The organism is Aliidongia dinghuensis, from assembly GCF_014643535.1.
Classification (GTDB): Bacteria; Pseudomonadota; Alphaproteobacteria; order ATCC43930; family CGMCC-115725; genus Aliidongia; species Aliidongia dinghuensis.
Genome location: NZ_BMJQ01000003.1, coordinates 220,762 through 333,180, shown reverse-complemented (window position 1 = coordinate 333,180; position 112,419 = coordinate 220,762). Strand labels below are relative to the sequence as shown.

107 protein-coding genes (2 of these 107 cut by a window edge) are annotated in these 112,419 nt (G+C 67.4%); 57 read left to right on the top strand and 50 right to left on the bottom strand.

The features are described 5' to 3' along the window. Positions 1-130, top strand: the final stretch of a protein-coding gene (locus IEY58_RS07560) for an acyltransferase family protein (RefSeq protein WP_189044186.1). 1,052 nt of this gene lie to the left of the window's left edge; only the last 130 of its 1,182 coding nucleotides appear in the window; its start codon lies beyond the left edge, outside the window; it ends in the stop codon at positions 128-130. A gap of 25 nt (positions 131-155) precedes the next feature. Here IEY58_RS07560 and IEY58_RS07555 read toward each other — a convergent pair whose 3' ends face one another. The 5 genes from IEY58_RS07555 to IEY58_RS07535 are packed head-to-tail and all read right to left on the bottom strand — an operon-like array spanning position 156 to position 4,514. Then, positions 156-1,004 carry an intradiol ring-cleavage dioxygenase gene (locus IEY58_RS07555; RefSeq protein ID WP_189044184.1) on the bottom strand — a complete coding sequence of 283 codons (849 nt, stop codon included), beginning with the start codon at positions 1,002-1,004 and terminating at the stop codon, positions 156-158. 26 nt (positions 1,005-1,030) lie between these two features. Continuing rightward, positions 1,031-2,095, bottom strand: a complete 1,065-nt coding sequence (locus tag IEY58_RS07550; protein WP_189044182.1) for a maleylacetate reductase — start codon at positions 2,093-2,095, stop codon at positions 1,031-1,033. Next, on the bottom strand, positions 2,092-2,478 hold the full coding sequence (locus tag IEY58_RS07545; protein WP_189044180.1) for a DoxX family protein: 387 nt from the start codon (positions 2,476-2,478) through the stop codon (positions 2,092-2,094). The genes IEY58_RS07550 and IEY58_RS07545 overlap by 4 nt, the downstream gene beginning before the upstream one ends. Positions 2,479-2,500: 22 nt before the next feature. Further along, positions 2,501-3,853 (bottom strand): MFS transporter, encoded by a 1,353-nt coding sequence (locus IEY58_RS07540; protein WP_189044178.1) that lies wholly within the window; start codon positions 3,851-3,853, stop codon positions 2,501-2,503. Positions 3,854-3,902: 49 nt separating this feature from the next. Beyond that, positions 3,903-4,514 carry a nuclear transport factor 2 family protein gene (locus IEY58_RS07535; protein WP_189044176.1) on the bottom strand — a complete coding sequence of 204 codons (612 nt, stop codon included), beginning with the start codon at positions 4,512-4,514 and terminating at the stop codon, positions 3,903-3,905. Between the two features lie 89 nt (positions 4,515-4,603). Here IEY58_RS07535 and IEY58_RS07530 point away from each other — a divergent pair, with 89 nt between their 5' ends. After that, positions 4,604-5,380, top strand: a complete 777-nt coding sequence (locus tag IEY58_RS07530; protein ID WP_189044174.1) for an IclR family transcriptional regulator — start codon at positions 4,604-4,606, stop codon at positions 5,378-5,380. A gap of 6 nt (positions 5,381-5,386) precedes the next feature. Here the strand turns inward: IEY58_RS07530 and IEY58_RS07525 are convergent, their stop codons facing one another. Both IEY58_RS07525 and IEY58_RS07520 read right to left on the bottom strand, forming a co-directional pair. Beyond that, complete coding sequence (locus tag IEY58_RS07525; protein ID WP_189044172.1) at positions 5,387-6,292, bottom strand: alpha/beta fold hydrolase; 906 nt, start codon at positions 6,290-6,292, stop codon at positions 5,387-5,389. 111 nt (positions 6,293-6,403) lie between these two features. Continuing rightward, positions 6,404-6,853, bottom strand: coding sequence for a winged helix-turn-helix transcriptional regulator (locus IEY58_RS07520; RefSeq protein WP_229743560.1), 450 nt, complete (start codon positions 6,851-6,853; stop codon positions 6,404-6,406). A gap of 110 nt (positions 6,854-6,963) precedes the next feature. On the opposite strand from IEY58_RS07520, the gene IEY58_RS07515 reads away from it, so the two are divergent. Both IEY58_RS07515 and IEY58_RS07510 read left to right on the top strand, forming a co-directional pair. Continuing rightward, a complete protein-coding gene (locus IEY58_RS07515) occupies positions 6,964-7,737 on the top strand; it encodes an SDR family oxidoreductase (RefSeq protein WP_189044168.1) in 774 nt (257 codons plus the stop codon). A 531-nt stretch (positions 7,738-8,268) separates the two neighbouring features. Continuing rightward, positions 8,269-9,342 (top strand): sulfotransferase, encoded by a 1,074-nt coding sequence (locus IEY58_RS07510; protein WP_189044166.1) that lies wholly within the window; start codon positions 8,269-8,271, stop codon positions 9,340-9,342. Between the two features lie 39 nt (positions 9,343-9,381). Here IEY58_RS07510 and IEY58_RS07505 read toward each other — a convergent pair whose 3' ends face one another. Further along, on the bottom strand, positions 9,382-9,519 hold the full coding sequence (locus IEY58_RS07505; protein WP_189044164.1) for a hypothetical protein: 138 nt from the start codon (positions 9,517-9,519) through the stop codon (positions 9,382-9,384). Between the two features lie 127 nt (positions 9,520-9,646). Here IEY58_RS07505 and IEY58_RS07500 point away from each other — a divergent pair, with 127 nt between their 5' ends. Beyond that, positions 9,647-10,762 carry an acyltransferase family protein gene (locus IEY58_RS07500; RefSeq protein ID WP_189044162.1) on the top strand — a complete coding sequence of 372 codons (1,116 nt, stop codon included), beginning with the start codon at positions 9,647-9,649 and terminating at the stop codon, positions 10,760-10,762. A gap of 25 nt (positions 10,763-10,787) precedes the next feature. On the opposite strand, the gene IEY58_RS07495 is transcribed toward IEY58_RS07500, so the two are convergent. After that, positions 10,788-11,387: a 2-hydroxychromene-2-carboxylate isomerase gene (locus IEY58_RS07495; RefSeq protein ID WP_189044160.1), complete on the bottom strand. Its 600-nt coding sequence runs from the start codon at positions 11,385-11,387 to the stop codon at positions 10,788-10,790. 5 nt (positions 11,388-11,392) lie between these two features. Beyond that, positions 11,393-12,136 (bottom strand): SDR family NAD(P)-dependent oxidoreductase, encoded by a 744-nt coding sequence (locus IEY58_RS07490; RefSeq protein WP_189044158.1) that lies wholly within the window; start codon positions 12,134-12,136, stop codon positions 11,393-11,395. 112 nt (positions 12,137-12,248) lie between these two features. Between IEY58_RS07490 and IEY58_RS07485 the strand changes: the two genes are divergently transcribed. Continuing rightward, positions 12,249-13,685, top strand: a complete 1,437-nt coding sequence (locus tag IEY58_RS07485; RefSeq protein WP_189044156.1) for an MATE family efflux transporter — start codon at positions 12,249-12,251, stop codon at positions 13,683-13,685. Here IEY58_RS07485 and IEY58_RS07480 read toward each other — a convergent pair. Beyond that, on the bottom strand, positions 13,682-14,482 hold the full coding sequence (locus IEY58_RS07480) for a FadR/GntR family transcriptional regulator (RefSeq protein ID WP_189044154.1): 801 nt from the start codon (positions 14,480-14,482) through the stop codon (positions 13,682-13,684). The genes IEY58_RS07485 and IEY58_RS07480 overlap by 4 nt on opposite strands. Positions 14,483-14,665: 183 nt before the next feature. On the opposite strand from IEY58_RS07480, the gene IEY58_RS07475 reads away from it, so the two are divergent. The 3 genes from IEY58_RS07475 to IEY58_RS07465 all read left to right on the top strand — a co-directional run bounded on the left by IEY58_RS07475 (position 14,666) and on the right by IEY58_RS07465 (position 18,315). After that, positions 14,666-15,601 carry a dihydrodipicolinate synthase family protein gene (locus IEY58_RS07475; RefSeq protein WP_189044152.1) on the top strand — a complete coding sequence of 312 codons (936 nt, stop codon included), beginning with the start codon at positions 14,666-14,668 and terminating at the stop codon, positions 15,599-15,601. A gap of 91 nt (positions 15,602-15,692) precedes the next feature. Continuing rightward, positions 15,693-17,015 carry an MFS transporter gene (locus IEY58_RS07470; protein ID WP_189044150.1) on the top strand — a complete coding sequence of 441 codons (1,323 nt, stop codon included), beginning with the start codon at positions 15,693-15,695 and terminating at the stop codon, positions 17,013-17,015. A gap of 172 nt (positions 17,016-17,187) precedes the next feature. Further along, positions 17,188-18,315, top strand: a complete 1,128-nt coding sequence (locus tag IEY58_RS07465) for an acyltransferase family protein (protein ID WP_189044148.1) — start codon at positions 17,188-17,190, stop codon at positions 18,313-18,315. Positions 18,316-18,393: 78 nt separating this feature from the next. On the opposite strand, the gene IEY58_RS07460 is transcribed toward IEY58_RS07465, so the two are convergent. Further along, positions 18,394-19,482, bottom strand: a complete 1,089-nt coding sequence (locus tag IEY58_RS07460; RefSeq protein ID WP_189044146.1) for a lactonase family protein — start codon at positions 19,480-19,482, stop codon at positions 18,394-18,396. Positions 19,483-19,615: 133 nt separating this feature from the next. Between IEY58_RS07460 and IEY58_RS07455 the strand changes: the two genes are divergently transcribed. The 3 genes from IEY58_RS07455 to IEY58_RS07450 all read left to right on the top strand — a co-directional run bounded on the left by IEY58_RS07455 (position 19,616) and on the right by IEY58_RS07450 (position 22,008). Continuing rightward, positions 19,616-20,290 (top strand): GntR family transcriptional regulator, encoded by a 675-nt coding sequence (locus IEY58_RS07455; RefSeq protein WP_189044144.1) that lies wholly within the window; start codon positions 19,616-19,618, stop codon positions 20,288-20,290. 99 nt (positions 20,291-20,389) lie between these two features. Next, positions 20,390-21,316 carry a hypothetical protein gene (locus IEY58_RS34315; protein WP_229743559.1) on the top strand — a complete coding sequence of 309 codons (927 nt, stop codon included), beginning with the start codon at positions 20,390-20,392 and terminating at the stop codon, positions 21,314-21,316. 5 nt (positions 21,317-21,321) lie between these two features. Further along, positions 21,322-22,008, top strand: coding sequence for a DUF2161 domain-containing phosphodiesterase (locus tag IEY58_RS07450; RefSeq protein WP_229743558.1), 687 nt, complete (start codon positions 21,322-21,324; stop codon positions 22,006-22,008). 120 nt (positions 22,009-22,128) lie between these two features. On the opposite strand, the gene IEY58_RS07445 is transcribed toward IEY58_RS07450, so the two are convergent. Further along, complete coding sequence (locus IEY58_RS07445; RefSeq protein ID WP_189044140.1) at positions 22,129-23,157, bottom strand: hypothetical protein; 1,029 nt, start codon at positions 23,155-23,157, stop codon at positions 22,129-22,131. A 470-nt stretch (positions 23,158-23,627) separates the two neighbouring features. Continuing rightward, positions 23,628-24,404 carry a DUF6602 domain-containing protein gene (locus IEY58_RS07440; RefSeq protein ID WP_189044138.1) on the bottom strand — a complete coding sequence of 259 codons (777 nt, stop codon included), beginning with the start codon at positions 24,402-24,404 and terminating at the stop codon, positions 23,628-23,630. A 364-nt stretch (positions 24,405-24,768) separates the two neighbouring features. On the opposite strand from IEY58_RS07440, the gene IEY58_RS07435 reads away from it, so the two are divergent. Further along, a complete protein-coding gene (locus IEY58_RS07435) occupies positions 24,769-25,377 on the top strand; it encodes a DUF5666 domain-containing protein (RefSeq protein ID WP_189044136.1) in 609 nt (202 codons plus the stop codon). A 37-nt stretch (positions 25,378-25,414) separates the two neighbouring features. Here the strand turns inward: IEY58_RS07435 and IEY58_RS07430 are convergent, their stop codons facing one another. After that, positions 25,415-25,792, bottom strand: coding sequence for a cupin domain-containing protein (locus IEY58_RS07430; RefSeq protein ID WP_229743557.1), 378 nt, complete (start codon positions 25,790-25,792; stop codon positions 25,415-25,417). Next, positions 25,789-26,385 (bottom strand): LysE family translocator, encoded by a 597-nt coding sequence (locus tag IEY58_RS07425; protein WP_189044132.1) that lies wholly within the window; start codon positions 26,383-26,385, stop codon positions 25,789-25,791. The genes IEY58_RS07430 and IEY58_RS07425 overlap by 4 nt, the downstream gene beginning before the upstream one ends. Before the next feature lie 99 nt (positions 26,386-26,484). On the opposite strand from IEY58_RS07425, the gene IEY58_RS07420 reads away from it, so the two are divergent. Next, the gene (locus IEY58_RS07420) at positions 26,485-27,345 is read left to right on the top strand and encodes a LysR substrate-binding domain-containing protein (RefSeq protein WP_189044131.1); all 861 of its coding nucleotides are present in this window, start codon (positions 26,485-26,487) and stop codon (positions 27,343-27,345) included. A gap of 10 nt (positions 27,346-27,355) precedes the next feature. Here IEY58_RS07420 and IEY58_RS07415 read toward each other — a convergent pair whose 3' ends face one another. Further along, entirely contained in the window at positions 27,356-27,958 is a 603-nt protein-coding gene (locus tag IEY58_RS07415) for a TetR/AcrR family transcriptional regulator (RefSeq protein ID WP_189044129.1), read from the bottom strand. A gap of 94 nt (positions 27,959-28,052) precedes the next feature. On the opposite strand from IEY58_RS07415, the gene IEY58_RS07410 reads away from it, so the two are divergent. Together IEY58_RS07410 and IEY58_RS07405 are read left to right on the top strand one after the other, a co-directional pair. After that, complete coding sequence (locus tag IEY58_RS07410; RefSeq protein ID WP_189044127.1) at positions 28,053-28,844, top strand: crotonase/enoyl-CoA hydratase family protein; 792 nt, start codon at positions 28,053-28,055, stop codon at positions 28,842-28,844. A 41-nt stretch (positions 28,845-28,885) separates the two neighbouring features. Then, complete coding sequence (locus IEY58_RS07405) at positions 28,886-29,611, top strand: glutathione S-transferase (protein ID WP_189044125.1); 726 nt, start codon at positions 28,886-28,888, stop codon at positions 29,609-29,611. A gap of 19 nt (positions 29,612-29,630) precedes the next feature. Here IEY58_RS07405 and IEY58_RS07400 read toward each other — a convergent pair whose 3' ends face one another. Together IEY58_RS07400 and IEY58_RS07395 are read right to left on the bottom strand one after the other, a co-directional pair. Beyond that, on the bottom strand, positions 29,631-30,542 hold the full coding sequence (locus tag IEY58_RS07400; protein ID WP_189044123.1) for a ribokinase: 912 nt from the start codon (positions 30,540-30,542) through the stop codon (positions 29,631-29,633). 111 nt (positions 30,543-30,653) lie between these two features. Then, the gene (locus IEY58_RS07395; RefSeq protein WP_189044122.1) at positions 30,654-31,076 is read right to left on the bottom strand and encodes an STY0301 family protein; all 423 of its coding nucleotides are present in this window, start codon (positions 31,074-31,076) and stop codon (positions 30,654-30,656) included. Positions 31,077-31,266: 190 nt separating this feature from the next. Between IEY58_RS07395 and IEY58_RS07390 the strand changes: the two genes are divergently transcribed. Then, entirely contained in the window at positions 31,267-33,636 is a 2,370-nt protein-coding gene (locus IEY58_RS07390; protein ID WP_189044120.1) for a Tex family protein, read from the top strand. Between the two features lie 57 nt (positions 33,637-33,693). Here the strand turns inward: IEY58_RS07390 and IEY58_RS07385 are convergent, their stop codons facing one another. Beyond that, complete coding sequence (locus IEY58_RS07385) at positions 33,694-34,410, bottom strand: hypothetical protein (RefSeq protein ID WP_189044118.1); 717 nt, start codon at positions 34,408-34,410, stop codon at positions 33,694-33,696. 160 nt (positions 34,411-34,570) lie between these two features. On the opposite strand from IEY58_RS07385, the gene IEY58_RS07380 reads away from it, so the two are divergent. Next, positions 34,571-35,629, top strand: a complete 1,059-nt coding sequence (locus IEY58_RS07380; protein WP_189044116.1) for an alcohol dehydrogenase — start codon at positions 34,571-34,573, stop codon at positions 35,627-35,629. 56 nt (positions 35,630-35,685) lie between these two features. Then, on the top strand, positions 35,686-36,648 hold the full coding sequence (locus tag IEY58_RS07375; RefSeq protein WP_189044115.1) for a helix-turn-helix transcriptional regulator: 963 nt from the start codon (positions 35,686-35,688) through the stop codon (positions 36,646-36,648). On the opposite strand, the gene IEY58_RS07370 is transcribed toward IEY58_RS07375, so the two are convergent. Next, positions 36,634-37,347, bottom strand: a complete 714-nt coding sequence (locus IEY58_RS07370; protein WP_189044114.1) for an NIPSNAP family protein — start codon at positions 37,345-37,347, stop codon at positions 36,634-36,636. The genes IEY58_RS07375 and IEY58_RS07370 overlap by 15 nt on opposite strands. 139 nt (positions 37,348-37,486) lie before the next feature. Here IEY58_RS07370 and IEY58_RS07365 point away from each other — a divergent pair, with 139 nt between their 5' ends. From IEY58_RS07365 to IEY58_RS07350, 4 genes are all read left to right on the top strand, one after another. After that, positions 37,487-38,176, top strand: a complete 690-nt coding sequence (locus tag IEY58_RS07365) for a GntR family transcriptional regulator (protein ID WP_189044112.1) — start codon at positions 37,487-37,489, stop codon at positions 38,174-38,176. A 111-nt stretch (positions 38,177-38,287) separates the two neighbouring features. Then, positions 38,288-39,502: a CaiB/BaiF CoA transferase family protein gene (locus IEY58_RS07360; RefSeq protein WP_189044110.1), complete on the top strand. Its 1,215-nt coding sequence runs from the start codon at positions 38,288-38,290 to the stop codon at positions 39,500-39,502. Beyond that, entirely contained in the window at positions 39,502-40,374 is an 873-nt protein-coding gene (locus IEY58_RS07355; RefSeq protein ID WP_189044108.1) for a beta/alpha barrel domain-containing protein, read from the top strand. The genes IEY58_RS07360 and IEY58_RS07355 overlap by 1 nt, the downstream gene beginning before the upstream one ends. A 104-nt stretch (positions 40,375-40,478) precedes the next feature. After that, the gene (locus IEY58_RS07350) at positions 40,479-41,690 is read left to right on the top strand and encodes an ABC transporter substrate-binding protein (RefSeq protein ID WP_189044106.1); all 1,212 of its coding nucleotides are present in this window, start codon (positions 40,479-40,481) and stop codon (positions 41,688-41,690) included. A 22-nt stretch (positions 41,691-41,712) separates the two neighbouring features. Here the strand turns inward: IEY58_RS07350 and dmeF are convergent, their stop codons facing one another. Next, positions 41,713-42,996: a CDF family Co(II)/Ni(II) efflux transporter DmeF gene (dmeF, locus tag IEY58_RS07345; protein ID WP_189044104.1), complete on the bottom strand. Its 1,284-nt coding sequence runs from the start codon at positions 42,994-42,996 to the stop codon at positions 41,713-41,715. Between the two features lie 27 nt (positions 42,997-43,023). After that, positions 43,024-43,302 (bottom strand): metal/formaldehyde-sensitive transcriptional repressor, encoded by a 279-nt coding sequence (locus IEY58_RS07340; protein ID WP_189044096.1) that lies wholly within the window; start codon positions 43,300-43,302, stop codon positions 43,024-43,026. 140 nt (positions 43,303-43,442) lie between these two features. On the opposite strand from IEY58_RS07340, the gene IEY58_RS07335 reads away from it, so the two are divergent. Further along, positions 43,443-44,402 carry an alpha/beta fold hydrolase gene (locus IEY58_RS07335; protein ID WP_229743556.1) on the top strand — a complete coding sequence of 320 codons (960 nt, stop codon included), beginning with the start codon at positions 43,443-43,445 and terminating at the stop codon, positions 44,400-44,402. 42 nt (positions 44,403-44,444) lie between these two features. Here IEY58_RS07335 and egtD read toward each other — a convergent pair whose 3' ends face one another. The 3 genes from egtD to IEY58_RS07320 form a co-directional block, all read right to left on the bottom strand. Beyond that, positions 44,445-45,413 carry an L-histidine N(alpha)-methyltransferase gene (gene egtD, locus IEY58_RS07330; RefSeq protein ID WP_189044094.1) on the bottom strand — a complete coding sequence of 323 codons (969 nt, stop codon included), beginning with the start codon at positions 45,411-45,413 and terminating at the stop codon, positions 44,445-44,447. A 1-nt stretch (position 45,414) separates the two neighbouring features. Beyond that, positions 45,415-46,602 carry an ergothioneine biosynthesis protein EgtB gene (egtB, locus tag IEY58_RS07325; RefSeq protein WP_229743555.1) on the bottom strand — a complete coding sequence of 396 codons (1,188 nt, stop codon included), beginning with the start codon at positions 46,600-46,602 and terminating at the stop codon, positions 45,415-45,417. Positions 46,603-46,902: 300 nt separating this feature from the next. Next, positions 46,903-47,304 carry a DUF427 domain-containing protein gene (locus IEY58_RS07320; protein WP_189044090.1) on the bottom strand — a complete coding sequence of 134 codons (402 nt, stop codon included), beginning with the start codon at positions 47,302-47,304 and terminating at the stop codon, positions 46,903-46,905. 190 nt (positions 47,305-47,494) lie between these two features. Here IEY58_RS07320 and IEY58_RS07315 point away from each other — a divergent pair, with 190 nt between their 5' ends. The 5 genes from IEY58_RS07315 to IEY58_RS07295 all read left to right on the top strand — a co-directional run bounded on the left by IEY58_RS07315 (position 47,495) and on the right by IEY58_RS07295 (position 53,584). Further along, on the top strand, positions 47,495-48,505 hold the full coding sequence (locus tag IEY58_RS07315) for a glycosyl transferase family protein (protein ID WP_189044088.1): 1,011 nt from the start codon (positions 47,495-47,497) through the stop codon (positions 48,503-48,505). A 220-nt stretch (positions 48,506-48,725) separates the two neighbouring features. Beyond that, the gene (gene tcuC, locus IEY58_RS07310) at positions 48,726-50,021 is read left to right on the top strand and encodes an MFS transporter (protein WP_189044086.1); all 1,296 of its coding nucleotides are present in this window, start codon (positions 48,726-48,728) and stop codon (positions 50,019-50,021) included. 87 nt (positions 50,022-50,108) lie between these two features. Next, positions 50,109-50,636, top strand: coding sequence for an isochorismatase (locus tag IEY58_RS07305; RefSeq protein ID WP_189044084.1), 528 nt, complete (start codon positions 50,109-50,111; stop codon positions 50,634-50,636). 97 nt (positions 50,637-50,733) lie between these two features. Continuing rightward, positions 50,734-52,509 (top strand): SLC13 family permease, encoded by a 1,776-nt coding sequence (locus IEY58_RS07300; protein ID WP_189044082.1) that lies wholly within the window; start codon positions 50,734-50,736, stop codon positions 52,507-52,509. 55 nt (positions 52,510-52,564) lie between these two features. Further along, positions 52,565-53,584, top strand: a complete 1,020-nt coding sequence (locus IEY58_RS07295; protein ID WP_189044080.1) for an LLM class flavin-dependent oxidoreductase — start codon at positions 52,565-52,567, stop codon at positions 53,582-53,584. Positions 53,585-53,605: 21 nt separating this feature from the next. Here IEY58_RS07295 and IEY58_RS07290 read toward each other — a convergent pair whose 3' ends face one another. From IEY58_RS07290 to IEY58_RS07250, 9 genes are all read right to left on the bottom strand, one after another. Beyond that, positions 53,606-54,136, bottom strand: a complete 531-nt coding sequence (locus tag IEY58_RS07290; protein WP_189044078.1) for a PAS domain-containing protein — start codon at positions 54,134-54,136, stop codon at positions 53,606-53,608. Positions 54,137-54,416: 280 nt separating this feature from the next. Beyond that, entirely contained in the window at positions 54,417-55,349 is a 933-nt protein-coding gene (locus IEY58_RS07285; RefSeq protein WP_189044076.1) for an ABC transporter permease, read from the bottom strand. Further along, a complete protein-coding gene (locus tag IEY58_RS07280) occupies positions 55,346-56,299 on the bottom strand; it encodes an ABC transporter permease (RefSeq protein ID WP_189044074.1) in 954 nt (317 codons plus the stop codon). The genes IEY58_RS07285 and IEY58_RS07280 overlap by 4 nt, the downstream gene beginning before the upstream one ends. Positions 56,300-56,304: 5 nt before the next feature. After that, positions 56,305-57,294, bottom strand: a complete 990-nt coding sequence (locus IEY58_RS07275) for an ABC transporter ATP-binding protein (protein ID WP_229743554.1) — start codon at positions 57,292-57,294, stop codon at positions 56,305-56,307. Then, positions 57,291-58,271: an ABC transporter ATP-binding protein gene (locus IEY58_RS07270; RefSeq protein WP_229743553.1), complete on the bottom strand. Its 981-nt coding sequence runs from the start codon at positions 58,269-58,271 to the stop codon at positions 57,291-57,293. The genes IEY58_RS07275 and IEY58_RS07270 overlap by 4 nt, the downstream gene beginning before the upstream one ends. Then, positions 58,268-59,941: a peptide ABC transporter substrate-binding protein gene (locus IEY58_RS07265; protein ID WP_189044070.1), complete on the bottom strand. Its 1,674-nt coding sequence runs from the start codon at positions 59,939-59,941 to the stop codon at positions 58,268-58,270. Before IEY58_RS07265 ends, IEY58_RS07270 begins: the two co-directional genes overlap by 4 nt. Before the next feature lie 69 nt (positions 59,942-60,010). Beyond that, the gene (locus tag IEY58_RS07260; RefSeq protein ID WP_189044068.1) at positions 60,011-61,690 is read right to left on the bottom strand and encodes a peptide ABC transporter substrate-binding protein; all 1,680 of its coding nucleotides are present in this window, start codon (positions 61,688-61,690) and stop codon (positions 60,011-60,013) included. A gap of 180 nt (positions 61,691-61,870) precedes the next feature. Beyond that, entirely contained in the window at positions 61,871-63,085 is a 1,215-nt protein-coding gene (locus IEY58_RS07255) for an SPFH domain-containing protein (protein WP_189044066.1), read from the bottom strand. Between the two features lie 219 nt (positions 63,086-63,304). Beyond that, the gene (locus tag IEY58_RS07250; protein ID WP_189044064.1) at positions 63,305-64,159 is read right to left on the bottom strand and encodes an IclR family transcriptional regulator; all 855 of its coding nucleotides are present in this window, start codon (positions 64,157-64,159) and stop codon (positions 63,305-63,307) included. Positions 64,160-64,337: 178 nt separating this feature from the next. Here IEY58_RS07250 and IEY58_RS07245 point away from each other — a divergent pair, with 178 nt between their 5' ends. The 9 genes from IEY58_RS07245 to IEY58_RS07205 all read left to right on the top strand — a co-directional run bounded on the left by IEY58_RS07245 (position 64,338) and on the right by IEY58_RS07205 (position 74,019). Further along, positions 64,338-65,888 (top strand): ABC transporter substrate-binding protein, encoded by a 1,551-nt coding sequence (locus IEY58_RS07245; RefSeq protein ID WP_189044062.1) that lies wholly within the window; start codon positions 64,338-64,340, stop codon positions 65,886-65,888. A gap of 174 nt (positions 65,889-66,062) precedes the next feature. Continuing rightward, positions 66,063-67,004, top strand: coding sequence for an ABC transporter permease (locus IEY58_RS07240; RefSeq protein WP_189044060.1), 942 nt, complete (start codon positions 66,063-66,065; stop codon positions 67,002-67,004). Between the two features lie 133 nt (positions 67,005-67,137). Beyond that, complete coding sequence (locus IEY58_RS07235) at positions 67,138-67,989, top strand: ABC transporter permease (protein WP_229743552.1); 852 nt, start codon at positions 67,138-67,140, stop codon at positions 67,987-67,989. 7 nt (positions 67,990-67,996) lie between these two features. Continuing rightward, positions 67,997-69,598, top strand: a complete 1,602-nt coding sequence (locus IEY58_RS07230; protein ID WP_189044058.1) for an N-acyl-D-amino-acid deacylase family protein — start codon at positions 67,997-67,999, stop codon at positions 69,596-69,598. Between the two features lie 25 nt (positions 69,599-69,623). Next, the gene (locus IEY58_RS07225; protein ID WP_189044056.1) at positions 69,624-70,001 is read left to right on the top strand and encodes a RidA family protein; all 378 of its coding nucleotides are present in this window, start codon (positions 69,624-69,626) and stop codon (positions 69,999-70,001) included. A 144-nt stretch (positions 70,002-70,145) separates the two neighbouring features. Then, positions 70,146-71,204 carry an alanine racemase gene (locus IEY58_RS07220; protein WP_189044054.1) on the top strand — a complete coding sequence of 353 codons (1,059 nt, stop codon included), beginning with the start codon at positions 70,146-70,148 and terminating at the stop codon, positions 71,202-71,204. An 8-nt stretch (positions 71,205-71,212) separates the two neighbouring features. Beyond that, positions 71,213-72,229: an ABC transporter ATP-binding protein gene (locus tag IEY58_RS07215; RefSeq protein ID WP_189044052.1), complete on the top strand. Its 1,017-nt coding sequence runs from the start codon at positions 71,213-71,215 to the stop codon at positions 72,227-72,229. Further along, positions 72,226-73,197 carry an ABC transporter ATP-binding protein gene (locus IEY58_RS07210; RefSeq protein ID WP_189044050.1) on the top strand — a complete coding sequence of 324 codons (972 nt, stop codon included), beginning with the start codon at positions 72,226-72,228 and terminating at the stop codon, positions 73,195-73,197. The genes IEY58_RS07215 and IEY58_RS07210 overlap by 4 nt, the downstream gene beginning before the upstream one ends. Before the next feature lie 354 nt (positions 73,198-73,551). Beyond that, entirely contained in the window at positions 73,552-74,019 is a 468-nt protein-coding gene (locus IEY58_RS07205) for a CHAP domain-containing protein (RefSeq protein WP_189044048.1), read from the top strand. A gap of 126 nt (positions 74,020-74,145) precedes the next feature. Here the strand turns inward: IEY58_RS07205 and IEY58_RS07200 are convergent, their stop codons facing one another. Both IEY58_RS07200 and IEY58_RS07195 read right to left on the bottom strand, forming a co-directional pair. Then, positions 74,146-76,290 (bottom strand): TonB-dependent receptor, encoded by a 2,145-nt coding sequence (locus tag IEY58_RS07200; RefSeq protein ID WP_229743551.1) that lies wholly within the window; start codon positions 76,288-76,290, stop codon positions 74,146-74,148. Between the two features lie 207 nt (positions 76,291-76,497). After that, complete coding sequence (locus IEY58_RS07195; RefSeq protein ID WP_189044046.1) at positions 76,498-77,400, bottom strand: metal ABC transporter substrate-binding protein; 903 nt, start codon at positions 77,398-77,400, stop codon at positions 76,498-76,500. A 315-nt stretch (positions 77,401-77,715) separates the two neighbouring features. Between IEY58_RS07195 and IEY58_RS07190 the strand changes: the two genes are divergently transcribed. Together IEY58_RS07190 and IEY58_RS07185 are read left to right on the top strand one after the other, a co-directional pair. Continuing rightward, positions 77,716-78,669 carry a flagellin N-terminal helical domain-containing protein gene (locus tag IEY58_RS07190; RefSeq protein WP_189044044.1) on the top strand — a complete coding sequence of 318 codons (954 nt, stop codon included), beginning with the start codon at positions 77,716-77,718 and terminating at the stop codon, positions 78,667-78,669. Positions 78,670-78,852: 183 nt separating this feature from the next. Continuing rightward, positions 78,853-79,812, top strand: a complete 960-nt coding sequence (locus tag IEY58_RS07185) for a flagellin (RefSeq protein ID WP_189044042.1) — start codon at positions 78,853-78,855, stop codon at positions 79,810-79,812. Here IEY58_RS07185 and IEY58_RS07180 read toward each other — a convergent pair. Next, complete coding sequence (locus IEY58_RS07180; protein ID WP_189044041.1) at positions 79,801-80,955, bottom strand: AGE family epimerase/isomerase; 1,155 nt, start codon at positions 80,953-80,955, stop codon at positions 79,801-79,803. The two genes, IEY58_RS07185 and IEY58_RS07180, sit on opposite strands and share 12 nt — an antisense overlap. A 187-nt stretch (positions 80,956-81,142) precedes the next feature. Between IEY58_RS07180 and IEY58_RS07175 the strand changes: the two genes are divergently transcribed. The 10 genes from IEY58_RS07175 to IEY58_RS07130 all read left to right on the top strand — a co-directional run bounded on the left by IEY58_RS07175 (position 81,143) and on the right by IEY58_RS07130 (position 92,552). Continuing rightward, positions 81,143-81,925, top strand: a complete 783-nt coding sequence (locus IEY58_RS07175) for a FadR/GntR family transcriptional regulator (protein ID WP_189044038.1) — start codon at positions 81,143-81,145, stop codon at positions 81,923-81,925. Beyond that, a complete protein-coding gene (gene uxaC, locus IEY58_RS07170) occupies positions 81,922-83,340 on the top strand; it encodes a glucuronate isomerase (RefSeq protein WP_189044036.1) in 1,419 nt (472 codons plus the stop codon). Before IEY58_RS07175 ends, uxaC begins: the two co-directional genes overlap by 4 nt. Beyond that, positions 83,337-84,788, top strand: a complete 1,452-nt coding sequence (locus IEY58_RS07165; RefSeq protein WP_189044027.1) for a mannitol dehydrogenase family protein — start codon at positions 83,337-83,339, stop codon at positions 84,786-84,788. Before uxaC ends, IEY58_RS07165 begins: the two co-directional genes overlap by 4 nt. A gap of 107 nt (positions 84,789-84,895) precedes the next feature. Beyond that, positions 84,896-85,969, top strand: coding sequence for an ABC transporter ATP-binding protein (locus IEY58_RS07160; protein WP_189044025.1), 1,074 nt, complete (start codon positions 84,896-84,898; stop codon positions 85,967-85,969). Next, entirely contained in the window at positions 85,966-86,874 is a 909-nt protein-coding gene (locus IEY58_RS07155) for an ABC transporter permease (protein ID WP_189044023.1), read from the top strand. The genes IEY58_RS07160 and IEY58_RS07155 overlap by 4 nt, the downstream gene beginning before the upstream one ends. Further along, positions 86,871-87,728 carry an ABC transporter permease gene (locus tag IEY58_RS07150; RefSeq protein ID WP_189044021.1) on the top strand — a complete coding sequence of 286 codons (858 nt, stop codon included), beginning with the start codon at positions 86,871-86,873 and terminating at the stop codon, positions 87,726-87,728. The genes IEY58_RS07155 and IEY58_RS07150 overlap by 4 nt, the downstream gene beginning before the upstream one ends. A 203-nt stretch (positions 87,729-87,931) precedes the next feature. Beyond that, the gene (locus tag IEY58_RS07145) at positions 87,932-88,369 is read left to right on the top strand and encodes an FKBP-type peptidyl-prolyl cis-trans isomerase (RefSeq protein WP_189044019.1); all 438 of its coding nucleotides are present in this window, start codon (positions 87,932-87,934) and stop codon (positions 88,367-88,369) included. A gap of 91 nt (positions 88,370-88,460) precedes the next feature. Then, entirely contained in the window at positions 88,461-89,372 is a 912-nt protein-coding gene (locus tag IEY58_RS07140) for a PhzF family phenazine biosynthesis protein (RefSeq protein WP_189044017.1), read from the top strand. 128 nt (positions 89,373-89,500) lie between these two features. Continuing rightward, complete coding sequence (locus IEY58_RS07135) at positions 89,501-91,522, top strand: elongation factor G (protein ID WP_189044015.1); 2,022 nt, start codon at positions 89,501-89,503, stop codon at positions 91,520-91,522. Between the two features lie 184 nt (positions 91,523-91,706). Continuing rightward, positions 91,707-92,552 (top strand): MBL fold metallo-hydrolase, encoded by an 846-nt coding sequence (locus IEY58_RS07130; RefSeq protein WP_189044013.1) that lies wholly within the window; start codon positions 91,707-91,709, stop codon positions 92,550-92,552. Here the strand turns inward: IEY58_RS07130 and IEY58_RS07125 are convergent. The 3 genes from IEY58_RS07125 to IEY58_RS07115 form a co-directional block, all read right to left on the bottom strand. After that, positions 92,533-92,826 (bottom strand): GYD domain-containing protein, encoded by a 294-nt coding sequence (locus tag IEY58_RS07125; protein WP_189044011.1) that lies wholly within the window; start codon positions 92,824-92,826, stop codon positions 92,533-92,535. The genes IEY58_RS07130 and IEY58_RS07125 overlap by 20 nt on opposite strands. A 147-nt stretch (positions 92,827-92,973) precedes the next feature. Next, on the bottom strand, positions 92,974-93,342 hold the full coding sequence (locus IEY58_RS07120; RefSeq protein WP_189044009.1) for a 5-carboxymethyl-2-hydroxymuconate isomerase: 369 nt from the start codon (positions 93,340-93,342) through the stop codon (positions 92,974-92,976). Between the two features lie 24 nt (positions 93,343-93,366). Beyond that, the gene (locus IEY58_RS07115; protein WP_189044007.1) at positions 93,367-94,710 is read right to left on the bottom strand and encodes a glutamine synthetase family protein; all 1,344 of its coding nucleotides are present in this window, start codon (positions 94,708-94,710) and stop codon (positions 93,367-93,369) included. A gap of 131 nt (positions 94,711-94,841) precedes the next feature. On the opposite strand from IEY58_RS07115, the gene IEY58_RS07110 reads away from it, so the two are divergent. From IEY58_RS07110 to IEY58_RS07085, 6 genes are all read left to right on the top strand, one after another. Then, a complete protein-coding gene (locus IEY58_RS07110; RefSeq protein ID WP_308422398.1) occupies positions 94,842-96,119 on the top strand; it encodes an NAD(P)/FAD-dependent oxidoreductase in 1,278 nt (425 codons plus the stop codon). A 246-nt stretch (positions 96,120-96,365) separates the two neighbouring features. Then, positions 96,366-97,481, top strand: coding sequence for a polyamine ABC transporter substrate-binding protein (locus IEY58_RS07105; protein ID WP_189044005.1), 1,116 nt, complete (start codon positions 96,366-96,368; stop codon positions 97,479-97,481). Positions 97,482-97,580: 99 nt separating this feature from the next. Continuing rightward, complete coding sequence (locus IEY58_RS07100; RefSeq protein ID WP_229743550.1) at positions 97,581-98,720, top strand: ABC transporter ATP-binding protein; 1,140 nt, start codon at positions 97,581-97,583, stop codon at positions 98,718-98,720. 11 nt (positions 98,721-98,731) lie between these two features. Continuing rightward, on the top strand, positions 98,732-99,709 hold the full coding sequence (locus tag IEY58_RS07095) for an ABC transporter permease subunit (RefSeq protein ID WP_189044001.1): 978 nt from the start codon (positions 98,732-98,734) through the stop codon (positions 99,707-99,709). Next, the gene (locus tag IEY58_RS07090) at positions 99,706-100,554 is read left to right on the top strand and encodes an ABC transporter permease subunit (RefSeq protein ID WP_229743549.1); all 849 of its coding nucleotides are present in this window, start codon (positions 99,706-99,708) and stop codon (positions 100,552-100,554) included. The genes IEY58_RS07095 and IEY58_RS07090 overlap by 4 nt, the downstream gene beginning before the upstream one ends. A 188-nt stretch (positions 100,555-100,742) precedes the next feature. Further along, on the top strand, positions 100,743-102,134 hold the full coding sequence (locus IEY58_RS07085; protein WP_189043999.1) for an AAA family ATPase: 1,392 nt from the start codon (positions 100,743-100,745) through the stop codon (positions 102,132-102,134). A 27-nt stretch (positions 102,135-102,161) separates the two neighbouring features. On the opposite strand, the gene IEY58_RS07080 is transcribed toward IEY58_RS07085, so the two are convergent. Beyond that, positions 102,162-103,100, bottom strand: coding sequence for a tetratricopeptide repeat protein (locus IEY58_RS07080; RefSeq protein WP_189043997.1), 939 nt, complete (start codon positions 103,098-103,100; stop codon positions 102,162-102,164). Positions 103,101-103,593: 493 nt separating this feature from the next. On the opposite strand from IEY58_RS07080, the gene IEY58_RS07075 reads away from it, so the two are divergent. Then, positions 103,594-103,908, top strand: a complete 315-nt coding sequence (locus IEY58_RS07075) for a hypothetical protein (protein ID WP_189043995.1) — start codon at positions 103,594-103,596, stop codon at positions 103,906-103,908. Positions 103,909-104,063: 155 nt separating this feature from the next. Here the strand turns inward: IEY58_RS07075 and IEY58_RS07070 are convergent, their stop codons facing one another. From IEY58_RS07070 to IEY58_RS07035, 8 genes are all read right to left on the bottom strand, one after another. Next, complete coding sequence (locus IEY58_RS07070) at positions 104,064-104,234, bottom strand: hypothetical protein (RefSeq protein WP_189043993.1); 171 nt, start codon at positions 104,232-104,234, stop codon at positions 104,064-104,066. 95 nt (positions 104,235-104,329) lie between these two features. Then, positions 104,330-105,796: a S8 family serine peptidase gene (locus tag IEY58_RS07065; protein WP_189043991.1), complete on the bottom strand. Its 1,467-nt coding sequence runs from the start codon at positions 105,794-105,796 to the stop codon at positions 104,330-104,332. A 65-nt stretch (positions 105,797-105,861) separates the two neighbouring features. Continuing rightward, positions 105,862-107,715 (bottom strand): ABCB family ABC transporter ATP-binding protein/permease, encoded by a 1,854-nt coding sequence (locus IEY58_RS07060; protein ID WP_189043989.1) that lies wholly within the window; start codon positions 107,713-107,715, stop codon positions 105,862-105,864. 128 nt (positions 107,716-107,843) lie between these two features. Then, positions 107,844-108,230, bottom strand: a complete 387-nt coding sequence (locus IEY58_RS07055; RefSeq protein WP_189043987.1) for a hypothetical protein — start codon at positions 108,228-108,230, stop codon at positions 107,844-107,846. 66 nt (positions 108,231-108,296) lie between these two features. After that, complete coding sequence (metC, locus tag IEY58_RS07050) at positions 108,297-109,484, bottom strand: cystathionine beta-lyase (RefSeq protein ID WP_189043985.1); 1,188 nt, start codon at positions 109,482-109,484, stop codon at positions 108,297-108,299. 107 nt (positions 109,485-109,591) lie between these two features. Next, positions 109,592-110,860: an MFS transporter gene (locus IEY58_RS07045; protein ID WP_189043983.1), complete on the bottom strand. Its 1,269-nt coding sequence runs from the start codon at positions 110,858-110,860 to the stop codon at positions 109,592-109,594. Further along, a complete protein-coding gene (locus IEY58_RS07040; protein ID WP_229743548.1) occupies positions 110,857-111,852 on the bottom strand; it encodes a YncE family protein in 996 nt (331 codons plus the stop codon). Before IEY58_RS07040 ends, IEY58_RS07045 begins: the two co-directional genes overlap by 4 nt. Further along, positions 111,852-112,419, bottom strand: the 3' portion of a protein-coding gene (locus IEY58_RS07035) for a superoxide dismutase (RefSeq protein ID WP_229743547.1). The gene runs 161 nt beyond the window's last position; the window shows 568 of its 729 coding nt (coding positions 162-729); the start codon falls outside the window, past its right edge; the stop codon is at positions 111,852-111,854. The genes IEY58_RS07040 and IEY58_RS07035 overlap by 1 nt, the downstream gene beginning before the upstream one ends.

The following is a 112,419-nucleotide window of genomic DNA, read 5'->3' as shown; positions in this document are numbered from 1 at the left end:
CTACATCGAGTTCGGCCGCGTCACCGACTGGCGCTCACTGTTCCTGCTCGGCGGCGGCCGTCCGGTCGACCCACCGCTGGCAAAGACGCCGACCGTTCCGGTCTTGCCGCAGGTCGAGCGGCCGGCTTGATGCCCGGCCTGATACCAGGCCCTGGTCATTTCAGGCGAAAATCGTAGGTAAGCCGGGCGTAGGGCTCGGCCACGCCGCTGCCGTCCGGCGCGGTACCGGCCTCGTGCACCGAATAGGGGCGGATGATCGAATCCTTGACCCCGAACACCACGTCGGAATCGAGGTAGTCGTCGCCCGCGGCGAAGACGTGGGTGACGAGCGTCTCGTGCCCGGGGGCGGCGATCACGAAATGGACGTGCGCCGGACGGAACGGGTGGCGCCCCTGGGCCTCAAGCATTTCGCCGACCGGTCCGTCGTGCGGAATCGGATAGGCCGCCGGTCGGATGGTCCAGAAGTGGAAGTGTCCGTCGGCGTCGGTCCGGAACCGGGCGCGTCCGGCGAGGTCGCCCGGTTGCTGCACGTCGTAATAGCCCTCGGCGTCGGCGTGCCAGACGTCGACGACGGCGCCGGCGATCGGCGTGCCGTCGAGCGTTGCGACGCTGCCGTCGACGAACAGCTTCTGTCCGCGCATGCCGCCCGAGATGTCGGCGCTGAGCGGGAATTCCGGCGGGTTCTGGACATAGAACGGGCCCAGCACCGTCGTCTCGGTAGCGCCGGCCGGCCGGCGGTGGTTGATCGCGTCGACCAGCATCGAGACGCCCAGCGTGTCGGACAGCAGAATGAATTCCTGGCGCTTGTCGTCGCACATCTGGCCGGTGCGCGTCAGAAATTCGATGCCGGCTGCCCATTCTGCCTGCGTCGGCTCGACCTCGCGCACGAAGGCGTGCAGATGCCGCACCAGCGCCTCGCTGATCTGGCGTACGCGCGCGTCCGGCGCCGCCGCTACCCGTTCCAGCACCGCGTCGGTGATGGTGAACTCGTCGAAATTCCGCATCGGGTTCTCCAAGTCTAGGCCAAATCTTAGGCCTCAGGGGCGTCGCCGGCCCAGGCGCGCGCGAGCAGGCGGCGGATCGCATCGCGCTCGATCGGCCGGGGATTCCAATAGGGCCGCTCGACCGCCAGGTCCGCGGCGCGGTCGAGCCCGTCCGCCGGCATGCCGATCGCCTGCAGGCTCTGGTCGATGCCGAGCTGCCGGCCGAGCGCGAAGAGACCGGCTGCCGGATCGGCCGCGCCGAGCGCGCGGGCGATGCGCGCCATGGCCTCCGGTGCCGCCGCGGCATTGTATGCCATGGCATGGGGCAGCACGATCGCATGCGTCTCGGCATGGGGCAGGCCGAAACTGCCGCCCAGCGTGTGGCAGAGCTTGTGATGCAGTGCCATGCCGACCGTGCCGAGGCAGGTGCCGCTGAGCCAGGCGCCGTAGAGCGCATCCGACCGGGCGTCCCGGTCCTCCGGTGCGGCGACGATGCGTGGCAGGGCGCGGGCGAGCGCGGCAATGGCTTCCTCGGCCATGAGCGCGGTCACCGGATTGCCGTCGCGGGCGTAGAGCGCCTCGGCCGCATGGGCCATGGCGTTGAGCCCGGAGGTCGCCGAGAGCCGGGGCGGCAAGCTCAAGGTCAGGTCGACGTCGTAGATCACCGTTTCCGGCAGGATTGCCGGGCTCGTCCGGGTCGTCTTCACGCCGCCCTCGGTCTCGCCCAGGATCGGCGTTACTTCCGAGCCGGCATAGGTCGTCGGCACGATCAGCTGCGGGACGTCGGTCCTGAGTGCTATCGCCTTGGCGAGGCCGGTGGTCGAGCCGCCGCCGAATGCGACGACGCCGTCGGCGCCGAGCCGGCGCAAGGTCTCGACCGCCTGTTCCGTCACCGCGACGGGTGTGTGCATCACGGCGCCGGCGAACACGCCCGCACCGCGGTTGCCCAGCATCCGGGCGATCTCCTGCCCGCGCGCCTCTTGCGGCGGCGTGGTCAGTATCAGGGCACGGGCTACGCCCAGGCGGTCGAGCTCGGCCGCGAGCAGCGCTGGCGAGAGCGTGTCGAACACGATCCGGCTCGGCAGCGCCTGATAGGCGAAGTGCTGGGTCATGCCGCGGCGGCGCGCCGGCGGTCCAGGCTCCAGGCGCCCGGACCCGCAAAGACGAAATAGAGGAACACGAAGCAGAACAGGATGGCCGCGTCGCCGCCGTTGAGCGCCGGAAAGAAGCTCCGTGGTTCGTGGACCGTCCAATAGGCGACGGCCATTTCGCCGGACAGCAGGAAGGCGACGATCCGGGTCTGGAAACCGATCAGCATCAGGAAGCCGCCGATCAGCTCGATGCAGCCGGCGATCCCGGGCACGGAGAGAAGCGGCGGCATGCCGGTCGGCGGTGGCGGAAATCCAAGGAGCTTCTGCGAGCCGTGCTCCAGGAACTGGAGCGCGGTTATGATGCGCAGGATGCCAAGCATCTGGGGGGCACGGGTAGCGAGCATGGCTTTCTCCGGATAAGGCCGATCACGCGCCGGGCGCCGGCGTGTCGGTGACGGTTTGGGGCGGCAGGGCGCGCCGATGCTTCAGGATGATGGCGGCGCCGGCCGCGACCGGCGGGATCGCAAGGATCCCGAGGATGTGCTGGAAGCTCCAGCCGAAGCCCAGCAGCACGCCGCCCAGATAGGCGCCGAGGATCGCGCCGAAGCGGCCGATGCCCAGCATCCAGCTGACGCCGGTCGCGCGTGCCCGCGTCGGGTAATAGGCAGCGGCGAGCGGTTGCGTCGAACTCTGGGCGCCGCTCATGCAGAAGCCGACCAGAAAGACCGTGGCACCCAGCAGCCAGAGGTTCGCCGGCTCGCGCGCCAGCACGAGCAGCATGGCCGCCCCGGCGAGGTAGGCACCGGCCACGGCCAGGTGCGGGTTCCAGCGATCCATGCACCAGCTGACAGCCAAGGCGCCGAGCGTGCCGCCCAGTTGGAACATGGCGCCGACGAGGGCGGCCCGACTGACGTCGATACCGGCCTGGCCCAGCAGGGTCGGCAGCCAGCTGGTCACGAGATAGATCACGATCAATCCCATGAAGAACGCGGTCCACAGCATCACGGTGCCGAACGCGAGGCCGCCTTCGAATAACGCGCCAAGCGGGAAACGGTTGCGGCCGGGCGGCTCGGGTGTCACGAACCGGGTCGCCTCGTCGATAGCCAGACGGGCGTCGATCCGTTGCAACGTCCGCACGATCGCCGCGCGGCCACGCTCGGCGCGGAGCGCCAGGAACTGCAGCGATTCCGGCAGAACGAGCGCCAGCACGAGGGCCAGCAGCAGCGGTGCCGCCCCGCCAACCACGAAGACGCTCGGCCAGCCGAACCAGGGAATAAGCGCCGCCGCGACGAAGCCGCCGCCGGTCGACCCGAGCGTGAAGCCCGAGAACATCAGGGAGACGAGCAGCGCGCGGCGCGGCGCCGGGCAGAATTCCGCCGTGAGCGTCGTCGCGTTCGGCATGGCGGCGCCAAGGCCGAGCCCGGCGCCGAAGCGGAGCAGGGTGAGGGCATCGAGATTCGGGGCCGCGGCAGCCGCCAGGCTGAAGCCGCCGAACACGGCGAGGGCGGCGATCAGCACGCCCTTGCGGCCGAACCGATCGGCGAGCAGGCCGGCGACGAGCGCGCCGATCGCAAGGCCGAGGAAGCCCGCAGTCAGCAACGGCTTCAAGGCCGGGGGACTGACATGCCAGGCGGCGACGAGCGCCGGGGCGACGAAGCCTACAACGGCAGTATCGAAGCCGTCGGTGAAGGTGACGAGGAAGCAGAGGCCGATGGTCAGCCACTGCAGCCGCGACAGCGGCCGCGCGTCGATGAACTGCTGGATATCGAAGACCGCCATGGCCGCGTCTCCTCCGGTGGGTATCGGTTGGGGCTGCGAGGCGGCGGGGTCAGCCGCGGACGAGCGGCGCGCCGTCGAGCCAGGCGCGGCCGCGGGCATAGAGCGCCTCGACCTCGGGCCCTTTGAGGCCGGGCATGTCGCGCTTCACGCGATAGCCGATCTCTTCCTGGATGTAGGCCAGATGGCGATAGCCCTCGGGCAGGTTCGCGAGCCGGTCGGCGTCGAGCCGCAGAAGTGCTGCCGGATCGATCGGGTCGATGCGGTCCTTCTCGTAGATCGGCTGGCGCCACACCAGGCCCCAACGGCCGTCGCGCCGCTCCAGGAAGTCGTAGAACCGGCCGGTGCAGACGACGTCGCATGGCACCCCGTGCACGGTCGCGCGCTGCGAGATCGTCATCTTGGTCTGCGCCACGGCGCGTGTGCCGGCCAAGTCGATGCTGATACCGCCCAGGAAATGCAGGATGCTGACGCCCTTGTCCCAGCCCTCGCGGCTCACGCGGATGAAATCCTCGGCCGAGCCCTGGAACCAGGTCGCCGACATCCAGCCGTCCGGATGCCAGACGGTGCGGAACCGCTCCCAATCGCCGGCGTCGCGCCAGACCGCCCAATTCTCCATCAGGTCCCGGATGGCCAGGCGGTCCTGGCGTTCGGCGTCGAGCATGGTCTCTCCCTCGTCGGATTTGCCATCCGCGCGCCCTGGACAGGGGCCGCGGATTGATATAAGTTCACATTCATGAACTGGTTTATATTATGAAACTCGAGCAGGCAGCCGCTGTCAAGTCGGCCGATCGGGCTTTCGACATCCTCGAGTTCGTCGGTGACGCGCCGCGGCCGCCGAGCTTCTCGCAGCTGCTGGCCGGCCTCGGGATTCCGCGCAGCAGCCTGTTCCATCTGCTGAACACGCTCGTCGCACGCGGCTATCTGGTGCAGGTCGAGGCGGGCGGCGGCTATGGCCTCGGCCCCGGCGTCCGGCGGCTCGCAGACCGGCTCAGCGGCCCGTCGCCGGCCGCCCTTGCCGAGCCGTTCCTGCGCAAGCTCGGCGCGGAGCTGAACGAGACGGCGGGTTTCTATGTGCGGGTCGGCGATCAGGTCGAGGTCGTGGCGACCGTCGCCGGCACGCAGGCGCTCGCCTACACGATGCAGCTGGGCGAGCGGGCGCCGCTCTACGCCGTCTCGGCCGGCAAGATCCTGCTCGCGCATGCTTCGGCGGAGGACCTCGCGGCCTATCTGGCGCGCACCGTGTTCGATCCGATCACGCCGGCGACCTTGCCCGCCGCCGCCACGCTGCAGGATCAACTGCGGGCGGCGCGCACCGAGGGCTTCGCCTATTCGCGCGACGAGTTCACGCCCGGCATCACCGGCGTCGCGACGCTCGTTGCGCATGAGGGGCGGCCGTTCGGCGCGATCAATCTCGCCGTGCCGAGCGTACGCTTCACGTCGGACCGGGAGGCGGCGTTCTGCCGTGAGCTGCGCTCGGTCGCAGCCATGCTGGGCCAGACGCTGGCTCAGGCGCGGCGCGCGGGCTGAGCTGCGTTATAGACGCCGCAGGTCCAGGACGGCGGCCACGGTTGCTTCCGGCGCTTCCTGCGGGACGTTGTGGCCGACGCCGGGCAGCAGACGGCGCTCGTAGTGGCCGGTGAAGCGGAGGCGCTTCCCGTCGGCGGCCGGCGGCGGGGTGACGCCGTCGTCCTCGCCCCAGAACGCGATGGTCGGCACGCCGATCGTGGGCTGCCGGGCGAGCGCCCGTTCGATCTCCTCGAGCGCCGGATCGCCCAGGGCGTAGCCGAAGCGGTGGCGATAGGATTGGATCACGACTTCGACGAAGTCCGGATTGTCGAACGAGGCCGCACTCCGGGCATAGGTCGCGTCGTTGAACGACCAGGTTGGCGACCAGAGGCGCCACAGGAGCTTGCACAATTCCGCCCGGTTGGCGGCCAGGCCGTCGCGGCCGCGCGGCGTGTGGAAATAATACTGGTACCAGTATCGGTGCTCCGTCTCCGGCGCCTGCGGCCGGACGGAGGCGGCGATGTCCTGGATGTTGTAGCCGGTGGCGGTGACGAGGCCCGCGACTCGCTCCGGCCAGAGGGCGGCGACAATGCAGGCGGCGCGGCCGCCCCAGTCGTAGCCCGCGAGGGTGGCGCGCGGGATCGCCAGCGCATCCATGAGGTCGAGCAGATCACGCCCGAGGGCCGCCTGCTGCCCGGAGCGCGGCGTCTCGGGCGACAGGAAGCGCGTCGGGCCATAGCCGCGCAGGTAGGGCACCACGACCCGGCAGCCGGCGGCGGCCAGCGCCGGCGCTACCTCGTCGTAGCAGCGCGGGTCATAGGGAAAGCCGTGCAGCAGCACGACCGGATCGCCGTCGGCCGCCCCATGCTCCTCATAGGCGAGTTCGAGCACCGGCGTGCGGACGGAGCGGATGGGAAAGGGAGACTGAGCCATCGACCGGCACCTTTCGGAGTTGCGTGTGCTCTGACGCGCCACTCTAACCGAACGCGACGATGGCCGGGAGGTCCGGCGGCTTGCCGCGGCCGCGGCTCCGGCGGGACTAAGTCACGCCGCCGTCTGGTCGAGCAACATCGTATCGGCCGCGTCGAGCAGCCGCCCATCCGCGGCGTGGAGCTCGAGCGGCTTGACCGGCAGGCCTTCGGCCCGGTCGACCAATACCGAGTCGCAGGTCTCGCCGTCGAAGCAGTGCTTGATGCCCCATTGCCGGAGTGCCACCAGGACCTGGAACAGGTCGCGGCCCTTCGGCGTCAGGACATATTCCTGGTAGGCGCTGCCGTCCGATGCCGGAACCTGGTCGAGGATGCCGTCGACGACCAGCGCGCGCAGCCGCTGGGTCAGGATGTTGCGGGACAGGCCCAGGCTCTTCTGGAACTCGCCGAAGCGGGTGCGGCCCAAGAGCGCGTCGCGCACGATCAGTAGCGACCACCAGTCGCCGATCACATCGAGCGACCGGGCGACGGGGCAGGGCACCGTGTCCAGGCTCGTCCGTCTCACGCCGACCTCCATCCAAAATTATTCGTCGAACATGGTTGCATCATAGAACCAGGCTTCCCAACTAGCAATCGGTTCAATAATTGAACTTGTCATTCGATGGGAGAATTGCAATGAGACTCGCCCACAAGACGGCGCTCATCACCGGCGGCAACAGCGGCATCGGCCTCGCCACGGCCCGCCTGTTCATCCAGGAGGGGGCCCGCGTCGCCATCACCGGCCGCAACCGCGAGACGCTCGATGCCGCCAAGGCCGAGCTCGGGCCGAACCTGCTCGCGATCCAGGCCGACGTGACCGACATCGCCGCGACCGAGCGCGCCGTTGCCGAAGCGGCCGCCGCTTTCGGCAAGCTCGACATCGTGTTCGCCAATGCCGGCATCGCCGGCAACACGCCGGTCGGCGGGACCGAGGTCGAGCTGTTCGAGCGGGTCGTGCGGACGAACCTGACGGCGGTGTTCTTCACGGTGCAGGCGGCGGCGGCCCATCTGGCGCCGGGCGGCTCGGTCATCCTCAACGGCTCGGTGCACCAGAGCCTGGGTTCACCCGGCTATTCGGCCTACGCCGCGAGCAAGGCCGGCGTGCGCGCCATGGCGCGCGTGATGGCGAGCGAGCTGTCGCCGCGCAACATCCGGGTCAACACTGTGGTGCCCGGCGCCACGCGCACGCCGATCTGGGACCGGATCGCGCCCGGCGCAGAGGCCCGTGCGGCGCTCGAGGCACGCATCGCAACGCTCGTGCCGCTGGCGCGCCTCGGCGATGCCGAGGAAGTGGCGAAGGTCGTGCTGTTCCTGGCGTCGGACGATTCCTCGAACGTCCAGGGCGCCGAGATCGTGGTCGACGGCGGCCTGACCGGGGCACCCTCGGGCGCGCCAGCGTTCCGCGGCTGAGCCCAAGCGCACTGAAATGGCGGCCCGGCTTCCGGCCGGGCCGGTTCGAAACACACGCTATATCCGACGGCGCCTCGCCCGCCTTGATTCGGTGTTTGTGCCCGCGCTATTGCTGATCGCGGCGCGCGCCCTCGGGTCCGTTCCCGCGATTCGCTCGATTCTTCCGGAGAGAATCGCTTTCCCCTAATCCCGCCAAAGTGGTACAAAGATCTACCAAGGATCTGCATCGCGGATGGCTGCCAAGCGCAGCCATGCAAAAATATCGATCTAGGGTTTACCTTGGCGCGCAAGCATTTTAAGTGAAAAATTAGGAATCGGCTGGCCGAGCGCTTGCCATGCCGATGGGCGCAAGTCTAAGGTGCCTAGGTAGGTTCGATAAGCTCGTTGAAAAATCAGGTACGGCATGATGTTGCATGGTCGCCCGCGTGAACCTCACGATGGAGACTGTTGCTGAAATGCTGCTTGTATTCGATACATGTAAATGCTCTCGTCAATAAACGGATCTTTATTAATGAAATTTGAGAGCGGAAGATGTTTCTGATATTGGGATCGCCAAGGTCTGGTACGACCTGGCTTGCAAAGATATTCGATAGCCATCCCGACCTGCTTTATTTGCACGAGCCGGATACTGTTGTTCGGTCGAAATCGTACCTCCCGCCGTATATCGAAGATGGAGATCTGGAAGCGCTTCAGTCGGCGGCGCGACAGTATTGCGAACGCATGGTTTCGGCTCGAACCATTAAAACTGTCGGCTCGACCCCGATCTTCAACAAGACATATCGCGGATTTAGCGCGAATTTGTCTCACTCTCTCCTCTTGATGAGCCTAAAACTTGCCGCAAAATTGAGTGTTTTCGGCAAGACGATTTCCAGTCTTAATATTCCCGATCTTGCGCGCAGTCAGGTTCCCCTTGATAAGGTGGTCGTGAAGTCGGTTTCCGGTCACGGATACGCCAAGCTTCTGGCCTCCGCATTGCGGGGTACCAAGATCGTTATCATCGTTCGGGACCCGAGAGGGCATGTCGCGTCCGTCCTCCGCGGAATAAAGGCTCGGCGTTTCGAAGGGAAAGTACAGGCCACTAAAGACTGGGGTATTTACGAGGATCTTGCGCGGACAAAACAGGCCAAACAATACGGAATCGATTTCGCAGCCTTTCGCGCGATGGATGACGTGGAAAGGTTGGCGTGGCGCTGGGCTCTGACGAACGAGAAACTAATACAAGAATTTTCAGGGTATCCGGGCGCAAAATTGATTCTGTATGAAGATTTGTGTCACGCCCCTCTCAAGGAGGCGCACGACATTTTCGACTTTTTTGGCTTGGGATGGCCCGAACAGACCGAAGAGTTCCTCAAGAAGAGCCAGAAACCCCGAGGGGGCTCGAAGCTTTTCTCGCAAGGATATTATTCTGTTTGGCATGATCCCATGACAGCGGCGACGCATTGGCGGTCTGAGCTCGACAGCGAAATAGCGAATCGAATTATGGCCGCCATAGGCCATACGCAGCCGGCGCGGTTGTTCCCCGACGATAAATCCTACGCCGTTCATGTACCGCGGCGGGCGCAGAATGATGGTCGTCCTCTGACGGTCGCTCTATCGGGCAGCTAGGGCCGGCGGCGGTTTGCCAGTGGTCTCCCGGCTGCCGTCTCACGCCGCCCTAAGCGCTTCCTCGACCGCGTCGAGTCGGTCCTTGCCGGAATAGATCGCGCCTTCGGCGGAGAAGGTCTGCGCGCCGAACGAGCCGCGCTTGACCGCGTCGTGATGCTGGGGGGGGCCTTCGACCAAATGCTGACTTTCTCCGGCATGCTCAAAATTTGTCGCGGCCGGCGACCTTATCGGTTATAGAGTCGCTCCTCCTGCTTTTGATTAAATTTGTCTCTGCCGGCTGGCGACATTTCAAGCCGAGGGCCGCATGAAATTTCTTTCTGGCCATAGTTTTGAAAATGGCGAGACGGATCTCCCTCGTGGTATTGGCAATTATCTCGACGTCGTGAGATTCATGGCGGCAATGTCTGTTTTTCTCGGGCATGCTGCGGGGCATTATTTTACCGATGGGTTCTTGTGGCGGTTCGGCCAGTACCTGCAGACGGCGGTAATGCTGTTCTTTGTTCTCTCTGGTTTCGTTATCGCTTACGTGCTCGACTGTCGAGAACACGACGCTGCGGTCTATGTTCGAAAACGGCTCGCACGGCTTTATTCGGTTGTCCTGCCGGCGTTGCTGCTGACGGCAGTCTGTGATGCGATCGGACAGCACCACAATCCCGATCTCTATTTCGAGGGGCCGTGGAGCTATCCGCGTGACGGCCAACCCCTGCATTACATCTCCACGCTGTTTCTGCTCAATCAGACCTGGCTCGCTCCGAACATGGAGCCCGGCATCAACACGCCCTTCTGGTCCTTGAGCTTCGAGGCCTTCTACTATGCGCTGATCGGTCTCGCCGTCTTCGCATCGGGTTCGTTCCGGGCGCTGTCGATCCTGCTGGTCTCGCTCTTGGCCGGTCCGGCGGTTCTGGGGCTCTTCCCGATCTGGCTCCTGGGATTCGGGCTTTATCATCTGTCCCGGCGGTGGGTGCTGCCGGCTTTTCCGGGCGCTCTCGCTGCCGTTCTGGGGCTGGTGCTGCTGCTGAGTTCGCCGATGTTGCGGGCGAGCCTGCCCAATCTCGCCTCCGACCTTGTGCATCGCGAGGCGTTCATCGCCGATTACGTCGACGGCTTGGCCTTCGCGCTGCATCTCTACGGCATGATGTCACTCGAGCGCTGGACGAGCCGGATGCTCGGTCCATGGAAATCGCCGATCAGATGGTTCAGCTCGCTGACCTTTCCCCTCTACCTGTTCCATCGGCCGTTGATCCAGCTGTTCGCCGCGATTCCCATTGCCGAGCCGTCCGCCTGGACGCAGCGGATCTACCTGCTGGCGGGCACGCTCCTGGTCATCGTCATCGTCGGCCGGCGGTGCGTGCCCTGGAAAACGTCGCTCGACAGGGGGCTTAGGACGCTGCAACGGCGCGTCGCGTCGCAAAGCGTGTGATGCTGCTCTTTCTCCGGCCCTTCTTTCAGCCCGCCCCGAGCGCTTCCTCGACGGCGTCGAGCCGGTCCTTGCCGAAATAGATCTCGCCTGCGACGAAGAAGGTCGGCGCGCCGAACGTGCCGCGCTCGACCGCGTCATGGGTGTTGGCGAGCAGCCGGTCCTTGATCGGCTGGGTCTGGGCGAGCGCCATCAGCGCCTCGGCCGGCAGGTCCGACTGGGCAAGCGCCGCCGCAACCACGACCGGGTCGTCCATCTTCTTGGGTTCCCGCCACATATGGTCGAACACGGCATCGACGTAGCGCTCGAACACGCCCAGCTCTTGAGCCGCAATGGCGCCGCGCATGAGCTGCAGCGTGTTGACCGGGAAATGCGGGTTCATGGTGAACGGGATGGCGTGGCGCCGGATGAAGCGCGTCATTTCCAGCCGCTCGTAAGCCGCCTTGTTGCGGATGCCGACCAGGCTCTCGGCCGGAGAGCGGTTGTTGGTGAGCTTGAACACGCCGCCCAGGAGGATCGGCACATAGACGATTTCGGCACCGGTCCGCTCTGCGATGCCGGGCAGGAGCTTGTGCGCGAGATAGGCGTTGGGACTGCCGAAGTCGAAGAAGAATTCCGCGTGACGCATGGCGCTCACCATTTCTCGCCGAAGGGGCGGATCTCGGTCTCGAAGGTCCAGGCGTCGCGCGGCTGGCGATAGAGCTGCCAATAGGTCTCGGCGACCGAAGCCGGGTCCATGAGCCGGTCGGGCTCGAGCGTCTCGAGCACTGCCGCCCCCTCGCGCGCGGCGATGCGCTGGCGCACCCATTCGGTATCGACTGCCGCGTCGATGATCAGGTGTGCCACATGGATGTTCCGGGGCCCGAGCTCGCGGGCGGCACTCTGAGCGACCGCGCGCAGGCCGAACTTGGCGCTGGCGAAGGCGGCATAGCCGGGGCCGCCGCGCAGGCTTGCGGTAGCGCCGGTGAAGAACAGCGCGCCCCGGCCGCGTGGCAGCATCAGCCGCGCCGCCTCGCGCGCCGTCAGGAACCCGCCGTAGCAAGCCATCTCCCACACTTTGCGGAACACGCGCTCCGTCGTGTCGATGAGCGGGAAATTGACGTTGGCGCCGATGTTGAAGATGCAGCACTCGAGCGGCGCCGTCGCGTCCGCTTCGGCAAGGAAGCTCGTGATCTGATCCTCCTGCCGGGCATCGAGCGTGCGGCCGACAGCCCGGCCGCCTTGGGCCTCGATCTCGGCCACGAGCGGCGCCAGCTTCTCGCCGTTGCGCCGGCCGGCGAACACGGTGAAGCCCTCGGCGGCGAAGCGCTTCGCGATGGCGGCTCCGATGAAGTCGCCGGCGCCGACGACCGCAACCGTCGCGTTCCTTGGCTCCATGCCGATCCTCCCGTCATTCGTTACTTCATTGATGCAAGCCTATGCCGGGTAGAGCGCCGGCGGTAGCAATATTTCTCGCCGCCGCAGCCGGCGACGGGTACAAGCGAGCGCCATGACCGCGACCTCGCCCGCCGCTCCGCGCTTCGTCTCCGGCCCGATCCTGCGGCACGTGATCGTCATGGCCGGGACCGGGGCGATCGGCCTCATCGCGGTCTTCGCCGTCGACCTCGCCAACCTGTTCTACATCTCGATCCTCGGGCAGAAACCGATCGCGGCGGCAATCGGCTTCGCGGGTGCCGTGGGCTTCTTCCAGACCGCGATCTCGATCGGCATGACCATCGGCGTCGGTGCCGTCGCCTCGCGCGAGATCGGCGCCGGCCGGCGCGAGGAGGCGCGGCGGATCGCCGGCGCCAGCGTCGCCCTGATGGTCATTGTGGGTGCCATCGTCGGCATCGGCACCGTGCTGGCGCTTGGGCCCATCCTCGATTTCCTGGGTGCTGCGGGTGAGACGCGCCGGCTTGCCGCGGGCTATCTCACCATCACCTCGCCGTCACTGCCGCTGACCGCGGCCGGCATGGGTTTCGCCGCCCTGCTGCGCGCGGCCGGCGACGCGCGGCGCGCGATGAACGTGACGCTCGCAGGTGCGGTCGCGACCGCATTGCTAGATCCGCTGTTCATCTTCGGCCTGCACCTCGATCTCGAGGGGGCGGCGATCGCGACGGTGCTCGCACGCCTGCTGTTGTGCGGCCTCGGCTGGCACGCGGCCCATCGGCGGCACGACCTGCTGGCGCGGATCGAGCCCAGGCACCTGTGGCAGGACGTGCACCCGGTGCTGGCGATCGCTGGCCCGGCGATCCTGACCAATCTCGCGACTCCGGTGGGTGCCGCCTATGTGACGCGCGCGATGGCCGGGTTCGGGCCTGACGCCGTGGCCGGGCAGGCGACAATCGACCGGATCTCGCCGGTCGCCTTCGGCCTCGTCTATGCGCTGACCGGCGCGGTCGGGCCGATCCTGGGACAAAACCTGGGTGCCGGCCGGCTCGACCGGCTGCGCGAGACGCTGCGCGACAGCCTGCTGGTCGTGCTGGCGACCGTGCTCGCCGCCTGGGCGGTCCTGGCGGCGGCCGAGCGCGCGATCCTCTTTGTCTTTTCCGCCGAGGGCGACGCACGCGTGCTGATCGACCTGTTCTGCTCCTGGCTCGCCGGCGGCTTCGTCTTCACGGGGTGCCTGTTCGTCGCGAATGCTGCGTTCAACAACCTCGGCTATCCGCTGTTGTCGACGCTGTTCAACTGGGGTCGGGCGACGCTCGGCACGATCCCGTTCGTGGCGATCGGCCGCGCCTACGGCCCGACCGGCGTGCTCTATGGCCAGACCCTGGGCTCGTTCGTGTTCGGGCTCATCGCCGTCATCGTGGCGTTCCGGGTGACGCGCCGGCTGCGCGCCGTGCCGCCAAGCGCGGTCGAGCATGGCCTGGCGATCCCGTCCGGCTCGGGCCGGGCAGCGCTCGCGACGCTCGCGGCGCCGGCCGCCCGGTCCAACCGAGGCTAGGTCTCTTGGGCGAGCTCGTCAGCGGGCGAGGGCGACAGCCCGTGCGGATCGCCCAGCATGCGGGCGCGCGCGTTGTCGATGTGCTGGCGCATGACGCGCCGGGCCTCCTCGGCGTCGCCGGCGCGGATCGCTTCGACGATGCGGCGATGCTCGTCCTGAACCAGCAATAGCCGTTCCCGGCTGTGGCCGAGCGTCAGGTTCCGCGCGACGGTCATGCCGGCGAAGATGTGGCTCGACAGCGCATCGAGGCTCGCGCGGAACAGCTCGTTCTGGCTCGCCTTGGCGATCGCGACATGGAAGCGGTTGTCGGCCTCGGCGCCGACCTCGCCGCGCTCGATCACCCGGTCGAGCGCCGCCAGCGCCGCCTCGATCTCTGCGAGCGCCTCGGGCGTCCGGCGCTCTGCCGCGAGGGCCGCCGCTTCGCCTTCGACCGCAATGCGATATTCGCAGCAGCGCATCAGGTCGGCGATGCTGCCGATCGGTGCCAGGCGCAGGAACTCGGGGCCAGGGCGGCGCAGGACGAAGGTGCCGGCGCCGTGGCGTGTCGCGACCAGCCCGTCGGCCTGCAGGCGCGAGATCGCCTCCCGGATCACCGGGCGCGAGACGCCGAAGATCGCGCCAAGCCGGGTCTCCGACGGCAAGCGAGCACCGGTCGGCAGCTTGCCGGCGACGATCTGGCCGAGGATCTCCTCATAGAGTTGGTCGGCGAGCCGCGGCGCCCGGCGCGGCGTGCGGAACGCCGGTGCCGCGTCGCTGCCGAGTTCCGTTTCATGGCGGGCTGCGAGCAACCGGCTCAAGGGCAACACTCATGCAGAAGTGACGAGTTCATGGTGCGACTATGACCGGATTCGCGCGCGCCCTAAAGATTTTTCTGCCGGCCAGTCGTCTTACAAGTTGACGAGTTTGGCCGATCCTGCCTACCTAGGCTCGAGGCCCGGTCGCTGCCGGGCGCGCCCCGTGACAGCGACGGAGATTTCGTGATGAAGACGACACCGGTGACGCCGGCCGACCTCGCCCAATCGGTGCTGGCGGTTCCGCCGCTCGCCCGTCATGCCGACCTCAGCCTGAACGCGGCGGCCAACAAGGCGCAGATCCGCCATCTCGAGGCTGGCGGCGTCACCACGCTGCTCTATGGCGGCAATGCCAATCTCTACAACGTTGGCCTTGCGGAATATCCGGCGCTGCTGGACCTGCTCGAAGAGGCGGCGGCGCCCGACAGCTGGGTCATTCCGTCGATCGGTCCCGATTATGGCCGCTTGATCGACCAGGCGCGCATCCTGCGCGGCCGGGCGTTCCCGACGGCGATGGCGCTGCCCATGGCGCTGCAGTCGACCCCGGCCGGCGTCGAGCAGGGGCTCGCCCGCACGGCCGAGGCATTCGGCCGGCCGCTCATCATCTATGTGAAGTCGGCCGCCTATCTGGCGCCCGATGCGCTGGCGCGGCTCGTCGATGCCGGCGCCGTCTGCGCCATCAAGTACGCGATCGAGCGCGAAGATCCGGGTCAGGACGAGTATCTGACGCGCCTCGTCGACCTGGTCGACCGCCGCCTGATCGTGAGCGGCATGGGCGAGCGGCCGACCATCAGCCACCTGCTCGATTTCAAGCTGGCCGCCTTCACCTCGGGCTCGGTCTGCATCGCGCCGCGCAGTTCCCAGGCGCTGCTCCGGGCGCTGAAGCGCGGCGACGCCGCCATGGCGCAGAAGCTGCGCGAGCGCTTCCTGCCGCTCGAAACCCTGCGCGACCGCCTCAGCCAGATCCGCGTGATGCATGAGGCGGTGACGCTGTCGGGCGTTGCCGACATGGGCCCGATGCTGCCGATGCTGAGCAATATCGGCCCCGAGCATCATGCCGAGATCCACGAGACGGCGCGCACGCTCTTGGCGCTCGACGCCGAGCCGCTGGAGGGAGCGGCCTGACCAGGCCGCTCCAAACTTCCTAAGCAAAAAGCCACACAAAGGCGGCGAGCCAACGCCGCCCATTGCCGTGATCTCCCGGGGGGAATGCTTCATGGACAAGACGCTCGAGCAACGGACGATCCGCAAGATCTCCTGGCGCCTGCTGCCGCTCATCGTGGTGATCTATTTCGTCGCCTACATCGACCGGACGAACGTCAGCTTCGCCTCCTTCGGCATGACGCGCGATCTCGGGCTCGACGCCTATATCTATGGCTGGGGCGCCGGCATCTTCTTCCTGGGCTACTTCCTGTTCGAAGTGCCGTCCAACCTGATGTTGGAGCGGTTCGGCGCGCGGCGCTGGATCGCGCGCATCATGATCAGCTGGGGCGTCATGGCGGCCTTGACTGCGCTCTCGCGCGGGCCGGCGAGCTTTCTCCTGTTCCGCTTCCTCCTGGGTGCCACCGAGGCCGGTTTCTTCCCCGGCATCATCCTTTATCTCACCTACTGGTTCCCGGCCGCCTATCGGGCGCGCGTCATCTCGGCCCTGTTCCTGGCGGTGCCCGGCTCGAACGCGGTGACCGCGGCGGCCTCTGCCGCCGTCCTCAAGATGGACGGGCTCTGGGGCGTGCCGGGCTGGCAATGGCTCTATGTCGTCGAGGCGCTGCCGGCCGTGCTGCTTGCCTTCGTCGTGCTGGCGGTCATGACCGAGCGGCCGGCGGATGCCGCCTGGCTCGATGCCGAAGAAAAGGCCTGGCTCGAAGGGCGGCTCGCGGCCGAGCGCCAGGCGGTGCTGCAGGGCCGGCCGCCTGAGGGCCGCTGGGCGGTATTGTTCGACCGCCGCGCGTTGGTGCTTGCGGCGATCTATCTGACGATCGTCACAGCGACCTATGGCATCACCTTCTTTCTGCCGCTCATCATCAACGCGATGGGTGCCAGCGAGACCGAGACCGGCTTGCTCACCGCAGTGCCCTACCTGATCGGTACGGTCGGCATGGTGCTCTGGGCGATCTCGTCCGACCGGCGGCGCGAGCGGCGCTGGCACTATATCGTCGCGTGCCTCATCGGTGCCGGCGGCCTGGCGCTCACCGGCTTCATCGGTGGTTCCTGGTGGGCGCTCGCCGCCATGTCGGTCGCGACGATCGGCATCTATGGCGCCAAGCCGTCGTTCTGGCCGCTGCCGTCCGAGTTCCTGACCGGCACGGCCGCGGCCGGCGGCATCGCGCTCGTCAATTCGATCGGCAATCTCGGCGGCTTCGTCGGGCCCTATATCGTCGGCTGGATCAAGCAATCCTCCGGCGGCTATGAGGGTGGGCTCTACTTCCTGGCCGGCTGCGCGTTCCTGTCGGCCGTGATCGCCTTCTTCACGATCCGGCCCCGCACCGAGGTCGAGGCGGCGCGGCCCTATCCCGAGGCTGGAGCCAGCCGGTCGGCCTGACGGGTTAAGCGGGGAGGCCGAATCTCCGCCGTTGCGCGCGCCGCCGGCTCCACATATGGTTGTCGGCGCGGAGCAATCGACTGGATCCTCCCCGTCGCTGGTGCCCCAGCGCGAGCCATCCTGAAAATCTGAGGCAACCGGAATGCGACAGAACCCGTCGCACGCTGTATCGATGCGCGCGCCCGTTTCGGCCGGCGGATCGAGCAACATCCTGAGCGAGCCGTTCTCGCTCTATCTCGACTTGCTGCGGTTCGGCGCTGCCCTCGTCGTGGCGCTCAGCCACACCTGGCGCATGCTGGTGCCGGCCCATCCGCTTCCATGGCCGGGCCATGACGCGGTCGTGGTGTTCTTTGTCCTGTCGGGCCTGGTGGTCGCGCACGCCACGGACAGCGTTCGCCGCCCCGCATCGGTCTATATCCAGCACCGGCTCGCCCGCCTGTGGTCGGTTGCGCTGCCCGCGCTCGCCCTGTCCTTGGTTGCTGCCGCCCTGGTGCCGACCGGCGTCGAGATCTACGCGGCGCCCCCGCTGGATCATCAGGCTATGCCTTGGGTGCCACCCCTGCTGAGCGCCGTCTTCCTCGCACAATCCTGGTCGCTCGATCTGGTGCCGCCGTTCAATGCACCGTTCTGGTCGCTGAGCTTCGAAGCCTGGTATTACGCGCTGTTCGGTGTCCTGACCTATGCGCCGCGCCGCTGGCGACTGCCCGCGCTCGCGGTCGGCGCCTGCATCGCCGGCCCGAAGATCCTGTTGCTCATGCCCATCTGGCTGATGGGCGTCGCAATATGTCGCGCCCGGATCCGCCTGCCGCGGCCGGTCGCCGCGGTCCTTTTCGGATTGTCGATCCTGCTGGCCTTGGCGTTCGTCTTGAGCGGGGCCTCGATCGCGATCCGGAACGCCATGGCGGTTTACCTGCCGGCGCTCATCGGCTCGCTGCATGGCGCGAATCAATTCGTCGGCGACATCCTGCTCGGGCTGATCGTGTCGGTCAATTTCGTCGCCGCGTCGAACCTCGCTTCATGGCTCGCAAGCCTCCGACGGATCAAGGGGCCGTGCCGGTCGGCTGCGTCTTTCACCTTCTCGATCTACCTCTATCACATGCCCCTGTTTTCCCTGATCTGGGGCGTCCTGGGCGTGCACTCCGCCATGGCCGCGTTTCCGGCCCTGGCCGCCGGCATCGTCGCCCTTGGCCTCGTGACGGAGCGGCAACTGCCGCTCTGGCGGGGTTGGGCCGCGCGCGCGGCGTCCTGGCTGACGCCCGGGTCCCGCGCCGTGCAGGGCGCGCCCGGCTCCGACGATTAGCCCTGAAGCTAAGGTCCGTCCCGGCCGGTCCGCTGATGGCCGAGCGGGGAGACGGGCTGCCCGTCTCCCCGCCGCCATTCAGGGGATATCGAGAATCTCGACCCAGTTCGGGTTCTTGCCCATTTCATGATGCCCGAGCGATGTCAGCGCGCCGGTATCGCCGTTGATGGCATAGACCGACATGCCGTTCGATTTCTGGCCGACGGCGAGCAGGAAGTGGCCGCGCGGATCGATGTTGAAGCCGCGCGGCTGAGCCTCGGTCTGCGTATGGGCGATGGGCGTGAGCGCGCCGGTCTCGCCGTCGATGCGGAAGCCCGCGAGCGTGCTTGAGGTCCGCTCCGCGACATAGAGGAAGCGGCCGTCCGGCGTGATGTGCAGGTCGGAGGTCCACGGCTTGCCGCCGGTGAAGCCGTCCGGCATGGCCGAGGTCGAGGCGATGAGCGTGAGCGTGCCCGCGGCCGGATCGAACTTGTAGGTGTTGACCGTGCCGTCGAGCTCGTTCGTCGCATAGACGAGGCGGCCGTTCGGATGGAACAGGATGTGGCGCGGGCCCGCGCCTTGCTTGGTCTCGACGAATGGCGTCCCGTTCGCCGTCAGGTGGCCTGAGACCGGGTCGAGCTTGTACTGCAGGATGATGTCGCCGCCGAGGTTGGAGGCGAAGACATAGTGGTTCGACGGGTCGGTCACGATCGAATGGGCGTTCTTGCGGGTCGGGATGACATCGATCGGCTGCGGCTGGACGAAGCCCTGCGGCCCGATCGGGTTGACCGAGATCTTGTCGCCCGTATAGGACGCGCCGAACAGGAGACGGCCGGTCTTGTCGGTCGAGAGATAGGCCATGTTGTCGGGCAGCGGCACGGTCGACAGCAGGCCGAGCCGGCCCGTCGCCTGGTCGATCGCGAAGCTCGAGACCGAGAACGGCTCCGAGCGCAGCGACGCGTAGAGGTAGCGGTGGTTCGGGCTGATCGCGAGCGGCATCACCGTGCCGGTGACCGGCACCTTCTCGACCAGCTTGACCGCGCCGCTCCGGTTGTCGAGCGTCAGGACATAGATGTCTTTGCTGTCCGCATTCGAGACATAGACCATGGTGGCGGCGCCGGCCTGGCCCGCCAGCAGGCCCAATCCCAATGCGGCGGCGAGAATGCCGGACCTGAAACGATGCTTCATGTGCTGATCCCCCCTGGTGGTTCTGCGGTTCTTGCGGCGAGCTTCCTTCGCCTGATATCTGATGTATCACAGAAACGGAGGGTGCACCTATGGTAGTGATCGTGCTGTGGTGACGGATGGAATGCCAGGTGCAATGACGGAGGAGACATCGGGCGGCCTTGAGCCGATTCGGGCTGAGCAGCAGCTGAGCCTGGCCGATCATGCCTATGCCCGGATCCGGGCCGCGATCCTCACGGGCGTCTTCGCGCCGGGCCGGCGCCTGCGCGAGCGGCAGCTGGCCGAGGAACTCGCCATCAGCACGACGCCGATCAAGGAGGCGCTGAAGCGGCTCGAGCACGAGGGCCTGATCGTGACGGCCCCCCGGCGCGGCACCTTCGTCAGCTATTCGCCGGAGAAATCGTCGGAGATGGCGCTCATCCGTGCGGCGCTCGAAAGCGTCGTCGTGCGGCTCGCGGCGATGAAGATCACCGACGCGGAAGTCGCGATGCTCGAGGCGCACCTCGCGACCATGCGGCTGGCGACGGAGGCGGCCGACCACGAGGCGGTCGTGGCGAGCAACGCCCAGTTCCACGCCTTGATCGACCGGATCGCCGACAATGCCTATCTGCGCCAGCTCCTGGAGACGCTCAAGGTCTATGACGAGCTCAACCGCCGCCGTGTGCTGAAGGCGGCGGGCGAGGCGGCGCAGGGGCTGGCGGAGCATGCGGCGATCCTTGAAGCGCTCGCCGCGCGCGACCCGGAGCTCGCGGAGCGGCGGATGCGCGAGCATATCCTGCGGTCGAGCGCGCGCGGGACGGCAGAAGGTTGAATGCGACCCATTCGCGAGTGGACCGGGCCCGCGGCTTGATCCAGGATGCGCGGCGTGGGGCGCGCCGGTCGCGCCCGGCTTGAAAGATCGAGCGCGCGCGTGAGTGTCCTCCCCGGTCCCAGCACCTTGTTCGAATTCGCCCACCAGGCCTTCCGGGCGCCCGATGCCCGGTTCCTGCTGGGCAGCGACGGGCAGCCGTGCCTCGCGCTCAAGCTCGGCGAGCTCGACGCCCAGGTACCGCTCACCGCCTTCATCAAGGAGTTCGAGCTCGCCGGCACGCCGGACGGGGCGCTGCTGGAGTTGGTCGTCTCCGGCCTCAAGTTCGTGAAGGTAATCCGGCCCGGCGACTCGATCCCGCGCGAGATCCTGGACGGCACCGCCTCCTGGTCCGTGTCGGACGAGCATCGGGAAACCGCGCGCGGCCGCTTGACCCTGCAGCTCTACGGCTTCCTGGGCGGGCAGGAGCGGGTGCTGGCCGACCCGATCGAGATCCTGCAGATGGTCGACGATCCCGGCGTTCAGACGCGCATCCAGAGCGGGCTCGGCTCCATCCTGGCCCGGCTCGGCCTCGGCCCCGACCAGGGGCGCGAGCTCGACGCGCGGCTTGACCGGTTCGCGCGCGACCTGGCCTATCTGGTGGCGCTGCGCGAGCGCGCCGGCGCCGTTGCCCGGCTCATGGACAAGGTGGCGACGCTCCGCCGGGTCTATCGCCGCGACCGCACGGTCGACGAGGAGCTGATCCGGGTCAACAACCTGCTGCAGAAGCCGATCAACCGGTTCAACAAGTTCTTCGCCGAGGCCGATGCCAATACCGGCGAGATCCTGGCCATCCTGGCGAACGTCGACCAGTATCTGGCCTATGTCCGCGAGCAGCGCGACACGGCGCATCTGCAATTGATGAAATGGGACGAGATCCTGGTCGCGTGGGAGGGGCTGGTGCCGGACATCTCGAGCGCCACCGAGGCGGCGATCCGCCGGCTCTATCAGTTCCTCGCCCAGAACTTCCTCACGGAAAGTTCCTGGTAGCGCCAGTGTCCGAGGCGGAAACGGCGCTCTATCCGCCGATCAAGCGCTTCCTCGAGGCCCAGGGCTTCGAGGTCAAAGGCGAGATCGGCGGCTGCGATATCGTGGCGCTCAAGGCGGGCGAGCCGCCGCTCGTCGTCGTGACCGAGCTGAAGCGCGCCTTCACGCTGGAACTGGTGCTGCAGGGCGTCGATCGCGCCGCGGCCTGCGACGAGGTCTGGCTCGCCGTCCGCGCCTCGCCGTCGGGGCGCGGGCGCGAGGGCGACCGGCGGGTGAAGAAGCTCTGCCGCCTGCTGGGCTTCGGCCTACTGCTGGTCTCGTCCACGGCCAGTGTCGACGTGCTGGTCGAGCCAACCCAATGGCGGCCGCGCGCCGACAAGAAGCGCCGGGCGCGCCTCGTGCGCGAGCATCACCGCCGCGCGGGCGATCCGGCCCCGGGCGGCTCGACCCGCCGCGCGCCGCTCATGACCGCCTATCGCCAGCAGGCGCTCGCCTGCGCCGCCGGGCTCGCCCAAGGTCCCGCCCGGCCCAAGGACTTGCGCCCGCAGGTGCCCGACGCCGCCCAGATTCTGCAGCGCAATTACTACGGCTGGTTCGACCGGGTCGCGCGCGGGGTCTATGCGCTCACCGATGCAGGCCGCGCCGCGCTGGAGCAATGGCCGGCGCTGGGTGCCGCTTCGGGCGGCGGATCCTAGCGGGAAAATCTGACGCTTGGTGCTCGGTGTCACGGGGCCGGTTCCGAGCCATCGCGGTCTATCCATCGTCACCCTTTGCCACTCCGAACCGGACGTTCGATCGGCCCGGTCTTCTGAGACTTAGTCATCCTTGTCGCGACGTCCGCCCGCACTGCCCTCGCAAAGGCTGCAGCCTGACAGATAGCTATCTTCCATGTTGCCATTGCTGGACTCGCCACAATATTCGCACGAGCTTAGCTCGTTCGACACAAATAAGCAGGAAACGCAAAGATAGCGACTCTTGAATTCTATCACCGTATGATAACCGTCGCATTTTGAGCAGTTTGCCGGAACTATTGACTCTAAATAATTGTCCACAGTTACTGAAAATTCGTTTAAAGTATCTGCGATCATTTCTCCGTCCGCAGTGCAGCCACAATGCTCGCATCGGAATTCGCCGCCATCTCGGAGCGGAGAGACCTCTCCGCAATCCGTACACGTAAAATCGAGCCATTTGTCGTGATAGCCACATACCAAGCACTCGGACTCCAGAAGCGCGCCCAAAATCTCGATCTGGGTGGCGGCGTCGAAGCCACAGGAACCGCACGTCCGAAAGACTGCTTTATTTGCTTTCTCGTGAGCGATTCTTGGAGCAAGCCCATCAAATTTGGCTCGAAGGTATTCTCGATGGCCTTTCAGTTTCCGCTCGATTTCGTTAAAATCCTGCCGGTAAGTCTGGAAGACGTTCGCCCATTGAACCGTCAGCAATTGTTGAAGGTCGTGCCAGGCCCTAAGTTGCTCCCGAGCGACCGCCTCGATTTTTGGGCCTGAGCTAAAATCGGCTTCGTGGAAGAAATGCACCATTTTGTTGCGGTGCTTGCGCACGGTATCAAAGTTCTTGCGAGCTTCGTCAGGTACCGGACTCTGCACAACTTTCTGCAAACGCTCACAAGTCATTTCGAACGATACCGACGTAAAGTCTCCGGCTTCGAATTTTTGTCGGTCAGGGTCTTTAGCAACTACCAGCGACCAATGCTCGTGCATTAGCCTTGCTTTGAGGAAAAGCTCTACAGCGGTGTAAAAGTTGATTATTGAGGCCTTTGGCTGCACCTTGAAATCTTCAATCGCCCAGGCGAGGAAATCGATCGCGTTGTTCGTTAAGGGCGTCATTAGATCTTTGGGAGGCATAGCTGTGGCCACCGACTGTGATGAGGGTGCGCTACGAACAAACCGTTCTGCCCGGACTCGCGACTATAGATCTGAGTGGCAATAGACCTCCAGCCTGGACCACTCGGCTCGCTGCTGGCGCTAGCCGTTTTGGCATGAGTGCCGATGTTTAGGCATGTACTCGGCTTGGCTGATGCCTTGATTGGCCAAGTGCTCGAACGGAATACTTGGAGCCCACTCGATTTCAACAGTCGCCGCGACTGTCTGTTGGTGACACATTGGCATTCTCCGGTCAGCAGGGGTGCATGGCAACCTCCGACCCGTATACGACGCTTATCCTTCCTGACCTGATGCCTGAAAGTTGCCGGGCATTGAGGCTCCGTGCTTCAAATCGCATCCACGCCGATGGTCCAATCCGTTTCGATCCACTCCAATAATATTGGCGCGAATCGGCACCACCCAATCTCGCGACCTTAGCGCAATTTCACCCAGCGGCCGCGCGCGGTGTAGGCCGTCCAATCAATCGTCGGCCGCCGCGCTCTCTCTCGCGTGAGGAAGTTAATGAGATGGATGTAAAAGTCTAGAAAGATCCCAGACGAATTCTCCCAGACTGAAGCTGCCCCAATCTGTGGGCGCAATATTCCACGATCAAGAACGAATACGCGATCTACAATATCTAGGCTGCATTCAGCGCTATTTGCAGCCAATTTTGTGCGATCAAACTCCTTCTGTGCCCAGTCATCGCGACTAAGGTTGCTTGTATAGGCGAACACGAAATAAGGGCACCGATAATGTTCCTCGTGCCTCTTTCCATCCACCGGTGACGCGATAAAATGCCCTTTGAAGGGGCGGAGCTCACGAACCCTCTTTCCGGCCAGCATGCACTTATTCATTTCGTCCTGGCTCAAGACGGACTTCACCTCGATCACAGCGTACAAAGCCTCTGCCGGTACAAGAGAGCTGTCGGTTGAAGATTGGATCGGTGCTGCGGTTGATTTATCGTAAATGAAGAGATCCAGTTCGCCGGTCCGATTATCTCGAAAGTCTATAGCTTCGCCGCCTCCGACCCCAAAAACTGCGGGGAGATGCTTCCCGAGAAACTCGGCTAGTGCAGCGGTTCGTTCGCCGCCTTTAAGACCTCTATGGTCGAAGTTTTCGGCAGCCCCAGCTTCCAGCAAAAGCTTTTGTTCAGCTTGCTTTAGAACATTGGCGAATACCTTACTCGGATTCTTCGTTGCTCGCTTAGTCACGCGCATTCCTTATGGTGATACGAGTAATGTGATGCCTCTTATCTGCTGTTGGTGCAATACACGCCTACCGCTCGTCAACCTCCATTCGGGAACCGAGCGTACGGTGATTGTTCGTCGTTATGCGACAACGATGTCTTGGCTTTTCTACGACTATGTCGCCGAACAACCGCCATAAGAGCCACGAACAGCAGCTTTCGCAGGCATCAGCACGAAATCTGCCCTTCCAGAATGCATCTTGAGTCGGCCTTGAGTACCGGTACCAAGCGTCAGATTTTTATCCACCACCCCTCGCGGCAACGTGATTTGCGCGCGCGGGCCGCTCCGTGTGCTGTGTCGGCCGGTTCAATGATGAAAGACACAGGGCATGCGCAAGCAGATCCTCACCGCACTTACCCTCGGCGCCGTGTTCCTCGCCGGCGCCGCTTCGGCCGAAACCGCGCCGACGCCTGTGCGCACGCGGGCGACGGTCGAGTCCGTGACCGACAATGCCATCACGGTCAAGCCGCGCACGGGTGCGGCCGTCACGATCGCGCTTACGCCCGACACGCACTTTGTCGCCGTCTCGCATGGCGCGATCGCCGATATCCAGCCGAACAGCTACATCGGCACGGCGGCGGCGCCGCAGCCGGACGGCAGCCTGAAGGCGATCGAGGTCACCGTGTTCCCCGAGAGCATGCGCGGCACCGGCGACGGGCACTATGCCTGGGACCTGCCGAACGCCAGCACCATGACGAACGGCGCCGTCGGCAAGCTCGACAGCGCGCATGGTCGCACGCTTACGGTCGATTACAAGGGCGGTGAGAAACAGGTCACCGTGCCGGACGACGTGCCGGTCGTGACGCTGGCACCTGGCGACCGCGGCCTGTTGAAAGCGGGCGTCCATGTCGTCGTCTTCGGCCCGAAGGCGGCCGACGGCACGCTCTCGGCCAACGCCGTGCTCGCCGGCGTGAACGGCGTCGTGCCGCCGATGTGATCCGTCGCGCGTGACCGGGGCAGGGTGCTCGCTCCGGTCACGCCAACTGGTCGGCGATGGACTTCGTGCGCGGCGTCTCGACGTCGCCGGTGTGCCGGGTCGTCGCCGGCTCGACGAGCACGATCCAGCATTCCTCGCGCGCGACCGGATTGTGCAGCACGCCGCGCGGCACGACATGGATCGATCCCGGGCCGAGCGTGACCGATCGGTCGGCCTCGTATTCGATCACGAGCTGCCCGCGTACGACGTAGAACAGCTCGTCCTCGTCGGTGTGCCGGTGCCAGACGAGCTCGCCCAGCAGCTTCGCGACCTTGACATACTGGTCGTTCACCTGGACCACGACCCTGGGCGACCAGTGATCCCGCAGCCGGGCGAAGGCGGCTTCGATGTCGACGGTCTCGGGCAGGCCGCTCACGGCAGCCACATCGGCACGATCGAGGCGGCGAGCAGCAGGCCCAGTGCGCCGTTGAGCCGGCGCCATTGCCGCTCGGTCCTGAGCAGCCGGGCCAGCATGAGCCCGGCCAGGCACCAGAGCGTGAGCGAAAAGGCCGCGGCAAGCCCGAAGGTCGTCCCCAGCAGCAGGGCGAGCGCTGGCGGGTTTGCGGCCAGCACCGCGAACGACGCAGCGGCGCCGAGCGTCATCGCCCAGCCTTTCGGATTGAGCCAGAGCAGGCAGGCGCCCGCGATGAAGCCGGTCGGCCGCGCCAGCTCGGTCTTCATTGCCGGCGGCCCGCTGCGGCCGATCTTCCTGGCGAGCCACAAGAGGTAGAGCGTGCCGGCGAGCTTCAGTGCGAGCTCGAGCGCGGGGGCGGCCAGCAGCAGGCCGGCGAGGCCGGCCGCCGCGGCGGCGGCGAGCGAGGCCAGGCCGAGCGCGATGCCCGCCATCAGCGGCACCGAACGGCGAAAGCCGAACTGGGCGCCGGACGCGGTCGCGAGCGTCGTGGCGCCGCCCGGCGTGATGGTCGAGACCAGGGCGAAGAGCGCCAGGGGTAGGATCGTGCCGGCCATATGCCTCCCTCCATTGAAAGTCGAGGGAGCGTAGGCGGGCGATCGGCATCATGAAATGCAATGTTTGCCATGTTTGGCATTAGCAATCATGATGCCTGAATGATCCGCAATCTCGATACTGCACTCGTCCGCACCTTCGTCACGGCGGCGGACAACGCCAGCATGACGGCGGCCGCCAATGCGCTCAACCTGACCCAGGGCGCGGTCAGCCAGCAGATCAAGCGGCTCGAGGACCTGTTCGGCTGCAGCCTGTTCGAGCGCGACCGGCGCGGCCTTCGCCTGACGCCGTCGGGCGAGCATCTCCTGGGCAAGGCGAAGCGCCTCATCGTGCTCAATGACGAGATCTGGGGCGACATGACCCGCGACGCGATCCGCGGGCGGCTCCGGCTTGGCGTGCCCTATGACCTCGCGGGCGCCTGGATCGCGCCGGCGCTCCGGGCCTATGCCGAGGCCTGTCCGCAGGTCGAGATCTCGCTCGTCTGTGCGTCCTCGCCGGAGCTGACGACGCTCCTCGCTGCTGGCGAGGTCGATCTCGCCGTGATCGAGGCGCCGGTCGGCCCGACGGATGGCGAGTGCCTTGCGGTCGAGCGCCTCGTCTGGGTCGGCGCGCGCGGCGGTGCGGCGCATCTGAAACGGCCGTTGCCGCTCTCCATGATCAGCGAGACCTGCGCCTTCCGCCCGGTCATCCTCGAGACCCTGCGCGATCACGGCCTCGCCTGGCGCACCGTGTTCGAGCAGGGCACGATCGAGGCGACGCGCGCGACGGTCGAGGCGGACCTGGCCGTCACCGCCTGGCTCGTCGCGACCGTGCCGGCCGATCTCGCGATCCTCGACGCGGACAGCGGCCTGCCGCCCTTGACGAGCTTCGCCGTCAACCTCCATGTGCCGCGGCACGGCGCCGGGGCGGCGGCACAGGAATTCGCCCGCTGCCTGCGCCGCGAGCGCGCCCGGCGCGACTAGGTCGGGGCTGCTAGATCTGGACGCTGGCCGCGCCGCGCCGGGCCAGTGCTGCCGTGACGAGGGCGGCTGCGGCGTCGCCGGCCGTCTCCATGTAGGACGGATCACGATGCAGCAGCACGACGGCGAAGGCGCCGTCGATGAGCAGGATGATCTGCCGCGCGAGGCCGGCGGCATCGGCGATCGCCTCCGCTTCGAACAGGCCGCGGAGCCAGGCCTCGACCTTCTTCTTATGCGCGGCGCCGATCCGCATCGCCGGATGACCCGGCAGGTTGACGAGTTCGACCGAGGTGCGCAGAAAGCCGCAGCCCTTCCAGCCGGGCCGGCGCGCCACCCGGGCGAGGGCGCGAAACAGGCCCTGGATCCTCGCCGCGAGCCCACCCTCACTCGCGGCGAACCAGCGCTGGAATGCCGCCAGATTGGGCTGGTCGCGTGCGTCGAGATAGGCGGCCGCCAGCTCGTCCTTGCTCTTGAAATGATAATAGAGCGTGCGCTTGGTGACCCCGGCGCGCGCTGCGACCGCATCGACGCTCACCGCACCGATGCCCTCGTCATAGAACAGGGCCGCGGCGGCATCGATCAGGCGCTGACGGGTCTGCTTCGCATCGGTCGACATGGTGCCTCGATGTATACTCACTAGTGAGTATGGTCGGCCGATCCTAGCACCTAGCCTGCGGCTTGTTCAAAGCTTTGAGAAGGAGCCCCAAAAAATGCCGGAGACCGTGCTGATCGATGTGGACGAGCGCATCGCCGTTCTGACGCTCAATCGACCGGAGAAGCTCAACGCGCTAAGCTATGGGCTGATCGACCGGCTGATGGCGCTGCTCGACGCGATCGAGGTCGACGCAGAAGTGGGTGCCGTCATCCTGACCGGCGCCGGAGAGCGGGCCTTTTCGGCCGGTGCCGACATTCCGGAGTTCCAGGACAGCATCCGGCAGGGTGCCGAGCGGGCCGTGCGCGATTTCGTCCGGCGCGGCCAGGCGATGACGGCGCGGATCGAAGCGTTCGCGAAGCCGATCATCGTCGCCGTCAACGGCCTCGCTTTCGGCGGCGGCTGCGAGATCACCGAAGCGGCACCGCTCGCCATTGCCAGTGCTGCGGCGCAGTTCGCCAAGCCGGAAATCAAGCTCGGCATGCCGCCGACCTTCGGCGGGACGCAGCGCCTGCCGCGGCTCGCCGGCCGCAAGCGCGCGCTCGAGCTGCTGTTGACCGGCGAGCCGTTTCCGGCATCCCGGGCGCTGGAGCTGGGGCTCGTCAACGCGGTCGTGGCGCCCGATGACGTCCTGCCGGCCGCGCGCGATCTGGCGCGCCGCATCCTGCAGCATTCGCCGCTCGCCGTCGCCGGCGTCTTGGCCGCGGTGACGCGCGGCTTGAACCTCAGCATCGGCGAGGCGTTGGCCGTCGAGAGCGAGCAATTCGCCCGTCTGGTGCCGAGCCATGACCTGGGCGAGGGTATCGCTGCATGGCGGGAGCGGCGCCGGCCGGCCTATACCGGTCGCTGACGCAGACCCGTCGACCGACGGATCAAGCGAGGAGCTGCCTGATGCCCTACGAGCTTTATTACTGGGACGGCCTGCCGGGCCGCGGCGAATTCGTCCGGCTGGCGCTGGAAGACGCCGGGGCGGCCTATATCGACATGGCGCGCGAGGCGGGCGGCATGCCGGCGATGATGGCGCTCATGGGCAGCCGGACCGAGTTGCAGCCGCCCTTCGCGCCGCCGTTCCTCAAGGACGGCGACCTGATCATCCCGCATGTCGCCAATATCCTGCTCTATCTGGGGCCGAAGCTCGGCCTGGCGCCGGCGGACGAGGGCCAGCGCTTCGTCGCCCACGGGCTGCAGCTCACCATCACCGACATGGTGGCCGAGGTGCACGACACCCATCACCCGCTCTCGACCGACCTCTATTACGAGGACCAGAAGGAGGCAGCCAAGGTCAGGGCTTCCGCCTTCATCCGCAACCGCATCCCGAAGTTCCTGGGTTATTTCGAGCGCGTCCTGAAGCGCAATCCTCATGGCGCGGGGCAGATCGTCGGCGACCGGATCACGACCCTCGATCTCTCGCTGTTCCAGCTGATCGAGGGGCTGCACTACGCCTTCCCTCGCGCAATGGCGCCGTTTGCCGAGCGCTACCCGGCGCTCCGGGCCTTGTGCCAGACGGTGCGCGAACGGCCGAACATTGCCCGCTACCTCGCGTCCGAGCGGCGGATGCCGTTCAACGAGACCTGCGTCTTCCGCCACTATCCCGAGCTGGACGAGGACCCGCGCTGACGTCCGCTACGGCGGGGATCTATTCGTCGAGCACCGCGCGGGTCGGCATGCCCGGCTGGGCGCCGGCGGCGAGGCAGGCGAGCGAGGCGCCGCGGCAGGCCCGCGTCAGCGCCACCCTGAGCGGCAGTCCCTCGTCGAGGCCGCTGGCCAGGATGCCGACGAACGTGTCGCCGGCACCGGTCGTGTCGACGGGCCGGATCGGCGGTGCCGCCGCCGTCTCGCGCCGCCCGTCAGCATGGAAGACGAAGGCGCCCTCGGCGCCGGCCGTGACGATGCAGGTGAGATCGCCGGCGCGGGCGAGCCGCTCGCCCGCCGCCCGGAAATCGAGGCCGTCGTCTCCCAGAAGGGCGGCTGCGGCCGTCGCCTCGTGCTCGTTGACGACCAGGATGTCGGTCGCCGCCAACAGGTCGTTTTGCGCGGCGGCCGTGAAGCCCGCCGGCACGGGCGCGAAATTCCAGATGACGCGCCCGCCCGCGGCACGTACCAGCCGCGCCACGGCCAGGCTTTCGCCGAACGGCACCTCCATCTGCAAGACGGCGGTGGTGTGCGCATCGAGCGCGCCCGGTGCCACCGCGGAGCGGTCGAGCGCGCCATTGGCGCCGCTCGCGACCGTAATCGCGTTCTCGGCCCGCTCGTCGACGGTGATGAAGGCGCAGCCGGTCGGCTCCGGGCCGGTCGCGACCTGTGCCACGTCGACGCCGTTCGCCTTGAGGTTCTTGAGCGCTGCTGCGCCGAATCCATCCGTGCCGACGCGGGCTGCAAGGGTTACCCGGCCGGGCAGGGAGGCGCGTGCGGCCGCGACCGCCTGGTTGGCGCCCTTGCCGCCGTGGAGCGTCTCGTACCCGCCGGCGAGCACAGTCTCACCCGGCCGCGGAATCGCCGCCACGCGGGCGACGAGATCAATGTTGACCGAACCGAATACCAGGATCATCGGCATTCCCTAGTGCTGCTTGGCCCTGACGCTGCTTGGCCCCAACGCAATCGAGCCGCAGCGGCAAAGTAAGCCCCGAAGTCGCGCGGCCTGTCGATAGCGCCGGTTTCATCAGCGGCACTCGATCCGGACGGGCGAGGGCGGATCGGTCGTGGCGTCGCTCTCGACCCGGCAGGATTTGACGCCATCCGGCAGCTTCCGCGCGACGACCATGCCGGTGCCGCCGTAGAGGCAGGCGAGCCAATAGCCCTCCCGGGACGTGGGCAGGTTCCAGCTGGTGATCCGGCTGGTGATAATGCGCTTGCCCTGCTTGCGGCTCGAGTCGGGGACCAGCGTCGCCTGTTCCGACGGCAGGCCCTCGAAAAGGCTGACACCCGCGAGCGGATGCTCGGCCTGATTCTGGAAGCTCTGCCAACCGTCGGGCATTTGCACTACCCGCTCCTCGACCGCGAGCTGGTCCGGGCAGGAGATGAGTTCCGCCCGCGCCGGGCCGGCGACAAGAGCCAAGGCGGGCAGCAGGATCGAGGCTTTCATGACGCGCACCCCCCAATGCGTATCCTCGACGAGCGATGTCGGCGGCACTATACCGGGAACCGCAGGCGCCCGCGCCGCAAAACGTCCCTTTGACCGCGGCCCCGCCCGGCCGCTACAAAGCCCGCCCTCAATGCTCGCCTTCGGCCTGGTGTGCCGGCGGGCCCAAGTTCGCGTTCGGCAGAAAGACGTCATGAAGCCCATCTCTCTCCGCATTGCCGAGGAACTCGGCGTCCAGGAACGGCAAGTGACCGCGGCGGTCGAGCTGCTCGACGGCGGCGCCACGGTGCCGTTCGTCGCGCGCTACCGCAAGGAGGCGACGGGTGCGCTCGACGACGCGCAGCTGCGCACGCTCGAGGAGCGGCTGGCCTATCTGCGCGAGCTCGAGGAGCGGCGGGAGGCGATCGTCGCCAGCATCCGCGAGCAGGGCAAGCTCGACGACGCGCTCCATGCCCAGATCCTGGCGGCCGACAGCAAGGCTCGGCTCGAGGACATCTATCTGCCCTACAAGCCCAAGCGCCGGACCAAGGCGCAGATCGCGCGCGAAGCGGGCCTCGAACCCTTGGCCGAGGCGCTGCTCGCCCGGCCGGAGCAGGAGCCGCGCTCGGCGGCCGAGCCCTTCGTCGATCCTTCGAAGGAGGTGGCGGACGTCGACGCCGCCCTCGAGGGTGCCAAGGCGATCCTGGTCGAGCGCTTCGCCGAGCATGCCGAGCTGATCGGCAGCTTGCGCGAGGAGGTCTGGGCGCGCGGCCTGCTCGCGGCCAAGGTGCGCGAGGGCAAGGAGGCGGCCGGCGCCAAGTTCCAGGATTACTTCGACTATGCCGAGCGCTACGGCAAGCTGCCGTCGCACCGTATCCTGGCGCTGTTCCGCGGCGAGAAGGAGGAGGTGCTGGACTTGGCATTCCTGCCCGAGCCCGCGGCAGAGGCGCCTGTCAAAACCACCGAGCCCGGTTTCTACGAGCGGCGCATCGCGCATCAGTTCGGCATTGCCGACAAGGGCCGGCCGGGCGACCGCTGGCTGCTCGACACGGCGCGCTGGGCCTGGCGCACCAAGATCCTGATCCATCTGCAGATCGACCTGCGCACGCGCCTGTTCCAGGCGGCGGAGGAGGAGGCGGTCCGGGTCTTCGCCCATAACCTGCGCGACCTGCTGCTGGCGGCCCCCGCCGGCACGCGGCCGACGCTCGGCCTCGATCCCGGCTTCCGCACCGGCGTCAAGGTCGCGGTCGTGGATGCGACCGGCAAGGTTGTGGCCACCAGCGCGATCTTTCCGCACGAGCCGCAGCGGCGCTGGGACGAGGCGATCGCTCAGCTGGCGAAGCTCGCCCGCGAGCACAAGGTCGAACTCGTCGCCATCGGCAACGGCACGGCGTCCCGGGAGACCGACCGGCTGGCGGCCGAGCTCATGGAGCGCCATCCGGACCTGAAACTCACCAAGATCGTCGTGTCCGAGGCCGGCGCCTCGGTCTATTCGGCCTCGGCCTACGCATCGGCCGAGCTGCCGGAGCTCGACGTGACCCTGCGCGGCGCCGTCTCGATCGCCCGGCGCCTGCAGGACCCGCTGGCCGAGCTGGTCAAGATCGATCCGAAGTCGATCGGCGTCGGCCAGTACCAGCACGACTTGAGCGAATTCAAGCTGTCGAAGTCGCTCGATGCCGTGGTCGAGGACTGCGTGAACGCGGTCGGCGTCGACGTCAACACCGCGTCCGCGCCGCTGCTCGCGCGCGTCTCCGGCATCGGCGAGGGGCTGGCGCAGAACATCGTGGCCCATCGTGAGGCGAACGGCCGGTTTGAGAGCCGTGCCGACCTGAAGGCCGTGCCGCGGCTCGGGCCCAAGGCGTTCGAGCAGTCCGCGGGCTTCCTGCGCATCCAGGGCGGCGCCGACCCGCTCGACGCGTCGGGCGTGCATCCCGAGGCCTATCCGGTCGTGCGCCGGATCCTGGGATCCGCCAAGACCGACATCAAGAGCCTCATCGGCAACGCGCCGGTGCTGCGCGGCCTCAAAGCCGAGGATTTCATCGACGATCACTTCGGCCTGCCGACCGTGACCGACATCCTGGCCGAGCTCGAGAAGCCCGGCCGCGACCCGCGCCCGGCGTTCAAGACCGCGAGCTTCCGCGACGACGTGCACGAGATGAAGGACCTGAAGCCCGGCATGCAGCTCGAGGGGGTCGTGACCAACGTGGCGGCCTTCGGCGCCTTCGTCGACATCGGCGTGCACCAGGACGGGCTCGTCCATATCTCGGCCATGGCGAACGGCTTCGTCAAAGACCCGCGCGCCGTCGCCAAGCCGGGCGATATCGTCAAGGTCCGGGTCGTCGAGGTCGATGTCGCGAGGAAGCGCATCGCGCTCTCGATGCGCCTCGATGAGACGGCACCGCGCGGGCCCCGGCCCGACACGAAACGCCCGGATGCAAAACGGTCCGATGCGAAGCAGGCGGTCCCCCGCCAGGACCGGCCGCGGACGCAGCCATCGGCGCCCTACAAGCCGCCCGCCGCCCCCTCCGTCGGCGGTGGTGCCCTCGCCGAAGCCATGCGGCTCGCGGCGTTGAAGAAGAAGTAGGTTTTGGTCTACACCTCTCCGCCCTCGGGGGCGGGAGGGTAAGGGCGGTTCGGCCGCTCAGTATGGCGCCGGCTCCTCGGGTCCGCGATAGGCGAGGCCGCTTGCCTCGAGCGTGCCGCGCGCCAGATAGATCGTCGCTTCCAGATCGTCTTCGAGCGGCCGGCTGCGGTCTGGCACCGCCCGGGCCTTCGCCTGGTGGACGAGCCATTCGAGCGCCTGATGGATCGGCAGCAGCGGCACGGTCGGCGTGATCGCGCCGGCCTCGGCAAGCCAGCCGTCGAGCAGCGCCGCCGCCTGTTCGAGGCTCAAGGCATCGGCGAGCGGCCGGCCACGGGCGGCGTGCTTCAGGCTGAGCCGCGTCTCGTCGAGCAGTCCCACACCGTTGCCGCGGGTGAGCGTGATCCGGGTCAGCAGCGGATAGTGCGTCTCGGCGATGGTGCGGAGCAGAACCGTCTCCGGCGCCGTATCGTAGCCTTCGCGCAGGTGAGCCATTGCCAGGTCCAGGTCGCGCGACGACCGGTCCTTCGCCGCGAGCCAATCGAAGGCGGCGGCCAGCTCCCGGCACAGCAATTCCAATTCGTGATGGCGCTGGCGTTCGGCCTGGCGCGGGTCATGGATGTGATCCACCGCCGGAGCGGCCGCGATCAGTTCGCCGAGCTCGCGGACTTCGCGGGCGTGGAACTCAGCCTGCTGGCGCGCCCGCTCGCTATTGATCTCGGGCGCCGCCGCGGCGTCCAGCTCGACGATCTCCTCCAAGCGGATGTCCTCGTCCATCGCTGCCTCCGGCGTCCGTGTCCCGGGCGACGCTAGGCCTCGGGCCGGCTGGGAGCAATCGCTTTCCGGTTTGCCGTACCACCGTCGCCGATGCCCCCTTGCCTCCTGTCGCGGTCTGGCGTTCGATGCTTGCCAACGCAAAGATGAGAGGAGGAACGCGATGCGGCGCTATGAGGTTCAGGAGTTCGGCAAGCCCTTGGCCGCCCACGACTATCCGGCGATCGCGCCCGTGGGGTCGGAAGTGCTGCTCAAGGTCCGGGCGGCCGGCGTGTGCCACAGCGACCTGCACATTTGGGAGGGCGGTTACGACCTGGGCCAGGGCAAGCGCCTGTCCTTGAAGGATCGCGGCATCGGCCTGCCGCTAGCCATGGGGCACGAGACGGTGGGCGAGGTGGTGGCGCTCGGCCCCGACGCCACCGGCGTCAAGGTCGGCGAGGTGCGGCTCGTCTATCCCTGGATCGGCTGCGGCGAGTGCGCCGTGTGCAAGGCCGGCAACGAGAATCTTTGCTCAAGCGCGCGCTTCCTCGGCGTCCATCGTCATGGCGGCTATGCCGAGGAGATCGTGGTACCGCATGCGCGCTACCTGGTCGATATCGGCGGGCTCGACCCGGCGCTGCTCGCCCCCTATGCCTGCTCCGGCCTCACGACCTACAGCGCGCTCAAGAAGATCCCGGCCGACGTGCTGGCGCGCGAGCCGATCGTGGTGATCGGCGCCGGCGGCTTGGGCCTGATGGCGGCGACGCTGATCCAGGCCCTGGGCGGTCGGGCCGTGCTGGTCGACATCGATCCGGCGAAGCGCAAGGCGGCACTCGAGGCCGGCGCCATCGCGGCGATCGATGGTTCGGCGGCGGATGCGCTCGATCAGCTCAAGGCTGCGGTCGGCGGCCAGCCCTCGGCGGTAATCGACTGCGTCGGCGCGCCGGCGACGGTGCGGCTCGGCTATGACGCGCTGGCGAAGGGCGGCCAGCACATCGTGATCGGCCTGTTCGGCGGCGAGACCACGCTGCCGATCCCGCCTATCCCGATGCGCGCCATCGCGATCCGCGGCTCCTACGTCGGCAACCTGGCGGAGCTCAAGGAACTGGTCGGGATAGTGCGCGAAGGCAGGATCAAGCCGATCCCGGTCACCCGCCGGCCGCTCGACGAGGCGTCAGAGGCGCTCGACGACCTGCATCACGGCCGGGTCGTCGGCCGCACGGTGTTGCAACCCCGGGCCTGAGAACGGGGCCAATAAACCTGCCGTCACCTGTCAGCATTCTCTGCTAGGCTCGCCCCATGCGGGCGAGCCGATTGCTGACGATCCTGATGCTGCTGCAGACCCGGGGGCGGATGAGCGCCCCGGCGCTGGCGGACGAGCTCGAGGTCTCCGTCCGCACGCTCTACCGTGACATCGACCAGCTGAGTGCGGCCGGCGTGCCGGTCTATGCCGAGCGCGGCCGCGCCGGCGGCTTCCAACTGCTCGATGGCTGGCGCACGCGGCTCACGGGCCTGACCGCCGCCGAGGCCCAGGCGATGTTCCTCGCCGGCCTGCCGGGACCGGCGGCGCAGCTGGGCCTGGGCGACGCCATGGCGGCGGCGCAATTGAAGTTGCTCGCGGCGCTGCCGGCCGACTGGCAGGCGGATGCCCGGCGTGTCAGCTCGCGCTTCCATCTCGACCCGGTCGGCTGGTACCGGAGTGCCGCACCGACCGACCATCTGCCGGCGGTGGCCGAGGCGGTGTGGGGCGAGCGGCGGCTCAGGATCCGCTATGAAAGCTGGCGCGGCACGGTCGAGCGCGTGCTGGACCCGCTCGGCCTCGTCTTGAAGGCGGGCGACTGGTACCTGATCGGTCGAGTGGGCAGTGATCTGCGCACTTATCGTCTGTCCAACATCCTTGAGCTCACGGTGCAGGACGAGGGTTTCGCCCGGCCGACGGATTTCACGCTCGCCGAATATTGGACCGCGTCGACCCGCCGCTTCGAGGCCGAATTGCAGCGCGACACGGCGCGGGTCCGGCTCAGTCCCCGCGGCCTCGTGCAGCTGCGGCGTCTCGGCCTGACCGCGCTCGAGACGGTGAGCGAGCCTGACGGCCATGCGGTGGTGACGCTCGCGATCGAGGCGATCGATCTCGCCGTCCAGGAGCTGCTGCGGCTCGGCGCCGAGGCTGAGGTGCTGGCGCCGCCGGCACTGCGCGACCGGATGATCGAGACCGTCGAGCAGCTGGCCGCCGTCTACGGACCGGCCTCAGCGCAGGCGTGAGCGTGCGGTCGGCGACAATCGGAGTGTGATGGCCGGCTCGACCAGCCAATCGTCCCATGCGCCCATGGGTTCGAGCCTTGCCCGGGCGGCCTCGTAAGCGGCCAGATCGGCGAAGCGGGCGAAGGTCACGAACACGGGTGCGTCGGTGCGGACCGGGAGCGCCGGGAAGTTGTTCTCGACCGCCAGCGTCCGATAGGCAGCGATGGGCGACATGTCGGCGGCCGCCAGCGTCGGGGCTATCCGCCGGGCGAAGTATTCCGTGAAGCCCGCTTCGGCCGGCCGGCTGAGGCGATAGAGGGTCGCCACGATGATCGACGCCGGCACAGCGGTGAGGTCCACAGCGGTGACGTCGACCGGCGGCCGCGGTGCCGCGGGCGCGGCAAAGCCGCATTCCGGCGAGAACGGGCAGAGCAGCAGGGCGTTGGAGCTGTCGAGCATCGTCGCATTCGCGGCGGCGCGATGGGCCTGCCATACCGGGCCGCCGTAGAAGGCGTTTAGCGCCGCGGCGCGGGCCGGCATGTCGGCGAAGCCGCGCAGCCAGACGAACTGGTCCGGATCGTCGAGGTCGCGGAACTGGCCGAGGATCTCGGCCCCCAACGCCTCTTGGCTTTCGACGAACTCGCGATCGAACAGCCGGATCAGATCGTCCCGGCGACCGGGGTGCAGTTGGTAGCGGCGCAGTTCGAGGATGGCGGACATGGTGGCTCCGTGCGATGACGCCTTATCCTAGGGCGCGATACCTGTCGCCGGGCGTCAGGTTTTATCGCTGCTGCGGTATACCAACCCGGTTCATGCTAGAACGAAGCCAAGGCACTCACCAGGAGACGGGCCCGAGCCCATGAGCGACGTCAAGCCGGCTTCCCAGATGGATCAGGCCTATCGCCAGATGCGGCACCTGATCCTGAGCTTGGAGCTGATGCCGGGCGAGAAGCTGAGCGAGCGCTGGCTCGAGACGCGCTTCGCCGGCTCGCGCACGCCGATCCGCGCAGCCTTGGCCCGGCTCGAGACCGAAGGGCTGGTGACCCGCGACGGCCGGTCCTATGCCGTGGCGCCGATCGACGTCGGCGAGCTCGATCATCTCTTCGCCTTCCGCGAGGCGATCGAAAGCGCCTCGGTCCGGCTCGCCTGCGCCCGCTCGCTCGAGGACATGGCAGAGGAGATCGAGGCGATCGACGCCATGCTCGACAGCTGCGGCCCGGATGCGGAGCTCGACGACTGGCATCGGGTCGGCAACGAGTTCCACGTGGCGCTCGCACGCCTCTCGGGCAATCCGTTCTTCATCCGCACGGTGACGGACATCATGACACGGCTCTCGCGCGCCCGCTGGCTCGAGATCTGGAGCGAGAGCGCCCGCGCGACGGCCTGGGCCGAGCATCACGGCATCCTCGACCGGGTCAAGGCGCGCGATGCCGATGGGGCGGCGGCCCTCACCGCCCAGCATGTGCGCAAGGGCCGGGAACGGATGATGCGCTCGATCGGCGACGAGCGCCGCGCGCTGCGTGCCAGAGGATTTGCGGTTCGAGCCTGAGTGCCTCCGGGCTGTTCTTGCGCTTGCAACGGAATGCCGAATTGGTATACCAATTAGGTTGACCGAGGCGTCGTGAACGGGGCTCGGTGCGTCACCCCAGGAGAATCCGGGATGTCTCGGGAGGAATCGGCCGGCCCGCTCAAGGGCCTCAAGGTCATCGAGATGGGCTCGTTCATCGCCGGGCCGTTCTGCGGCCAGCTGCTCGCCGACTTCGGCGCGGACGTGGTGAAGCTGGAGCCGCCGGGCACGGGCGACGCGATGCGGCAGTGGGGGGTGGCCAAGCGAGATGGCAAGTCGCTGTGGTGGCCGGTCATCGCGCGCAACAAGCAGAGCGTCACCGTCGACCTGCGCCAGCCGGAGGGGCGCGAGCTTGCCCGCCGGCTGATCGCCGATGCCGACGTGCTGGTCGAGAATTTCCGGCCGGGCACGCTCGAGGAATGGGGCCTGGGACCGGAACGGCTCAAGGCCGACAATCCGGGCTTGATCGTGACGCGCGTCTCGGGCTTCGGCCAGACCGGGCCCTATGCCAAGCGTGCCGGCTTCGGCTCGGTCGCGGAAGCCATGGCCGGCATGCGGGGCTTGGCCGGCTTCCCGGACCGGCCGCCGCCCCGGGTGGGCCTCTCGATCGGCGATTCGCTTGCCGGCGCGTTCGGCGCCATGGGTGTGCTGCTGGCGCTCCGCGCGCGCGACGCTTCGAAAGCACACGAGGGTCAAGTTGTCGACGTCGCCATCACCGAATCCGTGCTGGCCGTGCTCGAAAGCGTGGTCAGCGAATTTTCCGGCACCGGCGCCGTGCGCGGCCGGACCGGCTCGATCCTGCCGGGGGTGGCGCCGTCCAATCTCTACCCGACCGCGGACGACACCTGGATCCTGATCGGCGCCAATGCCGACGGCATCTTCCGGCGGCTCGCCGAGGCCATGGGCGAACCGGAATTGGCGCAGAGCGAACGCTATGCCACCCACGGCGCGCGCGGGCGGCATCAGCACGAGCTCGACGAGCGCATCGCCGCCTGGACGGCGCAGCATTCGCTCGACCATCTCATGACCTTGCTCGAGGGCCACGGCGTGCCGGCCGGGCCGGTCAACGATGCGGCGGGCGTCGTCGCCGACCCGCATTTCCGGGCGCGCGAAGCCGTCATCGCGGTCGAGACATCGGACTTCGGCACACTCGCCATGCAGGGTGTGGCGCCGCATTTGAGCGAGACGCCGGGCCGCGTCGCCTGGGCCGGACCCGGCCTCGGCGCCGACACAGACCGGGTGCTGGGCGAGCGGCTCGGCCTCGCTGCCGCCGAACTCGCCGACCTGCACCAGCGGGGGATCATCTGATGACGAATCCCTGGACAACCGGCCCCAAGACCCTGCGGCTACGCGACGTGACCCTGCGCGACGGGCTGCAGAACCTGGAGACGGTGCTGCCGACCGAGGCGAAGCTGACGCTCTATCGCGCGCTGGTCGCGGCCGGCGTCTCCGAGCTGCAGGTGACGTCCTTCGTCAATCCGGCGCGCGTGCCGGCGCTGGCCGATGCCGAAGCGCTGTGGGCGGCGCTCGCCGGCGTGCCGGAGCGGCTCTCCGTGCTCGTCGCCAACCCGCGCGGGCTCGAGCGGGCGCGGGCCGCCGGCGTCGGCGAGGTCGAGGCGGTGGTCTCCGCGAGCCGCACCTACAACGAAAAGAACGCGCACCGCACGCCCGAGCAGTCGATGGACGAGATCGCGCGCATGGCGGCCGACGCACGGACGGCCAGCATCCGGTTCAGCGCTGCCGTCGCCAATGCGTTCCATTGCTTCTTCGAGGGCGATATCGCGCCGGACCGCACGCTCGACATGGTCGGCCGGCTGGTCGAGCTCGGCATCACCGAGATCGGCATGGCGGATACGACCGGCCACGCGCGGCCCGACCGGGTCTGGGACCTGTTCGACCGGGCGCGCCGGCTCTGGCCGAACGTCGCCTTCGGCGGCCATACCCACGACACACGCGGGCGCGGCCTGGTGAACGCGCTCGCCGCCGTGCAGGCGGGGGCAGCCTGGCTCGATGCGACGCTCGCGGGCCTGGGCGGCTCGCCCTTTACCGCCGGCGTCGGCGGCAATCTCTCGATCGAGACCGCCGCGGAAGCGCTGGCCGGGCTCGGCATTGCGACGGGCGTCGACCCGGACCGCATCATGGCGGCGGGCGAGGTCGCGGCGAAACTGATCAGCGGATAGACCCTCACCCTCCCGCTTAGCGGGTCCCTCCCTCTCCCGCACGCGGGAGAGGGTTGGGGTGAGGGCGGCGCCAAGCGAACGAAACGATATTGGGGAGGAAGAACATGCGGAAATTCACGATGGCCTTGCTGGCGGCGACGGCGCTTTACGCGCAGCACGCGTCGGCCGAGATCTCGGACGGCGTCGTCAAGATCGGCGTCTTGAACGACCAGTCGGGCGTCGTCTCGGACGCGACGGGGCAGGGCTCGGTCGTGGCAGCGCGGCTCGCGGCCGAGGAGTTCAACAACCAGGTCTCGGGCAAGCCGATCGAGATCATCTTTGCCGACCATCAGAACAAGGCCGACATCGCGTCGACCATCGCGCGGCAATGGTACGAGAAGGACGGTGTCGACCTCATCGTCGATACGCCCAATTCCGGCGCCGGCCTCGCGGTCCAGGGCGTCGCCAAGGAGATGAAGAAGATCTTCATCACCTCCTCGGCCGGCACGACGGCGCTGTCGAACCAGAACTGCTCGCCCTATGGCATCCAGTGGACCTACGACACCTATGCGCTCGCCAAGGGCACGGGCGAGGCGGTGGTCGAGCAGGGCGGCAAGACCTGGTACTTCATCACCGCCGACTATGCCTTCGGCCATCAGCTGCAGGCGGATGCGACCTCGATCATCGAGCAGCACGGCGGCAAGGTGTTGGGCTCGGCCAACCATCCGCTCGCGACACCGGACTTCTCGTCCTTCCTGCTGCAGGCCCAGGCCTCGAAGGCCCAGGTCGTAGGCTTCGCCAATGCCGGCGGCGACACGATCGAGGCGATCAAGCAGGCGACCGAGTTCGGGCTCACCGCGGGCGGCCAGCGGGTGGCCGCCATGCTGCTGCTCCTGACCGACGTGCATTCGCTCGGCCTCAAGGCGGCCCAGGGCACCTATTTGACGACACCGTTCTATTGGAACCTCAACGCCGATACGCGCGCCTGGTCGGACAAGTTCGCCGCCAAGTTCAACGGCCGACGACCGACCTTCCTGCAGATCGGCGTCTATGAGTCCGTGCGCCACTATCTGCAGGCGGTCCAGGCGCTGGGTTCGGACGACGCCGACGCGGTCATGAAGAAGATGCGCGAGACCAAGATCGAGAGCGCCTTCAGCCATGGCGCCTATATCCGCGCCGACGGCCGCGTCATCCGCGACATGTACCTGGCCCAGGTGAAGACACCGGCCGAGTCCAAGGAGGACTGGGACTTCTACAAGATCGTGAAGAAGATCCCGGGCGAGGAGCTGGCGCACCCCTTGAGCGAGAGCACCTGCCCGCTGGTCAAGAAGTCCTGATGCCCGAAGAGGCCGGCGGCGCTCAGCCGCCGGCCCGTCCGTGCACCTCGACGGTCAAGTGCGAGAGCGCGCCGAAACGCGCGAGCCGCGCACGGTAGAAATCGGCGGCACGCAGCCGGCTGGTCGTGACCGACACGATGGCGCCCAGGTGGCCGGGGCCGAGCCGCCAGAGGTGCAGGTCGGTCACTCGGTCTCCATCAGTTTCGATCTCGCGCCGGATCCGGTCGGCCATCTGCCGGTCCGCCGTCTTGTCCAGCAGCACGCCGCCGGTGTCGCGGACGAGGCCGAAGGACCAGTTCGCGATCACCAGCATGCCCACGATGCCCATGACCGGGTCCATGAAGGTCCAGCCGAAGAACTTCGCGAGCAGCAGGCCCAGGATCGCCAGCACCGACACAGCCGCATCGGCGACCACATGGACGAAGGCTGCCCGCATGTTGTTGTCACGATGCGCGCCGCCATCCGCCTCGTGCCCGTGCTCCTCGAAGGCGACCTCGTGGGTATGGGCATGGCCGCTATGGGCGAGGCGAATCTGGGCCGTGAACTCGTGCGGCTCGGGGATTTCTTCGACGGATTCGAGGTAGGCGCCCCGATTGGCGAACGTGAAGGTCTGGCGCGCGCCGCCGGGCCGGACGGTTTCGATCGCCAGGGATTGGCCGCCTGGCACGGGCATCGGTCCCTGGCTGCCTTCAAACCGAGCGCGAAAGCGCGGCGGCACGCCGTCTTCGAACACTTCGAGGAGCAGGAAGCCGTGCCCCGTGTCGATCCGCCGAATCTCATCTTCGTGGTCGCCGTGCTGGCCGTGAGCATGCCCATGACTATGACCGTGGCTGTGACCATGGTCGCCGCCGCTCAACAGCCAAGCGCTGGCGATGTTGACGAGCAGGCCCACGGCGGCGATCGCGATCGCCTGGTTGACATCGATCGCGATGGGGTGAATCAGGCGCGAGACTGCCTCATAGCCGATCAATAGCGCGATCATTGCGAGGATGATGGCGCTGGAGAACCCGGCCAGATCACCGAGCTTCCCGGTCCCGAAGGCAAAGGACGGATCGCTCGCATGGCGGCGGGCGTAGGTGTAGGCCAGTGCGGCGATTAGCATGGCCGCGGCATGGGTCGACATGTGCAGGCCGTCCGCTACGACGGCCAGCGATCCGAACAAGCTGCCGCCGACGATCTCGACCAACATCATCGCTGAGCAGAGCGCGATGACCGCCCAGGTTTTACGCTCGTTCTTCTCGTGCCCCGCGCCCAGGAACACATGGTTGTGGCCCGCGTCCCCGACACGGATCGTGCTGTCACTCATGGCTCTGCCCTCGTTCGGAACTGGCTTTCACTTGAAATAGCTGTGGACGACCTCGACCAGCTGCTCGACGGCGTCCTCCTTCAAGGCGTCCGGATCGCGCTCGCGGTCGACCAGATGGGTGCGGACATGGTCCTCGACCACCTCGGCCAGCAGCCCGTTCACCGCACCCCGGCAGCCCGCGATCATGTGCATGACCTTCTCGCAGCCGAGCTCGCTCTCAAGCGCGCGCTCGATCGCCTCGACCTGGCCGCGGATGCGGCGGACCCGGTTGATGAGCTTCTGCTTCTCTCGAATGGTGTGGCTCAAGGCACTCTCCTCTTTAGGATAGGTAGGTACCCTATATCGAGGCGCGCGACCAGGGTGGATTCCCCAGGTCTGGCCTGCGTTCTCCGGTACACTGCCGCTGCGTTCGCCCCTGCGATCGGAAACAACATGGCCGGAGCACGATGATGACGACTCCCGAAGCGGCACCGATGGGCGTACCGCTTGCCGGCTTCGGCAGCTTCTATGCCGGTGGCCGGCAGGTGCGGATCGAGGGCCAGCCGGTCCGGCGGATCCAGTTCACGCCGACCGTTGATTTCGACTGGGATCCGAACGGCCTGTTCCATATCGAGCAGGCCTATGTGCAATGGTTCGTGCCGGCCGACCGGCGGCACGCGCTGCCTGTCGTCCTGCTGCACGGCGGCGGCTACACAGGCACCATGTGGGAAGCGACGCCCGATGGCCGGCCCGGTTGGCTCATGGATTTCCTGGCCATGGGCCACCCGGTCTATGTCGTCGACAATGTCGAGCGCGGCCGGGCCGGCTGGTGCCCGTTCCCCGAGCTCTGGCCCGGCCCGCCGATCCTGCGCTCCGCGGAGGAGGCCTGGAGCTTGTTCCGGATCGGTGCCGCACCGGATTTCATGGCGCGCCGACCGTTCCCCCGGCAGCGCTTCCCGACCGCCGCGTTCGACGAGATGATCCGCGGCTCGGTGCCGCGCTTCCCGCGCCAGACCGACGATGCGGCGGTGGCCGCGCTCGGCGCGGTGCTGGCGCGGATCGGCCGGCCGGTGGCGCTCGTCGCCCATAGCCAGGGCGGCGAGATCGCACAGCGGGCGGCGCTTACGGCGCCCGAGCAGATTGCGGCGCTGGTGCTGCTCGAAGCCTCAGGCTTCCCCGCGGCGGCCGATGCCGTCCGCTGGCGGGTGCTGCAGGTCGTGGGCGATCATCTGGATGCGACACCGCTCTGGCGCGACCTCGCCGGTCGCTATCGGAATTTCGCGGCCGATCTCACCCGGCACGGCGTGCGCAGCGACGCCTGGTTCCTGGCGGAACGCGGCGTCGCCGGCAATTCGCACATGCTGATGATGGACGACAACAGCGCCGAGCTCGCCCGCGAGGTCGCGGGCTGGCTGCATACAATCTGATCGTCCCATTCCGTCATCCTCATGACGGGAATAGGAGTGTCGTCAATCGGCTCTCAGCATATGGACCGAGAACAAGCCTTTGGGGTCGGTCCAGACGGCCTCAGGGCGATAGCCGGCGTCCGTCGCCATCGCCCGGAACTGGTCGAGCGTGTATTTATAGGAATTCTCCGTGTGGATCGTCTCGCCCTCGCGGAAGCGGAAACGCTCGGCGCCGATGCGGACCTCCTGGTCGCGGCGGCTTACCAGATGCATCTCGATCCGGCCCAGCGTGTCGTTCCAGCGCGCCTCGTGGGTGAACTGATCGAGCGCGAAATCGCCGTCGAGCTCGCGGTTGATCCGGACCAGCAGGTTGAGGTTGAACGCGGCGGTGACGCCGGCCGCATCGTCATAGGCCGGCACCAGGATATTCCTGTCCTTGCGCAGGTCGACGCCGACGACCATGGCCGAGCCGGGGCCGAGCAGTCGGCGGGCGCGCGCGAGGAAGCCGCGCGCTTCCGGGGCCGTGAAATTGCCGATGGTCGAGCCGGGGAAGAACCCGACCGTCGTCTCCGGGTGCACGCCGGCCGACGCCGGCAAGGCGAAGGGCTGGGTATAGTCGGCGCAGATCGGCGCGATCCGGAGTGTCGGGAAATCCCGGGCGAGATCGACCGCGGCCGCCAGCAGATGCTCGCGCGAGATGTCGACCGGCACATAGGCGGCCGGCCGATCGAGCGCCTGCAGCAGCAGGCGGATCTTGATGCCGGCGCCAGAGCCGAACTCGACGAGCCGCGCGCGCGGGCCGATCAGCCGGGCGATCTCGCCGGCATGGGCCTCAAGCAAGGCGAGCTCCGTCCGGGTCGGATAATACTCCGGCAGTTCGCAGATCTGCTCGAACAGGCGCGAGCCTTCGGCATCATAGAAGAATTTGCAGGGCAGGCTTTTCTGCGGCTGGGCGAGGCCGGCGTGCACGGCGGCGCGGAATTCCTCGGTGGAAGGCTCCAGGTCGTGGAGCCGCTCGAGCGCGTTCGACATGTCAGAGATCCTCGGCGAGGCGGAAGCCGCTGAACTGCCAGCGGGCCGACGTCGGAAAGAAGTTGCGGTAGGTCAGGCGTTCGTGGCCGGGCGGTGTCGCGCAGGAGCGGCCGCGCAGCACCATCTGGTTGATCATGAACTTGCCGTTGTATTCGCCGATGGCGCCGGCCGGCGGCCGGAAGCCGGGGTAGGGCAGGTAGGCGCTGCCGGTCCATTCCCAGACGTCCTGGTGGAAGCCAGCAACGAGCGGCCGCGGATGTGGACGCACTTGGTCAATCCAACCGGCTGCTCCACCGTGGTACCGGGCCGCAATCTCCCACTCGAATTCGGTCGGCAGACGCTTGCCGGCCCAAACGGCATAGGCCGCCGCCTCGAAGAAGCTCACGTGGCACACCGGCTCGGCCGGCTCGAGATCGAGTAGCCCGTGGAGCGTGCGGACCTGCCATCGGCCGTCGTGCCGCTCCCAATAAGTGGGCGCCTGCCAGCCTTGGGCCTGCGCCGTCGCCCAGCCTTCGGACAGCCACAGGCTGGCGGTGGTATAGCCGTCGTCCGCCATGAATTCGAGATACTCGCCGACGCTGACCGGCCGGTCGGCGATCCGGCCGCGGGTGATCAGCACCTGATGCGCCGGACCTTCGTTGTCGAAGGCGAACCCTTCGCCGTCGTGCCCGATCTGCCGAATGCCGACCGGCAGATCGATCCAGCCGAGTTTTGGAGCCGAGGCCGCGTCTCGTGCTGGCTGCGGCACGTAGACCGGCGCGAACGGGTTGGCGCCGAACGCGTGCTTGATGTCGGTCAGCAGCAACTCCTGATGCTGCTGCTCGTGGTGCAGGCCGAGCTCGACCAGGGCCGCCAGGGCCGGCGACGGGTCGTCGAGCAAGACCGCCATGGCCTCATCGACATGGGCGCGATAGGCCGCGATCTCCGCGATGCCCGGCCGGGTGATGAGGCCGCGCGCCGGCCGGTCATGGCGCGGGCCGATCGCCTCGTAATAGGAATTGAACAGATAGAAGAACCGCTCGTCGAACGGTCGGTAGGCCGGGGCGTGCGGGCGCAGCACGAAGGTTTCGAAGAACCAGGTCGTGTGTGCGCGATGCCACTTGGTCGGGCTCGCGTCCGGCATCGACTGGACCGTCTGGTCCTCGGCCGACAGGGGGGCGGCGAGCGCTTCCGTTGCCGCCCGGACCAACCTGTAACGCTCGGCTAGCGACGAGGGATCAGCGGACGGAGTAGGGACAGGCGTGGCAGATGCGGTTGCGGCCTGTGCTGCGGACATGCCGTTGTTCTCCCCTCGCATTTATCTTCGGCTCGCATGGCCCGGGCTGGGCCTTTGACGGAGCGATCCGGCAAACAGACCCGTCAACAGATAGTGAGGTTCGATCTCCCATAAACCATTCGTCACGGGGAAGTGTTCCTGTCTGGTGCCACTTGGTGACAAACGGGGCGACGGCGTCGGGTCCGGGCACCCACCGCCGTCAGGCCGCTGGAATCAGGCGGCCGGCCGTTCCTCGATCCGGTCGACGCGGTTCGGATAGAAGGCGAGATGGCCCGCGATCTCGGCGACCGCAGGATAGGGCTGCTCATAGGTCCAGACCGCGGTCACTGAGCGATCGCCGCCGAGCGGGATGCTGTAATAGGCGCAGTCGCCCTTGTAGGGGCAGTAGGTCGCGTGGTCGGTACGCTCCAGCAGCGTCATGTCGACGTCCCGGCGCGGGATGTAGAGCACCGCCGGATAGGTGGCTTCGCGCAGGGTCAGGGCTTCAGTCGTGTCGGCGACGACCCGGCCGGCCAAGGTGACGGTGACCCGAGCGGGATTGCGCTCGATCGTGATCGGATGATCTGGTCCCGGGATCTTCCTCGGCTTGGTCGGCGTGGAGGCTTCGACGGTCATGGAACTCTCCAGCTGGTTTCGGTGGCGATGATCTTTTCGGCGACGATCTTTTCCCGGGCAGACGGCTTGGGCATTGTGCCTATGTGTTCGTCCATATTGCCCTGTCAAGGGCGGGGGCTTGCCCGGACGGGCAGCTTCGCCACACTCTGAGCGCCCGCTCTTCCAGCCCGCTCTTCCAGAAGGAACCCCCATGCCGACTCCGACCGAGCAGCGCTTTGCGGCCTATGTTCAGGCGCTCGGTCGCGGGCCGGGCCGGTCGCGGCCGTTGACGCGCGCGGAGGCGGCGGATGCCCTGTCCCTGATGCTGGAAGAGGGTGCGGTTGATCCGCACCAGGCGGGCGCGTTCCTCATGCTGTTGCGCTATCGCGGCGAGGATGGCGAGGAGCTGGCCGGGCTGGTCGAGGCGGCGCGGCGCGCGGTCGGTGCGGCGCCACCGCCCGGGCGGCAGATCGGTTCCGGGCCGGTCGATCTCGACTGGCCGTCCTACGGCGCCGGCCGGACGCGCGAGGCACCGTGGTTCCTGCTGGCCGCGGTGGCGCTTGCCGCGCACGGCGTGCGCATCGTCATGCACGGCTCCAACGAATTCTCGACCGGCATCGCGGTCGCGGACGGGCTGGCGGCGATCGGCCATCCGGCGGCGCGCGACCGGGCGATGGCGCTCGACCAGCTTGCAGCATCCGGCTTCGCCTATCTGCCGCTCGCCGCTCTCTCGCCGGGGCTCGACCGGCTGCTCGGCCTGCGCGCGCTGTTCGGCCTGCGCTCGCCGATCAATACGCTGGCCCGGCTCATCGATCCGTTCGATGCCCGGGCCGGCATCGACGGCGTGTTCCATCCGCCCTACATCGACCGGCATATCGCGGCGGCCCGCCGGCTCGATCGGCCGCGCCTGCTCGTGATGAAGGGCGGCGGCGGCGAGGCCGAGCGCAATCCCGCGAAGCCGATGGTGGCGCGGCTTCATGCCCGGGCCGCCGAGCCGGTCGAGATCGCGCTGCCGGCGCTCATCGACCGGCAGGCGGCGGAAAGCCTGCCGCTCGGGCTCGACGCGTTCCGCGCGGTCTGGCAGGGCGAGACGGCGCCGCCGGGCGCGGTCGAGACCATCGTCGGCACCATGGCGCTGGGCCTGATCGCGACCGGGCGGGCGGAGCCCGCGACCGCCGACGCGGCTGCGCGGGAGCTCTGGCAACGCCGGTTCGATCGGTAGGCCGCAAGCGATCGTTTGGCGCCGCCAGCCGAGCGCGGTATTTTGCTTTCGAAGGATCGAGACGCTACGGTGGCGAAAAGACGGGACCAGCCGTCGATCCGACGCGGGGAGGATTACGCCATCCGCCGATATCGGTCCGGCGCGCAGCGCACTCGGCCGTCGCCTTGATCACCCGGTGCCGTCCGGTGCCGGTACCGTACGCTTATTGAAGAGAGATTCGATGTCCGCACCCGTCGACCGGAAAGAGAAGTTCCTCGCCATCCTCCGCGTCTCCAGCGGCAACTTCCTGGAGATGTACGACTTCTTCATCTTCGCCTATGTGGCGAAGCAGATCGGCGACACCTTCTTCCCGGGCGGGAGCGACTTCATCAAGCTGATGGCCGCGTTCTCCACCTTTGCCGTCGGCTTCATGATGCGGCCGCTGGGCGCCATCATTCTCGGTGCCTATATCGACCATGTTGGCCGCCGCAAGGGCCTCATCGTGACGCTGGGCCTGATGTCGCTCGGCACGCTGTCGCTTGCGGTGACACCAGGCTACGAGACGATCGGCATCCTGGCGCCGATCATCATCGTGTGCGGCCGCCTGCTGCAGGGTTTTTCGGCCGGCGTGGAGCTGGGCGGCGTGTCGGTCTATCTCTCGGAGATTGCGACGCCCGGCAACAAGGGCTTCTACGTCGCCTGGCAGTCGGGCAGCCAGCAGGTCGCGGTGATCCTTGCGGCCCTGCTCGGCATCCTGCTCAACTACTACCTGCCAGCCGACCTGATGAAGTCGTGGGGCTGGCGCATTCCGCTGTTCGTCGGCTGCCTGATCGTGCCGTTCATCTTCGTGCTGCGCGCCTCGCTCAAGGAGACGGAGGAGTTCGCCTCCCGCAAGCGGCACCCGACCTTGGGGGAGATCTATCGCAGCACCTTCGCGAATTTCGGCCTGGTGATCTGCGGCATGCTGCTCGTGCTGACCACGACGGTGCTGTTCTATTTCATTACCGCCTACACGCCGACCTTCGGCAAGGAAGTGCTGAAGCTGAGCGCGCTCGACGCGCTCACCGTGACGCTCTGCGTCGCCGTCTCGAACCTGTTCTGGCTGCCGACGATCGGCGCGCTCAGCGATCGGATCGGGCGGACGCCCATCCTGATCTTCTGCACGGTGATGTCGATCATCTCGGCCTATCCGGCGCTGAGCTGGCTCATTGCCGCGCCCTCGTTCGGCAACCTCATGGTGGTCGAGCTGTGGCTGTCGTTCGTCTACGCCGCGTACAACGGCGCCATGGTGGTCTATCTGACCGAGATCATGCCGGTTGCGGTCCGCACCGCCGGCTTCTCGCTCGCCTACAGCCTTGCGACCTGTTTCGGTGGGCTGACGCCGCTGATCGCCACTTGGCTGATCAACGAGACGGGCAACCGCGCCGCGGCCGGCTGGTGGCTGTCGATCGCGGGGGTTTTGAGCCTCCTCGCCGTGCTGGCCGCCATGGGCTTCAAGTTCGCCCATCGCGCGGCCGCCGGCGTCAAGACGGCCTGACGACGGACGGGGCCGCGAAAGTGGCCCCACATCCGGCTGGGAAACTGGCGCTCGTACCGGGCAAGCCCAAGGCCTAGACAGGGGCTCATGATGAGCCCCTCCCGCCATGTCCCGCTGGACGGTCCTGCCGACCGATCCGCTGTATTCGAACCCTTCCGGCCCCGGCCGGTCAGCGCGCTCGGCCTCGTCGAGGTGCGCGGCTGGCGCTGGAAGCTCTACGGCATCTCGGCCGAAGGGTCTCGGCCGCGCGACGCTCTCGTGGCCGAGGCGAAGCGCATCGCCGGCCGCGTGATGCCGACTGCTGGGCGGGGGGCGGCCGGGCGGGGGCCTACGCACTACGGCGTCGGCTGGCTCACGGTTCACGAGGGGGCGGCCGGCGACTATGTGCTGGTCGACTGGTGGTCCGACCAGGACATCGTGCAGCATCGCCTCTACGGCGCACCGCGCGGCCAAGGGCCGTTGCGCCGCGGCTGGCCGCCGGGCGCCGCCTGCTGCGTCTTTGAGATGGCGGTCGCCTGGCACGAGCGGCAGGCCTGGGTCCGGCATGTCCTCGCCCAGGCCGCGGCCCCGGACCTCGACGGCTATCTGGCCGATCAGCTCGAAGGGCAGGTCTGAGCGGCGGCCGGTTTCGCTGATCGGGAGAGCGCAAACAGCGCCGCCGTGCGCTATGCTGGTCGGCGTCCCTGCCGCCCCCCGCTCCGGAGCCAAGCCTTTGCCGCTCAACCAGATCGAGGCCTTCGTCATCGTCGGCGCCATGCTGACGCTGTTCGTCTGGGACCGGCTGCGCTACGACCTGGTTGCGGCGCTGGCGCTGCTGGCCGCCATGCTGACGGGGATCGTGCCGGCCGAGAAGGCGTTCGAGGGCTTCGCCAACCAGGTCATCATCATCATCGCCTCGGTCCTGGTCGTGAGCCGCGCGATCGCGCGCTCCGGCATCATCGACACGGCCATGCGGCGGCTGATGCGGTACATTGGCGCGCCGTCACTTGAGGTCGGCATCCTGACCGCCTGCGTTACCTTCCTTTCGGCCTTCATGAAGAACGTCGGCACGCTCGGCATCTTCATGCCGATCGCGATCCAGACGGCTCGGCACAGCAAGCAGCCAGCCTCGATCTATCTGATGCCACTCGCTTTCGGCTCGCTGATCGGCGGCACGATGACGCTGATCGGGACCTCGCCCAACCTGCTGATCTCGACCGTCAGGGAGCAAATCGAGGGCGAACCCTTCCAGCTGTTCGACTTTGTGCCCGTGGGCTTGCCGCTATCGCTGATGGCGCTCGCCTTCCTTGCGTTCGGCTGGCGGCTTCTCCCGCGGCGGACCGGCCAGCGCCCGGCCGAGGGCGCGTTCGACATCGATCGCTATACGACCGAGCTGCGCCTGACCCAGGCCTCGGCCTTCATCGGTCAGACCGTGGCGGCGCTCGAGGCGCTGGGCGAGGGCGAATTGACGGTGGCCGCGGTCATCCGCGCCGGCCGCCGACGCGCCATGCCGCCTGCCCATTGGGAACTGGTCGAGGGCGATCTCGTCGCGGTCCAGGCGGAGCCGGTGCTGCTGAAGAAGCTGATCGACGAGGCCCGCCTCGAACTGGTGCCGGCCGAACATCTGCCCGACGCCGAGCGGCCCAAGGACGACGTGACCGTGGTCGAGGCGGTGGTGACCGAGGACTCGCTCATGGTCGACCAGACGGCGACAGGCTTGCATCTGCGCCAGCGCTTCGACGTCAATCTGCTGGCGGTCAGCCGGGCCGGCGAGCAGGTGAATGCGCGGCTCCACCGCTTGCGTTTCCGGCCGGGCGATGTCGTGGCGCTCCAGGGCTGGGAGACGGACTTGCCGACGACGCTGACTGAGCTCGGCTGCCTGCCGCTCGCCGATCGACGTCTAATGCTCGGGCGGAAACGGACCGGCGTCTGGTCGCTGCTGATCGTGGTCGTCGCCATGCTCCTGGTGACGTTCAAGGTCATCCCGGTCGTGACCGCCTTCTTCGGTTCCGCCGTGCTGGTGGTGCTCACCGGGCAGATCACGCTCAACGACGCCTATGACGCGATCGAATGGCCGGTCATCATCATGCTGGGCTGCCTGATCCCGGTCGGCGAGGCGCTAAAGGAGACCGGCGGCACCGAGCATCTCAGTCACGCGCTGAGCGCGGTCGCCCATATGGTGCCGCCCTGGGTGACGCTGGCACTCGTGATCGCGAGTGCGATGCTGGTGACGCCGCTGCTGCATCATGCGGCGGCGGTCCTGGTGCTGGGGCCGATCGCGGCCTCGGTCGCGAGCAATCTCGGTTTCCGGCCCGACGCCTTCCTGATGGCGGTGGCGCTCGGCTGCTCCTGCGATTTCCTGACGCCGATCGGGCATCAGAACAACACGCTGGTCATGGGGCCGGGCGGCTATCGCTTCGGCGATTATTGGCGGCTGGGCCTGCCGCTCTCGCTCCTGGTCCTTATCGTCGGCACGCCGCTCATCCTCATGGTCTGGCCGTTACACTGAACGATACTGGGGTTCTACATTGAACCACGCGCGGGTTGGCGCCATATCCCCCGCCATGACCGCGCTCTCCCTCCTCGATCTCTCGCCGATCCCCGAAGGCCACGATGCGCGTCAGGCGCTCCTGAACTCGGTGGATCTCGCCCGCCATGCCGAAGGCTTGGGCTACCGCCGCTTCTGGGTGGCGGAGCATCACAATATGCCGGGCATCGCCAGCGCCGCGACCGCGGTCGTCATCGGCCATATCGCCGGGGGCACCCGCTCGATCCGGGTCGGCGCCGGCGGCATCATGCTGCCGAACCATGCGCCGCTGGTGATCGCCGAGCAATTCGGCACGCTTGCCTCGCTCTATCCCGGCCGCATCGACCTGGGCCTCGGCCGGGCGCCGGGTACCGACCAGGCGACGGCACAGGCGCTCAGGCGGACGCTCACGAGCGAGATCGATTCCTTTCCGCAGGACGTGCTCGAGCTGATCGGCTACCTGGGCCCGGCTGAGGCTGGCCAGCGCATCCGCGCCGTGCCCGGCACGGGGACGAACGTGCCGGTCTGGATCCTGGGATCCAGCACTTATGGTGCCCAGCTCGCGGCGGCGTTCGGGCTGCCCTATGCCTTTGCCTCCCATTTCGCGCCGGACCAGCTGGAGGACGCGATCGCGATCTATCGCGAGCGGTTCCGGCCCTCGGCCTATGCGGAGAAGCCGCACGTCATGGTCGGCCTCGGTGCCTTCGCGGCCGAGACCGATGCGGAGGCACGCTTCCTCTTCAGCTCGCAGCAGCAGGCCTTCGCCAACCTGCGTCGCGGCCGGCCAGGTCCGCTGCCGCGCCCGGTCGCGGACATCGCGACGGTGCTCTCGCCGGTCGAGCGCGCCATGGTCGAGCATTCGCTGGGCTTCCGGCTCCTGGGCTCGCCCGAGACGATCCGGCGTGAGCTCGCGACCGTGATCGAGCGGACGCAGGCCGACGAACTCATGGTGACCGGCGCCATCCACGATCACCAGGCGCGGCTCCGCTCATTCGAGATCGTGGCCGAGGCCTTTCGCGCCGTCGCCGGCGGCACGACCAACGCCGCCGCCGACTGAAGCTCGGTCGAGCGAATAGTCTCAGGCGATCGAATAGAACGTGATGTCTTCGTGATGGTGGTCGATCACGGCGCCGAGAGCGCGGGCGTCGCTGATGTTGAGCCGGTATTCGGTCACGCCCAGCACCCCGTCTCCGGTGACCCCGTCGTCGGCTAGCGGCAGTACGAGGCGCTCGCCGGCGCCATGCCGGCCGGTCGACATGTGGACATTGCCGGTCGTGCGCATGATCTTGGGCCCGAGGACGACCGCCTTGTAGCGGTCGTGCACGACCTGCCCGGCATCGGTCGGAAAGCACTCCGGCAGCGATCGGCCACGGATCTCCGAGCCCAGGACCGCGACGATCTCCTCGCCCGCGAGCCGGCCGATGAACAGGTCCTCCGCCCGGTCATAGCGCCAGGCCCAGACTTGCGGCAGGTGCTTGCCGATCACCGCCGCGTCGATGTCGCGCCATGCCGGCATCGGCCGATCGCCCCGCGCGGCGAGCCAATGGGAGAGGACCAGCTTGAGAGCGGGACTTTGGATGACGGTCTGCAGCGACTTTAAGTCGGTCATGCTGATCTTCTGAACGCGCGGGCTGGGGCAGGGCCAACTATATAGACCCCGCGTCGATAAGCGAGCCCGATAGGGGGCGAACGCACGGATTCATCACTGGTTTGCGAGGGGGCAGCTAGTAGGTGTGCAGTCACTGCGTGTAATTTAACCGGGGCAATATGCCTTTGGTTGTCATCAGCTGCTGAAGCTGTCTACCGTGTGATCGCTGTGACTTGACATGTCGTGGCTCAGCGCCTTCGGTCATTGGCTGGTTCTTGATGATGAAGGGGAGGCCGGCTCCTTATCGGGTCGACCTTGGGTCGAATGCGTGCTGCAGGCCGTCGCCAATGAAATTGACCGCGATCACCGTCACGAAGATGAACAGGCCCGGGTAGACGGCGAGCGACGGCGCCGTCGTCACCAGTTCCTGGGCGTTGTTCAGCATGTTGCCCCAGGACGGCGTCGGCGGGACGATGCCGAATCCTAAGAAGCTCAGCACGGATTCGAGCAGGATGACGCGGCCGACCGTGAGCGTGCCGGCGACGATGATCGGCGTCGCCACGTTGGGCAGGATGTGGGTCGCCATGACATAGAGCGGCCCGGCGCCGCTCGCCTGGGCGGCCAGCACGAAGTCGCGCTCCTTGAGGCTCAGGGTCGCGGCACGCACGAGCCGCGCCATCTGGGTCCAGTCGACGACGGCGATGATGACGACGACGCGCCAGAAGCCCGCGGCGCCCGAATGGGCGAATTCGGACGAGAAGCCCAGCTTGGTGAGATCGATCGCGCCGAACACGATCAAGAGCGGCAGGAGCGGCAGCGCGATCATGCCGTCGGTGAAGCGCATCAACAGCGCGTCGAGCCGGCCGCCGAAATAGCCGGCCCAGATGCCGATCGCGAGCCCGACCAGGCCGCCGACAACCGTCGCCAGCAAGCCGACCAGCAGCGAGATCTGGCCGCCGAACATGAGCCGCAAGAGCTCGTCGCGCCCGGCATCGTCCGTGCCGAGCCAATGGTCGGCAGACGGCGGGTCGTAGCGCGAGAGGAGGTCGGTTGCGTCCGGATCGATGCCGCGCCAATGGGCGAGTGGGCCGGCCGCGAGCGTGAACAGCACCAGGAGAACGAGGAGCGCCAGGCTCGCCATGCCGGCGCGATGGCCGCGGAACCGTTTCCAGCGCAGCTTCCAGACCGACTGGGCGGCCTCGATCATGGGGGCGGGCGTGTCGAGCGCGGTCATTTGAGTGAGATCCGGGGATCGAGCCAGCCATAGGCGAGATCGGCCGCAAGCGTGCTGACGAGGGTCACGAGTGTCGCGAACAGGAGGCCGACCAGCGCCAGGTTGTAGTCGTTCGACAGGATGGCGTCGTAGATCATCTTGCCCATGCCCCATTGCGCGAACATGGTCTCGGTCACGAGTGCGCCCGAGAAGAGCGTGCCAAAGCTCAAGGCCATCACGGTTACGACCGGGATGAGCGCGTTCCTGAGCGCGTGGCGGAGCGTGAGCCGGCCTTCGCCCAGGCCCTTGGCGCGCGCGGTGCGGATGAAGTCCATGCGCATGGTCTCGATCATGGCGGCGCGGACGTAGCGGGTGAACTGCCCGGCGTTGGCGAGCACCAGCGTCAGCACGGGCAGGGTCAGGTGACGGGCCTGGTCGAGGAAACCGCCGTCGCCGACCGTCGCCATGCCGCTCGCCGGCAGCCAGTGCAGCTCGACCGCGAACACGATGATGAGGATGAGCGCCAGCCAGAACACCGGCACCGAGATGCCGGCGAAGGCGAACAGGCTGATGATCCCGTCGGCCCAGCCGCCGGGTTTGCGCGCGGCCGCGATGCCGAGCGCGAAGGCGGCCGCGACGCTGATGACGAAGCTGATCAGCATCAGCTTGCAGGTCTGCAGCAGCGCCGGTGCCAGCACGGTCAGCACCGGCTCCGAATGGGTGCGCGAGAAGCCGAAATCGCCGTGGAGCGCGTCCAGGAGCCAGTGCCAGTAGCGGACCGGCAGCGGCTGGTCGAGCCCGTAGATCTGGCGCAGATGTGCAATCACCTCCGGCGTGGCGCCGGGGTTGGACGCGATCATGACGTCGAGCGGGTCGCCCGGCATGAGCCCGATGAGGCCATAGATCACGAAGGACATGACCCAGAGCACGATCAGCGCCTGCAGGCTGCGGCGCAGGATGAAGCCCGCCATGCCGCTCATTCCTTGAAATGGCAGGCGGCGAGGTGCCGGGGCCGTCCGGGCGCCGGCTCGAGTGCCGGCGGCGTTACCCGGCAGATGTCTTGCGCCTTGGGGCAGCGCGGGTGGAACACGCAGCCTGGGGGCGGGTTGAGTGGGCTCGGCATCTCGCCCTTGAGGCTGCGGCCGCGCCGGCGCCGGCCGCGCCCGATGCGCGGCACCGCGTCGAGCAGCGCTGCCGTATAGGGGTGCGACGGCTTCGCGAACAGGTCGGCACGCTCGGCGAGCTCGACCAGGCGGCCCAAATAGAGCACGGCCACCCGGTCGGCCAAGTGGTTCACCACGGCCAGGTCATGGCTGATGAACAGGTAACTCAGGCCCCGTTCCTCCTGGATCGTCTTCATGAGGTTCAGGATCTGGCTCTGGATCGAGACGTCGAGTGCCGACAAGGGCTCGTCAGCGACGATCAGCGCCGGGTCGGGGGCGAGTGCTCGGGCGATGGCGATACGCTGGCGCTGGCCGCCCGAGAATTCATGGGGATAGCGGTTGAGCGCGTCCAAGGGCAATCCGACCTGGCCCACGAGCTCGGCCGCGCGCCGGCGCCGTTCGGCACCGGTGCCGAGGCGCTGGATCCTGAGCGGCTCCGTGATCAGGTCCGAGACCGGCATGCGCGGGTCGAGTGCCGAGAACGGGTCCTGGAACACGATCTGGATCGCCTTGCGCGCGGCCCGCCATTCCGTTTTGCCCATCGGCCGGCCGTGGAACTTGAGCGCGCCTGCGGTGGGATCGCGCAGGCCGGCCACGACCTGGCCCAGGGTCGACTTGCCGCTGCCGCTCTCGCCGACGAGCGCCAGCGTCTCGCCCGGCCGGACCGCGAGGCTGACGTTCTCGACCGCGCGCAGCACCGCCGCGGGCCCGGCGAACAGGCCATGCCGCCCTTGCGGAAAATGGACACTGACTTGGTCGATCTCAATGATCGGTGGTGCCTCGGTCATGGGCATCTCGGTCATTGGGCCACCTTGAAGCAGGCGGCCCAATGGCCGGTATCGACGGGTTCGAGCATCGGCTCCGCCGCCCGGCAATGCGCGTCGGCCTTGGGGCAGCGATCGGCGAAGCGGCAGCCTTGGGCGCCGGCGTCGATGCGCGGCACGCCGCCGGGGATCACCGGCAGGCGGGTCTGGCGTCGGTCCGGATCAGGCAAGGTCGCGATCAGGCCTTGCGTATAGGGATGGGCCGGATGGTCGAACAGGTCGGCTGCGGCCGCGCGTTCGACGATCCGGCCGGCGTACATGACGATGATCTCGTCGGCCAGTTCCGAGACGACGGCGAGATTGTGGCTGATGAACTGGATCGCCATGCCGATCTCGCTCTGCAGCTCCTGCATGAGCTCGACGATCTGCGCCTGGATCGTGACGTCGAGGGCCGTCGTCGGCTCGTCGGCGATCAGGAGCGCCGGCCGGCAGGCGAGCGCCATGGCGATCATGGCGCGCTGGCGCATGCCGCCCGACAGCTGGTGCGGATAGGCCGCCGCGCGCACCCGCGGCGACGAGATGCCGACCGCCTCGATGAGCCCGATCGCTGCGTCCTGCGCCGCGGGCCAGGCGAGGTTCTGGTGCAGCACCATGACCTCGGCGATCTGGGTCCCGATCGGCATGACCGGGTTCAAGGCCGTCATCGGTTCCTGGAACACCATGGCGGCCCGGTTGCCGCGCAGATCGCGCCAGGCCGCGTCGGATTGGCCGATGAGCTCGGTCCCGGCGAAGCGGATCGAGCCGGTGACCCGGCCGGGCGGCGGCACGAGCCCCATGAGCGCCAGTGCCGTCAGGCTCTTGCCGCAGCCGCTCTCGCCGACCACGCCCAGGGTCCGGCCGGCGTCGAGGCTGTAATGCAGCCCTTCGACGGGTTTGCGCAGCGCGCCGTCGATCCGGAACGTGACCGTCAGATCCTTGATCTCGATGAGCGGGTGCGGCGTGGCAGCGCCGGTCACGGGCGCCCCTCCGCGTGCCAGTTCTCGGCCCACATGCACGAGAGATCGCGGTGCCCGGTCGGCTCGTAGCCCTTCAGCCACTTCGGCACGACATGGGCCTCGGACGCGAAGAACAGAGGGATGGCCGGCACCTCCTCGGCGTAGATCTGCTGGGCGGTCGCCCAGGCGGCCTTCTGCCGCGCCGGGTCGAGCTCGCTCTCCAGATATTGGATGACTGAGTCCATGGCTGGATTGGCGAAGGCGACGTAGTTGGCGCCGCCGTAATTGTTGTGCGCGGTCGGGATCTGGCCGCTGCTGAGCGTCATGCCCGGGGATTCGGTGACCGCGCTCGACCAGCCGTAGATCACCATGCCGGAATAGGTGCGTTTCTTCATCGTCTCGCCGAAGAAGGTGCGCGGCGGCTCGTTGCGGATCGTCGCCTCGACGCAGGCGGCCTTCCACTGGCTCTGCAGCATCTGCTCCTCGAGCTCGCGCAGCCGGTTGCCGGCCGTCGTGGTCAGCTCGAACGACAGGCGCGTGCCGTCGGCGTTGCGGCAGATGCCGTCGGGCCCCGGCGTCCAGCCGGCCTCGGCCAGGAGGCCCTTCGCCTTGGCCAGATCATGGGCATAAGGCGGCGTGTCCTTGGTGTAGTTCGGATTGAGTGGATTGACCCAGGTGGCCGCCACCGTCTGCTGGCCCTGGAACAGCTTCTGGTTCATGGCCGCGCGGTCGAGCGCATAGACGAGCGCCTGCCGGACCCGCACATCCTTGAAGATCGGATTGTCCTTCTGGATGTCGATATGCTCGTAGATGAGGCTCGGCCGGAACACGTAATTGAGCGTGTCCGAGTGACGCCGGCGCAGGTCCAGCACCTGGTCGATGGTGAGGCCGATACCTTCGCCCGGCACCATGCTGACGTCGCCCGCGAGCACGCTCGCCTGCAGTGCCGCCGTGTTCTCGATATGCTTCAGGACGATGCGCTTGAAGCCGGGCCGGGTGCCGGACCAGTAGGGGTTCGCCTCGAGCACGATCTGCTCGCCGGACTGGTACTGCACGATCTTGTACGGCCCGTCATAGAGGCCGGGCGTGGTCGGCGCGCGGTTGTAGAGCGTCGCTTTCAGATAGTCGCCGGCGCCGGTCGCGTTGGCGTAGACCGGCCCCTCGACATGTTCCGGCAGGATCTGGTCCCACTGGTTGTAGGAGGTCGTGACGCTGCCCAGATGGACGACCGCGGTGTGGTCGTCGACCACGTCGACCGCGACGGCGCGCGTCCAGGAATTGACGTTCGAGAAGCCGGAGCTCGGGTCCCGGCCGACCTTCCAGGTGAAGGCGATGTCCTCAGCCGTCACCGGCACGCCGTCGGACCATTTGAGATCGGGCTTGAGCTTGATCGTGACCGCCATGCCTTTCCGGCCGTCGGGCAGGTTCTCGATCCGGGCAAGGCCGTTCTCGATCGTCGGCAGCACGGCGCACAGCAGGCAGGAATTCTTCCAGTCCTTGTCGAACGCGGTTATCTGCCGGATCGCAAAGCCGTCGGTATAGGACTTGACCGTCTCGGCATCGATGTCCGGATGCAGGCTCGAGGGGAATTGCGCGATGCCGATGGTGAGCGTGTCCCCGCCCGCCCGGGCGGCGGGCGCCGCGAGCAGCAGGGCCGAGCCCATCAGGCAGGCGGCTAGGGGACGCCGCATGACCGACGGCCGCCGCAGCCCGCCGACGCGTGGCGGGCCTTCACGGGACAGGGTGCGCGGAGGACGAGGCTACTCCGCATGCCAGTTTTCCGACCGCATGGCGGCGAAATCGCCGTGGCCGGTCGGCTCGTAGCCCTTGAGCCACTTCGGCACGATATGCGGCTCGGCGCGGAAGAACAGCGGCACGACCGGCATCTGGTCGGCATAGACCTTCTGGGCGATCGCCCAGTCGGCCTTCTGCTTCGCCGGGTCGAGCTCGCTTTCGATCCGGCCGATCGCCGCATCCATGTCCGGGTTCGAGAAGGCGATATAGTTGGCGCCACCGTAGTTGTTCTGCTCGGTCGGGATCTGGTCGGATCCCAGCGTGCGGCGCGGCGATTCGGTGACGTTGCTCGACCAGCCGTACATGACCATGCCCGGATAAGTCCGCTTCTTCAGCGTCTCGCCGAAGATCGTGCGCGGCGGCTCGTTCTTGATCGTCATCTCAACGCAGGACGCCTTCCACTGGCTCTGCAGCACCTGCTCGACCAGCTCGCGCAGCCGGTTGCCGGCGGTGGTCGAGAGCTCGAACGAGAGCCGGTCGCCCGCGGCGTTGCGGCAGATGCCGTCCGGGCCGGGCGTCCAGCCGGCGTCCTTCAGCAGGCTCTTCGCCTTGGCCGGGTTGTAAGGATATTCCGCTGTGTCCTTGGTGTAATTTGGATTGAGCGGATTGACCCAGGTGGCGGCGACCGGCTGCAGGCCCTGGAACAGCTTTTCCGTCAGGGTTTTACGATCGAGCGCGTAGACGAGCGCCTGACGCACGCGCACATCCTTCAAGACCGGGTTGTCCTTCTGGATGTCGATGTGCTCGTAGGTCAGGCTAGGCTTGAAGACATAGGTGAACTGGTCCGGGTGCTGCTTCTTCAGGTCGAGTACCTGGTCGATGGTGAGGCCGATACCCTCGCCCGCGACCATGTCGACGTCGCCGGACAGGAGATTCGCCTGCAGCGCCGCCGTGTTCTCGATATGCTTCAGCACGATGCGCTTGAAGCCGGGCTTGGGGCCGGCCCAGTAGGGATTGGGCTCGAACACGATCTGCGCGCCCGACTGGTAGTCGGTGATCATGTAGGGCCCGTCATAGAGCCCGGCCGTCGTCGGCGCACGGTTGTAGAGCGTTGCCTTCAGATAGTCGCCGGCGCCGGTCGCCTTTGCATAGATCGGGCCCTCGACATGCTCGGGCAGGATCTCGTCCCACTGGTTGTAGGACGTCATGACGCTGCCGAGGTGGATGACCGCCGTGTGGTCGTCCACCACGTCGACCTTGGTCGCGCGCGTCCAGGGATTGACGTTCGAGAAGCCCGAGTTCGGATCGCTGCCGACCTTCCAGGTGAAGGCCAGGTCCTTCGCCGTCACCGGCACGCCGTCCGACCATTTGAGATCGGGCTTGAGCTTGATCGTGACCGCCATGCCCTGCTTGCCGCCGCCCAGGTCCTCGACCTTGGCGAGGCCGTTCTCCATCGTCGGCAGCTCGGCGCAGATCAGGCAGGCGTTCTTCCAGTCCTTATCGAACGCAGTCACCTGCCGGATCGCAAACGCGTCGGCGTATTTCTTCACCACCTCGGCATCGATGTCCGGATGCAGGCTCGACGGGAATTGCGCGATGCCGATGGTCAGCGTGTCGTGAGCCGCGAGCGCCGGCGCAGTCGGGGCGAGGAGGGCGGCCAAGCCCAAGGTGGCAAGCCCGAGGACGGGTGCTAATCGAAGCGGCATGACGAACGGATCCCTCTGAGCTATCGCGTTGAGAGCCAACAGGTTAGGAGGGAAGCAGAGGGGTGGGCCGGCCGTCAACAGCGCTGCGGTGTAAAGGCGGCTGCCCGCCACCGAAAGGTGGGCGGGGACGGGAAGGTGGGCGGGGACGGGGCGGCCGCCGCCCCGTCCGTTACGCGGTCCCTATTTCTTCGCGGGCGTGCCGATCCAGGTGAGGAACGAATTCCACAGGTCCGAAGGCATCAGCCAGAGGCCAGAGACCGTCGTCGGCAGCTTGCCGTCCCAGCGCCCGGTCGCATCCAGCACCGCCTTGGTCTGGAGCGTCGCCAGCACCGGCGCGATCTTCTCGGCGGTGTAGCGGTCGTTGATCGCCGCCTGCACGTCGTGGTCGAAGGTGAAGGTGCCGGCCCAGCCGATATAGTCGATCGTGATGCCGCGGGCGGAGAAGAAGCCGCTGGCCTCGGTTTCGACCGCCTTGATGATGGCGCCAGCATCCTGGTTGACCTTGTCGAGCCCGCGCGCCGAAATCTGCTGGCACACGATCGACTGCACCTTGCCGCGGCCGACGCTGTCCATGGTCTCGGCCAGGCTGCGGCCGAAATAGACCGAGCTGAAGATGACCTCGGGCCGGGACATGTCGCCGACCGGCGGCTTGACGCCGAAGTAATAGAGGTACTTGGCCGCATTCTCCTCTGTCACCGACGCGGCGATCGCGATCTCGACCGTGACATTCAAGCCCTCGGCACTCTGGCACGGGATGGATTCGTTGCGCGCGGAGGTGCCGCGGTCTTTGGCGGCAACCCATTCGCGATTGTACGGCGTCCGGTCGACGATGATCAGCCGGCCGGCCGGCACGTAATAGTCGGACCAGGCACCGGAGCCGCTCAGTTTCTGGTGCGGAATGTTGAAGCGCTTTGCCGCGACCTTGTTCGCGTTGAGATAGTCGGCCGAGCCGAACTTGCCCTGGCTGTCCCGGTTGTCGCCGACATCCGGAATGTAGAATGCTGACTGGTTCGGTAGGATGAAATAGGCCTCGGTGTAGTCGTTCTTGTCGTAGTAGGCGAACGCATGGCCCGACCAGAGCAGCAGGGCCGGGACGAGGATGAACTTCCGCACGTCTCGGCCTTGCGCGATCAGCCGGCCAAGCGGCTCCCGCCAAATCCACAGCAGCAGGACGACGAGCGTCAGGCTCGCAAGCCCGCCCAGCCACGAGAACAGCCGGAAGCCGGCCGTCGTGGAGACGAAGCCGCTGTCGGTATTGGCGAACTGGCTGACGGCGAGCTTGCCGGTCTCGAGCGTGGCGGCGGTGTCGAGGGAGAAGGAGAACCAGCCCCAGATCGATACCAAGACAATGGTGATGACCAGCCTGGCGAGGGGGAGGGGTGTCGGGGTCTGCATGATGTCACCGAAGAATCGGACCTCTTGCTGACTACCATGATATGGCGAGCCGGCCACGGGCGCGCGGTCGGCGCCATCGAAGGCAAGGGCCGTGGCTTCTTGAGGCTCGATATCGGGGAAGGGGTGTCTGGCGCCGCGCGGGGCTCGCTCTAAAAGCGGGACTTCACGTAATATGAGAGCGGCCGGATGGATTTCAACTCGAATCCGCCGGCCGGCAAGTCAGCGTCGCTGCGGCGCCGAGAGCGAACGGCCGCTCTGGATCAGGAGGTCGAGCAGGCGCCGGCGCTCCTCGTCGCCCTTGTCCGCGGTTGCGACGAAGCAGATGGTCGCGATCGTCTGCCCATTCGGGTCCTTGACCGGTGCGGCCATGCATTGGGTGAAGCTGTCGACGAGCCCGGTCGTGATGCAGAAGCCGTCGGCGCCGGCCTGCTCGATCTCATGATGGAACGCGTCGAAATCGAGCTGCCGGCCGTTCGGCAGCGTCAGGTCCTCGGGCGGTAGGAACCGCCGGAGCGCTTCCTTGTCGAGATGGCCGAGGAGCAGCCGGCCCGACGCGGTCCACGGAATCGGCACCTCGATGCCGATGTCGGAGCTGATGCGGAACATCTTGGTACCGCTCCGCATGTGGACGACCGTGTACTTGTTGCCCTGCAGCGTGCAGAACTGCGTCGTCTCGCCCGAGAGCTCGGCCAGGCGCTGCACTTCTTCCCAGGCGCGCTTGGTCAGGTCGTTGACGCTCAAGTAGTCCGCCGCCCAGAAATGCACGGTGCGGCCGAAGAACACGCGGCCCTCCTCGTCGTAGCTTTCGAGGATGCCAGCTTCGATGAAGCGGTTGACGAGCTCGTAGGCGGTTGAGCGCGGCGCCTTGATGCGGCGCGCAAGCTCGCCGATCTTGAGCGGGCCGCGGGCGGCATGCAGGCATTCGAGCAGCTCGATCGCCCGATCGATGCCGCGCGCACGGGTCGAGCCGGGTGCCGCGCCGTCTGCCTGTTCGCCGGCTGCTTGTTCCCCGGCTGCTTGTTCCCCGGCTGCTTGTTCCCCGTCGATCGTCTTCAGCCGTCCGTCCGGCGCCATCGTCATCTCTCCTGCCTCATCTGCTCCAGTAACAGATCGGACCGGCCCCCTGTCAAATTCGTTGCAAGGGGCCGACGAAGAGACTACGGTCTCTTTGTCCAGTATACAAGAACTAAGTCCGATATTTCGGACAAACAAGTGGAGGCGGCGGCACGAAGCCGCGCGACGGAGGGGATCGATGCTCTCATTCAAATCAGGCTTCACCGCGCTCGCCGTGGGCGGCGCGCTGCTGCTGGGGCAGGTGCTGGGTCAAGCGCCCGCCCAGGCCCAGACCAAATCCGCCATCGACATCGCGACCATCGGCGAACCCGGTCCGCTCGATCCGGTGACGGTGACCTCCGATCTGGTCAGCATCATCACGCAGCATGTGTTCGAAACGCTCTACGCCTTCGACGGCAAGTGGGAGGCGGCACCCCTCTTGGCCTCGGCCCTGCCGCAGATCTCGGACGGCGGTAAATTCTACACCATCCCGCTCCGGGAAGGTGTCAAGTTCCACGACGGCAGCACCATGACGGCGGACGACGTGGTGACCTCGCTCAACCGCTGGCTGAAGGCGAGCCCGCGCGGCAAGCTCGCGGCCCCGGCGGTGGATGCGGTCGCGGCCAAGGATGCGAAGACGGTCACGATCAAGCTGAAGCAGCCGTTCGCGCCGCTCCTGGCGCTCCTCGCCATGAACAACGGCGCCGCCGCGATCATGCCGAAGGCGTTGGCGGAGACGACCGACACGCTCAAGACCTACGTCGGCACCGGCCCCTACAAGATCGTCGAGCAGAAGCCCGACCAGTATATCCGCATGGCCCGGTTCGACGGTTATCAGTCGCCGCCGGGAGCGGCGAGCGGCTATGCCGGGGCGCGCAAGGCCGAGATCGAGGAACTGCGCTTCGTGCCGGTGCCCAATGCCACGACCCGCGTCGACGGCATGCTTGCCGGCCAGTACCAGTTCGCCGATTCGTTGCCGACCGAACTTGCGCCCAAGCTCAAGGGTGCCGCCGGCGTCGAGCCGATCATGGTGAAGCCGTTCGGCTGGGCGCTCGTGATCTTCAACCAGAAGACCGGACCCATGGCCAATCCGCTGGTACGCCAGGCGGCCCAGGCGGCGCTCACCCCCGAGGACATGCTCTTGGCCGCCTTCGGCGACCCGGCGTTCTTCGAGGTCGAGGGCTCGATCTATCCGAAGGGCACGCCGTTCTACGACGAGGCGAGCGTCAAGGGCTACAACCAGCACGATGCCAAGAAGGCGGCGGCGCTCCTGAAACAGGCCGGCTACAAGGGTGAGCCGATCAAGATCCTGACCTCGCCGCAGTACGACTTCCTCTATAAGATGAGCCTGGTCGCCCAGCAGAACCTGCAGGAGGCGGGCTTCACGGTCGACCTGCAGGTGCTCGACTGGGCGACGCTGCTCTCGAAGCGCAGCGATCCGGGCGCCTGGGACGCGTTCTTCACCTATCACACCTTCGTGCCGGAGCCGACGCTCATCACCATCATGAACCCGGCCTATCCGGGCTGGTGGGACACGCCGGAGAAGAAGGCGGCACTCGACGCGTTCAACACCGACACGGATCCGGCGAAGCGCGTCTCCGACTGGAAGGCGATCCAGGGCCTGTTCTATTCCCAGGTCCCGGCGGTCAAGATCGGCGAGTTCTATAATCTCGCCGCCCGCTCGAAGAAGCTCACCGGCTACACGCCCGTGCCCTGGCCGTTCTTCTGGAACGTCAAGGTCGGCGGGTGATCACGGGATGGCCGGCTTAGCTTTCCCGTCATTCCCGCGCAGGCGGGAATCCAGGGTTGCCGCAATGGCTGGCAGTCCGTCGCTTGCCCTGAATCCCCGCCTAGGCGGAAACTCTGGTTTCCGCCCGGGGGATGACGGGATAGGGCGGGGCGGAGAGGCGCAGGGCAGTTTGCCATGACCGCCTATCTCTCCCGCCGCTTCGCCGGCATGGCTGTCGTCATGCTGATGGTGGCCGCGATCGTGTTCGTCATCGCGCGCGTCGTGCCGGGCGATCCGGCGGCGGTCATGCTGGGCTCGAACGCGACGCCGGCCGATGTGGCGGCACTCCGGGCCCAGCTCGGGCTCGACCGGCCGCTGCCGGTGCAGTTCGTGCTCTACCTGCGCGACATCCTGTCGTTCGACCTCGGCAACTCGATCTTCCTCAACCGCCCGGTGATCGACGCGCTCTTGGACCGGGCGGAGCTTACCAGCTGGCTCACCGGCATGTCGGTCATGATCGCGGTCCTGATCGGCGTGCCGGTCGGCGTGCTGGCCGCGGTCCGGCGTGGCACCCTGCTCGACCAGGCGGTGACGGCGGTCTCCATGCTGGCCGCGAGCCTGCCGAGTTTCTGGGTCGGCCTGACGCTGATCGAATATTTCGCGGTCCGGCTCGGCTGGTTCCCGGTCGCGGGCTACGGCGATCCAGGGGCCGCCCTCGGTGCGCGCCTCCATCACCTGGTGCTGCCGGCGGTGGCACTGGGCCTGCCCAATTCGGCGCTCATCATCCGCTTCACCCGAACCAGCATGCTCGACGTGCTGCACGAAGATTATGTGCGCACGGCCAAGGCCAAAGGGCTTGGGCCCGGCGCCGTCATCGTCAAGCACGCGTTCCGCAACGCGCTCATCCCGGTGCTGACCGTGATCGGCCTTACCATCGCGACGCTGATCGGCGGCGCCATCGTGACCGAGACCGTGTTCGGCCTGCCCGGTGTCGGCAACCTGATCGTCTCGGCCGTGCTCCGGCGCGACTACCCGGTGATCCAGGGCGCGCTGCTCATCATCTCGGGCCTCTATGTGCTCATCAACTTGGCGGTCGACCTGCTCTACGCCGTCGTCGACCCGCGGGTGCGGTACTGATGACTCTCTGCTTGTACCTCTTCTATCCGTCATCCCCGCGCAGGCGGGGATCCAGGGCAAGCGACGGGCTGCCAGCCATTGCGGCAACCCTGGATTCCCGCGTGCGCGGGAATGACGGGGAAGGAGCGTAGCCGTGGCTGGTCGCTCTCCCGCCGCCCTTCTGCTGAAGCGTCTCGTCCGCCGGCGCATCGTGGTCGTGGCCTTGGCGCTGATCGTCGTCATCGTCGGCTCTGCGATCCTGGCACCCTGGATCGCGCCCTATGCGCCGACCAAGATGGACATCGCCCACCGCCTGAAGCCGCCGGTCGGGCTGCATTGGTTCGGCACCGACGATTTCGGCCGTGACGTGCTGACCCGCACGCTTTATGGCGCGCGCCTGTCGCTCGCGGTCGGCGCCATGGTCGTCGTGCTGGCGAGCGTGCTCGGCACGGCGCTGGGTCTCTTCGCGGGCTATGTGCGCAAGCTCGACACGGCGCTGATGCGCTTCACCGACGCGCTCATGGCTTTCCCGGACATCCTCTTGGCGATAGCACTCCTGGCTGGTCTCGGCCCGTCGCTGTTCAACGTCGTGCTGGCCTTGGGCATCGTCTATACGCCGCGGGTGGCGCGCGTCGTGCGCGGGGCGACGCTCGTGCTGCGCGAGCTGCAGTTCGTCGAGGCGGCGCAGGCGCTCGGCGCCTCGGACCTGCGCATCATGCTGGTGCATCTGCTGCCGAACCTGATCTCGCCGCTTCTCGTCCAGGCGACCTTCATCTTCGCGACGGCGATCCTGACCGAGGCGGCGCTCTCCTTCCTCGGCGCCGGCGTGCCGCCGACCACGCCCACCTGGGGCAACATGATCGCCGGCGCGCAGCAGTACATGAACCAGGCCGACTGGCTGATCCTCGCCCCGGGCCTCGCGATCGTGCTCACGGTGCTGTCGCTGCAGATCCTGGGCGACGGGTTGCGCGACGCGCTCGATCCGAAAATCCAGCGCCTGATGTGAGGCATCCATGACGAGAGATCTTCTGATCCGCGGCGCGCGGATCATCGACGGCAGCGGCGCCCCCTGGTTCCTGGGCGACGTGCGCGTCGCCCAGGGCCGGATCGCCGCGGTCGGCGCCCAGCTGCCGACGGATGGCGCCCAGGTGCTGGATGCCGACGGGCGCTATCTCGCCCCCGGCTTCATCGACGCCCATACCCACGACGACCTCATGTTCCTGCGCGAGCCGGAGCGGCTGGAAAAGGCGATCCAAGGCGTCACGACGATCGTCGTCGGCAATTGCAGCTTCTCGCTCTATCCAAGGGCAGCGGCCTCGGTGGATGCGCTGCGCGGCCATTTCGGCGCGCTCCTGGGCGAAACGGCGGAGGCCGAAACCTTCGGCGATTTCGCCGCCTACAAAGAGGCACTCGAGGCGAACGGCATCGCGCTCAACCTGGTCTCGCTCGTCGGCCACGGCGCGCTCCGCATCGCGGTCATGGGCTATGACGAGCGGGCGCCGACCGCGGCGGAGCTATCCCAGATGCGGCGCCTGCTCGCCCGCGATCTCGCGGCCGGTGCCGCGGGCCTGTCGCTGGGGCTGGTCTATCCGCCGAGCGCCTTTGCCAACACCGCGGAGCTCGTGGCGCTCGCCGAAACGGTCGCCGAGCATCACGGCGTGCTTGCCGCCCATGTTCGCAGCTACGAGGCGTCGCTGATCCCGGCGGTCGACGAGTTCCTGGACCTCCTGAAGCGCTCGGGCACCGCGGGCCTGTTGTCCCATCTCCAGGCGGCCGGCAAGCCGAACTGGGGCGGCGTTGGCCGGGCGATCAAGCGGCTCGAGGCGGCGCGCGCGGACGGCATCGACGTCAGCTTCGACATGTATCCCTATCCGGCCGGCAGCAGCACGATCCTGCAGCTCCTGCCGCCCACGGCCCAGTCGGGCGGCATCGACGCGCTGATCGGCCGGCTTAAGGATCCGGTCGAGCGCGCCGGCCTGCGCCAGGCGGTCGAGGAGGGCGACGGGCGCAACGGCACCTGGCCGTCCAAGGTCAAGCTCATCGGCTGGAACAACGTCCGGATCGCCGGCGTCGAGCTGCCCGAGTTGAAGCGCTTCGAGGGCAAGGCGATGGACGCGGCCGCGGCCGAGGCCGGCCTGGAGCCGTTCGACTTCCTGGCCGACCTCGTCACGCGCGACCAGGGCCGGACGACGATCGTCATGTTCCAGCTGGGCGAGGCGGACCTGCGCGCGGCCTTCACCCATCCCCTGCACATGGTGGGCTCCGACAGCCTGCCGCGCCCGGGCACCAGGCCGCATCCGCGCGCCTACGGCACGTTTCCGCGCGTGCTCGGCAAATTGTCGCGCGACGAGGGCTGGCTCGGCCTCGAGGACGCCGTGCGCCGCATGACCTCGATCGCGGCCCAGCGCTTCGGCCTCATGGACCGCGGCCTCGTGCGCCCGGGCCTCGCCGCCGACCTCGTGCTGTTTGAGCCAGATCTCGCCGACCTCGCGAGCTTTGACAGCCCGACCGAACTCGCCTCCGGCATCGACCGCGTCTGGGTCGCGGGCGAGACGATTCTTGCCGACGGGAAACCGACCGGCCTCCGTCCGGGCCGTGTGCTCGGACGACACTGAAAATCATTTCGAGGAGAGAGATTTGATGCGTAAGGCTCATATCGTTGAGGGCGCCGCCAAGGCGGCAGGCCAATATTCCCACGCCGTTACCGCGAATGGCTTCGTCTATGTCTCGGGCCAGGGCCCGGTCGACCCCAAGACCGGCGTCATGTCGGACAATTTCGCCGAGCAGGTGCGCCAGACGATCCGCAACATCGAGACCATCCTCGCCGGCGTCGGCGCCAGCCTCAAAGACGTGGTCAAGATCAACGCCTATCTGGCCGACCTCACCCGCTTCAAGGAGTACAACGAGGTCTATATCGAGTTCTTCAAGACCGAGCCGCCGGCCAGGACCACGATCGGCTGCCAGCTGCACGGCATCCACGTCGAGATCGACTGCGTCGCGGCGCTGCCGACGAAGTAGGGGCGGTAGTTATTACCGTCATTCCCGCGTAGGCGGGAATCCAGGGTTGCCGCAATGGTTGGCAACCCGTCGCTTGCCCTGGATCCCCGCCTAGGCGGAAACTCTGGTTTCCGCCCGGGGGATGACGGGGAGGGAGATATCGGAATGAAGATCGACCAGCTCGAAACCCCAGTGCCGGTGATCGACCTCGACCGGGTCGAACATAACCTCGTCAAGATGCAGGCCTATTGCGACCGGCATGGCTTGAAGCTTCGGCCGCACATCAAGACGCACAAGCTGCCGGTCTTCGCCCGGCGGCAGATGGAACTGGGGGCGGCCGGCATCACCTGCCAGAAGCTGGGCGAGGCCGAGGTGATGGCCGATGCGGGCCTCTCCGACATCCTCCTGTCCTATCCGCTGATCGGGCCGGCCAAGGCCGCCCGGCTCGCGGCACTCGCAAAGCGCGTCACCATGCGGGTCGCCGTCGACAATCCCGTGGCGCTCGACACCGCCGCTGCGGCCGCGCGCGAGGCGGGTACGGAGATCGGCGTGCTGATCGAGTTCGATTCCGGCGGCAAGCGCACCGGCGTCACCTCGGTCGACGAGGCGCTGGCCCTGGCGGAGGCGATCCGCGCGGCTCAAGGCCTCCGCTTCGACGGGCTCATGACCTATCCGAGCTCGGCCGAGACCGCGCGCTTCGTCGCCGCGGCGAAGCAGCGGCTGGGCGGCGCCGGCATCGAGATCAAGACCGTATCCGGCGGCGGCACGCCTAACGCTTGGGCTCAGCACGAGATCGAAGGCCTGACCGAGCTGCGCGTCGGCACCTACATCTACCATGACCGGGCGACGGTCGGCGCCGGCGCCGCCACGCTCGACGAATGCGCGCTGCACCTGCATGCGACGGTGGTGAGCCGCCCGACCGAGACGCGCGCCATCATCGACGCCGGCTCGAAGAGCCTGACCAGCGACCGGGTGGCGCCGTCGGTCGGCGAGGGCTACGGCCTGATCCTCGAATACCCGGACGCGATCATCGAGCGGCTGAACGAGGAGCACGGCATCCTCGATCTCTCGCACTCCGCACGGAAGCCGGCGATCGGCGAGCGCGTGCGCGTCGTGCCGAACCATGTCTGCGTCGTGACCAACCTGCACGACGAGGTGGTGACGATGCGCGGCGGCGAGCGGATCGAGACGCTGCCGGTGGCGGCGCGCGGCCGGACCCGATGACATTGGCGATGGCGGCGGAGAAGACGGTGGGGACGCCCGGGGCCGAGCCGCTGCTCGAGGTCGAAGGCTTGAAGACCTGGTTCCGGGTCGAGGGCGGCACGGCCAAGTCGGTCGACGGCGTCACCTTCACGCTCCACCGCGGCGAGACCCTGGCCGTGGTCGGCGAATCCGGCAGCGGCAAGTCGGTCACGAGCCTGTCGATCATGCGGCTCATCCCGGAGCCGCCGGGCCGGATCGTCGAAGGCGCGATCCGGCTCAAGGGTCGCGACGGCGTCGTGCGCGACCTGGCGCAGCTCGCCGAGCCGGCGATGCGCCGGATCCGCGGCAACGAGATCGGCATGATCTTCCAGGAGCCGATGACCAGCCTCAACCCGGTCTATACGGTCGGCGATCAGATCGGCGAGACGCTGCGCCGCCACCAGGGGCTTTCGAAGCGCGCCGCCTATGACCGGGCGGTCGAGATGCTGGCCAAGGTCGGCATCCCTGATCCCGCGCGCCGCGCGGCCGAATATCCGCATCGCATGTCGGGCGGCATGCGCCAGCGCGTCATGATCGCGATGGCCTTGGCGTGCGGCCCGGCCGTGCTCATCGCCGACGAGCCGACGACCGCGCTCGATGTTACGATCCAGGCGCAGATCCTCGACCTGATGCGCCGGCTGCAGGTCGAGCTCGGCATGAGCATCCTGTTCATCACCCATAATCTGGGCGTCGTGGCCGAGATCGCCGACCGGGTCGCGGTCATGTATGCGGGCCGCGTGGTCGAGGAGGGCGACGTCCATGCCGTCTTCGCCCGGCCGCGCCATCCCTATACGCGGGCGCTCCTCGCCAGCATGCCGGTCATGGGCAGCCGCGACCGGCTCGCCGCCATCCCGGGCCAGGTGCCGAGTGCGGCGAACCTGCCCGAGGGCTGCGCCTTCGCGCCGCGCTGCCCGCTCGCCACCGACGCCTGCCGTGCGGCACCGCCGCCGCTCGAGGACACGGGCGAGGGCCACCGCGTGCGCTGCATCCGCTGGAGGGACGCATGAGCCAGCCCCTGCTCGATGTCCCCCTTCTCGAAGTCCAGGGCCTCGTCAAGCAATTCCCCGCGAGCGGCGGCGGCGTGGTCAAGGCGGTCGACGACGTGAGCTTCGCCATGATGCGCGGCGAGGTGCTAGGCCTCGTCGGCGAGTCCGGCAGCGGCAAGACCACGACCGGCCGTGCCATCCTGCGCCTGGTCGAGCCGACGGCCGGCCGCGTGCTGTTCGACGGCGCCGACATCACCCATCTGGCGCGCCCCGAGCTCCGCGCCTATCGCCGGCGCATGCAGATCATCTTCCAGGACCCGTACGCGAGCCTCAATCCGCGCCGCAAGGTCAAGGACGCGATCGGCGAGGCGTTCGTCATCCACGGCATCGGCACCAGTGCCGACCGGCGCGACCGGATCGCAGCCTTGCTCGAGCGGGTGGGCTTGCCGGCCGACGCCATGGAGCGTTTCCCGCACGAATTCTCCGGCGGCCAGCGCCAGCGCATCGGCATCGCCCGGGCGCTTGCGGTCGAGCCGCAGTTCATCGTCGCCGACGAGCCGGTCTCGGCGCTCGACGTCTCGGTCCAGGCCCAGGTCGTGAACCTCTTGAAGGACCTGCAGGCGGAACTGGGCCTGACCGTCCTGTTCATCGCCCACGACCTGGCGGTCGTGCAGTACATCAGCGACCGGATCGCCGTGCTCTATCTGGGCCGGATCATGGAGATCGCGACCAGCGAGCAGCTCTACGCCCGGCCGCGCCATCCTTATACCGAGGCGCTGCTGGCCGCCGCCCCCGTGCCGGACCCGACGCGGCGGCGCGAACGGGCGCCGCTGCAGGGCGACATCCCGAGCCCGCTCAACCCACCGTCCGGCTGCGTATTCCGGACGCGCTGCCCCTACGCGACGGAGGCTTGCGCCGCGACCGTGCCGCCGCTCGTCGAGGTCGAGCCCGGCCACATGAAGGCCTGCATCCGCGACGACATCCTCTAGCAGCAGCGCGCCGACACGCGAGGTCGCTGTTTGTTCCGTAACATTCTCTTTACGGTGGAGCGGTATCTGTTTGCGATGCAGCAAGGATGGGGGTTGGAGTCGCCCGGTGTGACCGGTTTCACAGGGTGTTGAGATACCGCTGCATGGCTGCCTTTCGAGCCGTGCAAGACCAGAGAATCCAGACACTTCGAAAATTGTTGCGAAAAAGTCTTGGATTCCGCGGAACTCTTCTGTATCCAACACTCTCCTTCCGCCACGGACGGTCGACATGCCACCCAGGAATGTCAGCCGTGCGTTTCCCGAAAAGGGCCGCCGACCGGTCGGTCCTTCAGCCGAGAACGTGACAGAGAGGCCATGAAGCGAGAAGTTGCCGCGATTGCCATCGCAACTGCACTCCTGACCATCCCCGCCGCCGTTCCGGCATCCGCGATGGAATGTGTCGCGTATGCCAAGGCCATCACGAAGATCAATCTGCGCGGCGATGCGTGGAAATGGTGGGACTCCGCTTCCGGTGAATATTCTCGGGGTCACAAGCCGCACATGGGCGCGGTCATGGTGTTCGATCGGACCAAGCACATGCGCCACGGCCATGTCGCGGTCGTCGTCGACCTGATCAGCAACCGCGAAGTGCTGGTCGACCAGGCGAACTGGGCCGCGGGCAAGAAGAACAAGGGCAAGGTCTCGACTGCCGTCTCGGTCGTCGACGTGTCGGAGAACAACGACTGGTCCAAGGTCCGCGTGCGCTGGAAGGATTCGCCGGACTACGGCCGCGACAATCCGGTGCGCGGCTTCATCTACAGCACGCCGGAAAGCCGCGGCTGAGGCTTTCGCCGGCGGCAGGATCAAAAAGGGCGCTTCCTCGTGGGAGGCGCCCTTTTGGTTTGGAGATATTGCTCCCTTCCTCCGTCGTTCCCGCGCAGGCGGGAACGGGACGAGTGGAACGGGCAGTCAGAAACTCTTCGTCACGGCGGCAAAGAAGCCACGGCGGGGACCGAATTGCGGGGCGCCGACGCCGACGCCCGTCCCGTTGCGGATCTCGTATTTCTCGTCGAACAGGTTGATGACGTCGAAGCGGGCGTCGAGCGCGCCCACACGCGGCAGGTCGAAATGGTGCGAGATGCCGAGATTGACCTGGACATAGTCGGGCAGGCTGCCGCTGTTCGGATGGTCGGTCGAGTTGCGCAGGCCCGTGCCGTAGATGAGGTCGGTGCTGAGCCGGGTCCCATCCCAGAGATAGGAGACGCCGGCCGACGCACTGTAGGTCTGGTCGTGGTCCAGGTGGATGTAGTGCCGGCTGATGTAGGCGAGATCGTCCGGCGTGAAGTTGAACTGGCTCGACACGATGTCCTTGCCCTCCGCGACGCCGGCCGCGAAGTTGCCATAGGCGGTCCAGGGGCCTTGCTGATAGGTCGCCGACAGTTCCGCGCCATATTGCCGGCCAGAGGCATAGTTGAACGGCGTCAGGATGATCGGCGCGCCGAACTGGCCCTCGTCGATCAGGTTGCGGGAATTCTTGTAGTAGGTATCGAGCCCGACGGTGAGGCCGGGCAGCGGCCGCTGCGAGACGCCCACGTCGAAGTAATTGGCCTTTTCTGCCCGTGACACGTCGTCGGCCGTCACCGTCGGCGCCCCGGTCGTGTTCGCGAACTTGGTAATGCTCTCGCCGCCGACCAGCTCGAACGGCGGCGGCGTGAAATAGCGGGCATAGCCGGCATGGACGGTCGTTGTGTCGGTCGGCTTCCAGACCAGGTTGATGCGCGGGCTCAGCTGGTTCTCGTGGGTGAAGGCATCGACCAGGTCGAACCGGCCGCCGTAATTGACCGTGAGACTGTCGAAGAGCTTCCACTCGTCCTGCAGATAGATGCTGTAGGTCCAGGCGGTCTTGCCGCCGTCGTCCTCGATCTTGACTGGCATGTCGCTCGTCTGGGCGCCGCTGGCGTCGGTCGGCAGCACGAGCGACGAGGTGGCGCTCGTCGCCCGGTCGCCCTCGATGATCACGCCGGCGCGCAGCGTATGGCGGTCATTGAGGTGGTAGGCGCCTTCGGCCTGGAGGCCGCCGGCGATGTCGCGCTTGTAGGCCGTCTGGGCGATGCCGTTGTAGAGCAGGTCGCCGATCGGATCAGGCGTGAAATAGAGGCTCGAATAGCGGCCGAACAGCGAGACCTGGACGTCGAAGCTCTCCTGCGAGCGCAGATAGCTCAAGACGCCGTAGTGGGTGAGCTCCCGCTGGTTCTCGTTGAGCTTGTCGCTTGGGAAGTCGGTCTGGCCGTTGACCGTCAGGCCCAGCTGCGGCGAGAGACCCGACTGGTCGGGGATCTGGAACTGCTCGCGCGAGGTGCCGAGGATGAGGGCGACCCGGCTCGACGGATCGATGACGTCCTCGAAATAGCCGAAGCCGTGGCCTTGGCTCGTCCGGTCGTGCAGCGGATCGGACCGGCCGTCGGGCGATTCGATGCCGAGCCCGTTCTGCAAATAGTCGCCCGAGACGAAATAATTGATCGAGCCGTCCGAGCCGGCGAACTCGACGCTGGGCTCGATCGTGCCGTGGCTGCCGCCGTAGAGCGAGACGGAGCCGCCGGGCTCGAACGCGCCGTCCTTGGTCCTGAGATCGATGATGCCGGCGGTGCGCAGGCCGTATTCGGCCGGCAGCGCGCCGGTGATGAGTTCGACCTGGTCGGCGAAGCGCGGGCTCAGCGTCTGGCCGAACACGCTGATGCCTTCGGGCAGGATGATGCCGTTCAGCCGATATTGCAGGTTGTTGTGCTCGCCGCGGACATGGAGCTGGCCGAAGGAATCCTGGGCCACGCCCGGCGCCTGCAGCAGCACCTGGTTCAGCGGATTGTTCGTGCCGCCCGGCTGGCTGTCGAGCGCTTCTCCGTCGATCACATAGGTCGAGGCGCCGATCTGCGTCTGGATACCGTTGCGTGCCTCGTCGAGCTTGTGGCCGATGACGGTAATGTCCTCGACGGATGACGGCGACGCGGCGGTCTGAGTGGTACCCGTTTGGGATGTGCCCGACAGGTCGTCGGCGATCGTGGGCGAGGCGAGGGCGAGCGAGAGCAGGGCCGTGCCCGAGAGCATGCGGAGGAGCATGATTAATCCTAATGTTATAACGTTTCAAATTATGACGACTGAGCGGGCTTGATCGATCGAGCCCCTCGCCCGCGTGAGCGGGAGAGGGAAGGGACCCGGCCCGTCAGGGCTGGGAAGGGTGAGGGTGGGCCGGCTGCAACGCCCTCACCCGCCTCGCTGGCGCTCGGCACCCTCTCCCGCGAAGCGGGCGAGGGTTGGTATTCCTCCTCAGTTCAGCAGCATGCCGGCCTTGAGCGTCGCCGTGTTGTATTCGAACATCTGGATATAGGTCGGGGCCGGCTCACTGGGCTTGGACAGCGCGTCCGAGAACAGCGGCGGGCCGACGACGGCGCCGGTGTCGTGGGCCAGCTGGTCGATCAGCCGGCTGTTGCTGATGTTCTCGAGGAACAGCGCCTTGAGCTTCTCACGCTTGATCTGGCGTTCGAGCTTCGCGACATCGCCGGCAGACGGCTCGCCCTCCTCGGTCGAAAGCCCGATCGGCGCGATGAACTGCACGCCATAGGCCTTGCCGTAATATTGGAAGGCGTCGTGGGTCGTGATGACCCGGCGCTTGGCCGCCGGGACATCGGCGAGTTCGGCCTTGACCTTGGCCTCGAGCGTCGTCAGGCGTTGGGCATAGGCCTCGGCGTTCTGCTGATAGACGGCGGCATTGGCCGGGTCGGCCGCGGCCAGCCCCTTGGCGATGTTGGCGACATAGATCCGGCCGTTGGCGAGGCTTTGCCAGGCGTGCGGGTCGGTCACTTTGCGAGCCTTGCCGCCTTCCTCCTCCGTCATGGTCAAGGGCGTGATGCCCTCGGTCGCGACGACGCGGGTGCCGGTAAAGCCGGCCGAGCCCATGAGGCGCGTCAGCCAGCCTTCGAGCCCCAAGCCGTTGATGACGACGAGCCGCGCACTGCTGATCGCCTTGGCGTCGGACGGCGTCGGCTCATAGGTATGGGCGTCGCCGTCGGGGCCGACCAGGCTGCGGACTGCGACCTTGTCGCCGCCGACATTCTTCACCAGGTCTTCGAGCACGCTGGTCGTCGCGACCACCGGTAGGGGATCGGCCGCGGCGGTGCCGATCGCGAGGCCGAAAGGGATGAGCGCAAGGAGCAGGGAGGCGAGGCGCATGAAGCTTTCCATCGGTCAGGGCTGAAAGTCAAAACGATATAACATAACAATTTTGCCCTGCCAGCCCCCTTCGGCGGGACGGCATGGTTAACGCTAAAATTTTATGGAAGCCCAGGAGGGCCGCGGGTTTGCGCCGGCTCGATTCCTCGCATTTTAAGCGATTGGCGTGGCGAGATACCGCTACCCGGCGTAGTGTGCGATGTCGCACTACCTCTGGTCGAACCCTAAAGGGCGCGGCCGAAGTGCGGCAAAAGTGCCCCATGAGGGGCGGCTGCCGGAAATCCGGCGGCTTTTCTTCCTTAAAGGATGAAGCACATGTCAGGCATTACGCTTACCGCAACCCAAACAGCGACTATTCAGTCCCTGCAGTCTGCCTCGGCGCTGTTCACGACGACGCAGAACGAGCTGAACACCGGCAAGAAGGTGAACTCGGCTTCGGACGACGCGGTCGCCTATTTCCGGTCCAAGTCGCTCTACGACCGGTCCAGCAACATCCTCACCCGCAAGGCCAACATCGATCAGTCGATCCAGACGGTTCAGGCCGCTTTGGACGCGACCTCGGCGGTCGACGGCTTGCTGAAGCAGCTCAAGGGCGTGCTCGAAGGCGCCCGCGGTGCCACGACCTCGTCGCGCGTCTCGGCGACGGTGCAGTTCAAGAACATCGCCAAGCAGCTGGCGCAGCTGGTCAATGACGCCTCCTACCAGGGCCTCAACCTGCTGACCAAGACCACGGCCAGCCTCTCCACCCAGTTCTCGGAGCGGACGGCCGCGACCTTCACCATCAGCGGCTTCTCCTACACCTCGACCGTGGCCGGCAATGCCAACTCGTTGTTCACCGCGGCCACCGTGGCGTTCAAGTCGGACGGCACGCTGCAGTTCTCTAACGTCGTCGCGTCGACGGCGAACGGCGCCGGTACGGTCAAGGGCTTCTCGGCCCTGAGCCTGACCAGCACCACCGCCCAGGGCATCACGGCGTCGCAGGCGGCGGCGATCTTCACGGCGACCGACAACCGGATCGACGCGGCGATCAGCCAGAACAGCGCGCTCACTTCAGCACTCGGTACCAACGTCAACATCCTGCAGGCGCGTTCGACCTTCAGCGCCAGCTACGCCGGGACGCTCTCGGGCGGCGGCGACAAGCTGACGCTGGCCGACCTCAACGTCGAGGCGGCGAACTCCCAGGCGCTGACGCTCCGTCAGCAGATCGGCATCCAGTCGCTGTCGGTCACGGGCAACCAGAACTCCTCGATCCTGACGCTGCTTCGTTAAGGTTCGGCGGATCTTGGGATGGCGTCTCCGGGGTTCGCCCCGGAGGCGTCGTTTCACACGTTTTTGGCTAATCGGTAGAGAGTTTCTCTTTGCCGATTGACAAGCCTGCCCTCACGGCGCACATCGGAAAACGTGTGCGGCCGCAAACGGCCGTGCATCCATCGCTTGAAAGGGATGGATCCGGTGAGCGGCATCGCGCTATCGCCGTCACTTCTTCAGGACCTGGACAATCTCTCGCAGACCCAGGGTGAGTACGATACTGTCCAGCGCCAGCTCGGCACCGGCCTGGCCGTCTATGATCCCACCGACAATGCGGTTGCCTATTTCCGCGCAGCATCCCTTACCGGGCGCGCGACCCAGGTGCTCAACTACAAGGGCGGCATCGACCAGGGCGTGTCGTCGATCGACACGGCGCTGACTGCGACGACCGCGGTCGAGAACCTCCTGCAGCAGCTCCAGGGTATGGTCGAAGGCGCGCGGGGCGCCTCGCTCCCGGCCCGGACAGAGGCAACGCAGCAATTCAAGGCGATCGGCACGCAGCTGAACCAGCTCGTCCAGGACGCCGCCTATCAGGGGCTCAATCTCCTGAGCTCGACCGCGGCCCAGCTCACCGTGCAATTCGGCCCGCAGAACGGCGGCGGACTCACCATCGCCGGCTACGATCTGACCGCGACCGGCGCGGGCAATGCCCGCGCGCTCTTCACGGCGGTGGGCGCGTTCAATACCAGTCGGGCGATCCTGTTCTCCAACGTCGTCGCCGGCGGGACGGTTGCGGTCCAGGGCTTTTCGGCGCTCGACGTGACCGGCGGCGCCGGCACGGTGGCGGCCTCGCTCGCGGCCACGATCTTCGATGAGGCCAAGTCGCGGCTCAACAACGCGATCACCCAGCTGCAGAGCGTCGCGGGTTCGCTCGGCAGCTTCGCCGGGGTGCTGCAGACCCGCTCGGTCTTCCAGCAGAGCTACGCGACGCAGCTGCGGGCGGGCGCGCGCAAGCTGACGCTGGCCGATCTCAACACGTCGGCGGCCGAGAGCGAGGCCGCGAGCTTGCGCATCGCGCTCGGCCTGCAATCGGCGGCGCTGCAGGGCCAGCTCCGCTCGACGATCCTGCAGATCCTGCATTCATCGGCGGCGTCACAACACTAGGTTCGGAAGCGCCCGCACGCGCGCCGCCTCCGCCAGCGCCAGCATGACGTGGTAGAGGACCCGGACCGGCACCTCGGCCGCGATCGACCGGTTCGACGGGTCGAGCTGGTTGACCCAGAGCCCGGTCACGGGATCGAGCCAATAGTGGAAGAGGGCGGCCAGATGGTCGTCGAGCCGCTGCCGCGCGCCGGCGTCGGCCAGGAACTCGAGCCGCGCTGCCTCGGCCTTGATCGCTTCGGTCTGCGGCCAGAGCAGCCGGGTCGGGGCGACGATCGTACCCTCGGCGTCGACGCCGTCGACCACGAGCGGCCAGCCCTCGGGTGAGTGCGCCACACCATGAGCAAGTGCAAAGCTGTGCAGCCGCTCGGCGAGGGCGACGACGTGCCGGTCGCCGGCCAGGCGCGCGTGGTGGTGCAGCAGCCAGACCCATTCGAAATGATGACCGGGCTCGCGCAGCACCCCGGCGGGGCCTGGGGCCGGCTGCCAGTCTGCCATGAAGAACTCGCCGAGCGTGCCGGTCGCGGGATCGATCAGGCGATCGCCGAGCAGCGTCACCAGGCGATTCGCCCGGTCGAGCCAGCGCTCGTCGGCCGACGTTTCGGCGAGCGCGTGGCACGCTTCGAGCAGATGCATATGCGGGTTTTGCCGGCGGGGCAGGGTGCCGTGATCATCCTCGGCGAAGCCGCCATGCGGGGCGGCGAGTTCCTGCTCGATGAAGCACATCACCTGCTCGGCCCGGTCGAGCGGCTCGCGGAAGCCGGTCGCGCGCGCATACCAGGCGCAGGCGAACAGCACGAAGGCGAGGTCGTAGAGATCGGCCCGATCGTCGAGGGCGGCGCCATCTGCCGTGACCACGTGGCGGAAGCGGCCGGTCGCGTCGGCGCAGCGCTCGGTGAGGAACCGGTAGCCGTGCTCCGCCGCGGCGAGGCCGGGGCCGGCGGGGTTCAGCAGGTGGGCGTGGCTGAACACATAGACGAGCCGCGCCGTCACCAGGCTCGAATGGCGCGGCCGCGGATCGGGCCGCCCGTCGGCAGTGAGATATTCGAGATAGCCGGCACCGTCCGGGGGCACGGCGAGCGCCGCCCAGGCGGGGATGAGCGTATCGGCGAGCCAGCGGGCGAGATCCTGCGGGGCTTCGGTCATGGCTTCTGGACTCATGATGACGGGCGGTTGACAGCGGCCGGGCTGCCGTGACAGGGTCCGGCAATTGGCCAGACCACTTGACCATTCCAGGTTTGATCCTTGCTGTCCAGACGCCGCATGTCCCAACGATCAGCACCGGCCCCAGCCCTGGCCCCGTCGGCCGGGCGGGCCTTTTGAGGATCGAGCCTTGCCGATCATTCGCGTCGAGCCGAGCCGCCTTTACCGGCGCATTGCCGATCAGATCCGCGACCTGATCCTCGCGGGCGAATTCCCGCCCGGCAGCCGGCTGCCGCCGGAGCGCGATCTGGCGCAGCAGTTCGGCGTCAGCCGGCCGAGCCTGCGTGAGGCGCTGATCGCGCTCGAGATCTCGGGCTTCGTCACGGTGATGACCGGTTCCGGTATCTATGTGCGCACCGATTTCGCCGGCGCCGAGCCCATGGCGGTGCCGGATGGCGGGCCCGGCCCGTTCGAGCTCATCCGCGCCCGGCGCCTGATCGAGAGCGAGGTTGCGGCCGTCGCCGCGCGCGAGGCGACTGAGGCCGATATCGACGGGCTCGAGGACGCGCTGCAGCAGATGCGCGACGAGGATGCAAGGCACGAGAGCCGCGAGGACGCCGACCGGCTGTTCCACCTGCGCCTCGCCGGCGCCACGCAGAATTCGGCCCTGTCGCTCGTCGTCCAGGGCCTGTGGGACCAGGGCCGCGGCCGCATGTGGGAGAAGATGCAGCTGCGCATGCATAACGCCGGCCTGCGGCCGCGCTGGATCGCCGAGCATTCCGCCGTGCTGGACGCGGTCCGCGCCAAGGACGCCAAGGCTGCCCGCCGTGCCATGCAGGCGCACCTGAGCGCGGTCGAAGAGGAATTGGAGGACGCCTGGAACGCCGCCGCCAAGCTCGATGGAAGCAAAGCGGCTGAGGTGCCAGGCCCAGAAAAGCCATTCGCGGAAAAAACACTCAAGGTCAAATCATGAGCTTGCCTCTGACGCTGCATCCCGATCGCCTGTTCCCGGCCGACGAGGCGTCCCGCGCGGTCGCCCGCGCGCTCTATGCCGAGGTCAAGGACCTGCCGATCGTCAGCCCGCACGGCCACACCGATCCGCGCTGGTATGCCGAGAACGAGCCGTTCCCGGACCCTGCGACCCTGTTCATCGTGCCGGACCATTACGTGTTCCGCATGCTCTACAGCCAGGGTGTGGCGCTCGAGGACCTGGGCGTGCCGCGTCGCGACGGCGGGCCGACCGAGCAGGACTCGCGCAAGATCTGGCGCATCTTCGCTGCCAACCAGCATCTGTTCCGCGGCACGCCCAGCGCCATGTGGCTGGCGCACGCGTTCCACGAGGTGTTCGGCGTGCGCGAGCGGCTCGACGCCGACAATGCCGATCGGATCTACGACCAGATCGACGCGCAGCTGAAGCTGCCGGAATTCCGCCCGCGCGCGCTCTTCGAGCGGTTCAACATCGAGGTCATCGCGACCACGGAATCGCCGCTCGACGAGCTGAAGTGGCACAAGCAGATCAAGACGAGCGGCTGGCAGGGGCGGGTGCTGACCGCTTACCGGCCCGACCCGGTCGTCGATCCGGAATTCCCGGGCTTTGCCGAGAACCTGGTCGAGCTCGGCCGCATTACTGGCGAGGACACGACGAGCTGGCGCGGCTATCTCGCGGCACTCGAGACCCGGCGCGCCTATTTCCGCGAGCACGGCGGCTGCACCTCGACCGACCATGGCCATCCGACGGCGACGACCGCCGACCTTTCGCCCAAGGTCGCGTCCGACCTGTTCGACAAGGTGCGGTCCGGCAGCTTCACCGCGCACGAGGCTGAGCTGTTCCGCGGCCAGATGCTGACCGAGATGGCGCGCATGAGCATCGAGGACGGGCTCGTCATGCAGATCCATCCGGGCTCGTTCCGCAACCACAACCCGGGCCTCTTGGCGAAGTTCGGCCGCGACAAGGGCGCCGACATCCCGACCGCGACCAACTACGTGCATGCGCTGAAGCCGCTGCTCGATCGTTTCGGTAACGAGACGAGGCTTTCGATCATCCTCTTCACGCTCGACGAGACGAGCTACTCGCGGGAGCTGGCGCCGCTCGCCGGGCATTACCCGTCGCTCAAGATCGGTCCGGCCTGGTGGTTCTATGATTCGCCGGAGGGCATGCGCCGCTATCGCGAGCTCGTGACCGAGACCGCCGGCTTCTACAACACCGTCGGCTTCAACGACGACACGCGCGCCTTCCTGTCGATCCCGGCGCGCCACGACGTCGCCCGCCGCATCGACTGCGGCTATCTGGGCCGGCTCGTGGCCGAGCACCGGCTCGACCTCGACGAGGCCCAGGCGGTCGCCCGGGACCTCGCCCATGGGCTCGCCAAGAAGGCGTACAAGCTGTGACGCTCGCGAACGCCACATTGGCCTCGATTAAGGCCGACGTGCGCCGGCCGCGCTATGACCGTGCGCGGCTCGTCCCGGGCGTCGTCCATCTCGGCATCGGCAATTTCCACCGCGCCCACCAGGCGATCTATCTGGAAGACCTGGTCGAGCGCTCGGGCCTCGGCCTCGGCATCACCGGCGTCAGCCTGAAGAGCCCGGGCATGCGTGACAAGCTGGCGCCGCAGGACGGGCTCTACACGCTCCTGGTGCGCGAGGGCGAGACGGTCTCGGCCCGCGTCGTCGGCATCGTCGGCCGGGTGTTGGTTGGTCCCGAGGATCCTGCAGCCGTCGTGCGCCAGATCGCTGATCCGGCGACGCGCCTTGTCACCTTGACCGTGACCGAGAAGGGCTATTGCCTCGACCCGGCAACCCATCGGCTCGATCCGAACCACCCGGACATCCGGGCGGACCGGGACCGGCCGACGAGCGCCATCGGCTATCTGCTGGCCGGTCTCAAGCAGCGCTACACGGCCGGGCAGAAGCCGCCGACGGTGCTGTCGTGCGATAATCTGCCGTCGAACGGCGCCACCTTGCGCCGGGCGCTCATCGACGGGGCCGCGCTCGACGACGATGGCTTCGCCCAATGGCTCGAGACCAACCTCGTAACGCCGTCGGCCATGGTCGACCGCATCGTACCGGCCTCGACCGATGCCGATTTCGCCGATGCCCGGCGCTTGACCGGCTTCGCGGACTTGGCCGCCCTCTCGACCGAGCCCTTCACGCAATGGGTGATTGAGGACACGCTCGACCGCGACCTCCATGGCCTGGGCGAGGTCGGCGCGGAGCTGGTCGGCGCGGTCGAACCCTACGAGCGCATGAAACTCCGCCTGCTCAATGGGGCGCATTCGACCATCGCCTATGCCGCCCAGGCGATCGGCGCCGAATATGTCGCCGATGCGGTCGCCATCCCGGCGCTGCGCCATTTCGTCTCCGAACTGCAGACCGAGGAGCTGGCGCCGACCGTCGGGCATTTCCCGCGTGAGCGGCTGGTCGACTACAGCAACCAGCTGATCCGGCGGTTCGACAATACCGCGGTCAAGCACCGCACCCGCCAGATCGCCATGGACGGCTCGCAGAAGCTGCCGCAGCGCCTGCTGATGGCCTTGGGCGAGCGGCTCGACCAGGGGCTGCCGGTCGAGCGCCTGACGCTCGCGGTGGCATTCTGGCTCCGCCATCTGAGCGGCCGGGACGACCAGGGCGCACCGATCCCGGTCAATGATCCGCTCGCGGACCGGCTGATGCCGCTCGCCGCGAGCGATCGGCCGGCGGCACAGGTGGTCGAAGACCTGCTCGCCGTCCGGACCGTGTTTCCGGAGGGCCTGACGGCGCGGGCCGGTTTCCGCGAGGGGTTGACCCGGGCGCTCACGCGCCTGCGCGCGGGCGGCACGCTCGCCGCCCTCGGCGGCTGAAGCCGCTGCCGGCAGAACAAGTTCAATAGGGAGCAACGCGATGAGCCTTCTTTCTTTCCGGATGGTGCCGCCGGCACCGCCGCAGCGTCGATAAGGGTGGATCAGCCATGGCGACCGGGCCGATCGACGGCAATTTCGACACGCTGAAGCTCGATAAGGTGACCCGGCGCTTCGCCGGCATCACCGCGCTCGACGGGCTCGACCTCACCATCAAGCGCGGCGAGTTCATCGCGCTGCTCGGGCCCTCGGGCTGCGGCAAATCGACGGCGCTCAACTGTCTGGCCGGGCTCCTGCCCCTGACCGGCGGCGCCATCTGGCTCGACGACCAGCGCATCGACGTGCTCCGGCCGGAACAGCGCGGCTTCGGCATGGTGTTCCAGAGCTACGCGCTGTTCCCGCACATGACCGTGCGCAAGAACATCGGCTTCGGCCTGATGATGCGGAAGGTCGCCAAGGCCGAGATCGACCGGCGCGTCACCGACGCGCTCAAGATGGTCCGGCTCGAGGCCCATGCGGAGAAGCTGCCGGGCCAGCTCTCGGGCGGCCAGCAGCAGCGCGTCGCGATCGCGCGCGCCATCGTGGTCCAGCCGCCGCTCGTGCTGATGGATGAGCCGCTCTCGAACCTCGACGCCAAGCTGCGCCTGGAGATGCGCGTCGAGATCCGCCGCATCCATCGTGAGCTCGGCCGCTCGACCATTTATGTCACGCACGACCAGGACGAGGCGCTGTCGCTCGCCGACCGCATCGTCGTGCTGCATGACGGGCGGGTCCAGCAGGTGGGGCCGCCCGAGGATCTCTATGCCCGGCCGTCCAATCTCGAGGTCGCCCGCTTCATGGGCTATCAGAACTCGCTGTCGCTGGGTGTCGTCGGCAACGGAACCGGCGAGACGAAGCTCGCCGGTCCTGGTGTCACGCTCCAGGGCGTGGGCAAGGTCAACACGCCGCGCGCCATCGCCTCGATCCGGCCGGAGGATCTGGTCGCCGGTGCCGAGGGCGACAATATCGTCGAGGCGCGCGTGACCGGCGCTGAATATGCGGGCCGCGAGTTCGTCGGCACGGCCGTCACCCAGGATGGCCAGCCGGTCATCTTCCGCAGCCTGCGTCGTATCTCGCAGGACGAGGTCGTGCGTCTGTCTGTGCCGACGGAGCGTGTACGTGTGTTCGCGGAGCCCGGCGCATGAGCACGCTCGCAGCCCCCGGTGGCGGCATTGCCGGCGCCAAGCCCGGCTGGCGCACCGCGCTCGGCTGGGACGGGACGACGCTGCTGGTTCTGCCGGCGGTGCTGTTCGTGTTCGCCTTCTTCATCTTCCCCTGCATCTACGGCCTGGCGCTGTCGTTCATGCCGACCAAGGGCGGGGCGTTCGACAATTACATCCGCTTCTTCACCGAGGAGCGGTTCTATTCGACGATCTGGAAGACCTTGCTGATCGCCTTGCCGGCGACCACGGCGAACGTGTTCCTGGCGCTGCCGATCGCTTTCGCCCTCCGGAAGTCGAGCAAGTTCCAGCGGGTGGTGACGGCGGTCCTGGTCGTGCCGATCACGCTCGGCACCGTGCTGGTGGCACAGGGCCTCTTGGGCTATCTCGGCCCCAACGGCTGGTTCATCCGCATCCTGCACATGCTGCACCTGGTCGACGGACCGATCCGGCTCACGCACAACTACATTGGCGTGCTGCTGTCGCTCATCATCACCGGCTTCCCATTCTCGTTCCTGCTGACGCTCTCCTACGTCACGGGCATCGATCCGATGCTGGCCAAGGCGGCGGCGACCTTGGGTGCCAGCCCCTGGACCCAGTTCAAGCAGATCTACCTGCCGCTCCTGGCGCCGGGCCTCGCCATGGGCTTCTGCCTTGCCTTCGTGCAGTCCTTCGCGGTCTTCCCGTCCGCGGTACTGCTGGGCGAGCCGGCCGGTGCCACGCGGGTCATGGCGCTCGCCGTCTATCAGTTGGCTTACGAAGACTACAACGCACCGATGGCCGCGGCCGGCGCCATGGTGATGGGCGTGGTACAGCTCATCGTCGTCGCCTGCATCCTGGGCTTCCGCAGCCTGTTCTATCGCGGTCCGGTTGGAGGGACGAAGGGATGACCGGCGCAGCTCTCACCCGCAGCGGCGATTTCCAGGCGCCGTTCTGGAACCGCGTGTGGCATGTCACGCTCTGGGCGCTCGTCTGGCTGTTCATCCTGAACGTCGCCGGCGTCGTGGCATCGGTCGCGGTCGATTCCTTCGGCACGCGCTGGTTCGGCACCTGGCTGCCGGAAGGCTTTACCTCCAAGTGGTACTTCAGCGCCTGGGACGAGTTCCAGCTGAACGACGTCCTGATCGTGACGGTCAAGGTCGTGGCAGCCGTCGTGCTGATCTCGGTCATCCTGGGCGTGCCGGCCGCCTATGCGCTGGCGCGGCGCGAGTTCGCCGGCAAGCGGACGATCCTGCTGCTGCTGGTCCTGCCGGTGCTGGTGCCGACCATCACCTACGGCGTGCCGCTCGCAACCCTGCTCTATCGGGTCAACCTCGGTGGCACGCTCACCGGCGTCATCATCGCCAACCTGGTGCCGACCGTGCCGTTCGTCGTGCTGGTCATGACGCCGTTCATCGAGCAGATCGATCAGCGGCTCGAATCGGCGGCGCGGGTGTGCGGGGCGGGCACCTGGTCGGTGTTCCGCTACGTGCTGGTGCCGCTCTTGGCGCCCGGCATCATGGCGGCAGCACTTCTCGTGCTGGTGCGTTCGATTGGCATGTTCGAGCTCACGTTCCTCACCGCCGGCCCGGACAGCCAGACGCTGGTCGTCTCGCTCTATGCCGCCGCCTTCTCGGCCGGCATCCGGGCGAACCAGTCGCTGGACGCGCTCGCCGTCGTCTACATGGTCTCGTCACTGTTCTGGCTGATCATAGCACTCCGGTTCGTGAACCCGGTGCAATTGGTCGGTCGCGTCCGCGACTAGGGCAAGGTCGCGTCAGATCGACGCCGATCTGACGCGTGAATCTTGCCCTATTCCAATAAGTTGGAGACCGATTCACCGCTCACGTCGTTTCGACGTGAGCGGATCGGGCTCCAGCTGGCGCTCGCCTCTCGGCCCGGATGTCGCTAGTCTCTGGCGCCATTCGGGCCGGCGGCCGCCGGTCTTCCTCAGCGCCAAGAGGCTCCATGTTCCTGTCGCGTTTGCTCCCCGCCGCCCTTCTGCTGGCCGTCGCGGCTCAGCCGCTCGCCGCCCGTCCGGCCATGGCCGCCACCGAGGCCACGACGCCGAGCGGGCTTCGCATCATCGACACGCGTCCCGGCATCGGCCCCGTGCCGCAGGCCGGCCAGACCGTCACGGTGCATTACACCGGCTGGCTGTTCGTCAACGGCAAGAAAGGCAAGGAATTCGACAGCTCGGTCGATCGTGGCGAGCCGTTTTCCTTCACGCTCGGCCAGGGCGAGGTGATCAAGGGCTGGGACGAGGGCGTCGCCACCATGCATATCGGCGGCAAGCGCACGCTCATCATCCCGCCGGATCTCGGCTATGGCGCGCGTGGTGCCGGCCAGGACATCCCGCCGAATGCGACGCTGATCTTCGACGTCGAGCTGCTCGGCGCGAAGTAGCAGGGCTCGCCCCGCGGGCGAGATTTCCTCAGTTGTGGTTGAGGGCTCCAGTGGCGACACTCGGAGCCCTTTCCGATCTCCGGGGTGCCCCATGTCCGAGTACGGCTATCTCACTGCCGACGTGTTCACCGACCAGCCGTTTGGCGGCAATCCGCTCGCCATGTTCCCCGAGGCGAAGGGCCTCGCGGCCGAGACCATGCAGCGGCTCGCGGCCGAGTTCAATCTGAGCGAGACCGTGTTCGTGCTGCCGCCCGGGGACCCGGCCCATACGGCGCGCCTGCGCATCTTCACCCCGGCGGTGGAACTGCCGTTCGCCGGGCACCCGACCGTCGGCACAGCGTTGATCCTGGCCGAAACCGGCCGGCTTGGCGCGATCGATCGGCGGCGTGACATCGTGCTCGAGGAAGGGGCGGGGCCGGTGCCGGTGACGATCGAGCGCGATGCGGCGGGCCGGCTCAAGGCCACGCTCACCAGCCCGGTTGTGCCGAGCCGCCGGCCGGAAAGCTTCGACGCGGCGCAATTCGCCGCCGCTGTCGGGCTCGACGAAGCGGCTCTCGAGCCTGGCGTTCCGGGCGCCATCTTCAATGTCGGCGTGTCCTTCGCGATCCTGCCGGTCAGGCCTGAGCGGCTTGCCGCGGCACGTCTCGACCTCGGTCTCTGGCGCCGCCATTTCGCCGACACGCCGGCCCAGCATTTCTATCTGGCCGCACTCGACGACTGGGCCCTGGGCCGCACGGCCCGCGTCCGCATGTTCGCCCCGGCCATGGGCGTGATGGAGGACCCGGCGACGGGCGCCGCCGCGGCCGCCTTTACGGGCTTTCTTGCGGCCCACCAGCACCCGGCCGACGGCGTCGCGCGCTGGATCCTGTCCCAGGGCGCCGAGATTGGCCGTCCAAGCGAAATCGAGATCAGCGCCGACATCGTGGGCGGCACGCTCAAGGCCGCGCGCGTCGGCGGTACGGCCGTATTGATGAGCCGCGGCAGTTTCGATCTCCCCTCCTGAAGGGGCTCGACAAGCGTCCCCAAACGGCGCGAGGCTAACGGCATCGGTCGGCGCCCGCGCCGAAAGATGCCGGCGCCGCCATCGCGAGAGGTCGCCCGAAAGCGCGACCCCGATAGGGAGGCGCCGCCATGCCTGCGCAAATCACATCAACCGATAATGGATCGGGGGCCGCGGCAACGGCCCGTCCCCGTGCCGCGGCCCTGGTGGGGCCCTATGGTAGCGGCAAGAGCACGCTCTTCGAGGCCCTGATGGCGGCGGCAGGCACGCCGATCCGCCGGTCCGGCGATCCCCGAGCCCGGACCATGAGCACGGAACTTGCCATCGGTCATTGCCGGTTCATGGGCGATCCCTGGTCGATCATCGACTGCCCCGGTTCCATCGAATTCGCCTTCGAGGCTTCGGCTGCGCTGAGCGCGGTCGACATCGCCGTCGTCGTGTGCGAGCCCTCGCCCGAGCGCGCGCTGACCGTGGCGCCGCTGCTCAAGGAATTGGACGAGCGCGGCGTTCCCCATCTCCTGTTCGTCAACAAGGTGGACACGCTCAACGGCCGCGTGCGCGACACGCTGGCCGCACTGCAGGAGTTTTCCAAAAATCCCCTCGTCCTGCGCCAGGTGCCGATCCGCGAGGCCGATGGCGTCGTGGGCTATGTCGACGTGGTGAGCGACCGGGCCTATCGCTATCGCAAGGGTGCTGCGTCGGAACTGATCAAGGTGCCGGCCCAGATGCGCGAGCGCGAGGGCGAGGCGCGGGAAGCGCTGGTCGAGGTGCTGGCCGATCGCGATGACGGCCTCCTGGAGAAAATCCTGGAAGATGTCCAGCTGACGCCGGGCGAGATCTTCGAGCAGCTGAAGAAGGACCAGTGCGAGGGTACGATCGTCGAGACCCTGCTGGGGGCGGCCTCGCTCGACCATGGCGTGCGCCGGCTGTGGAAGGCGCTGCGCCACGACGGGCCGGACCCGGCGATGACTGCGGCACGGAGCGGCATCGAGGGGGCGGGCGAGCCGCTGTTCCAGACGTTCAAGACCGTCTATGCCGCCCATGCCGGCAAGCTCAGCTATGCCCGGGTCTGGCGCGGGCCGGTCAAGGACGGCGCCAATTTCGGCGCCACCCGGATCGGTGGCGTCTATCGCATGGCCGGCGGCGAGGCGGTCAAGGTTGCCCAGGCCGAAGCCGGTGAGATCGTGGGGCTTGCGCGTCTCGAAGGTGTCGCGACCGGCATGGCGCTCGGCCCCGCCGGCCCGGTCGAGGGCATCACGTTCCCGCCGCCGCCGCCCGCGGTCTATGCGCTGACCGTGACGCCGCAGGACCGCAAGGATGACGTGAAACTGTCGGCGGCACTCCATCGCCTGGTCGAGGAGGATTCGTCGCTGGGCCTGATCCAGGATCGCGAGACGGGCGAGACCGTGCTCACGGGCCAGGGCGAGATCCATCTCAACGCCGCGCTCGATCGTCTGGGGCGCAACTCGGGTGTCAAGCTCGCGACCCATCGCCCGCAGGTCGCGTTCAAGGAGACGATCCGCAAGCCCGTGCAGCAGCATGCGCGCTTGAAGCGCCAGACCGGCGGCCACGGCCAGTTCGCCGACGTCAAGCTGTCGCTCGAGCCCCTGGGGCGCGGCGACGGCTTCCGCTTCACCGACAAGGTCGTGGGCGGCGCCGTGCCCCGGCAATATATCCCGGCCGTGGGCGAGGCGGCGGAGGAGGCGACGCGCAAGGGACCGTTCGGCTTCCCGGTGGTCGACGTCGGCGTGACCCTGCTCGACGGCGGCTACCATACGGTCGACAGTTCCGACATGGCGTTCAAGACGGCGGCGCGCATGGCGATGACCGAAGGCCTCGCCAAGGCCGAGCCGATGCTGCTGGAGCCGATCGACCATGTCACGGTCCGCGTGCCAACCACCTACACGTCGACAGCGCAGCGCATCCTGAGCGGCCGGCGCGGGCAGATCCTGGGCTATGCCGAAAAGCCCGGCTGGCACGGCTGGGACGAGGTCGAGGCCCTGGTGCCGGCGGTCGAGCTGCACGACCTGATCATCGAGCTGCGCTCCGCCAGCATGGGCGTCGGCAGCTATACCCACGAGTTCGACCACCTGGCCGAAGCCCGCGGCCGCTCGGCCGAACGTATCCAGCAGGCGGCGGCAAGCGGGAAGTGAGGGAAGTCTAACTACCTGATTACCCGACGAAATCTGAAAGTCGGCTTATCATGGGCGTCATGGCCGGGCTTGCCCCGGCCATCCACGCGCCAACACCAGCTGGCACTTGACCGGCAATGCGTGGATCCCTGGGTCAAGCCCGGGGATGACGACAGAAAGACGTGCCATCATCGGAGTCCCCCACATGCCTGCCTATCTCTGTACCGCCTGCGGCCTGCAGTTTCCGCCGGCCGAGGCGCCGCCGGCGCGGTGCCCGGTGTGCGACGAGACGCGGCAGTTCATTCCCGCGGTCGGTCAGACGTGGACCACGCTGGACGCGCTCAGCCGCCGGCACCGCAACGCGTTCCAGCGGATCGAGCCAGGCCTCTACGGCATCGGCACCACACCGGACTTCGCCATCGGCCAGCGGGCGCTGCTCGTCCGTCGGCCGGAGGGCAACATCCTGTGGGACTGCGTGGCACTCATCGACGACGCCACGATCGATCTCATCCAGGGCCTGGGCGGCATCAGCGCGATCGCGATCTCGCATCCGCACTATTACACGACGATGATCGAATGGAGCCGGGCGTTCGGCGATGTGCCGATCCATCTGCACGAGGCGGACCGTGCCTTCGTCGCGCGCCCGGACCCGGCGATCCGCTTCTGGTCGGGCGACCGGCTCGACCTCGGCGGCGGCGTGAGCGTGATCCGGACCGGCGGCCATTTCCCGGGCTCGGCCGTGTTGCACTGGCCGGCGGGGGCGGAAGGGCAGGGCGTGCTGCTCACCGGCGACACGATCCAGGTCGTGGCCGACCGGCGCTGGGTCAGCTTCATGTACAGCTATCCGAACCAGATCCCGCTGCCGGCGCGGGCCGTTGCCGCCGTCCGCGACGCGGTGGAGCCGCTGGCGTTCGAGCGGATCTACGGCGCTTTCTGGCACAGCATCGTGGCCGAGGACGCGAAGGGCGCCGTTCGCCGCTCGGCAGACCGCTATATTGCCGCGATCACCGAGCCGGCGGCCGGCGCTTCCTCTAGGCGAGAGACCGCATGATCTCGCGATAGGCGGGCTCCGGAAAGGCCTTCAGCGTCTGCGTCCGGACGTAGCCGAGCATGCCGAGCTGTACGCTGAAGCGCGCCGCCACCGCATCGTCCGGTGCTTCATAGACGGCAACGAAGTCGTATTTGCCCATGGTAAGGAAGAGCTGCGCGAAATCGCCGCCCATCTCCTTGAGCATTTTCCGCGCCGTGTCGACACGGTTGGGAGAGTCCTTCGCGGTCTGGGCGCCGCGATCGGTCCAATTGGCGAGCATGATGTAGGTCGTCATGGCACATCCTCCCGATGGCCCGGCCACCTCCTCGGGGCTGTCGAAGGGACCATGCTTGGCGCTCAGCACAAGGCAAGGAGTTCCGCGGCCCGGAGCGCTCCGTCGGCCATCGGGCGCATCCTAGCACGGGGTGGCCGGTAGCGGCGTTCACACGTCCTCGGATCGGCGCCGGAAGCTGAGCTCGGGGATCTCGTGGACCTCCACGTTCAGGATGATGGACCGCGCCTTGAACACGGCGGCGAGGCTGTCCGACGCCGCGTCGAGAAGCGCCTTGCCCAGCGCCTCCTGCACCGCCTTCGGCCGGCCGGCCTTGAGCCGGACGGTGACGAGGACGAAGCCGTTCTCGGGATTGCCGTCGCCGGTGATCGCGAGCTCGCGCACGACGGCGCGGCTGCGGATCGCCCAGACTTCGAAGAGCCCCGATGCGGCGGCGGTCTGGTGCACCGTCTCGAGCAGCGCCGGGATCGAGACGACGTCCGCCAGGTTGGCGGAATATTCGACGATGAGATGGGGCATCGGGGGCGGTTTCCCTGTGCAGGCTTAGACGTTCAGGAGCAGGTTCTCGCGCTCCCAGCTCGAGATCACGCGCTGGTAGGCCTCGTATTCCGCCTGCTTCACGTGCGTCACCGCGGCGATGAACTTGGCGCCCAGGATCTCCTTCAGCGGCTCGCAGGCCTTGAATTTCTCGAGCGCGTCCGACTGGTGGCGCGGCAGCGAGAAGGGCCGGCCGTGGGCGCTGCCGCGGACCGGAGCGTCGGGCCGCAGGTTGAGCGTCATGCCGAGATAGCCGCAGGCGAGCGAGGCGGCGAGCGCCAGATAGGGGTTGGCGTCGGCGCCGGCGACCCGGTTCTCGACCCGACGGTTGTCGGGCGCCGACAGCGGCACGCGCAACCCCACGGTGCGGTTGTCGCGGCCCCAGTGGACGTTGATCGGCGCGTCGGTGCCGGCGATGAGGCGCCGGTAGGAATTCACGTTCGGCGCCAGCAGCGGCATGACCATGGGCAGGAACTTCTGCAGGCCCGCGATATGGCCGCGGAACAGGTCCGTGTCCTGGTTGTCGTCGGTCGCGAACAGGTTCCGGCCGGTATCGAGGTCGATGATGCTCTGGTGGATGTGCATGGCCGAGCCGGGCTCGTTCTGCATCGGCTTCGCCATGAAGGTCGCGTAGATCTGGTGGCGCACCGCCGCCTCGCGCACCGTGCGCTTGAACAGGAAGACCTGGTCGGCGAGCACCAGCGCCTCGCCATGGTTGAAGTTGATTTCGATCTGCGCCGCGCCCGCCTCGTGCGCCAGCGTGTCGATGTCGATCTCCTGCGCCTCGCAATAGTCGTAGACGTCCTCGAAGATCGGGTCGAACTCGTTGACCGCGTCGATGCCGTAGGCCTGGCGGCCGCTCTCAGTCCGGCCGGTCCGGCCGACCGGCGGCACCAGCGGATAGTCCGGGTCGGTGTTGATCTGCACCAGGAAGAATTCGAGTTCCGGCGCCACGATCGGCTTCCAGCCCTTGGCGGCATAGAGCTCGAGCACCCGCTGCAGCACGAAGCGCGGCGAAATGTCGACCTTGCCGCCGTCGGCATAGACGCAGTCGCTGATGACCTGGGCCGTGGGCTCCTTGTGCCAGGGGACGATGCGGATCGTCGACTCGTCCGGCAGCATGTAGATGTCGCTGTTCTCGGGGCTGGTCACATCCTCGTCGTCCGGGAAGTCGCCGGTCACGGTCTGGACGAAGATCGCCTCTGGCATCCGGAGGCCCCGATCGCGCAAGATGCGCAGGAATTTCTCGGCGGGAAGGATCTTGCCGCGGGCGATGCCCGACAGATCCGGTACCAGGCATTCCACTTCGGTAATCTGATGGTCTTTGATGAAGGTCTCCAAGAGACTCATGCTGCCTCAGCCGCTGCCAGGGGCAGGCGGCGCTCCTCTGCCGTTATGACGTCCGGGTTCCACTATGCGCCGAACCCGCAAGGTCGCCAACGGGGCACGCCTGGATTTTGTTGCGCTGCGGGAGGTGGCGCTTGACTGGTGCCTCGGCCCATGTCGACAGCTGGTACCTGCGCACGGCCAATCCGATCCCGACTTACCTGCCGCTCGCGGGCGAGGCGTCGGCCGACGTGGCCGTGCTCGGCGCCGGCTATGCCGGCCTGTCGGCGGCGCTGCATCTGGCCGAGCGCGGCTTCAAGGTCGTGGTGCTCGAGGCAAGGCGGGTCGGCTGGGGCGCTTCGGGCCGTAACGGCGGCCAGCTCGTCACCGGCTTCAACCCGTCGATCGCGACCCTCGGCAAATGGGTCGGGCCGGACGACGCGCGCCGGCTCTGGGGCCTGGCCGAGGAGGCGCGCCGGCTGGTCGAGGAGACCATCACCCGTCACGGCATCGCCTGCGCGCTGACGCGCGGCTATCTCTTCGCGGGCTTGAAGCCACGGCACATGGCCGACCTCGAGACCATGAAGGCGGAATGGCAGGCCCTTGGCCATGACGGCGCCGTGCTGCTCGACCAGGCGGAGATGCGCGCGCGCGTCGGCTCGCGCAGCTATGTGGGCGGTCTCTATGACCCCTTGGGCGGCCATCTGCATCCGCTCAACTATGCGCTGGGCCTGGCCGATGCCTGCCGCGCCCAGGGGGTCACGATCCACGAGGACTCGCCGGTGACCGCGATCGATGCGGGCGCAGAGCCGTCGCTGACCACGGCGAAGGGGCGGGTCCGGGCCAACGCGCTCGTGCTCGCCGGCAACGCGCTCCTGGGTCGCCTCGTCCCGGGCCTCGCGCGCATGATCGCGCCGGTCGGCACCTATATCGCCGCGACCGAGCGGCTGGGGCGTGCGCGCATCCGCCAGCTGCTGCGCGACGACATCGCCGTTTGCGACATGAATTTCGTGCTGAACTACTATCGGCGTACGCCGGACGACCGGCTGCTGTTCGGCGCCCGCGTCAGCTATTCCGGGCGCGATCCGGCCGACCTTCGAAGCCAGATGCGCCGGTCGATGCTGAAGACCTTCCCGCAGCTGGCGGACGTGCGCTTCGACCAGGTCTGGGGCGGCCTCGTCGACATCACGGTCAATCGCGCGCCGCACCTGGGCCGGATCGGGCCGACCAGCTATTTCGCCCAGGGCTTCTCGGGCCAGGGGGTGACGCTCACCGCCATCGCCGGCCGCGTCATGGCCGAGGCGATTGCGGGCCAGGCCGAGCGCTTCGACCTCTTCGCCCGCATTCCGCACGCGCCATTCCCGGGCGGCCCGTTCCGGACGCCCGCGCTGATGCTGGCGATGCTCTGGTACCGGCTCCGGGACCTGATTTAGTGGCCCTTCGGTCACGCGTCGATATGTCCCGGTCTCGCTGGGGAAACCCAGGCCGCCCGCGCGCTTGACAAGGGCTTTCGGAAATTGTTCGGATGCGCCGGTCGCAACTCCGAAAACGCGTTCCTGACAAAAGGCGACAAGGCCCGGCCTGAGGCCTCCGATCCCGGTGTCCCGGTGTGGCGTCTATGGGCGTGGTGTCTATGGAGAAGCGGCAGGGGGCTTCAATCGATCCAGGGGGACGACGGCATGGTCAAGCGACAGGTTCTGTTGGCGACGGTCGCGGCAGCAGCACTCGCGGGTGCGCTCGCGACGGCGGGTTCGGCGCAGGCTGCGGACAGCACGCAGCTCAACATCTACAACTGGTCCGACTATATCGGCACCGACACGGTCGCGAACTTCGAGAAGGCAACCGGCATCAAGGTGTCCTATGACACCTACGATGCGAACGAGACGCTCGACGGCAAGCTCAAGGCCGGCCATTCGGGCTACGACCTGGTCATGCCCTCGCTGACGCCGTTCCTGGCCCAGCAGATCCAGTCCGGCATCTACCAGCCGCTCGACAAGTCGAAGCTCGCGAACTGGAGCCATCTCGACAAGGGCCTGCTCGGCCGCATGGCCAAGTACGACAAGGATAATGCGCACGCCATCCCGTGGGTCACCGGCACCACCGGCATCGGCGTCGTGATGGAAAAGGTGAAGGCGATCGATCCGAATGCGCAGATCGACAGCCTGAGCTTCATCTTCGACCCGAAGATCCTCGCCAAGTACAAGGGCTGCGGCATCACGATGCTGGACACGCCGACCGACGTGTTCCCGGCGGCGCTCAAGTACCTGGGCCTCGATCCGGATAGCCAGAAGAAGGAAGACATCGAGAAGGCGGCCGATGTCGTCATGAAGATCCGGCCCTATATCCGGAAGTTCGACAGCTCGGAATACATCAACGACTTGGCCAACGGCGACGTCTGCGTCTCGTGGGGCTATTCGAGCGACATCAACCTGGCCCGCCGGCGCGCGGCCGAGGCGAACAAGGGCGTCACCGTCGCCTACAAGATCCCGAAGGAGGGCTCGGAGCGCTACATCGACACGGTGGCGATGCCGAAGGACGCCCCGCATGCGGATGCGGCCCTGAAGTTCCTGAACTACATCATGCAGCCCGAGGTCATGGCCGAGACTTCGAACACGATCTACGGCCAGAGCGGCAATGCCGACGCCATCAAGTTCGTGAAGCCGGAAATCGCCAACGATCCCGGCATCTTCCCGCCGGCCGACGTCGAGGCGAAGCTGTTCTCGATCTCGGTATCGAACAAGGACATTGAACGTCTGAAGAACCGGCTCTGGACGAAGATCAAGAGCGGGCATTAATAGAGGTCCCAGATGCTTGCGGTGCCGGTGGAGGGCGTGCCCCTTCGCCGGCATCGTGACATCAGAACCTTGGATCCCTTCACGAAGGTACCCGGCCCTGTGACCACCCCCTCCGTTCGCGAGAGCGAGCCCTGGCGCGACCTGTCGGCCGAAGCGCATATCAAGATCGATCAGCTCGTGAAGGTCTTCGGCGAGACCCGCGCCGTCGACGAAGTGAGCCTCGGCATCCATCGCGGCGAGCTGTTCTCGCTCCTGGGCGGGTCCGGGTGCGGCAAGACCACGCTTCTGCGCATGCTCGCGGGCTTCGTGACCCCCGATGCCGGCTCGATCGTCATCGACGGCCAGGACGTGAGCCGCGTGCCGCCCTACGAGCGGCCGGTCAACATGATGTTCCAGTCCTATGCCCTCTTCCCGCACATGACGGTCGAGGACAACGTTGCCTTCGGACTGCGGCGCGACGGTGTCGAGAAGGGCGAGATCAAGCGGCGCGTCGGTGAGGCGCTGGAGCTCGTGCAACTGGGGGCACTCGCGCGCCGCAAGCCCGGCCAATTGTCTGGCGGCCAGCGCCAGCGCGTGGCGCTCGCGCGTTCGATCATCAAGCGGCCCAAGGTGCTGCTCCTGGACGAGCCCTTGTCGGCGCTCGACAAGAAGCTGCGCGAGGCGACGCAGTATGAGCTGCGGCTGATTCAGGAGCAGGTCGGCATCACCTTCGTCATGGTCACCCACGACCAGGAGGAGGCGATGACCATGTCGACGCGGATCGCCGTCATGAACCACGGCAAGATCGTCCAGGTCGGCACGCCGAGCGAGATCTACGAATACCCACAGAGCCGCTTCGTCGCGGACTTCATCGGCTCGGTCAACCTGTTCGAGGGGCGCTTGAGGGAGAGCTTCGCCGACCATGCCGTGATCGAAAGCGCCGAGGCCGGCGCCGACCTGGTCGTGAGCCATGCGGCGGGCCATTTGCCGGGCGCCGCCCTCTGCGTCGCGGTCAGGCCCGAGAAGCTCCGGCTCGCCAAGGCCGCGGACGGGCTCGACCTGCCGAACGGGCTCGCAGGCCGGGTGCGCGACGTGGCTTATCTCGGCGATTCCTGCGTCTATCACGTGACGCTCGAGAGCGGCAAAGTGGTCACGGCGACCGCGCCCAACCTCGGCCGCTGGAGGGACCAGCCGTTCGGGCGCGACGAGGAGGTCATCGTCGGCTGGACGGCCCAGGCCTCGATCCTGGTCGAGCCGTGAGCGAGCTCCCCATGAACGGGCTTCGCGAGGGCGGGCGTCTGGCGAGTGGGCATTCGGTGGGCGGGCGTCCAAAGAGCGGCCTCTGGGCGGCACTCCGCGCCCGGCTGCCGAGGCGCGGCCTCGTCATCTCGGCACCCTATCTCTGGCTGGGGCTGTTCTTCCTCGTGCCGTTCCTGCTGGTCTTGAAGATCAGCTTCGCCGACAGCGACACGACCATTCCGCCCTATACGCCGCTGTTCTCGTTCGACGACGACAGCAGCGCGCTGCAGATCACGCTGCACCTCGACAATTTCCTCCGGCTCGTCAGCGACGACCCGATCTATCTGCTCTCGTACCTGAGCTCGCTCCGGAATGCCGCGGTTACCACGGTCTGCTGCCTCCTGATCGGCTATCCGATGGCCTACGCCATCGCACGGGCGCGCCAGCACCTGCGGCCGGTGCTGCTGATGATGATCGTGCTGCCGTTCTGGACGTCGTTCCTGATCCGCATCTACGCCTGGATCGGCATCCTCAAGGACAACGGGCTCTTCAACAATTTCCTGATCTGGCTCGGCGTCATCGACCAGCCGATCACGATCCTCAACACCCAGACCGCCGTCTACATCGGCATGGTCTATGCCTATCTGCCGTTCATGGTGCTGCCGCTCTACGCGACCCTGGAGAAGCTCGACGTGTCGCTCCTGGAGGCGGCCATGGACCTGGGCGCCCGGCCGCTTCGCGCCTTCTGGGCCGTGACCCTGCCGCTGTCGCTGCCGGGCATCGTCGCGGGCTCGCTGCTGGTCTTCATCCCGGCGGTCGGCGAATTCATCATCCCGACACTGCTCGGCGGCGCCGACACGCTCACCATCTCGACCCAGCTCTGGAGCGAGTTCTTCGCCAACCGCGACTGGCCGATGGCGTCGGCCGTGACGGTCGTCATGGTGGCGCTGCTGGTCGTGCCGCTCATGCTGCTGCAGCGGGCACAGGGCCGAGCGGAGGCCCAACGATGAGCAACGGGGCAATGACCAGCAGCGGCGTCATCGACGGTTTCGTGCGCGGTCGCTGGTTCCTGCCGACAGCACTCATTTGCGGGCTCATCTTCCTCTATGGGCCGATCGCGACGCTCGTCGTCTACTCGTTCAACGAATCGAAGCTCGTCACCGTCTGGTCCGGCTTCTCGGTCAAATGGTACGGCGAGCTCGCGCATAACGAACAGATCCTGGACGCTGCCTGGCTGTCGCTCCGGGTTGCGGTCGCGAGCGCCACGGGCGCGCTCGTGGTCGGCACGCTCGCGGGCTACGTGCTCTCGCGCTTCACGAGTTTTCGCGGCCGGACGCTGTTCGCCGGCATGGTCTCCGCACCGCTCGTCATGCCCGAGATCATCACCGGCATCTCCATGCTGCTGATGTTCGTGGGCCTGGAGCAGGCGATCGGCTGGCCGGCCGGCCGCGGCGTGCTGACCATCGTCATCGCGCACATCACGTTTTGCATGAGCTTCGTCGCGGTCATCGTGCAGAGCCGGCTCTCCGGCATGGACGTCTCGGTCGAGGAGGCGGCGATGGACCTGGGCGCCCGCCCGGTCCAGGTGTTCTTCCTCATTACACTGCCGCTCATGACGCCGGCGCTGGTCGCGGGCTGGCTGCTCGCCTTCTCGCTCAGCCTCGACGACTTGGTCATCACGGCCTTCGTTTCCGGCCCCGGCTCGACCACGCTGCCGCTCGTGATCTTCTCCAAGGTGCGCCTCGGCCTGAGCCCGGAGATCAACGCGCTCGCGACCGTCATCATCACCGTCGTGTCGATCGGCGTGTTCACGGCAGCGCTCTACCAGTACCGGAAGGGCAAGAGCCTCGGCTAGGGGGCGCTCCGCCGCCCCATCCTCAACCAACGATTTCATGTCTGCCTGACGACAAGAAGACCGGCGCCATTCCCCGTGTCGCGAAAATGACGCAGCGGTATAGGGGGACGGTCGCGCACTGCAAGCGTTCACAACCCGTGGCGGGCTATGCCTGCACCCCGAATCCCACTCCACGGCGTGCGCGAACTATGTATCAAACCTTTTTCGGCCTGCGTCAGACCCCGTTCGATCTCGCGGCGGATAGGTCTTTCCTGGTCGAGACCGCGAGCCAGCGGGCCGCACTCGATGCGATTGCCAATCTGGTCCGCCGCCGCGTCGGCGTCATCACGCTCGAAGGCTGGGTCGGCAGTGGCAAGTCGGAGCTGCTCAGGGCCTATGAGCGCAATGCCGACACCGACCGGGTGCGCGTGCTGCAGATCGCCCGGCGCGATTTCGACCGCGGGACCTTGCTCGAAGCCTTGGGCGAGGGGCTGGTCGGGCCGTTCGCGCCGCCGCCGCGTCTCGAGGAAATGGCAGACCTGCTTGCTGGCCGTGCCTCGGCGGGCCAGGCGACGGTCATCGTGCTCGACGATGCGCAGAAACTGACCAACGAGGCGCTGCGCGCCCTGGGCTCGCTCGCCGAGCTTGGCGACGCCGACGACGCGCCGTTGTCGATCGTGCTTGCCGTGTCGCCGCCCTTCGTCGACCTGTTCTCGCGGCCGGCGGCGGCGGCGCTCGACAAGCGGGCGAGCGCGCGGGTGCGCCTGCCGCCGTTTACGCCAGCCGAGGCGCGGACCCTGCTCGAGGAGCGGCTGAGAAGAGCCGGGGCAGAGAAGCCGGAGGCGGTGCTGACACCGGAGGCGATCGAGACGATCGTCATCGCCGCGGGCGGCATTCCGCGCAAGCTGCTGGCGCTCGGCGATCGGGTGCTGCGCGCGGGCTTCGCCGAGCGGCGCATGCCGGTCGACTATGCCACGGCCGAGACGGCGATCCGCGGCGACGCCAAGCCGCCGGCGCCGACGCCGGTCCGCGTGCGAACGCCGATCAGCGTCGAGGACGGGGAGCCCGACCGGTTCATGCCGGCGGCCGGTCGGCGGATTTCGCGTGCGGTGGTGCCGGTCTGCCTGCTGGCGGCAGCGGTCGGCCTCGGCTACTGGCTCTGGAACATCTCGAACGAGACGCCGGTGCGGCCGCTTGTCGAAACCACGACCGGCACCCCCAACGCCGCGCCGTCTGTCCCGCCGCCGACAACGCCGCAACCGACGGCCACGCAGCCAGCACCGGCGCGACCGACAACCCCGTCGCCGACCGCCCCGCCGCCGACCACGCTCACGCCGACCGCGCCGGCGGTGCCGCCGCAAACGGCGACCGTGCCGCCACTGACCCCGCCGGCCGCGCCGCCGAACGCATCGGCCGACGTGCTGTTCATTCCGGCGCGGCGCGGCGACACGCTGCGCTCGATCTATCGGACCGTCTACCGATCGTCGCGCGATCGGCCGTCGTTTGAAGCGTTGCTGGCGGCGAACCCGGGTCTCTCATCGGACAAGCGGCTCGAGGCCGGGGAGCTGGTGGCGCTGCCCGGTCCTCCTTCCAGAAATTAGCTCCGCTTTCCCGAAATTAACGGCGCATCAGCGCGCCTGCGGCTCGTCGATCTGGCTCGCCGCCTGCTTCTCCGCATCCGACAGGCGGTTGTCGAGCGAGCGGCGGTTGGCCGCGGCCGCCTCGCGCAGGCGGGCGGGGCCGTTCGAGCTCTCAGCGCGCCGGTACCAGGCATAGGCCCGCGCCGGTTCCGCCGACACGCCCAGCCCGTGCTGATAGGCATAGGCGAGATCGTACTGGGCGAGCGGGTAGCCCTGTTTCGCCGCGGTTTGGAGCGCCTCGAGCACCGACGGGTCCTTGGCGTCGATGCCGTGCGCACGCCAGGTCGCGACTGCCCGCTCGAAGGTCGCCGCCGGATCGGGCGGCAGCGCTTCTGGCCGGGCCTCGGGTCGCGGTGGCTCCGGCCTTGGCGGTTGGCGAGTGGCAACGGGCACTGGAGCCGGCGCCGGGGCGGCTTTCGGCGCGCGCTGCGCCGGTTCCCGTTCCGCAGGTTCCCGTTCTGGCATCGCGCCGGCACCGAGCGCCGCCAGCCGCTCGGCCGCCCGTGGATCGCCGGCCGCCTCAGCCTTGTAGTACCAGGCGATCGCGGCATCCGTGTTCTGCGGCAGGCCGTTGGGCGCCTCGGTCTCCTCGGCCATGACGCCCAGCGCGTAGGCAGCGGCCCCGGAGCCTGCCGCCGCGGCGGTGCGGTACCACTGTTCGGCCTGATGCATGTCTTGCGGCACGCCGCGGCCGGTCTCATAGGCATGGCCCAGCTGATAGGCCGAATCCGCATCACCCTGCTGGGCAAAGGTCCGCCAGCGGGAGACTGCGGTCGCGTAGTCGCCCATCCTGGCTGCCGTCGCCGCTTCCAGGTCGTCGGCACGGCTCGGGACCACCGCGATGGCTGTCAGGGTCGCGAGCACCAGGACGGCGGCCCCGATACCGCGTCCAAGAGCCCGATCGCCAGATTGCTGAGACGGCGTCATCCCTATCCTTATCCCCTATCCCCATCCACAAGGGACGGCGCGACGGCCTGTGAGCGCGCCGCGCCGACCGAAGCAAACGCCCTGAAACGGACAATGATCTCAAATATGGGGCGGAATGGTGTTCTGCCCCTAGTCGCCGTGGTGTCGGGATAGTCGATATCTCGGTCTGATTAGGCTCTAAGTTATTGATCGAAATGTAATCTCATCCTTTTGGTTGAATAAAATCATCTGTGCGTAATCTCGCAAGTGTATCGCCAGAATAAAGTTATCTTCTTGGGAGATTGTCTAATTTTCGGCGATCTCCTCTGGGGGGAAGTCATGAGCTTCAAGACCCTACTCAGTATTGCCGATGAGGGGCCATGGTGCGGCACGCGCCCGCCTGGGCGTCCCTGGCCACCGCGGCCTCATGTCGCGACCGAATTTTCCGAGAACCGCTACAGCGCCGACCCGGAGCCCAGCCCCTGGCGGATTGCCGAGATCGAGGTCGGCCTCTATGGCAGCCATCCGGCTGCACCAGATCGGCGCCGCCGTGACGGGCCCGATGGCCGAAGCCTTCTCGTCCGGTGCCGAGATGCTGTTCGACGACACCTGCGGCTCGGTCCCGCTGTCGGAGCTGATCTGGATCCTGCTGCATCGGCCGCCACCGCCGCCGCCCTGGTGGCTCGAGCAGATCGCTTTCGCCGGTGAGATGCTCGCCTTCGCGCAGGCCGCCCAGCAGGAAGCGCTGGCGGAAGCTGCGCAGCGCCAGGCGTTGCAAGGCCTGAACGCCCTCAAAGTCGGCTTGTCCGCCGCGCAGACGGCGGCCTGATCTGCTCCGGCCGGACCCCGGGGTCCGGCCGGGCTCTCACGCCGGCTGGAAGAACGGCGGCGGCACTTCGATCGGCTGGCTTCGAGGTTCTGCGGCATGCCGTCAGACACTGCCGTGCAAACGCGACGCGAGGTTTCCAGAGGGGTTCGTAGGACCTAGACGGCGAGCCGGTGTATCCGCCCATGGCGCGCGGCGCCGATCTTGGGGCGCCCGTACTGCTTCACCGGCGCGCTAAACCAGCCGCTGAGGCGCCCGAGGAATGCGTCCACAGCAGCCTTCTCTCCCTCGACAACGTATCCGTCGCCGAGGGCTTCCAGAAGCCTCAAGCCATCATCCGGCCCGATCAATCCCGGAACGTCCGATGGTCTTGGGCCGGTGCCGCGATATCGCAATAGGTAACGTCGCATAGCCCAATCCTATGTCAAATCGTGGGCTGACCCAACCCCTCAAAGGACTGGGGCAGCCCCATCGATTGGGCGGAGCGTTCGAGGAGTTCCTTGATGCCGAGCGCGCGGCGGGAATTGCGCACGGCCTTTAGCAGACCGGGATCGCGCGACAGGAGCGCCGCACCCGCTCCGGTAACCGCCGGACAGGCCATCGAGGTTCCACTTTCGACGGCATATCCCTTGTCGATCCAGGTAGAAATGATGCCGACGCCAGGGGCGGTAAAATCGAGTTCGCGACCGACGTTCGAAAAGCCCGCAACAAAGATGCCCGGATCATTCGCCGATCGGGGATCCGCAATATCGCCAGCTTCGACGGAATCTTTCGGAAAGGTATCGCAGTGACCGATCGCCGATACGGCCAATGAACGTTTGATCCAGGCCGGATACCCGACTGGGGAGCGTCCGGAATTGCCCGCGGCGGCAATGCACACGCAGCCTTGCTCGAAGGCAGCGCCGATCGCTTCGTTGAGGGCATCGTCCTTAACCCCGCCGCCCAAGCTGAGATTGATGAAATCGCAACCATCGGCAATCGCCCGATCGATCGCTTTGGAAATCGCCACTGTATCGGCCGGGCCGCCGCCGTAGGGAAAGACGCGGTAGCTATATATTTCCGCTTTCGGCGCCAGGCCCGTGCGCTTGCCCGCGATGATGCCCGCGACATGAGTGCCGTGCCCATCCGCTGGCCCGAAGTCATTCATATCCTCGCCAAGGACGAAGTTGCAGCCTCCCGAGACGACAATGTCGGGATGGTCGAGATCTATTCCGGTATCAATGACGCCGACTTTGACCCCGCCCCCGTTCTCCGGTGCGGGCATTGGAAAGGAACGTTTGAGAAAATCGCGATAGTCGATCTCAAGGGGATCGAGCTCGAAAACTTCTCCCGGCTTCAAATCGTGGTTTTGGGCATGGAATCCCCAAAAGCCGGCGGGTGGGTATATGAACAGCTGCTCGATCACCGTGGAGCCTGGCAAGGTGATCGTCGCTTGACCGGTGGCTCCCGTTCGCCGCCGTACGCCTGCGTTCGTCGCACGATCGACGATCGCGATCACTGTGACGTCCTGCAGCGGCCTGCCGGTTCCGCGCTCCTTGACGAAAATCCGGGTTTGAATGGCCGAACCGCTTCTGAGCGACAGGGCACGATAGCTGGCGCGCGCCAAAGGCCTTATTGCTCGGTGATATTTGCGATTCGGCAATACGCGAATATCGCGCGCCTCCCGTCTCAGCCATGTCAGATCCTGGGGATCGAGCGCCGCGACCGCGGGGCCGTTTTTCCCTATCCGATCGACGACCTTGATCTCCAGGGGCCTACCTTCGTCGACGACGTGAGTTCGCGACAATCGTTGGATCGTGCCGCCGGCGTTTGGTTCGACGATTACCGTGCCGACCTGGGGAGCGTAGAAGCCTTGCTTCGGGAGGATCAGATAGCGTTGTTCGCTGGCCATGAGCTGTCGCGCCTCCAATTTCAGGCTGCATATTATCTCATGGTACTATTTTAACGCGAGAATTTTCACGCCGGCTGAAAGAACGGCGGCGGCACTTCGATCGGCTGACCGGCCTCGGCCGCCTCCTGCTGCTTGCGCCACATCTCGGCATAGCGGCCTTGGGCCGCGATCAGCTCGTGGTGTCGGCCGCGCTCGGCGATGCGGCCCGCCTCGAGCACGATGATCTCGTCGGCATCGATGATGGTCGAGAGCCGATGGGCGATGACGAGCGTGGTGCGCCCGCGGCTCACCTCCCGCAGGTTGGCCTGGATCTCGCGCTCGGTATTGGTGTCGAGCGCGCTCGTCGCCTCGTCGAACAGCAGGATGGCCGGGTCCTTGAGGATGGTGCGCGCGATCGCGACGCGCTGCTTCTCGCCGCCCGACAGCTTGAGCCCGCGCTCGCCGACGATGGTCTTGTACTGGTCGGGCATGGCCAGGATGAAGTCGTGGATATGCGCCATGCGCGCCGCCTGCTCGATCTCGGCGGTGCCGGCGCCGGGGTGGCCATAGGCGATGTTGTAGGTGATCGTGTCGTTGAACAGCACCGTATCCTGCGGAACGATGCCCAAGGCCGCGCGCAGGCTCTTCTGGGTCACGTCGCGGATGTCCTGACCGTCGATCAGGATCTGCCCCTCATCGATGTCGTAGAAGCGGAAGAGCAGGCGGCTCAAGGTCGATTTGCCGGCGCCGGACGAGCCGACCACCGCGACCGTGTGGCCTGCGGGCACCACGAAGCTGACGCCCTTCAGGATCTCGCGCCGCGGGTCGTAGCCGAACCGCACGTTGCGGAACTCGAGTGTGGCGCCTGCGATCGCGAGCGGCTCGGCGCCCGGCCGGTCGGCGATCTCGCGCTCGACCGACATGAGCTCGAACATGCGCTCCATGTCGATCAAGGCCTGCTTGATCTCGCGATAGATGAAGCCGAAGAAGTTCAAGGGCTGATAGAGCTGCACCAGATAGGTGTTGACCAGCACGAAGTCGCCCAAGGTCATGCGGTGCGCGACGATGCCGGCGCCGGCCAGGTACATGACCACCGTCAGACCCACCGAGATGATCGCCGCCTGGCCGATGTTGAGGATCGAGAGCGAGACCTGGCTCTTGACCGCGGCGCGCTCGTAGCGCTTCAAGGCGCCGTCGAACCGGGCTGCCTCGTGCTCCTCGTTGCCGAAATACTTGACCGTCTCGTAGTTCAACAGGCTGTCGATCGCCTTGGTGTTCGCCTCGGAATCGACCTCGTTCATCTGGCGCCGGTACTTGGTGCGCCACTCGGTGATGACGAGGGTGTAGGCCATGTAGAGGGAGACGGTGACGAAAGTGGCGAGCGCGAAGCGCCAGTCGAACAGCCGCCACAGGATGACGCACACCAGGCCGATCTCGAACAGGGTCGGCAGGATGTTGAACAGCATGTACTGCAGCAGCGTCTCGATGCCCTTGGTGCCGCGCTCGATCGAGCGGGTGAGGCCGCCGGTCTGCCGCGCCAGGTGGAAGCGCAGCGACAGCGCGTGGAGATGGCGGAACACCTCGAGACCCAAGGTCCGGATCGCACGCTGGGCGACCCGGGCGAAGACCGCATCGCGCAGCTCCGAGAAGATGAGCGACAGCACGCGCGCCGAGCCGTAGGCCAGGATCAGGCTGAGCGGCACCGCGACGAGCGCCGCCGTCGTGGCGTTGCCACCGCCACCCAGCGCGTCAACGGCGCGCTTGTAGAGGATCGGGACAAAGACGTTCGCGATCTTGGCGACGACGAGGCAGCAGACCGCGAGGATCACGCGGAAGCGGAGGCCCCATTCGCCCGGCGGCCAGAGATAGGGGGCGAGCGTGCCGAGCGTGGCCAGGCTGCCGCGACGACGCGGCACGGCGGGCGAAGAGGCGTCCAACATCAGTCCTTTCGGGCGAATTGCCGAACGGTAGGTGGCGCCGCAGCCCGTCGGATCAAGGGCGCGGCGCCATCTTTCGGGGGATGGGACGTCCCAACACCCACGGCCCAGGGAAGGCGACGGCCGAAGGTCTACGGCTTCTTCTGGTCGATCGTCGGGCTGCCGCCGAGCGGGTTGCCGAACAGGTCGCGGGGCTGGACGATCGGGCCGTTCGCCTTCGAGTCCGGCGGCGTCTGCTGCAGCAACTGGTTGATCTGCTGGTTTTCCTGCTGGGTGGGCGGCCCGTTCGGGCGCGGCTGCAGGTTCTTGCCACCGACGATCGGGCTTCGGCGCAAGTCGGCGGCGCCGGTGCCAGGTAGTGTCGTGTCGTCGGACGTGGGCGTCCCCAGCTGCACTTGATCCTGCGGTTGGGCGCTATGCTTGTGCGGCGTCGGGCTCGATGTCGTCTGGGCGAAGGCGCCGCCGGCGGTGAATCCGACGATCGCCGCCAGCACGATCCATCTCGATGTCGAAGCCATCAGGTTCCCTCCATCTTTGCCGCGCGGTTCGTTGCCGCTCTCGATCGTTCAACGGTTTATGTAGGGTCAGCGGCCGGCCGCCGCCAGCCGCTCGAAGCCGGCCTCGAGGTCCGCGATCAGGTCGGCCGGATCCTCGAGTCCGGCATGGATGCGCAGGAGCGGGCCCGGGTCGGTCCAGCGGGTCGCCGTGCGGATCGCGCGCGGATCATTGGGCATGATCAGGCTCTCGTAGCCGCCCCAGCTGGCGCCCATGCCGAAGAGCATGAGCCCGTCGAGGAAGCGGGCCAGGGCCGGCCGCTCGACCGGATGGAGCACGAAGGAGAACAGGCCCGAGGCGCCGCGGAAGTCGCGCTGCCAGATCGCATGGCCCGGATCGCCGGGCAGGGCCGGATGCAGCACGCGCGCGACCTCGGGCCGGGCCTTGAGCCAGCGGGCGAGCGTGAGGCCGGTCTCCTGGCAGCGCGCGAGCCGGACCGCCAGAGTGCGCAGCCCGCGCTGGGCCAGATAGAGATCGTCGGCGCCCGAACAATGGCCGAGCGCGTTCGCCGTCGATCGCGCGGCGCGCGCATTCGGGCCGCGGCTCAGCACCAGGCCCATCATCACGTCGGAATGGCCGCCGATATATTTCGTCGCCGCCTCGACCACGAGATCGGCGCCATGATCGAACGGGTTAAAATAGAGCGCGGTCGCCCAGGTGTTGTCGGCCATGACCTTGACGCCCCGCGCGTGCGCCGCAGCGACGATCGCCGGAATGTCCTGCACCTCGAACGTGACCGATCCGGGTGACTCGGTGACGATCAGGCTGGTCTCGGGGCGGATGAGCGCTGCAATGCCGGCGCCGATCGTCGGGTCGTAGTAGGTCGTCTCGACGCCGTATTTCTTGAGCACGCCGTTGCAGATCTTGCGGCACGGGTAATAGGCGCTGTCGGTGACGAGGATATGGTCGCCCGCCTTGGTGAGCGTCATGAGCCCGACCGAGATGGCGGCCAGGCCCGACGAGACTGCGACGGCCTCGTCGGCGCCGTAAAGCTCGGCCACGGCGCCTTCGAGCGACCGGCTCGTCGGCGTGCCGAACCGGCCATAGCTGTAGCCGGCGTAGCCGGGATCGCGCACCGCGTCCCAGGCGTCGAGCGTCGGTTGCAGGATGGTCGAGGCGTGGTAGATCGGCGGGTTGACCACGCCGTGATTCTGGTGCGGCGCGCGCCCGGCATGGACGAGGCGCGTTTCGATCTTGGTATTCTTGTCGGCGGACATGAGCCCTCGGGGGCAATGGATCGCTCTATGCCCGACATGTCAGCACGAACGAACCGGCGATGCCACCCCATGCGCCACGTTTTCAAGGCGTTGGCGCCGGTTCACCACTAGGGGCGACGCTGGGCCTCCTCCGGCGGGCGAACGGCGCGGAACCGCATCAGCAGCAAGAGGTCGTAGGCGGCCTTGAGCGCGCCGCCGATGACGAGCGGCCAGCCGAAGCTGGTGAGCGCCAGGAGGTAGCCGGACGCGAGCGGGCTCAGTGCTGCGGCAAGGCTGCGCGGCACGGCCGTGATGCTGGCGGCGGCCGGCCGTTCGGCCGGCGTCACGACGGCCATGACGTAGGAGGTCCGCGTCGGCACGTCCATCTGGGAGAGCGCTGCGCGCACGAGCAAGAGGCCGATCGCGACCGGCAGGCTCGGCGCGAACGGCACCAGCATCAGGCAGAAGTTCGCCGGCAGATGGGTGAACACCATCGTGTTGATGAGGCCGAAGCGCTCGGCGATCGGCACCGCGGCGAGGTACGACGCGGCCGAGAGCAGGCTCGACCAGAACAGGATCGCCGCGGCCGCCGCGACCGAGATGCCGAAGTTCTGGAACAGCCACAGCGCAAGGAGCGACTGCACGACGAAGCCGCCGCCGAACGCGTCGATCGAGAACAGCGCCATCAGGCCATAGACGATCCGTCTCGACGGGCCGAGCGGTGCCGGGGCGGCCGCGCCCGCCGGCGCCTCGACCGCCGATGACAGCGGCCGATAGAGCAGCAACGCCGCGATGCCGATCAGGCCATAGAGCGCGAACATCAGCTGCAGGGCCGTGAGGCGCGGCAGCCCAGACCCGGCGGCGATGAGGTCCGGCAGCGGCGCCGCGAGCGTGCCGAGCGCGCCGGCGAGCGTGCCGATCAGGCTGTAGCGCGCGAAGAGTGCCGTCCGCCGGCGCGGCTCGATGGTCTGGCTGAGGGCGGCGTGCTCGAGCGGCAGGAACAGGCTGACGTCGCCGGCGGTCGGGTTGAGCGTGCCGACGAAGGCGACGACCAGGATCGGCCAATAGTCCCGGACGAGCGTGAAGCCGGCACCGGTTGCCGCCATGAGCAGGCAGGCCGCGAGCAGCATGCGCCGGCGGGAGTGGCGATGGGCGATGAGCCCGGCCGAGAGCGTCAGCAGGGCCGAGCCGACGAGTGTGCAGGTGACGATCGTACCGATGGCGAAAGCGTCGAAACCCAGTTCCAGGAGATAGACCGGCAGCAGCAGGGCGGTGAAGCCGTCGGCGAACGACCGGATGGCCCGGCCGGCAAGGATCCAGAACGCGTCGCGCGGCAGGCCGCGCGGGATCGGCCGCCACCATTCCTCGCCAGCCACGATCGTCCGAAGCGCGGTCATGGCGCCGGCCGATAGAGCAAGAGCTTCGCCGTGTCGCCGAAGAGGCCGGCCCGGGCCGCCACGACGAGGCGGTCGAGCTCCGGAATGAAGAGGGCGGTCCGGGCGCCGGGACTCGTCGGCACGCGCGCGATCGCCGATCCGTCACGCCGCCGGACATCGACCATCCCTTCGCCGCAGCTGACGTAGATCCGCTGCCGCTTCGTATCGAAGAAGACGTCGTCCGCGTCGCCGCAAGTCTCGGCCGACGCCTTCGTGGCACCGCTCTCCATGTCGATGAGGACGAGGCGGGGCGGACTGCGGAACACGCTCGCGATGGTCCGGCTTTCGACGTCGATCGCCATCGGGAAGTTCGCGCCGAGCCCCTTCAGCGGCCAGGTCGCGAGCAGCCGGCCGCCGGTGCGATCCACCACGGCGATCCGGCGCGCGTCCGGCAGGTTGACGAAGACCCGGGGCGAGCCGGGCTCGAGCTGGAAGCCTTCCGGATGGACCGGCAGCGGGATCGTGCGCGCGACCGCGCGGGTCGCGGAATCGATCACGGCCAGGCCGCCGCTGCCGTAGCCGACGATCACTTGTCCCGTGCCCGGATCGACGCGGACATTGTCCGCGTCGTCGCCGAGTGCCACCACGCCCGCGGGCGCATAATCGTCGCCGCGGAAGAAGCGGACCGTGCCGTCGCCGGCGCTCGCGACCACGACCAGATCGGGGCCGGGGACATAGGCCAGCCCCTGGGGTTCTTCCAGGTCGTTGATCCTATGGAAGCGCTTGGCGCCGGCCAGATCGACGACGTCGACGCTGCCGTTGCCGAGCTCGGCCACCATGAGGCGTCGACGCGCCGGATCGACCGCCATATGGTCGATCCGGCCGCCGACGTCCTCCAGCGGGATCGTTGCCTCCAGCACCAACGGCGGCTCGGCCGCCTGGGAGGCCGTGCCGGGGCCCGCCCAGAGTCCCAGCGCCAGGCCGAGCCGCGCGATGATGGGCAAGCGACGCATCAGCTTTCGCCGCTGTAGCGCGTGTAGAGCGATGCCGCGCCGTCCCAGCGGATGTTCTGCATGAACGCGTCGACATAGGCGCCCGCCCTGGCGCCATAGTCCATGTGATAGGCATGCTCGTACATGTCGAGCACCAGCACTGGACGGCCGCCGGCGAGCGTCGTCGTATGGTCTGCCGCCCAGCAGTTGATGAGCTGCTTGTCGCGCGGCGAATAGGCGAGGATGACCCAGCCGGAGCCGCCGCCCTCAGCCTTGCCCATCGCGGAAAACTCGGCGCGCCAGCGCTCGACGCCGCCGAAGTCGCGCTTGATCGCCTCTTGGAGCGCGCCGGTCGGCTGGCCGTCACCGCCGATGGCGTTGAAGAAATGCTCGTGCAGGATCATCGAGTTGGCGGCGATCAGTTCCTCGCGCTTCAGGCCGTTGACGAGGAAGGTCGGCGCCGTCGCCCAGTCGAGCCCGGCCAGCTGCGCCTCGATCGCGTTCAAGCGCTTCACGGCGCCGCTGTAATTATTCTCGTAGTGGCTGACGAGGATCTTCTCGGACATGCCCTTGATGTGGCTCGGCTCG

Excerpts from the sequence above, each read along its gene's own strand:
- IEY58_RS07555 (WP_189044184.1), bottom strand. The coding sequence starts at position 1,004 with ATGCGGAATTTCGACGAGTTCACCATCACCGACGCGGTGCTGGAACGG.
- IEY58_RS07550 (WP_189044182.1), bottom strand. The coding sequence starts at position 2,095 with ATGACCCAGCACTTCGCCTATCAGGCGCTGCCGAGCCGGATCGTGTTC.
- IEY58_RS07545 (WP_189044180.1), bottom strand. The coding sequence starts at position 2,478 with ATGCTCGCTACCCGTGCCCCCCAGATGCTTGGCATCCTGCGCATCATA.
- IEY58_RS07540 (WP_189044178.1), bottom strand. The coding sequence starts at position 3,853 with ATGGCGGTCTTCGATATCCAGCAGTTCATCGACGCGCGGCCGCTGTCG.
- IEY58_RS07535 (WP_189044176.1), bottom strand. The coding sequence starts at position 4,514 with ATGCTCGACGCCGAACGCCAGGACCGCCTGGCCATCCGGGACCTGATG.
- IEY58_RS07530 (WP_189044174.1), top strand. The coding sequence starts at position 4,604 with ATGAAACTCGAGCAGGCAGCCGCTGTCAAGTCGGCCGATCGGGCTTTC.
- IEY58_RS07525 (WP_189044172.1), bottom strand. The coding sequence starts at position 6,292 with ATGGCTCAGTCTCCCTTTCCCATCCGCTCCGTCCGCACGCCGGTGCTC.
- IEY58_RS07515 (WP_189044168.1), top strand. The coding sequence starts at position 6,964 with ATGAGACTCGCCCACAAGACGGCGCTCATCACCGGCGGCAACAGCGGC.
- IEY58_RS07510 (WP_189044166.1), top strand. The coding sequence starts at position 8,269 with ATGTTTCTGATATTGGGATCGCCAAGGTCTGGTACGACCTGGCTTGCA.
- IEY58_RS07500 (WP_189044162.1), top strand. The coding sequence starts at position 9,647 with ATGAAATTTCTTTCTGGCCATAGTTTTGAAAATGGCGAGACGGATCTC.
- IEY58_RS07495 (WP_189044160.1), bottom strand. The coding sequence starts at position 11,387 with ATGCGTCACGCGGAATTCTTCTTCGACTTCGGCAGTCCCAACGCCTAT.
- IEY58_RS07490 (WP_189044158.1), bottom strand. The coding sequence starts at position 12,136 with ATGGAGCCAAGGAACGCGACGGTTGCGGTCGTCGGCGCCGGCGACTTC.
- IEY58_RS07485 (WP_189044156.1), top strand. The coding sequence starts at position 12,249 with ATGACCGCGACCTCGCCCGCCGCTCCGCGCTTCGTCTCCGGCCCGATC.
- IEY58_RS07475 (WP_189044152.1), top strand. The coding sequence starts at position 14,666 with ATGAAGACGACACCGGTGACGCCGGCCGACCTCGCCCAATCGGTGCTG.
- IEY58_RS07470 (WP_189044150.1), top strand. The coding sequence starts at position 15,693 with ATGGACAAGACGCTCGAGCAACGGACGATCCGCAAGATCTCCTGGCGC.
- IEY58_RS07465 (WP_189044148.1), top strand. The coding sequence starts at position 17,188 with ATGCGCGCGCCCGTTTCGGCCGGCGGATCGAGCAACATCCTGAGCGAG.
- IEY58_RS07460 (WP_189044146.1), bottom strand. The coding sequence starts at position 19,482 with ATGAAGCATCGTTTCAGGTCCGGCATTCTCGCCGCCGCATTGGGATTG.
- IEY58_RS07455 (WP_189044144.1), top strand. The coding sequence starts at position 19,616 with ATGACGGAGGAGACATCGGGCGGCCTTGAGCCGATTCGGGCTGAGCAG.
- IEY58_RS07445 (WP_189044140.1), bottom strand. The coding sequence starts at position 23,157 with ATGACGCCCTTAACGAACAACGCGATCGATTTCCTCGCCTGGGCGATT.
- IEY58_RS07435 (WP_189044136.1), top strand. The coding sequence starts at position 24,769 with ATGCGCAAGCAGATCCTCACCGCACTTACCCTCGGCGCCGTGTTCCTC.
- IEY58_RS07425 (WP_189044132.1), bottom strand. The coding sequence starts at position 26,385 with ATGGCCGGCACGATCCTACCCCTGGCGCTCTTCGCCCTGGTCTCGACC.
- IEY58_RS07420 (WP_189044131.1), top strand. The coding sequence starts at position 26,485 with ATGATCCGCAATCTCGATACTGCACTCGTCCGCACCTTCGTCACGGCG.
- IEY58_RS07415 (WP_189044129.1), bottom strand. The coding sequence starts at position 27,958 with ATGTCGACCGATGCGAAGCAGACCCGTCAGCGCCTGATCGATGCCGCC.
- IEY58_RS07410 (WP_189044127.1), top strand. The coding sequence starts at position 28,053 with ATGCCGGAGACCGTGCTGATCGATGTGGACGAGCGCATCGCCGTTCTG.
- IEY58_RS07405 (WP_189044125.1), top strand. The coding sequence starts at position 28,886 with ATGCCCTACGAGCTTTATTACTGGGACGGCCTGCCGGGCCGCGGCGAA.
- IEY58_RS07400 (WP_189044123.1), bottom strand. The coding sequence starts at position 30,542 with ATGATCCTGGTATTCGGTTCGGTCAACATTGATCTCGTCGCCCGCGTG.
- IEY58_RS07395 (WP_189044122.1), bottom strand. The coding sequence starts at position 31,076 with ATGAAAGCCTCGATCCTGCTGCCCGCCTTGGCTCTTGTCGCCGGCCCG.
- IEY58_RS07390 (WP_189044120.1), top strand. The coding sequence starts at position 31,267 with ATGAAGCCCATCTCTCTCCGCATTGCCGAGGAACTCGGCGTCCAGGAA.
- IEY58_RS07385 (WP_189044118.1), bottom strand. The coding sequence starts at position 34,410 with ATGGACGAGGACATCCGCTTGGAGGAGATCGTCGAGCTGGACGCCGCG.
- IEY58_RS07380 (WP_189044116.1), top strand. The coding sequence starts at position 34,571 with ATGCGGCGCTATGAGGTTCAGGAGTTCGGCAAGCCCTTGGCCGCCCAC.
- IEY58_RS07375 (WP_189044115.1), top strand. The coding sequence starts at position 35,686 with ATGCGGGCGAGCCGATTGCTGACGATCCTGATGCTGCTGCAGACCCGG.
- IEY58_RS07370 (WP_189044114.1), bottom strand. The coding sequence starts at position 37,347 with ATGTCCGCCATCCTCGAACTGCGCCGCTACCAACTGCACCCCGGTCGC.
- IEY58_RS07365 (WP_189044112.1), top strand. The coding sequence starts at position 37,487 with ATGAGCGACGTCAAGCCGGCTTCCCAGATGGATCAGGCCTATCGCCAG.
- IEY58_RS07360 (WP_189044110.1), top strand. The coding sequence starts at position 38,288 with ATGTCTCGGGAGGAATCGGCCGGCCCGCTCAAGGGCCTCAAGGTCATC.
- IEY58_RS07355 (WP_189044108.1), top strand. The coding sequence starts at position 39,502 with ATGACGAATCCCTGGACAACCGGCCCCAAGACCCTGCGGCTACGCGAC.
- IEY58_RS07350 (WP_189044106.1), top strand. The coding sequence starts at position 40,479 with ATGCGGAAATTCACGATGGCCTTGCTGGCGGCGACGGCGCTTTACGCG.
- dmeF (WP_189044104.1), bottom strand. The coding sequence starts at position 42,996 with ATGAGTGACAGCACGATCCGTGTCGGGGACGCGGGCCACAACCATGTG.
- IEY58_RS07335 (WP_229743556.1), top strand. The coding sequence starts at position 43,443 with ATGATGACGACTCCCGAAGCGGCACCGATGGGCGTACCGCTTGCCGGC.
- egtD (WP_189044094.1), bottom strand. The coding sequence starts at position 45,413 with ATGTCGAACGCGCTCGAGCGGCTCCACGACCTGGAGCCTTCCACCGAG.
- IEY58_RS07320 (WP_189044090.1), bottom strand. The coding sequence starts at position 47,304 with ATGACCGTCGAAGCCTCCACGCCGACCAAGCCGAGGAAGATCCCGGGA.
- IEY58_RS07315 (WP_189044088.1), top strand. The coding sequence starts at position 47,495 with ATGCCGACTCCGACCGAGCAGCGCTTTGCGGCCTATGTTCAGGCGCTC.
- tcuC (WP_189044086.1), top strand. The coding sequence starts at position 48,726 with ATGTCCGCACCCGTCGACCGGAAAGAGAAGTTCCTCGCCATCCTCCGC.
- IEY58_RS07305 (WP_189044084.1), top strand. The coding sequence starts at position 50,109 with ATGATGAGCCCCTCCCGCCATGTCCCGCTGGACGGTCCTGCCGACCGA.
- IEY58_RS07295 (WP_189044080.1), top strand. The coding sequence starts at position 52,565 with ATGACCGCGCTCTCCCTCCTCGATCTCTCGCCGATCCCCGAAGGCCAC.
- IEY58_RS07290 (WP_189044078.1), bottom strand. The coding sequence starts at position 54,136 with ATGACCGACTTAAAGTCGCTGCAGACCGTCATCCAAAGTCCCGCTCTC.
- IEY58_RS07285 (WP_189044076.1), bottom strand. The coding sequence starts at position 55,349 with ATGACCGCGCTCGACACGCCCGCCCCCATGATCGAGGCCGCCCAGTCG.
- IEY58_RS07280 (WP_189044074.1), bottom strand. The coding sequence starts at position 56,299 with ATGGCGGGCTTCATCCTGCGCCGCAGCCTGCAGGCGCTGATCGTGCTC.
- IEY58_RS07275 (WP_229743554.1), bottom strand. The coding sequence starts at position 57,294 with ATGACCGAGATGCCCATGACCGAGGCACCACCGATCATTGAGATCGAC.
- IEY58_RS07265 (WP_189044070.1), bottom strand. The coding sequence starts at position 59,941 with ATGCGGCGTCCCCTAGCCGCCTGCCTGATGGGCTCGGCCCTGCTGCTC.
- IEY58_RS07260 (WP_189044068.1), bottom strand. The coding sequence starts at position 61,690 with ATGCCGCTTCGATTAGCACCCGTCCTCGGGCTTGCCACCTTGGGCTTG.
- IEY58_RS07255 (WP_189044066.1), bottom strand. The coding sequence starts at position 63,085 with ATGCAGACCCCGACACCCCTCCCCCTCGCCAGGCTGGTCATCACCATT.
- IEY58_RS07250 (WP_189044064.1), bottom strand. The coding sequence starts at position 64,159 with ATGGCGCCGGACGGACGGCTGAAGACGATCGACGGGGAACAAGCAGCC.
- IEY58_RS07245 (WP_189044062.1), top strand. The coding sequence starts at position 64,338 with ATGCTCTCATTCAAATCAGGCTTCACCGCGCTCGCCGTGGGCGGCGCG.
- IEY58_RS07240 (WP_189044060.1), top strand. The coding sequence starts at position 66,063 with ATGACCGCCTATCTCTCCCGCCGCTTCGCCGGCATGGCTGTCGTCATG.
- IEY58_RS07230 (WP_189044058.1), top strand. The coding sequence starts at position 67,997 with ATGACGAGAGATCTTCTGATCCGCGGCGCGCGGATCATCGACGGCAGC.
- IEY58_RS07225 (WP_189044056.1), top strand. The coding sequence starts at position 69,624 with ATGCGTAAGGCTCATATCGTTGAGGGCGCCGCCAAGGCGGCAGGCCAA.
- IEY58_RS07220 (WP_189044054.1), top strand. The coding sequence starts at position 70,146 with ATGAAGATCGACCAGCTCGAAACCCCAGTGCCGGTGATCGACCTCGAC.
- IEY58_RS07215 (WP_189044052.1), top strand. The coding sequence starts at position 71,213 with ATGGCGGCGGAGAAGACGGTGGGGACGCCCGGGGCCGAGCCGCTGCTC.
- IEY58_RS07210 (WP_189044050.1), top strand. The coding sequence starts at position 72,226 with ATGAGCCAGCCCCTGCTCGATGTCCCCCTTCTCGAAGTCCAGGGCCTC.
- IEY58_RS07205 (WP_189044048.1), top strand. The coding sequence starts at position 73,552 with ATGAAGCGAGAAGTTGCCGCGATTGCCATCGCAACTGCACTCCTGACC.
- IEY58_RS07200 (WP_229743551.1), bottom strand. The coding sequence starts at position 76,290 with ATGCTCCTCCGCATGCTCTCGGGCACGGCCCTGCTCTCGCTCGCCCTC.
- IEY58_RS07195 (WP_189044046.1), bottom strand. The coding sequence starts at position 77,400 with ATGCGCCTCGCCTCCCTGCTCCTTGCGCTCATCCCTTTCGGCCTCGCG.
- IEY58_RS07190 (WP_189044044.1), top strand. The coding sequence starts at position 77,716 with ATGTCAGGCATTACGCTTACCGCAACCCAAACAGCGACTATTCAGTCC.
- IEY58_RS07180 (WP_189044041.1), bottom strand. The coding sequence starts at position 80,955 with ATGACCGAAGCCCCGCAGGATCTCGCCCGCTGGCTCGCCGATACGCTC.
- uxaC (WP_189044036.1), top strand. The coding sequence starts at position 81,922 with ATGAGCTTGCCTCTGACGCTGCATCCCGATCGCCTGTTCCCGGCCGAC.
- IEY58_RS07160 (WP_189044025.1), top strand. The coding sequence starts at position 84,896 with ATGGCGACCGGGCCGATCGACGGCAATTTCGACACGCTGAAGCTCGAT.
- IEY58_RS07155 (WP_189044023.1), top strand. The coding sequence starts at position 85,966 with ATGAGCACGCTCGCAGCCCCCGGTGGCGGCATTGCCGGCGCCAAGCCC.
- IEY58_RS07150 (WP_189044021.1), top strand. The coding sequence starts at position 86,871 with ATGACCGGCGCAGCTCTCACCCGCAGCGGCGATTTCCAGGCGCCGTTC.
- IEY58_RS07145 (WP_189044019.1), top strand. The coding sequence starts at position 87,932 with ATGTTCCTGTCGCGTTTGCTCCCCGCCGCCCTTCTGCTGGCCGTCGCG.
- IEY58_RS07140 (WP_189044017.1), top strand. The coding sequence starts at position 88,461 with ATGTCCGAGTACGGCTATCTCACTGCCGACGTGTTCACCGACCAGCCG.
- IEY58_RS07135 (WP_189044015.1), top strand. The coding sequence starts at position 89,501 with ATGCCTGCGCAAATCACATCAACCGATAATGGATCGGGGGCCGCGGCA.
- IEY58_RS07130 (WP_189044013.1), top strand. The coding sequence starts at position 91,707 with ATGCCTGCCTATCTCTGTACCGCCTGCGGCCTGCAGTTTCCGCCGGCC.
- IEY58_RS07125 (WP_189044011.1), bottom strand. The coding sequence starts at position 92,826 with ATGACGACCTACATCATGCTCGCCAATTGGACCGATCGCGGCGCCCAG.
- IEY58_RS07120 (WP_189044009.1), bottom strand. The coding sequence starts at position 93,342 with ATGCCCCATCTCATCGTCGAATATTCCGCCAACCTGGCGGACGTCGTC.
- IEY58_RS07115 (WP_189044007.1), bottom strand. The coding sequence starts at position 94,710 with ATGAGTCTCTTGGAGACCTTCATCAAAGACCATCAGATTACCGAAGTG.
- IEY58_RS07105 (WP_189044005.1), top strand. The coding sequence starts at position 96,366 with ATGGTCAAGCGACAGGTTCTGTTGGCGACGGTCGCGGCAGCAGCACTC.
- IEY58_RS07095 (WP_189044001.1), top strand. The coding sequence starts at position 98,732 with ATGAACGGGCTTCGCGAGGGCGGGCGTCTGGCGAGTGGGCATTCGGTG.
- IEY58_RS07090 (WP_229743549.1), top strand. The coding sequence starts at position 99,706 with ATGAGCAACGGGGCAATGACCAGCAGCGGCGTCATCGACGGTTTCGTG.
- IEY58_RS07085 (WP_189043999.1), top strand. The coding sequence starts at position 100,743 with ATGTATCAAACCTTTTTCGGCCTGCGTCAGACCCCGTTCGATCTCGCG.
- IEY58_RS07080 (WP_189043997.1), bottom strand. The coding sequence starts at position 103,100 with ATGACGCCGTCTCAGCAATCTGGCGATCGGGCTCTTGGACGCGGTATC.
- IEY58_RS07075 (WP_189043995.1), top strand. The coding sequence starts at position 103,594 with ATGGCAGCCATCCGGCTGCACCAGATCGGCGCCGCCGTGACGGGCCCG.
- IEY58_RS07065 (WP_189043991.1), bottom strand. The coding sequence starts at position 105,796 with ATGGCCAGCGAACAACGCTATCTGATCCTCCCGAAGCAAGGCTTCTAC.
- IEY58_RS07060 (WP_189043989.1), bottom strand. The coding sequence starts at position 107,715 with ATGTTGGACGCCTCTTCGCCCGCCGTGCCGCGTCGTCGCGGCAGCCTG.
- IEY58_RS07055 (WP_189043987.1), bottom strand. The coding sequence starts at position 108,230 with ATGGCTTCGACATCGAGATGGATCGTGCTGGCGGCGATCGTCGGATTC.
- metC (WP_189043985.1), bottom strand. The coding sequence starts at position 109,484 with ATGTCCGCCGACAAGAATACCAAGATCGAAACGCGCCTCGTCCATGCC.
- IEY58_RS07045 (WP_189043983.1), bottom strand. The coding sequence starts at position 110,860 with ATGACCGCGCTTCGGACGATCGTGGCTGGCGAGGAATGGTGGCGGCCG.
- IEY58_RS07040 (WP_229743548.1), bottom strand. The coding sequence starts at position 111,852 with ATGCGTCGCTTGCCCATCATCGCGCGGCTCGGCCTGGCGCTGGGACTC.